This window comes from Actinosynnema sp. NPDC091369 (assembly GCF_044757065.1).
GTDB lineage: Bacteria > Actinomycetota > Actinomycetes > Mycobacteriales > Pseudonocardiaceae > Actinosynnema.
In genome coordinates, this window is the sequence record NZ_JBIVUG010000003.1 from 1 (window position 1) to 113094 (window position 113094).

The following is a 113094-nucleotide window of genomic DNA, read 5'->3' on the forward strand; positions in this document are numbered from 1 at the left end:
CGCCACCCCGTCGGCAGGAAGCACCCCAAACCAGACACACCAAAACGAGTCAGAACCAAACAACCCGGTTAAAACTCAAGCTGAACGTAGGACTCTCGCACTCCGAACGTAGGACTCTCGTGTCCTGAACGTTGAACTCACGGGACCTGAGCGTTCGACTCTCGGGACCTGAGCGTTCGACTCGCGCGTTCGGAAGGGGGTCAGGGGCGGCCGCCGATGCGGGTGGTCAGTTCTTCCGCCGCCCGCAGTGCCTCGGCTGCCAGGTCCGGCCACGTCTCCCCGCACTCCACCTCGCACACGTGCCGGAACGTGACCGTGATCGCCGCGATCGGCCGCTCGCCGTGGTCGAACACCGGCGCGGCCACCGAAGCGAACCCCGCCGTCACGTACCCGTCCTCCACCGCCCACCCCCGCCGCCGCTCCACCCCCAACAACCGCCGCAACGCGGGCAGGTTCCGCGGCCCGCGTCCCGTCCGGTCCACGAACGGCCCCGGGAACAGCGCCCTGACCTGCGCCGCGGGCAACCTCCCCAGCACCGCCCGTCCCGACGCGGTCAGGTGCGCGGGCAGCCGCACGCCCACGTCCGACACGATCGTGGTCGGCTGCCGCGGCTGCTCCCGCACCAGGTACAGCGCCTCCGCCCCGTGCAGCACGCCGAGGTGCGCGGTCCGCCCGACCGCGTCCACCAACCGCCGCAGCACGGGCCGCGCGAGCCGTTCCAGCGGGTCGTGCCGCAGGTAGGCCGATCCGAGCTCGAACGCGGCCACGCCGAGCCCGTACCGTCGCTCCTCTGGGAAGTGGGTGGCGAACCCGGCCGCGGTCAGCTCGGCGAGCAGGTGGTAGGTCGTCGACCTGGGCAGGGACAGCTCCCGGGCCACCGCCGCCGCCGACAGCGGGCCGGGTCTGCTCGCCAGCAGCCGCAGCACCGCGAGCCCCCGGCGCAACGCCGGCACGTCGCTGCTGCCTCCCACGCGACCCATTCTCAACAAAACGGCGGCGGGGCGCATTGGAGGGGTATGACCGACAGCTTCGAGGACTTCGCCACCCGGCAGGTCACCCCGCTGCTGCGCTACGCCACGGTGCTCACGGGCGACCCGCACCTCGCCCAGGACGTCGTCCAGGAGAGCCTGCTCCGCGCCCAGCAGCGCTGGGCGCGCATCGGCTCGGTCGACGCGCCGGCCGCGTACCTCAAGCGGATGGTGACCAACGAGTACCTCGGTTGGCGCCGCCGACTCAAGGCGCACCTGCCCCTCACGGGTGTGGACCCGCCCCAACCCGACCCCACCGACCACCTCGACGAGCGGGAGGCGATGCTCCAGCGCATCGACCGGCTCCCGCGCAAGCAGAAGGTCGCCGTCGTCCTGCGCTACTACGAGGGCTGCGACGACGCCGAGATCGCCGTGGTCCTGGGCTGTGCCCAGGTCACGGTCCGCAGTCACATCTCCCGCGCGCTGGCAGTGCTGCGCGCCGACGAACGCGTGAGGCAGTCGCTGTGAACGACACCACCGAAGCCCTGATCACCGACGCCCTGCACCACCGGGCCGAGCGCACGCCGCCGCCCGGACCGGTGCTCGCCGTCCTCAACCGGCCGCGCCGGGCGCGCAAGCCGCTGCTCCTGGTGCTCGCCGCCGCCGGCACGACGGCCGCCGCCGCGGCGCTGGTGGTGGCCACCGTGAACGGGCCGACCGTCGGCCAGGCGCCCCCCGCCCAGCAGCTCGCCACCACGTCCGCGCCGGCCCCCGTCCTGGTCGCCGACGTGCCCACCCGTGCCTTCGACTACCGGCCCGAGGCGATGCTCGACGGCTACACCGAACGGGAACGCGTCATCGCCCCGTGGGGCGTGGCCCGCATCTACGCGCCCGGTGCCACGGACCCGGGCAAGCCGCTGGTCCGCTTCGCCGTCTTGACCTCCATCGCCGAGTACGTGGGCCCCAAGGTCGCGGACGCGCCGGTCGGCGACCGCACGACGGTGGGCGGCGCGCAGGCGGCCTGGTTCGGTGACAACCTGTACTGGATCGCCACCCCCGACCGCGTGCTCAGCGTCAGCCTGGAGAACGTGACCGGCGTGGACGTCCGGGCGCAGGTGCGGCGGATCGCCGACTCGGTCACCGCGGACACCACGTCGATGCGCATCCCGTTCTCGCTGAACGAGTACCCGTACGTCGAGGTGAAGGGTTCGAGCGCGACCGACTGGACGATCTCCGGCACGAGCGACGTCGACGGCGTCCGCTACGACGTGCAACTGCTGCGGACCGCGGAGGCCCCGGCCAACTCCACCCCCACCACGGTGGACGGCAGGCCCGCGCACTACACCGCCGACGGGTTCGGCCTGCTCGCCGTCCAGCTCGCACCGGACTTCCAGGTGCGCGTGAAGCCGAACGAGTTCGACCCCCGCAAGGGCCAGCCCGTGCCGCCCGGCCTGGAGACCAAGCACGCCCCGGTCGAGACGCTGGCCCGGGTGGCGGCGGCGCTGGCGGTGGACACCAACCCGGACGTGGCCTGGATCGGCACGCGGTAAGGCGGCCGGCACACCGCCCGCGGCCGGGCGAGCGGGCCGACACGACGTGGTGGGCGCTCCCCGCGCGGGAGCGCCCACCGGAGCGCCCACCCCCGCGTCACGTGCCGAACTCGATCGACCCGTCCCGCCGCCCCCGCCGGACCATGCGGTTGAAGCTCACCGCCGCCACCGCGAACCACACCGCCCCGACGCACACCTCCAGCCCGAGCTGCGCGAGCACGGTCGTCACCGGCCCTTCCGCGATGAACGCCCGGATCGCGGCCAGGCCGTGCGTCATCGGCAGCACGGAGGTGACCGCGCGCAGCCAGTCCGGCCAGAACGACGTCGGCACGTTCACCCCGCAGAACGTCATCAGCACCAGGTAGCTGAGGTTCAGCGCGAGCCACCGCGCCGACGGGAACCCGAGCACGAACGACGCCACGCACGTCCCGTAGCAGTAGCACGACAGCCCCACCACGAAGATCATCAACGGCACCGCGGCCGCCCACGGCCACGGCAGCCGCACCCCGAACAGCGGCGGCAGCACCAGGAACGCCGTGGTGGACGCCGCCACGCCCGAGCCGAGGTTCACCAGCCCCCGCCCCAGGTACACGGTGAGGTGCGAGGCCGGCGCGGCCACCATCAGCGCCAGCGTCCCCGAGTGCCGCTCGCCGACGGTCAGCAGGATGACCACGGTCGCGTCGATGGCCATGATCGCCACCAGGTTGCCGATGAGCAGGTAGTCGACCTGCTGCTGCGACCCCAGCATCCGGCCGATCAGCGCGTAGAAGCACGCCTGGATCAGCAGCCGGGACAGCCACGTGAACGTCCACGTCTTCCACGTCTGGTACGCCGAGAACATGGTCCACGAGGCGATCAGGCCGTGCTTGAGCACCCGCAGCTGGTCACGCATACGTCACCACCCCCAGCTCGCGCGCCCGGCGCAGGATCGCCGCCAGCAGCACGCGCCCGCCGACCAGCGCGGCGACGCCCAGCCCGACGATCGCCGGCAGCCGCCAGCCGACGTCGGCGACGGGCCCGGCGGCCAGGGCGTCGCGCATCAGGTCCGCCGACCACGACAGGAAGATCACGTGCGACAGCGGTTGCAGCGGCTCCGGCAGGTACTGCACCGGCACCATCACCCCGGACAGCAGGTAGATCGGGAAGCTGAGGAAGTTCAGGTAGTTGTTGCTGTTCTTCGACAGCAGCATGGACGCCGCCAGCAGCAGGCTCGTGCCGACCATCGCGAACACCGACGCCGCCATGGCCGCCCAGAACACCCACGCGTGGTGCACGACCGGCGTCACGCCGAACAGCAGCCGGCCCAGCAGCCACGTCTCGCCGAGCGGGACCACGCCGAGCACCATCACCGCCGAGATCCGGCCGAGGTAGACCGAGTGCACGGCGCCGGGGGCGGCCATGCCCAGCTCCAGCGTCGAGGTCCAGCGCTCGCCGACGAGCACGGTCGTCGCCAGCCCCGTGGCGAAGCCCCACAGCCCGATCAGCGTGGGCGCGAGGAACGCGTTGGCGACCAGGTCGGGCCGGGCCGCGTGCAGCACGATCGACAGCATCATGACCACGGTGAACGGGATCGTGCACAGCGTCAGCAGCTCGTCGGGCTGCCTGCGGAGCAGCCAGAACTGCGTGCGGACCCCGGACAGGAACAGGCGCACGCTCTACACCTCCATGCCGCGGCGGCCGATGAGGTCGAGGTAGACGTCCTCCAGCCGGGGCGGCACGGCGTGCACCGAGCGCACCCCGTGGTCCAGCAGGAAGTCCAGCACCGCGCGCGCCGCCCGGTCGTCGGTCGTCTTGACCCGCAGCACGCCGTTGCGGGTCTCGGTGTCGACGACGCCGGGGACGCCGGTGACGTCCAGCGTCGTCTCGGCCTCGACCCAGCGGTGCAGGCCGGACATCTCGGCCAGGCCGCGCGGCGACTCGGTGGCCAGCACCCGGCCCTTGTCGATCAGCGTGACGCGGTCGCAGACCTCCTCGGCCTCGTCCATGTCGTGGGTGGTGATGAGGATGGTGCGGCCCTCGTCGCGCAGCTCGCCGATGAGCTCGCGGAAGTCCCGCGCGGCGACCGGGTCCATGCCGGTGGTGGGCTCGTCGAACAGGATCAGCTTCGGGTCGCCGATGAGGCCGCGCGCCAGGTGCACGCGCTGCTTCATGCCCCGCGAGAACGTCTCCACGAGGTCGTCGGCCTTGTCGGCGAGGCCGAGGCGGGTCAGCAGCTCGTCGGCGCGGACCGCGGCCCGCGCGTCGGGGATCTTGTAGAGCGCGGCCCAGTAGCGCAGCGTCTGCCGCGCGGTGAGCTTGCCGTACAGGCCGCGCTCGCCGCCGAACACGATGCCGATGCGGGACCGGATCTCGGCCGCGCCCGCCACGACGTCGTGGCCGAGCACCTCGGCGGTGCCGGAGGTGGGCAGCAGGACGGTGGACAGGATCTTGCACAGCGTGGTCTTGCCCGCACCGTTCGGCCCGAGCAGGCCGTGGACCTCGTTCTCCGGCACGTCCAACGTGAGCCCGGCGAGCGCGGTCACCTCCTCGCCCCTGGGCCGCCAGCCCTTGCCCTTGCGGAAAGTCCTGGTCAGGTTCTGCACGCGAACACTCATCGTCACCCCCCTGGTGGTTTCCGTGACGCTACCGCCGGGCCGGGACGGGGCGGGCACTGATTAATGCCGATCCCGCACCGTCTCGGATCCCAGACACGAACGGCGGATGTCGGGTCGTGCCGATGCCGCCGCCGGGTTGAGATGGGCACATGCAGCAACCCGTGCAGCTGGGTCCGAAACCCCTGACCCGCGACGACGTCCACGCCGTGGCCCGGGGCGACGCGCGCGTGGAGATCACGGAGGCGGCCCGCGAGGCGGTCACGGCCACCCGCGCGCACATCGAGCGCCTGGCCACCGCCGAGCAGCCGACCTACGGCGTGTCCACCGGCTTCGGCGCGCTGGCGGTCCGGCACATCCCGCCGGACCGCCGCGCCGCGCTCCAGCAGTCCCTGGTCCGCTCGCACGCGGCGGGCTCCGGCCCCGAGGTCGAGCGCGAGGTCGTGCGCGCCCTGGTCCTGCTCCGCCTCAAGACGCTGACCAGCGGCCACACCGGCGTCCGGCTGAAGACCGCCGAGGCGATGGCCGCGATGCTCAACGCCGGCATCACCCCGGTCGTGCACGAGTTCGGCTCGCTGGGCTGCTCCGGCGACCTCGCGCCGCTGTCCGCCGCCGCCCTCGCCCTCACCGGCGAGGGGGACGTCCGCGACGCCGACGGCACCCTGCTCCCGGCCGCCACGGCCCTCGCCGCGGCGGGCATCGAGCCCGTCCGGCTGGCCGAGAAGGAGGGCCTGGCGCTGATCAACGGCACGGACGGCATGCTCGGCATGCTGGTGCTGGCGATCGAGGACCTGGAGTACCTGCTCGACGTCGCCGACCTGACCGCCGCGATGAGCGTGGAAGCCCTCCTCGGCACGGACCGCGTGTTCGCCGCCGACCTGCACGCCCTGCGCCCGCACCCCGGTCAGGGGCGGTCCGCGCGGCGCATGGCGGAGATCCTGCGCGGCTCCGAGATCATGGACAGCCACCGCGGTCCGGACTGCACGCGCGTGCAGGACGCCTACTCGCTGCGCTGCTCGCCGCAGGTCCACGGCGCGGCCCGGGACACCGTCTCGTACGCCGCGACGGTCGCCGACCGCGAGCTGGCGTCGTCCATCGACAACCCGGTGGTGCTGGCCGACGGCCGGGTCGAGTCCAACGGCAACTTCCACGGCGCGCCGATCGCCTACGTGCTGGACTTCCTGGCCATCCCGACCGCGGACGTGGCGAGCATCGCCGAGCGCCGCACCGACCGGATGCTGGACGTGAACCGGTCGCACGGCCTGCCGCCGTTCCTGGCGCACGACCCGGGCGTCGACTCCGGCCACATGATCGCCCAGTACACGCAGGCCGCGATCGTCAGCGAGCTCAAGCGGCTGGCCGTGCCCGCGTCGGTCGACTCGATCCCGAGCAGCGCGATGCAGGAGGACCACGTCTCCATGGGCTGGTCCGCCGCGCGCAAGCTGCGCCAGGCCGTGGACGGCCTGCGGCGGGTCCTCGCGATCGAGTTCCTGACCGCCGCACGCGCGCTCGACCTGCGCAAACCGCTCAACCCCGCCCCCGCGACCGCGGCGGCCGTGGCGAAGCTGCGCGAGCACGTCCCGGGCCCCGGGCCGGACCGCCACCTCGCGCCCGAGATCGCCGCCGCCGAAGACCTGATCCGGAACGGTTGCCCAGAATTGCGAGGAGTCCAGTGATGGTGCGCGCTGCCCGAGGAACCGAGCTGACCGCCCGCAGCTGGCCGACCGAGGCCGCCCTGCGGATGTTCCACAACAACCTCGACCCCGACGTGGCCGAGCGCCCCGAGGACCTGGTGGTCTACGGCGGCACCGGCAAGGCCGCCCGCGACTGGCCGAGCTTCCACGCCATCAGCCGCGAGCTGGCGAACCTCAAGGACGACGAGACGCTGCTCGTGCAGTCCGGCCGCCCGGTCGGCGTCATGCGCACGCACGAGTGGGCCCCGCGCGTGCTCATCGCCAACTCCAACCTCGTGCCGGACTGGGCGAACTGGCCCGAGTTCCGCCGGCTGGAGGCCGAGGGCCTGACCATGTACGGCCAGATGACGGCCGGGTCGTGGATCTACATCGGCACCCAGGGCATCCTCCAGGGCACCTACGAGACGTTCGCCGCCGTGGCCAACAAGCGGTTCAACGGCACGTTGCGCGGCACGCTCACCGTCACCGCGGGCCTGGGCGGCATGGGCGGCGCGCAACCGCTTGCGGTCACCATGAACGAGGGCGTGGCGCTCTGCATCGAGGTCGACCCGCAGCGCGCTCGCCGCCGCGTGGAGACCCGCTACCTCGACGAGATCGCGGACGACATCGACGACGCGATCACCCGCGTGCTGGCCGCGAAGTCCGAGGGCCGCGCGCTGTCGGTCGGCCTGATCGGCAACGCCGCCGAGGTGCTTCCCGAGCTGCTGCGCCGGGACGTGCCGGTGGACATCGTCACCGACCAGACCTCCGCGCACGACCCGCTGGCGTACTGCCCGAAGGGCGTGGCGGTGGAGGACTGGCCCGACTACGCGGCCAGGAAACCCGACGAGTTCACCGACCGCGCCCGCGAGTCGATGGCCGACCACGTCGAGGCCATGGTGGGCTTCCTGGACCGCGGCGCGGAGGTGTTCGACTACGGCAACTCGATCCGCGGCGAGGCCAAGGCGGGCGGCTGCGAGCGGGCGTTCGACTTCCCCGGGTTCGTGCCCGCCTACATCCGGCCGCTGTTCTGCGAGGGCAAGGGCCCGTTCCGCTGGGCCGCGCTGTCCGGCGACCCGGCCGACATCGCCAGGACCGACCGGGCGATCCTGGAGCTGTTCCCGGAGAACGAGCAGCTCGCGCGCTGGATCAAGATGGCCGGCGAGCGGGTCGAGTTCCAGGGCCTGCCCGCGCGGATCTGCTGGCTCGGCTACGGCGAGCGCCACCTCGCCGGGCTGAAGTTCAACGAGATGGTGGCCTCGGGCGAGCTGTCCGCGCCGATCGTCATCGGCCGCGACCACCTCGACTGCGGCTCGGTCGCGTCGCCCTACCGGGAGACCGAGGCGATGGCCGACGGCTCGGACGCGATCGCCGACTGGCCGCTGCTCAACGCCCTGGTCAACACGGCGTCCGGCGCGACCTGGGTGTCGCTGCACCACGGCGGCGGCGTCGGCATCGGCCGGTCCATCCACGCCGGTCAGGTGACCGTCGCGGACGGCACGCCGCTGGCGGCGCAGAAGATCGAGCGGGTGCTGACCAACGACCCGGCCATGGGCGTGATCCGGCACGTGGACGCCGGGTACCAGCGCGCGGTCGACGTGGCGGCGGAGAAGAACGTGCCGATCCCGATGAGCGCCGATGACTGACCTCGCGGACATCGCCGACGTCGGACGTGACGCGCGGCGCGGCGGTTACTCGCGGCACGGCTTCGACCCCGTCGAGCTGGAGCTGCGGGCGTGGTTCGTGGAGCAGGCCGAGCGGCGCGGGCTGGACGTGCGGCCCGACCGCAACGGCAACCTCTGGGCGTGGTGGGGCAGCCCGGGGCCGAACGCGGTGATCACCGGCAGCCACCTCGACTCGGTGCCCGGCGGCGGGGCGTTCGACGGGCCGCTGGGCGTCGTGTCGGCGTTGCAGGCGTTCGACCTGCTGCGGGCCCGCGGGTTCACGCCCTCGAAGCCGTTGGCGATCGTGGTGTTCGTGGAGGAGGAGGGCGGGCGCTTCGGCGTCGCGTGCCTCGGGTCGCGCCTGATGACGGGCGCGATCACCCCCGAGGCCGCGTGCAAGCTGGTGGACGCGGACGGCGTCACGTTCGGCGAGGCGGCCCACGCGGCCGGGTTCGACCCGTTGCGGATGGGACGGGACGACCGCGCGCTGGCCTCCGTCGGCGCGTTCGTGGAGCTGCACGTCGAGCAGGGGCGCGGGCTGGACGTGCCGGTGGGGCTGGCCAGTTCGATCCTGGCGCACGGCCGCTGGCGGTACACGTTCACCGGCGAGGGCAACCACGCCGGCGCGACGCTGATCGAGGACCGGCGCGACCCGATGCTGCCCGCCGCCGCCCTGGTGCTGGCCGCTCGTCGTGAGGCGACCGCCGGCGCGCGGGCCACGGTGGGGCGGATCGTGCCGAACCCCGGCGGCACCAACGTGATCGCGTCGTCGGTCGACGTGTGGCTGGACGCGCGGGCGGACGACGAGCCGCGCACGCGCGAGGTGGTCTCGCGGATCACCGACGCGGCCCGCTCGGCGGCGGCGGACGAGGGCTGCGAGGTGCGCGTGACCGAGGAGAGCTGGGGCGGGACCGTGCACTTCGACCCGGGCCTGATGGCGCGGGTCCGGGACGCGCTCGGCGGTGACGCGCCCGCGCTGCCGACCGGCGCGGGCCACGACGCGGGCATCCTGGCGTCGCACGTGCCGACCGCCATGCTGTTCGTGCGCAACCCGACCGGGATCAGCCACGCGCCGGAGGAGTTCGCCGAGGCGGACGACTGCGCGGCGGGCGTGGTGGCGCTGGCGACGACGTTGGAGCACCTGGCGCGATGAAGAGCTTCTGGTGCGAGCGGGCGTGGTTGCCGGACGGGATCGCGTCGCGGGTGCTGGTGCGGGTGGACCGGGGGAAGATCGTCGCCGTGTCCGCTGTGGACACGATTCCGCTCGGCGTGGAACGGCTGTACGGCTTGGTGCTCCCGGGTTTCGCCAACGCGCACTCGCACGCGTTCCACCGGGCGTTGCGCGGGCGGACGCACGGCGACGGTGGGACGTTCTGGACGTGGCGGGACCGGATGTACGCGGTGGCGGAGCGGCTGACGCCCGACTCGTACCTCCGCCTGGCCAGGGCGGTGTACGCGGAGATGGCCGTGGCCGGCGTGACGGCGGTGGGGGAGTTCCACTACCTGCACAACGGCGGGAACGAGATGGCGGAGGCGCTGCGGCAGGCGGCGCGCGACGCCGGGATCAGGCTCACCCTGTTGGACGCTTGCTATCTCGCGGGCGGGATCGGGCAGCCCGTGCGCGGGGTGCAGGAGCGGTTCTCCGACGGGACCGGTGACCGGTGGCTGGACAGGGTCGCTGAGCTGCGCGGTGACGACAACACCCGGGTCGGTGCCGCGATCCACTCGGTCCGCGCCGTGCCACGTGAAACATTGTCGCTGGTAGCGGGCGCGTTCCCCGATCGGCCGCTGCACGTCCACCTGTCGGAGCAACCGGCGGAGAACCAGGCGTGCCTGGAGGCGTACGGCATGACGCCGACCGAGCTGCTGGCCGAGGCGGGCGCGCTGACGCCGCGCACGACGGCCGTGCACGGGACGCACTTGTCCACAAAGGACATCGGATTGCTGGGGTCGACGCGCACCGGCGTGTGCTTCTGCCCGACGACCGAGGCGGACCTGGCGGACGGCATCGGCCCGGCGCGCGAGTTGGCCGACGCCGGGTCGCCGCTGTCGTTGGGCAGCGACCAGCACGCCGTGATCGACCCGTTGGTGGAAGCGCGGGCGTTGGAGCACCACGAACGCCTGCGCACGGGTGAACGCGGCCGTTTCGCACCGGCGGACCTCGTCGCGGCACTGACCAACCACGGAGCCATCGGCTGGCCCGAGGCGGGCCGGATCGAGGTGGGTGCACCGGCCGACCTGGTCGCCGTTCGGGTGAACTCGATCCGGACCGCCGGCGTCGACCCGTCACAACTGGTCCTCGCCGCCACCGCTTCCGATGTCGCCGTCGTAGTAGTAGGGGGGAAGGTCGTAGCCCGCGATGGAGTGCACGAGCAGTTGGGCGACGTGGCACGGCTCCTCACCGAGGCACTCGCCTGATCGAGTGACGGGAATCCCACTCCCCGCGGTCCCGGTCAGGATCATGGCCTCATGCCGCCACCGCGCCCGACCTTTCGCCGCAGGAAGCTGGCCCGCCGCTTGCGCCGGATGCGCGAGGCGGCGGGCATGACCATCGAGGACGCCGCAGTCGCGCTGGACAAGCACCGCAACAGCCTCTACCGCTTGGAAGCAGGGGAAACCCGGGTGGACGTCCACCTCGCCCGCTCGATGATGGACGTCTACGACCACTACGACCCGAACCTCATCGATGACGTCCGCGACGCCCTGAAGCCGCAGTGGTGGATGAAGTTCGGCATGCGCGCCATGGGTTACGTCGACCTGGAGACCGAGGCTCGGGAGACGCGCGAGCTGGCGCTGGTCTACATACCCGGCTTGCTCCAGACCGAGCCTTACATGCGGGCGATCTTCGAAGCGGATGCCTTGCGGCGAACCAGGGCCGAGTTGAAAGCCCAGGTTCAGATCCGGACCATCAGGCAGCGGCGGCTGATCGAGGAGGAGGACCCCCTGCACCTGCTCGCCCTCATCGACGAAGGCGCGTTCCACCAGGCGATCGGCGGCCCCGAGGTCATGCGCGACCAGCTCGAACACCTCGTGATCATGGCCGAGCTGAACACCGTCACCGTGCGCGTCCTGCCGAGGAGCATCGGTGCGCATGGTGGGCAGAACGGTTCCTTCACCCTGCTGGACTTCCCGGACCCGGAGGATCGGACCATCCTCTACGTGGAGTACCCGACCGGCTCCATCCAAGTCGAGGAACCCACCGAGGTGCGTCGAGCTAAGCTGCTGTTCGACCACCTGCTCGACCGAGCGCTCAGCCCGGAGGATTCGGCCTCCTTGATCGAGCAGATCATCGCCGAGCACGAATGAGAGGCGGTCTCTTGTCCACTGTGGACATCACCCGTGCGGTGTGGCGGAAGAGCAGTCACAGCGGTGGTGGCAACGAAGGCAACTGCGTCGAGGTGGCCTTCTCCGGCCCGGTGGCGGGGGTCCGGGACTCGAAGAACCCCGATGGGGGATCGCTGGCGTTCCCCGATTCTTCCTGGCAGCGGTTCCTGCGGCGGTGACGGAGGCGTCCTGTGTCCAGTGCGAGATTCACCCGTGCGGTGTGGCGGAAGAGCAGTTACAGCGACGACGGCAACAACGACAACTGCGTCGAGGTGGCCTTCTTCGGCCCGGTGGCGGGGGTTCGGGACTCGAAGAACCCCGATGGCGGGTCGGTGGCGTTTCCGGCTTCGGCGTGGCAGCGGTTCGTGCGGCGGTGAGGCGTTGGGCGGCCGGTACTTCCGGGTTCCGGACGGGCTCGTCGTCCGGGACGCCGGGGTGACGGGCATGGCGAGCGTCATCGGCGGTCTGCTCGATGGCGGCGGGTTCCCGCAGGTCTTCCGACGGTTGGACGACGAATGAGCACGCTCATCACCGGCATCGGTGAGCTGACGACCAACGACCCCGAGCTCGGCCGGCTGCACGACGCCGCGCTGGTCTTCACCGACCGGGTCGAGTGGGTCGGGTCCGCGGCGTCCGCGCCGGCCGCCGACACGCGCGTGGACGTGGAGGGGCGGGCGGTGCTGCCCGGGTGGGTGGACAGCCACACGCACCTGGTCTTCGCGGGTGACCGGACGGCCGAGTTCGAGGCGCGCATGGCCGGTATTTCGTATACAGCAGGCGGTATTGCGGTGACCGTGGACGCCACGCGCGCCGCGTCCGATCGGGATCTTGTAGACAATGTGCGACGGCTGGTGGGCGAGGCCGTCGCACAGGGGACAACCACGATCGAGACCAAGACCGGCTACGGTCTGAATATTGCAGTCGAAATGCGGTCGGCGCGGATCGCGGCGCAGGAGGTCGACGAGGTCACGTTCCTGGGCGCACACCTCGTGCCGCCGGGTGCGGACGCGGACGAGTACGTGGCGTTGGTGATCGGCGGGATGCTGGACGCCGTCGCGCCGCACGTGCGGTGGGCGGACGTGTTCTGCGAGCGCGGCGCGTTCGACGCCGACCAGTCGCGAGCCGTGCTCGAAGCCGCGAAGGCCAAGGGCCTGGGCCTGCGCGTGCACGGCAACCAGCTGGGCGAGGGGCCGGGCGTCCGACTGGCCGTCGAGCTGGGCGCGGCCAGCGTCGACCACTGCACGTACCTCTCCGCCGCCGACGTCGACGCCCTGGCGGGCTCGTCCACCGTCGCCACCCTGCTCCCGGCGTGCGACCTGTCGACCCGCCAGGCGCTGCCACCCGCCCGGACGCTGCTGGACGCGGGCGCGACGGTCGCCCTCGCCAGCAACTGCAACCCCGGCAGCTCCTACACGACCTCGATGGCATATTGCATAACGACGGCAGTGCTCCAAATGCACATGACCGTCGAGGAAGCCGTCACCGCCGCCACCCTCAACGGCGCGAAGGCGCTCGGGCGCACCGACGTCGGGCACCTCTCACCCGGTGCCCGCGCCGACGTCCACGTCCTCGACGCCCCCTCCACCACGCACTTGGCCTACCGGCCGGGCGTCCCCCTCACGCACGCGGTGTGGCGAGCAGGTCTTCGGCAGCGGTGAGGGCGGCCGACGCGCTGTCCGGCTGGGCGGCCAGCAGCGGGAGGCGGACGTCCGGCGTCGGGATGCGCCCCTGCGCGTGCAGCACGGCCTTGATCACCGTCGGGTTCGGCTCGGCGAACAGCGCCGCCGACAGCCGACCCAGCCGCCCGCCCAGGGCGCGCGCCGCGGCCACGTCACCGGCGTGCCAGGCGTCGATCAACCGGACGAACTCCCCGGTCGCCACGTGCGCCGACGCCAGGATGCCGCCGTGCGCCCCCAGTGCCAGCAGCGGCGAGATGAACGTGTCGTCCCCGCCCAGGACCGCCAGCCCCGGCAGGTTCGGCAGGTCGGCGAGCAGCTCGACGGTGTCGGCGTTGATCCCGCCCGCCGCGTACTTCACGCCCACCACCCCGGGCACGTCCGCCAGCCGCCGCAACGCGCCCGCCGACAGGTACTGGCCGGTGCGGTACGGGATGTCGTAGACGACCAGCGGCACCGGGCTGTCCGCGGCCAACCGGGTCAGGTAGGCCAGCGCACCCGCCTCACCGGGTCGGACGAACGACGGCACCACGGTCAGCGACGCCACCACCTCCGGGTGGTCGGCGAGCGCCGCCAGGGCCTGCGGCGTGTTCGCGCCGACGATCAGCGGCGCGTGCCGCTCGCGGCACACCCGCGTGACGACACCCAGCACGGCCTGCTGCTCGGCCGGCGTCAACGACGACGGCTCCCCGGTCGTGCCCAGCGCCACCAGGCCGCGCGCGCCGTCGTCCAACGCCTGCTGGGCCAGTGCCTCCAGCGCGTCGAGGGCCACGGCCCCGGACCGGTCGAACGGCGTGATCAACGGGACGTACAGGCCGGTGAGCGTCATGGGCACCACGGTGCCCGGCCGAACCGTGAAGCACCAGCGCGCGTTCCTCAACCCAACCGTAAGCTGAACTGATGCTCGACGTCCGCCGCCTGCGCCTCCTGCGCGACCTGGCCCACCTGGGCACGATCGCGGCCGTCGCCCGCGCGCACGCCTACACGCCGTCGGCCGTGTCCCAGCAGCTCGCCGCCCTGCAACGGGAAGCGGGCGTGCCGCTGCTGGAGCACACCGGCCGCAGCGTCACCCTGACCCCCGCCGCCACCGCGCTCGTCGGCCACGTCGAGACGATCCTGGCCGGCCTGGAAGCCGCGTCCGCCACCCTCGCCGCCGCCCGCACCGGCCTGTCCGGCACCGTGCGGATCGGCGCGTTCCCGAGCGCCGTGCCGATCCTGCTGCCCGCCGCCCTGGTCGCCCTCGGCCGTGACCACCCCGCCCTCGACCTCATGGTCACCGAGCTGGACCCGGTCGACATGCCGGACGCGCTGCGGGACGGGCGGCTGGACGTGGCGCTCTGGCACGACTACGACATCGCCCCCGTCGAACCGGACCCCGGCGTCGACTCCGTGCCGCTGCTGGACGAGACGGTGTTCCTGGCCGTGCCCGCCGAGGGCTGGGCCGACAACGGCGATCCGGTCGGGCACGCCCGCGAGTCGGCGTGGGTCGTCGGCACCCCCGGCACGCTCTGCCACACCGTGGCGATGCGGGTCTGCCAGGCCGCCGGCTACACCGCCAGGGTGCGCCACCACGCCGACGACTTCACCGCCGTGCTGGCGCTGGTCGCCGCCGGGCTCGGGGTGGCGCTCGTGCCGGAGCTCGGCGCCACCCACCCACCCGCGGGCGTCCGCCTGGTCCCGCTCGACGTCCACCGCCGCACCCGCATCGCCTACCGCCGGGGCGCCGGCGCCCACCCCGCCACCGCCGCGTGCGTCGCCGCCCTGAGATCCGCGACCGACGCCTACCTCGCGCCTCCCTCCCTGGAGTGAGGCGGAAGACCGCTCGCGCGGGCGAGTTCCACCGCGCAGGACCTGCGGCACGACGGTCGCGAGTCCGACGCCGCACCGGCAGGCCGTGATCGCAGCCCACGAGCCGGGTCCGGCCGTTCCCGGCGCGCGGTGACCGGGTGGTCGTCGCGGTCGAGTTGAGGCAGGCTGGCCGCATGGAGTACACCCAGCTCGGCCGTTCCGGCCTGTCCGTCTCCCGCCTGTGCCTCGGCACGATGAACTTCGGCCCGGAGACGTCCGAGGCCGACAGCCACACGATCATGGACCGGGCGCACGAGCACGGCATCAACTTCTTCGACACCGCCGACGTCTACGGGTGGCAGCGCGGCGAGGGCATCACCGAGAACATCATCGGCCGCTGGTTCGCGCAGGGCGGTGGTCGGCGGGAGCGGACCGTGATCGCCACCAAGCTGTACGGCGACATGGGGGACTGGCCGAACGAGAAGCGGCTGTCCGCCCTGCACATCCGGCGGGCCGCGGACGCGTCGCTGCGGCGGTTGCAGACCGACCACATCGACCTGCTCCAGATGCACCACGTGGACCGCGACACCCCGTGGGACGAGATCTGGGAGGCTTTCTCCGTGCTGCGGCAGCAGGGGAAGGTGATCTACTTCGGGTCGTCCAACTTCGCCGGGTGGCACATCGCGCAGGCGCAGGAGGCGGCCCGCGAGCGCCACTTCCTCGGCCTGGTCAGCGAGCAGTCGATCTACAACCTGGTCAACCGGTTCGTGGAGCTGGAGGTCCTGCCCGCGGCCCGGCACTACGGCCTGGGCGTGATCCCGTGGTCGCCGCTGGGCGGCGGCGTGCTGGGCGGCGTGCTGCGCAAGCAGCGGGAGGGCGGCGGCTCCCGCGGCACCTCCGGCCGCAGCCTCCAGGCCCTGGAGAAGCACCGGGACGCGATCGAGGCGTACGAGAAGCTGTCGGCGGACCTCGGCGAGGACCCGGCGCACGTCGGCGTGGCGTGGCTGCTGCACCAGGAGGGCGTGACGGCCCCGATCATCGGGCCCCGCACCGTCGAGCAGCTCGACGGCTCCCTGCGCTCCACCGAGATCGCGCTGGACGTCGAAGTCCTGGCCAAGCTGGACGACCTCTTCCCGGCCCCCGGCCCGAACGGCCCCAACCCCGCGCCTGAAGCCTATGCCTGGTGACGTGCCACCGATCGGGTGGTGACGACCTCGGAGGCGTTGCGTCGGCAGCTTGACCAGCGGAGACGTTGGCCGACCGGCGTCAGCCGGTTGGCCAACTCCTCCGTTGACGAGTAACATCCGGACTGGAGCCTGGCACCGCGGGTGCACAGGCGAGTCGCAAGGCCAGGTGCACCCGGGGCAGACCGGGACCCTGGCCTCACGCATGTCCGGACGGTGGCGTCGTCACCCCGTTCCAGTGCAACGTCGCCGTGCCGCAGTCGCCTCGCAGTCCCGGCAGCACTCGGCGGGGCGCGCCTCAGTCCTCGAAGTCCTCGTCGTCACGCGCCAGGTAGGTGGCCAGGCGCTCGACGGCCGTCTCGAAGTCCGGGTTCAGGTCCACGAACGCGCGCAGCTTGTCCGCCAGCCACGCGAACGTCACCTCCTCCTCACCCCGCCGGGTCTCCAGCTCCTCGATGCCGCGATCGGTGAAGTACACGGGTCTTCCTCCACGAAACGGCCGAGCCGTCGAAACCCGGGGGTCTCGACGGCTCGGCGCGAACCACCGGTTGTTACTCGAACGCCTTCGCGATCAGCTCGCGCTGCTCGACCTCGTGCACCTTGGACGAGCCCGCCGACGGCGCGGCCATCGGGCGGCGCGACACGCGCTTCACCGCGAACCGCTCCGGCAGCAGCTCCGGCAGCGCCAACCCGAAGAACGGCCACGCGCCCTGGTTCGCCGGCTCCTCCTGGACCCAGCGGACCTCGGTGGCGTTCGGGTAGCGGTCCAGCGCCTCGGTCAGCTTGCGCGCCGGCACCGGGTACAGCTGCTCGACCCGCACGACGGCGACGTCCTTGACGCCGCGCTTCTCCTGCTCGGCCAGCAGCTCGTAGTAGATCTTGCCGCTGCACAGCAGGACCTTGCGCACCGCGCTCGGCTCGACACCGCTCGGGTCGTCGATCACCGACTGGAACTTGTCCTCCACGAACGCCTCGACCGGGCTGGTCGCGGCCTTCAGGCGCAGCATCGACTTCGGGGTGAACACCACCAGCGGCCGGTTCACGCCGTCCAGCGCGTGCCGCCGCAGCAGGTGGAAGTAGTTCGCCGGGGTCGACGGCACCGCGATCGTCATCGAGCCCTCGGCGCACAGCTGGAGGAACCGCTCGATCCGGCCGGACGTGTGGTCCGGGCCCTGGCCCTCGTGGCCGTGCGGCAGCAGCAGCACGACGTCGGACACCTGGCCCCACTTCGCCTCACCGGACGAGATGAACTCGTCGATGATCGGCTGCGCGCCGTTGACGAAGTCGCCGAACTGCGCCTCCCACAGCACCAGCGCGTCCGGGTTGGCCACGGAGTAGCCGTACTCGAAGCCCAGCGCCGCGAACTCCGACAGCACCGAGTCGTACACCATGAACTTGCCCTGGTTCTCGGCCAGGTTCTGCAGCGGGGTGTACTCCTCGGACCGCTTGCGGTCCACCAGCGTGGCGTGCCGCTGCACGAACGTGCCGCGCCGCGAGTCCTGGCCCGCCAGGCGGACCGTGCGGCCCTCCAGCACCAGCGACCCGAACGCCAGCAGCTCGGCGAACGCCCAGTCGATGCCGCCCTCGCGGGCCATCTTGGCGCGCCGCTCCAGCACCGGCTTCACGCGCGGGTGCGGGGTGAAGCCCTCGGGCAGGTTCACGTGCGCGTCGGCGATCCGCTCGATCACCGACCGGTCGACCCCGGTGGGCAGCTTGGTCGGGACCTGCTGCTCCTCCTCGATCGACGGCGAGGTCTTGATCGGGTGCTTCTCCAGCTCCCGGACCTCGTTGAACACGTGCTCCAGCTGCGAGGAGAAGTCCTGCAACGCCTTCTCGGCCTCTTCGACGGAGATGTCGCCGCGGCCGATCAGGGACTCGGTGTAGGTCTTGCGCACCGAGCGCTTGGTGTCGATCACGTCGTACATCGCCGGCTGCGTCATCGAGGGGTCGTCGCCCTCGTTGTGGCCGCGGCGGCGGTAGCAGACCATGTCGATCACGACGTCCTTGTTGAACGCCTGCCGGTAGTCCACCGCCAGCTTGGCGACCCAGTAGCACGCCTCCGGGTCGTCGCCGTTGACGTGGAACACCGGCGCGCCGATCATCTTCGCCACGTCGGTCGAGTACTTCGACGAGCGCGAGTGCTCGGGCGCGGTGGTGAAGCCGACCTGGTTGTTCACCACGACGTGCACCGTGCCGCCGGTGCGGTAGCCGCGCACCAGCGCCAGGTTCAGCGTCTCGGCGACCACGCCCTGGCCCGCGAACGCGGCGTCGCCGTGCAGCGCGACCGGCAGCACGGTGAAGCCCTCGCCGCCCTTGTCCAGCATGTCCTGCTTGGCCCGGACGATGCCCTCGAGCACCGGGTCGACGGCTTCCAGGTGCGACGGGTTCGCGGTCAGCGACACCTTCGTCTCGCCGTCGCCGAACATCCGGAAGTACTTGCCCTCCGCGCCCAGGTGGTACTTCACGTCACCGGAGCCGTGCGCCTGGCCGGGGTCGAGGTTGCCCTCGAACTCGCGGAAGATCTGCGAGATCGGCTTGCCGACGATGTTCGCCAGCACGTTCAGCCGGCCGCGGTGCGGCATGCCGATGACGACCTCGTCGATCTCGTGCTCGGCGGCCTTGTCCAGCACCGCGTCCAGCAGCGGGATGACCGTCTCGCCGCCTTCGAGCGAGAACCGCTTCTGGCCGACGTACTTGGTCTGGAGGAAGGTCTCGAACGCCTCGGCGGCGTTGAGCTTCGAGAGGATGTACTTCTGCACGGTGGCCGGCGGCTTCTCGTGCGGCACCTCGACGCGCTCCTGGATCCAGAGGCGCTCCTCCGGGTCGAGGATGTGCATGTACTCGACGCCGACCGTGCGGCAGTACGAGTTGCGCAGCACGCCGAGGATGTCGCGCAGCTTCATCCGCTCCTGGCCCGCGAACCCGCCGACCGGGAACTCCCGGTCCAGGTCCCACAGGGTCAGGCCGTGCGACAGGACGTCGAGGTCCTGGTGGCTGCGCTGGCGGTAGTTCAGCGGGTCCGTGTCGGCCATCAGGTGGCCGCGGGTGCGGAACGCGTCGATCAGCTCGATCACCCGGGCGGTCTTGTCGACCGCGCCCTCGGGGATGTCGGCCACCCAGCGGATCGGCTCGTACGGCAGCCGCAGCGACGTGAACACGTCGTCGTAGAAGCCGTCCTCGCCCAGCAGGAGCTGGTGGATGCGCTTGAGGAACTCGCCCGACTCCGCGCCCTGGATGATGCGGTGGTCGTAGGTGGAGGTCAGCGTGATGATCTTGCTGACGCCCATGTCGGTCAGGGCCTGCTCGCTGGTGCCCTGGAAGTGCGCCGGGTACTCCATCGCGCCGACGCCGATGATCGCGCCCTGGCCCGCGGTCAGGCGCGGCACCGAGTGGTTGGTGCCGATCGTGCCCGGGTTGGTCAGCGAGATGGTGGTGCCGGAGAAGTCCTCGGCGGTCAGCGAGCCGGTCCGCGCCTTGCGGATCAGGTCCTCGTAAGCCTGCCAGAACTGCGTGAACGTCATGTTCTCGCAGCCCTTGATCGAAGCCACGACCAGCGAGCGGGAGCCGTCCTTGCCGGGCAGGTCGATCGCCAGGCCGAAGTTCACGTGCTCGGGCGTGACCACGAACGGCTTGCCGTCGACCTCGGCGAAGTGCCGGTTCATGTTCGGGTACGCCTTGAGCGCCCGCACCACCGCGTACCCGATGAGGTGGGTGAAGGAGACCTTCCCACCGCGGGTGCGCTTGAGGTGGTTGTTGATCACGATGCGGTTGTCGGCCAGCAGCTTGGCGGGCACGGCGCGCACGCTCGTCGCGGTCGGAACGGTGAGCGAGAGCTCCATGTTCTTCGCGATCGCGGCGGCGGCGCCGCGCAGCTGCTTCTGCTCCTCGCCCTGGGCCGGCTGCACCGGCGCGGCCTTGGCGGCCTGGGCGGGTGCGGGCTTGGCCGCGGGCTTCTGGGCCGGCTGGCCGGTCGCGGCTGCCTGGCTCTTCGGCTGCTGCGTCGGCGTCTGCTGCGTCTGCGGCGCCGGCGCGGCCTGCTTGGGCGCCGGCGCGGCGGTCGGCGCGGACTGGGCCGGAGCGGTCTTGGTGGCGGTCGTGGTGCCGTTCTCGGCGGCCGTCGTCGCCCCGTTGCCCGACCGCTGCGTCGACTTGTAGTCGGCGAAGAAGTCGTGCCAGGCCGGGTCTACGGACGACGGATCGGCGAGGAACTGCTCGTACATCTCCTCGACCAGCCACTCATTGGGGCCGAACTGAGAAGCAGGACTGCTGCTGGACACGGCTGGCGCTCGCCTCTATCCATCTCGCTCTTGGTAATGACTCACTCATGGTCAGGCTAGTCCCCCGTCTGGTGCAGTTCACACACAGGAGGGGCAGCGCACCGAGTGTTCCCTCACAGAATCGGTCAGGTGATCGGTCGGTGTTAGGGGTGCTTGAGCATCACTTGAGGTTAGGCCCGTCACACGTCCAGTGGTGCTTCGACTCGGAGTAGTTGTGCGCACGGCGGGGGTGGGTGCGGTGTGAGGTGTTCAGCAGGCTGAAACGTCGTCGATGGTGTGCCTTTGACCTGTGTGTTCAACTGTCCGGTTGACATGGCGGCCGGGGCTTCGTACTGTGTGTTCAACCGAGAGGTTGAGTAAGGAGATGGCGGTGGACGACCAGTTGTCGCGGGTGTTCTCGGCCCTGGCCGACCCGATCCGGCGCGACATGGTGGCGCGGCTGGCGGTGGCCGACGCGACCGTCAACGAGTTGGCCGAGCCGTACTCCGTGACCGTGCAGGCCGTGTCGAAGCACCTCAAGGTGCTCGAGGACGCCGGGCTCGTCAGCCGCCGCAAGCAGGCGCAACGACGACCCGTCCACCTCGAGGCGGAGGTGTTCGACCTGATGACGAAGTGGATCGAGCGCTACCGGCAGGAGGCCGAGCAGCGCTACCAGCGCCTGGACGCCGTGCTCGCCGAGATGGCGCAGACGTCCGAGCAGACACGAGCCGAAGGAGAAGCATCATGAGCACGACCACGCACCCCGAGACCACGATCAGCGCCGACCCGGCCCTGCCCACGATCCACATCACGCGCGAGTTCGACGCGCCGGTCGACGCGGTGTTCCGGGCGCACGTCGACCCCGAGCTGGTGGCGAAGTGGCTGGGCCCGCGCTCGTTGACCATGCTGGTGGACCGGTGGGACGCGACGACCGGCGGCGGTTACCGGTACACGCACGTGCGGGGTGACGAGCAGTACCGGTTCTACGGGTCGTTCCACGAGGTGCGGCCGAACGAGCGGATCGTGCAGACGTTCACGTTCGAGGGGTTCCCGGACGGCGTGTCCCTGGAGACGGTGACGTTCAGCGACCTCGGGGGTGGGCGGACCCGGCTCGACGTGCTCAGCGTGTTCGAGACGACCGAGGTCCGGGACGCGGCGATGGCCAGCGGCATGGAGACCGGGGTGGTCGAGGGGTACGAGCAGCTGGACGAGCTGCTGGCCTGAGTCCGGGGCCTGAGTCCGGGGCCGGGGCCTGCCCCGTGGCCGTTCACCGGTCGCGGGGCAGGCTCGTGTGGGGGAACCACTCGGCTGCGGCCTCCCGAAGGCGTCGCCGGTCGGGGTGGGGGTCGCTGGACGCCCACGCGACGTAGGAGTCGGGGCGGAGGAGGAGTGCGGTGGGGGTGGCGGTGTGGTCGGTGGTGGGGGCGGCGGTGGTTTTGGCGGTGACGGTGTCGATGCCGTCGAGGTGCAGGTCGCCGCGGTCGGTGAGGTCGATCAGCAGGGGGCGCGCGGCGCGGACCAGCTCGGCGAGGCGGACCGTGCCGTCCGGGGTGTGCAGGTCGAGGTCGGGGGCCGGGTGGCCGGCCAGCGGGTGGGCGTCGGCGGCGACCGGGTAGCGGACGTCCGCACCGGCGACCAGGTCGGCCAGGACGCGCACGACGCCGGGTTGGGTGAGCAGTTCGCCGAACAGGTGGCGCAGGCCGGTGACGTCGTCACCGGGCGCGAGCAGCGCGGCCTGGGCCTGCGAGTAGGTGATGGTCCGGTCGGCGGCGGGGCGGCGCTCGGTCTCGTAGGTGTCGAGCAGGTCCGGGGTGTCGTGCTTGATCGCGGCGGCCAGCTTCCAGCCCAGGTCGATGGCGTCCTGCATGCCGAGGTTGAGGCCGGTGCCGCCGGCGGCGAACACGTGCGCGGCGTCGCCGACCAGGAACACCCGCCCGTCCCGGTAGCGCTCGGCGACCCTGGTGTTGCCGCCGTTCAGCCTGCGCAGGACGTGCGGGCCGGGGCCCGGTGGCGGGTCGAGCGGGATGGCGGTGCCGAGGACGCGCGCGACGCTGGCGCGCAGTTCGTCGAGCGTCATCGGGGGTGGGGTGGCTCGTGGGGTGGTCGGTGGGTCGTCCCACTCGGTGGTGGCGATCAGCGGCGGGTGGCCGGGCAGCGGCGCGTAGGTGAAGCCGCCGCGGGCGGTGCGGATCGGGAGGAACGGCAGGACGGGGCCGTGACCGGGGACGTTCAGCGCGCCGGTCGCCGGGTCGATCCAGCCGGAGGGCACGGTGACGTGCGCGGACCGGGTGGTGCTGCGGTCGTAGGTGACGCCGGGGAAGCCGATGCCCGCGGCCTTGCGGACCGGGCTGTGCGCGCTGTCCGCGCCGACGAGGTAGCGGGTGCGCAGCTCGTAGGCGCCCTCGGGGCCGTTGGCGGTGATGGTCACGCCTTCGTCGTCCTGAACGAACCCGGCGAACTCGTGACCGCGCCGGATGTCGACGCCGAGTTCGGTGGCGCGTTGCTCGAGGACGCGGACGGTGGCGGCCTCGGGGGTGGGGAGGGTGTGGATCGGGCTGTCGTCGAGCAGGCCCAGGTTCAGCGGCATCGCGGCGAACATGAAGTACGCGTTGTTGGGGTGCGGTGGGCCGGGTCGGCCGCTGAGCGGTTCGAACAGGCCGCGCCGGTCGAGCATGGGGACGATCCGGCCGACCAGGCCGTTGGAGCGGGGTTCGGTGCCGGGTTCGAGCAGGCGCTCCAGCACGATCGGGCGGACGCCGCCCAGGGCGAGTTCGCAGGCGAGCATGAGGCCGTTGGGTCCGCCGCCGACGACGACCACGTCCATGGGTGCTCCTTTGGGGTGGGGATGCGGGTGGGGTGGGGGCGGGATCAGTGCGGGGTCGGTAGGCCGGCGCGGATCTGGTCGAAGACGTCGGCGAGCAGCGCGCCGATCGAGCCGGTGGGGTTGCGGGCCCAGCGGGACAGGGCGGTGCCGAGGCCGGCGCTGACCACCGCCGCGACGGTGTGCGGGTACAGGTCGTCCGGGTCGGTGCCCGTGCGGTCGGCGACGGCGGCGGTCAGTTCGTCCTGGGCGGCGGCGTGGGCACGGAACACCTCGAACTGGACCGCCGGTTCGGCGAGGAGCTTCTGGAGGGCGGCGGCGTAGCCCTTGGGTGGCTCGGCCGGGGTGCCGTCGTCGGCGGTGGGTGGCTCGAACTGGACGGTGATGGCGGCGAGGAGCGCGTCCCAGAGCGGTTCGTCGGCTGGACGTCGGCGCAGCTCTTCGGCCGTGCGGCGACCGCGTTCGACGTGGGTGGCGACGATCGCTTCGGCCTTGTTGGCGAAGTAGTTGCGGAACGTGCGTTCGGAGACGTTCGCGGCGGCGGCGATGTCTTCGACGGTGACGTCGTCCCAGCCGCGTTCCAGGGTGAGGCGGATGGCGGCTTGGCTCAGGGCGAACCGGGTTTCGCGCTTCTTGCGTTCGCGGAGGCCGCCGTCGCTGTTCGTCATGCGGCCAGGGTAGACGAAGTTGCCGGTTCGGAAAAGTTTCCGGTTCGGAAGTTTGATAGGTGGAGGTGGGAGAGGCGGCTCGGTGGTCCAGTCCGGCTCGGTGGGTGGGCTGCGGGTCCGTTGGGGTGGCGTTAGGGGACGTTGGCGGGGGTTTGGGGGTGGTGGTCGGTGGCGGTTTGGCCCTGGGACCAGAGGTGGGCGTAGGGGCCGTTGGCCTGCAAGAGGTCGGTGTGGGTGCCTTGTTCGACGATGCGGCCTTCGGACAGGACGATGATCCGGTCGGCGCGGGCGGCGGTGGCGAGGCGGTGGGCGACGACGAAGGTGGTTCGGGAGCCGGCCAGGTGGTCGCTGGCGGTGAGGACGGCGGATTCGGTGGCCGGGTCCAGGGCGGCGGTGGCTTCGTCCAGCAGGAGGATGGTCGGTTGGACCAGTTCGGCGCGGGCCAGGGCGACCAGTTGGCGTTGGCCGGCGGAGAGACCTTGCCCGCGTTCGCCCACCTGTTGGTGGAACGCGTTGGGCAGTGAGGCGACGACGGGGAGGGCGCCGACGGCGCGGACGGCTCGTTCGATCTCGGCGCGGGTGGCGTCCGGGTTGCCGTAGGCGACGTTCTCGGCGATGTCGCCGCCGAAGAGGTGGGCTTCCTGGGGGACGATGCCGAGGCGTTGGCGCAGTTGCGAGAGGTCGTAGTCGCGGATGTCGACGCCGTCCACCAGGACCGCGCCCTCGGTGGCGTCGTAGAACCTCGCGACCAGTTTGACCAGGGTCGACTTGCCCGCGCCGGTGGCGCCGACGAGGGCGACGGTTTCGCCCGGTGAGACGTGCAGGGAGATGCCCTCGACGGCCGGTTGGGTGGTGCCCTGGTAGGTGAACGAGACGTTGCGCAGCTCCACCTCGCCGCGCAGGTGGGTGACGGGCACGGGGTCGGCGGCGGGCGGGACGGTGGTCGGGGTGCGCAGCAGGTCGCCGATGCGGCTCAGGCCCACCCTGGCCTGCTGGTAGCCGTCGAAGACGCCGGAGAGCTGGTACAGCGGCGAGAAGAACAGGCCCAGGTAGAGCACGAACGCCAGCAGCACGCCGGGGGACAGGGTGCCGTCCGCGACCCGGTAGGCGCCGACGACGAGGATCGCGGCCTGCGCCACGCCCGAGAGCAGGGCCAGGAACGGGAAGTAGGTGGCGATGTAGCGCTGGGCCCGGATCCGGGAGCGGCGGTAGGCGTCGCTGCGCTCGGCGAACGCCTCGGCCGAGCGCGCCTCCCGCGTGTAAGCCTGGGAGACGCGCAGGCCCGAGACGTTCTCCTGGAGGTCGGCGTTGACGGCGCTGACCCGCTCGCGGGCTTCGGCGTAGGCGGCGGACGAGACGCGTTGGAAGATCGCGGTCGCGACGAGCAGGACCGGCAGCACGGCCAGCGCGACCAGTGCCAGGCCCGGGTCGGTGACCACCAGGGCCGCGGCGATGCCGACGACGGTCAGGACGCTGATCGCGAACGTGGTCAGGCCCGTCTGGAGGAAGCTGGACAGGGCGTCCACGTCGGTGGTCATCCGGGTCATGATCCGGCCGGCCATCTCGCGCTCGTAGTAGTCCAGGCCGAGTCGTTGCAGGTGGGCGTAGCTGCGCACGCGCAGCAGGTAGAGCAGGCGCTCGCCGACGCGGGACGTCACGACGGTGCCGGCGGCGGCGGACAGCCAGCCGAGGACCACCAGGGTGAAGCTGATCGCCACGGCGATCCACAGCCACTTGCCCTGGCCGCCCATGACGCCCTGGTCGATGCCCAGGCGCACGAGGTTCGGGGAGGCGACCGCCAGCGCGGTGTCGACGAGCAGCAGGCCGGCCACGCCGAGCATGGCCCAGCGGACCGGGTGGAGCAGGGTGCGCAGCCGGAAGCCCGGGTCGGGGGCGCGGGGGTCCTCGCCGTTCAGGGTCGGCACGTCCAGGGCCGGTGGCAGGGCGTGGACGCGGGCCATCAGCTCGGGGGTCGGTGGGGTGCCGCCCAGCAGCGCCGACGAGCCGCCACCGCCGCGGGTGACCTTGGTGGTGCCCACGGAGCGGTTCGCCGCGCGCACGGCCAGCTCGTCCTCGTCCGACTCGGGCCAGAGGTCCGGGGTCCAGCCGTCCGGGCCCGGTTCCAGGCGGGCGTCGGCGCGGGGGTCGACCTGCTCGATCGCCTCGCCCGGGCCCGCGAGCAGCTCGCGGTAGAGCCGGCAGCGGTGGTGCAGCTCGGCGTGGGTGCCGATGTCGACCAGCCGGCCCGCGTCGAGCACGGCGATGCGGTCGGCCAGCGCCAACGACGAGCGGCGGTGCGCGATCAGCAACGTGGTGCGCTCGGCCGTGACGGCGGCCAGCGTGCGGTGGATCGCGGCCTCGGTGGCGTTGTCCACGGCCGAGGTCGCGTCGTCCAGGACGAGCACGCGCGGGTCGGAGAGCAGGGCGCGGGCCAGGGCGACGCGTTGGCGCTGGCCGCCGGACAGGGTCAGGCCGCGCTCGCCCACGACGGTGTCGTAGCCGTGGGGCAGGGCCTCGATGAACTCGTGCGCCTCGGCCGCCCGCGCCGCGGCGCGCACCTGCTCGTCGGAGGCGTCCGGCAGGCCGTAGGCGATGTTCGCGCGGACCGTGTCGGAGAACAGGAACGCCTCCTCGAACACCGTGCCCACGGTCCGGCGCAGGGAGGACAGCCGCAGCTCGCGGACGTCCACGCCGCCCACGGACACCGCGCCCTCGTGCACGTCGTAGAACCGCGGCAGCAGGAGCGACACGGTGGACTTGCCCGAGCCCGCGGTGCCGACGACCGCCAGCGTCTCGCCCGGCTCCACCCGCAGCGACACGTCCGACAGCACGGGCTCGCTGCGCGTGTACCCGAACGTCACGTCCCGCAGCTCGACCGCGACCGGACCGGCGGGCACGTCCCGGTCGCCGTCCACCACCGACGGCTGCGAGTCGACCAGCTCGTACACCCGCTCCACGCCCGCGCGGGCCAGCTGGGCGGTCACCATCAGGCTTGCCAGCAGCCGGCTCGGGCCGACCAGCGTGGCCACGTAGGTCGCGAACGCCAGGAACGTGCCCAGGGTGACCTCGCCGCGCAGCGCCAGCCAGCCGCCCAGCGCCAGCACCGCCACCTGGCCGAGGTAGGGCAGCGCGTTCAACGTGGCGGACGGGCGGGCGGTCAGCCGGGCGGCGCGCATCCGCTCGGCGAAGAGCAGCTGGGCGCGCGTCTCCAGGCGGGCGACCTCGCGCGCCTCCTGGCCGAAGCCCTTGACCACGCGCACGCCGGTGACGGTCTCCTCGACCTGCTGCGCCACGTCGGCCGCGCGCTGCTGGGCCGACCAGGTGGCCGGGAACAGCGTCAGCCTGCTGCGCGCCGCGACCACGCCGACGGCGGGCACGATGACCAGCGCGATCACGGTCAGCAGCGGCGACAGCCAGAACATCGCCGCGATGGCCGCCACGGCGAACACGACCGTGCCGAACGCCAGCGGCGTCATCGACAGCAGGCTGTTGACCAGCTGGAGGTCGGTGATCGAGCGGGACACCACCTGGCCGGTGCGCAGCGCGTCCTGCTTCGGCCCGTCCAGCCGCTGCACCGCGCCGAACACGGCTTGGCGCAGGTCGTGCTGCACGTCCACGGCCAGCCGCCCGCCCAGGTACCGGCGCACGAACGCGGTGCCGAAGGTCAGCAGCTCCAGGCCGACCAGGACGACCGCGAGCCACGCCAACCGGTCGGTGCGGCCGGACACGGCGTCGTCCACCGCGACCTTGATCAGCAGCGGGCCGACGGCTTGCAGGCCCACGCCCACGACGGCGGCGAGCACGGACAGCACCACGAGCGCGCGGTGCTGCCAGCACGCCCTGGCGAGCCTGCGGATCCAGCCGTCGGAAGTAGTCACGGGGTCCAACATAGGTCGGACCACCGACGGTGTCGGCCCCCGCGGAGGTGACGGAGGCCGCCCCGAACTCCGGGACGGCCTCCGTCAGTCGATCGAGATCACTTCGATCAGGTGATGTCCTTGCGCTGCGTGGCCGCCCAGCCGCCGAGGAAGAACAGCGCCGTCCACACCAGGAAGATCAAGCCGCTCAACCACCAGTCGAACGCGCCCAGCGCGCCCGCGATGGCCCGCAGCCCCTCCACCAGGTCCTCCGGCACGACGCCCGCGTTGTCGAGGAACAGCGACGACGCCACCGAACCGGTCAGGCCGTTCACCGCGCCGTTGGGCAGGAAGCCGATGATCTCCGGCAGGCCCTGCGACGCCAGCACGAGCTGGATGCCGTTCTCCACGATCAGCATGTAGAGCAGCAGCACCACGGTGGTGCCCACGACGCTGGTCATCAGCGCGCCGACGCCGACGCCGAACATCGTCATCAGGATCGAGGACAGCACGCCGACACCGGCCAGCGCGAGCCAGCCGCCCGCGTCGGGCAGCATGGCGGAGTTCGAGGTCAGCGCGATGCCGACGCTCACCGACGCCACGATCGCGACGCCGAAGATCGCGCCCCACAGGATGTAGACGATCATCTTCGCGGCCAGCGAGGAGACCCGGTTCGGCGCGGTCAGGAACGTGGTGGTGATCGTCTTGCGGTTGATCTCGTTCGCGATCGCCAGGCCGCCGAAGATCATCGGGAAGATCGTGGCCACGTTGATGCTGCGGGCGATCCCGAACACCGACATCCGCCACTGCGACGGGTCCACGTTGAGGATCGTCGCCAGGTCCTCGGCGTCGGAGCTGCCCATGAAGTCCGAGACGGACTTGAAGATGGCGCCGGTGCCCAGCGCCCAGCCGAACGCCAGCAGCACGGTCGGGATCATCAGGCCCCACCACAGGCCCGTGGTGGTGGTCTTGCGGAACTCCGACTTGATCAGGTTGCCCATCACGCACCGCCCCCGAGGCCGCCCTGGCCGTGCTGCGGACCGTACGGGTTGTCCTGCGGCGGCTGCGGGGCACCCGGGTAGCCCTGTGGCGGCGGCTGGTAGCCCGGTGGCGGTTGTTGGTAGCCCTGCGGCGGTTGTTGGTAGCCCTGCGGCGGCTGCTGGTACTGCTGGTACTGCTGCTGGTAGCCCGCCGGCGGTTGCTGCTGGTAGGCGACCGGCTGCGCGTACTGGCCGGGCGGCGCCGCGTACTGGCCGTTGGTGAGCTGGAAGAACAGCCGTTCCAGGTCGGCCTTCTCCTCCTGGATGCCGTAGATCGACACGCCCGCCTTCAACGCGGTGTCGGCGACCTGCTTGGCCTCCACGCCGCTGACCGCGATGCGGCCGTCGGGCAGCTGCTCGATCCCGGTGACGCCGTCCTCGCGCAACGCGCCGACCAGCGCGCCGACGTCCGACGGCTGCACCAGCACCCGGCCCTGCTGCTGGTTGCGCAGGTGGTCCAGCGACCCGTAGTACATGGTCTGGCCGCGGCTGACGATCACCACCTGGTCGACGGTCTGCTCGACCTCGGCCAGCAGGTGGCTGGAGATCAGCACGGTCCGCCCGCTGCGCGCGTAGGACTGAAGGAACGTCCGCAGCCACGCGATGCCCTCCGGGTCGAGCCCGTTGGAGGGCTCGTCCAGCACCAGGATCTGCGGGTCGCCGAGCAGCGCGGTGGCCAGGGCCAGCCGCTGCTTCATGCCCAGCGAGTACCCGCCCGCCTTGCGGTCGCCCGCCGCGGCGAGCCCGACCAGCCCGAGCACCTGGTCGGCCCGCGAGTCCGGCACGCCGATCGCGGCGGCGTAGACCCGCAGGTGGTTGCGCGCGGTCCGCTTGGGGTGGAAGCCCTGCGCCTCCAGCACCGCGCCGACCACCCGGGCCGGGTTGCCGAGCTGGGAGTACGGGCTGCCGTTGATCAACCCGATGCCCGCGGTCGGGGTCACCAGGCCGAGCAGCATGCGCAGCGTCGTCGTCTTGCCTGCCCCGTTGGGGCCGAGGAAGCCGGTCACCGAACCGGGTTCCACCGTGAAGCTGAGGTTCTGCACCGCTGCGACCGGACCGAACTGCTTGGTCAAGTTCTGCACCACGATGCGGCCACTGCCGTCGTGCACGCGTCCCTCCCGAGTACTCCTACCGGGCGTCATCCTGCCCTAGGAGGGTCACTCCGGGAGCGCGTGTCGCGGTTTCGACACCACCCTCGGTATCTCCGCGGTGGTCTCGACCTCCGCCGAACGGCGCAGCGTGCGCAGCGGGCGGCGGCGTTCGCGGTGCGGCAGGCCGTCGCCGATGAGGTGCTGGTGGGCCATCGTCCACACCTGGCACGGCCACTTCTTGTGCCGCAGGATGCCGGGGCACGCGCCGCAGCGGCCGTCCGGATCCGGCTGGTGCACGGTCAGCAGCAGCCGCCACCCGTCGGCCAGGCGGTGGATCTCGGAGCGCGCGAGCGGCACCAGCGCCTCCGCCTCGCCGCTCTCGGCGGCCTCGTCCAGCAGCGCCAGCCGGCGCAGCACGGCGGCCCGCAGCACCTCGTCCACGCGGGTCACATCCGGCCGGCGGCTTGGTCGAGCAGGCGGTGCAGCCTGCGCGTCTGGGTGACGGACATCACAGCGGACTCGCCGGGTGGCGCGACCAGCAGAACCCGGTCGTCCTCGACGAGCACGGTCATCGACCGGTCCCGCCCGAACGGGTCGTGGCAGTCGATCCAGCCCTCGGGTTCAGCCATGTGCGCTCCGATCGGTGATGGCGCGGCGCGACGCCGCGCGAGCGGGTGACCCCGCTCCGTAGCTGCGGAGTTCCTGCCCAGTGCATCGGTCGCAGGGCCGTCGTGACTTACCCGTTATCACCCAAGTTCACTCGATTGCTTGAGCGCGCACACAGCGCGTTGCCACCGCCGGGCGAACTGTGGGCCGGATCGGTGGGGCCGCTGGGCACGGACCCGGGTTCCCGGCTAAGATTGGTCACGCGGCCCGCTCCCAGTGACCCCCAGGCTGGTTGAGCGGGCCGTCTTTCATGCCGAAGGGCCCCGCTCACGTGCTGTGAGCGGGGCCCTTCGCGGCAGGTGGGGCTAGATGTCCAGCGGGGTGTGGGTCATCCCGTGCGCCTGCGCCACCGGCAGGTTCGTCAGCAGGCCCTCGTGCGCGTTCAGGCCGAGCGCCAGCGACGCGTCGCCGCGCAGGGCCGTCTCCCAGCCGTGGTCCGCCAGCGCCACGGCGTACGGCAGCGTCACGTTGGTCAGCGCGTAGGTCGACGTGCGCGGCACCGCGCCGGGCATGTTCGCCACGCAGTAGAAGACCGAGTCGTGCACCTGGTAGGTCGGGTCGGCGTGCGTGGTCGGCCGCGAGTCGGCGAAGCAGCCGCCCTGGTCGATCGCGATGTCCACCAGCACCGAGCCGGGCTTCATGTCGGACACCAGCTCGTTGCTCACCAGCTTCGGCGCCTTCGCGCCGGGCACCAGCACCGCGCCGATGACCAGGTCGGCCTCGCGCACGGCCTGCTCGACGGAGTACCGGTTGGACGTGACGGTGCGCAGCCTGCCCTGGTAGAGGGCGTCGATGTGGCGCAGCCGGTCCACGTTGGTGTCCAGGATCTGCACGTCCGCGCCCATGCCGACGGCGATCGCCGCCGCGTTCAGGCCCGCCACGCCGCCGCCGATGACGACCACGCGCGCCGGGTGCACGCCGGGCACGCCGCCGGGCAGCACGCCGCGCCCGCCGGACGGCTTCATCAGCGAGAACGCGCCCACCTGCGGCGCGAGCCGGCCCGCGACCTCCGACATGGGGGCCAGCAGCGGCAGCGCCCCGTTCGCGGTCTGCACGGTCTCGTAGGCGATGGCGGTGGTGCCGGAGTCCAGCAGCGCCTGCGTCAGCGGCCGGTCGGCGGCCAGGTGCAGGTACGTGAACAGGACCTGGCCCTTGCGCAGCCGCGGGTACTCCTCGGCGATGGGCTCCTTGACCTTGAGCACCAGGTCGCCCTCGGCCCACACGTCGTCCGCGGTGGCCAGCACCTTCGCGCCGGCGGCCAGGTACTCCTCGTCGGTGATCGCCGAACCGAGGCCCGCGCCGGTCTCCACGACCACGTCGTGGCCGCGCTGGGTCAGCTCGTGGGCGCCCGCCGGGGTCAGCGCGACGCGGTACTCGTGGTTCTTGATCTCGCGGGGAACTGCGATCCGCACGGTGGGCTCCTTCGGCCGTTGTTACACCCAAGGTCCGGTACGGCGTTTTCGGTGTCATCGTGTCGCCCGCACCAACGCGGCCGTGCGCTGTTGTGCGGATCGAACAAGTCGTGGGGCGCGTTGACACCCGTCGGCGTGGGCACCTAGCGTTCGGGCGACCAACTGAACATCGGCCGCGGCGCGTCATGAGCGCCGGAACCCGCGCGGGAGAGACCTCGGTGATCGTGCCGGGGCGCCGAAGGAGCAAGCACCCCGCACACTCTCAGGCAGCGAGAACCGCTCGGGTGAGGCGACTCTGGAAAGCGCGCACGTCCGCGCACCCACGGTGCAAGCCGCCGCTCCGGCGACGGTGAAGCTCTCAGGTCCCAGGACAGAGTGGGGTCGGAGACCTTGCCGTTCTAGGGAGCGCTGTCGTGACCTTTCCGGACAACCTGCTGTACACGCCCGAGCACGAATGGGTGGACTGGGCACCGGGTACCCAAGAGCCCGTGGCGGTCGGCATCACGTCGTACGCGGCGGACTCGCTCGGCGACATCGTGTTCGTCGAACTGCCCGAGGTCGGCGCCGTGGTGACCTCCGGGCAGGTGTGCGGTGAGCTGGAGTCGACCAAGTCGGTCAGCGACCTGTACGCGCCGGTCAGCGGCGAGGTGGTCGAGGTGAACCCGGCGGCCGTGGCCGACCCGTCGCTGATCAACAACGACCCGTACGGCGGCGGGTGGCTGTTCAAGGTCGCGGTGACCGACGCGACGGGGCTGCTGACCGCGGCGAAGTACGCGGAACTGACCGGGGACTGACGTCATGGCGATCAGCGTGTTCGACCTGTTCTCCGTGGGGATCGGACCGTCGAGCTCGCACACCGTCGGCCCGATGCGCGCGGCGATGATGTTCGCCGAGCGGCTGCGGCCCGCGCTCGACTCCGTCGACCGGGTGCACGTGGAGCTGTTCGGGTCGCTCGGCGCGACCGGGCACGGGCACGGCAGCCCGAAGGCGGTCCTGCTCGGCCTGGAGGGCTGCCGGCCGGAGGAGGTCGACCCGGTCGAGGCGGAGCGGCGGCCGGCGGAGATCCGGGCCACCGGGCGGCTGCGGCTGGCCGGCGTGCGGGAGATCGCGTTCACCGAGGACGCCGACCTGGTCATGCACCGGCGCAAGTCGCTGCCGCTGCACCCCAACGGCATGAGCTTCTCCGCCCACTCGGGTGACACCGTGGTCGACTCGGCGGTGTACTACTCGGTCGGCGGCGGGTTCGTGGTGGATGAGACGGCCACCGGGACCGACCGGATCAAGGCGGACGAGACGCCGGTCGCGCACCCGTTCCGCAGCGGTGACGAGCTGCTGGCGCGGTGCCGGGAGACCGGGCTGTCGATCAGCGAGGTCATGCTGGCCAACGAGCTGTCGTGGCGGGACGAGGCGTCGGTGCGGTCGGGGCTGCTGCACATCTGGGACGTGATGCAGGAGTGCGTCGAGCGCGGCTGCACGGAGACCGGCGTGCTGCCCGGCGGCCTGAAGGTGCGCCGCAGGGCGGCCGAGATGCGCCGGCGGATGACCGTCGAGCACTACGCCACCGACCCGTTGCGGGTGATGGACTGGGTGACGTTGTTCGCGCTGGCGGTGAACGAGGAGAACGCCGCCGGCGGTCGCGTGGTGACCGCCCCGACCAACGGCGCGGCCGGCATCGTGCCCGCGGTGCTGCACTACTACACCCGGTTCGTGCCGGGCGCGTCCGACGACGGCGTGGTGCGCTTCCTGCTGACCGCGGGCGCGGTCGGCGTGCTGTTCAAGGAGAACGCGTCCATCTCCGGCGCCGAGGTCGGCTGCCAGGGCGAGGTCGGCTCGGCGTGCTCGATGGCGGCCGGCGGGCTGGCCGAGGTGCTGGGCGGCACGCCGGAGCAGGTCGAGAACGCGGCCGAGATCGCCATGGAGCACAACCTGGGGCTGACGTGCGACCCGATCGGCGGGCTGGTGCAGATCCCGTGCATCGAGCGCAACGCGTTGGCGTCCATCAAGGCGATCACGGCGGCGCGGATGGCGTTGCGCGGGGACGGCTCGCACTTCGTGTCCCTGGACAAGGTCATCAAGACCATGCGTGAGACGGGCAAGGACATGAAGGTGAAGTACAAGGAGACGGCCCGCGGCGGCCTCGCCGTGAACGTCATCGAGTGCTGACCCGGGGCGCGGGAGGCCGCCGTTGCGCGGCCTCCCGCGCCACCGCGCGGCCCATAATGCGCGGATGAGTGAGACACCCGCCGGTGAGCTGAGAGTGCAAGTCGATCGATTACGGACCCTCATCGAGGAAGTTCCGCGAGATGAGGTCCATGCGGCCGAGAGCCTCAAGAAGATCGCCGAGTCCTACGCGAAGTCGTGGTCGCGGTCCAACATCGGCTACCACTCCCGTGTCTACTACGAAGGTTTCCGCAGCCCACCTCCCGGACAACACTTCAACGCCGAGTGGGGGTTGGACGGTCACCTGACGCCCGGTCAGTGGGTGGAGGTCGATGCCGAGCTCGTCGCGGAGCGGATCAGGCGAGAGGCCGGTGATCCGGACGTCGAGCGGATCGAGGAAGCGGCGGACGCGGTGCGGCGGCACCTGGGCTCCATCCTCGACGAAGCGGACAGTGCGTTGTCCGCCTATTTGTCCTCCATCGGCGACTCGTACCTGCTCAACCTCAAGATCCGGCTGGGGCGGGCCCGGCCCACGGCTTACGACGACGCGCTCCGCCGCCAGTTGCCGGATGGCAAGCCGAAGAGCAGCGACGGCGTTGCCGTGAGGCAGGGCTTCATGGCCGCGCCGCACCAGGAGGTCGCGGCGAGCGCCACTGTGCTTCTGGACGCGGTCGAGTGCTGTGATGAGGTCGACCGCCTGCTGAACCTCGCGATCAAGTACCTGGAGCGCCTCGCGGGAAGGCCCTCGGTCGGTACCCGGCGCACCGGCACGCACGTCTTCATCGGGCACGGTCGCTCCGCGTTGTGGCGCGAGTTCAAGGACTTCGTCGAAGGTCGGTTGAACCTGCCGTGGGACGAGTTCAACCGGGTGCCGGTGGCCGGCACCACCAACGTGGAACGACTGGTCAAGATGCTGGACGAGGCGGCGGTGGCGTTCCTCATCCTGACCGCCGAGGACGAACGCGCGGACGGCGCGACCGTCGCCCGGCAGAACGTGGTGCACGAGGTGGGGCTGTTCCAGGGCCGGCTCGGCTTCTCCCGCGCCATCGTGATGCTGGAAGAGGGCTGTGCCGAGTTCTCGAACATCAGCGGGCTCGGGCACATCAGGTTCCCGGCCGGGAAGATCTCGGCGGCGTTCGAGGAAGTGCGCCGGGTGCTCGAACGGGAGGGCGTGCTCGACTGAACGTCCCGAGCCTTCGGGGCCGCCCTCGGAAGGGCGGCCCCGGCGTTCGGTCGGCCGTGCTCCCGCGGCTACGGCAGGACGGACTCGATCGCCTTCACGACGGTCTCGTCCTCGGGTTCGGTGCGCGGGCGGAAGCGGGCGACGACGTCGCCGGTGGGGGACAGCAGGAACTTCTCGAAGTTCCACTGGACGTCGCCCGCCGCGCCGTCGGCGTCCGCGAACGCGGTCAGCTCGGTGTAGAGCGGGTGCCGGGAGGGGCCGTTGACGTCGATCTTCTCGAACAGGGGGAACGTCACGCCGTAGGTGGTGGAGCAGAAGGTCGCGATCTCCTCCGCCGTGCCCGGCTCCTGGCCGGCGAACTGGTTGCACGGGAACCCGACCACGGAGAACCCCTGCGCCGCGTAACGCTCCTGGAGCCGCTCCAGGCCCTGGTACTGCGGCGTCAGGCCGCACTTCGAGGCGACGTTCACCACCAGCAGCGCCTTGCCGGCCAGCGCCCCCAGGCTCGTCGGCTCACCGGACAGCGTGCGCAGCGGGATGTCGTGGATGCTCATGACGGCGAGGCTACGTGCCGCTCCAGCAAGGCCCGCAACGCCGCCATCTCCGCCGCCAGGGCCGCCCGCCCGGCCGGCGTGACGCAGACCCACGTCCGGGGCCGCTTGCCGTCGTACCCCTTCTCCACCGCCACCAGTCCGGCCTGCTCCAGTACCGCGATGTGCCGCGACAGGTTGCCCGCCGTCAGCTCCAGGGTGGACCGCAGGTAGCCGAACTCGACCCGCTTCGCCTCGGCCGCGACGGTCAGGATGCCCAGCCGGTGCTTCTGGTGCACCACGTCGTCCAGCGACGCGGTCGGGTGCTCAGCCACGCCGCAGGCCCGCCAGTCCGCCGACGAGGAGCGCCAACCCGGGCAGCACGACCACGCTGCCGGTCGTCCAGACCGTCGGGTGCGGCACGGCGAGCGGCGTGAACGCGGCCGACACGCACAGCGCCACGAGGTACGCCGCGGTGGTCGTGGTGAACCGGGTGCTGCGCTCCAAGGCGGCCAGCACCACCAGGCCGAGGCCGATCGCGATGAACGGCGCGATCGCCGGCTGGTCGTGCTGGAGCACCGCCGTGCCCAGCACCGCCGCCGTCATCATCGCCACCCGCGGCGCGCCCCGGCGCCACAGCGCGGTCGCCACCGCGAGCACGATCAGCCCGACGCCCGTCTCCGAGTAGAACCGGAACGGCAGGCCCTCCAGCGCCACCCCGACCACCGGGCCGCTCAGCCCGATCGCCAACGCGCCGAGGTAGCCCCGCGTGGACGTTTCGATGCCCACCCGCGCACCACGCCGCCGGTACCACCACACCGTCGCCAGACCGCCCACCACCAGCACGACCAACCAGTACAGGCCCAGCGGCACGGGGTGGCGCACGGCGAACGCCCGCGTCGGCTCCTCGACCGGCACGTGCAGCGGCAGCGCCAAGAACGACGCCACGCCGAAGAACAGCAGCGGGAACGCGTAGGCGTGCCGGTCCGCCCGCGCGCGGCGGCGCAGCTCGGCCAGGTCGTCCAGCAAGTCTGCCACGCTGTCAGGTTTGCACCGCAAACCAACCGCGTCAACCACGCGGCCGGAAGATCGTCACCACCACCCGCAACCCCAGCAGCACGCTGATGACCAGCAGGTTGTAGCCGAACACCTGGAACAGCGAAATGTCCGGACCGACCTCGGGCCCGCCGTCCGCGCCCAGCAGCAGCACCGCCATCACGCCCGCGGTCGCGCCGAGCACGGTCAGCATCACCTGGTGCAGCAGCGAGACGATGAACCGCCGGTCGCGCTCGTCCGCGAACAGCCGCATGCTCATCCCCAGTCGCCCCTGCTCCAACGCGCTGGAGATGCGGTCCACCCGCCGGGGCAGCCGCCGCAGCATGGGCAGCACCGCGTGCAGCTCCTCGGCCATCGTGCGCCGCAGCGACTCCGGCGACAGGTGCGCGCTGAACTGCCTGTCCGCGAACGACCGCGACTCGACCACGATGTTGAACCCCGGCGACAGCGCGCCCAGCGTGCCCTCCACCGTGGCCAGCGCCCGGAACACCGCCGCGATCTCGGGCGGGATGCTCAGCCCGTGCCGGTAGACCAGCGTGAACAGGTCGCCGAACATCTCCACGTCCGGCCGCATCCCCGTGCTCAGGTGCCGTGCCATGAACTGCCCGAGCGCGCGCTCCAACTGCTGCTCGTCGATCTCGTCCGGCCTGGCCACCAGCTCCAGCAACGCGTCGCGCAGCCCCGCCGGGTCGCCGTGGTCGACGGCCAGCAGCAGCTTGCCCAGCGCCGACCGCAGCTGCGCGTCGATCCGGCCCACCGAGCCGAAGTCGAGCATGCCCAGCCGGCCGTCACCCAGGAGCATGATGTTGCCGGGGTGCGGGTCGGCGTGGAAGACACCGGTGACCATCACCTGGCGCAGCAGCGCGTCGAGCAGCGCGCGGGCCAGCGCGTCCCGGTCCACCGACTCCAGCGACGCCGACCGCACCGGCACGCCGTCCAGCCGCTGCATCACCAGCACGCGTGCCGTGCAGAGGTCCTCGTGCACGGCCGGCAGCACCACGTCGGTCCCGTCCGACGCCGCCCGCACGGCCGCCAGGTTGCGCGCCTCCACCCGGAAGTCCAGCTCCTCGCGCAGCGCGGCGGAGAACCCGGCGGCCAGGTCGCGCACGCCGATCGCCTTGCCCCAGCGCGTCCTGTCGTGCAGCGTGGACGCCAGCCGGTTCACGATGTCCAGGTCGCCCTCGGCGACCCGCCGCACGCCCGGCCGCTGCACCTTCACCACCACGTCCTCGCCGGACTTCAGCCGCGCCCGGTGCACCTGGGCGACGGACGCGGCGGCGATCGGCCGCTCGTCGAACTCGGCGAACACGTCCTCCGGTGGCTGCCCCAGCTCGGTCACCAGCACCTCGCGCACGGCCGGCCACGGCGCGGCGGGCACCTTGTCCTGCAACAGCGTCAGCTCGTCCACCACCTCCGGCGGCAGCAGGTCGGGCCGCGTGGACAGCACCTGGCCGAGCTTGACGAACGTGACGCCACCCTCCTCCAGCGCCAGCCGCAACGACCGGGCCAGGCGGGTGTCGGTGCGCTCCCGGCCGCGCAGGTACGGCCCGAGGCCGTGGCGGAACGCGATCGCGGTGATCCGGGAGTAGCGCCGGGTGCGCGAGACGCGCCCGCGCAACGCGCGCCACCACTCGGTGGGCGGCGGGATCGACCCGGTCGGGACCACGATCTCGGCGAACGTCAGCACGCCGATCATCAGCAGCAGCGCGATCCCGATCTGCACGGTCGCCAGCGCGGGCGTGGTCTCCGGGCCGGGCATGGCGCTCAACGCCGCCTCGCTGGACGTCAGCCCGACCATGCACGCGAGCGTGGTGCGGATCAGGCCGACGTGGAGGCCGAGGATGCGTCGTGCGGCCAGCGCCATGCCGAGCACCAGCGCCAGGAACGTCACCGGCACCCCGACCGTGTACAGCAGGAAATCACCCATACGTCTTCCCCCAAGCGTTCGCGCGGAGGATAGAGCGGACTTCCTGAGACGGTGCGTGTTCTACGCAGAGCTCCGATCACTCGGATGGCTCACTGCGGGGGTGGCGGCGGTGGACGTTCGGGCAGAGTCGTGTTGCCGCCCCGTTTCACGAATGTGAAGAATGTTGACGCATCTGCTGCGGAGTCCCTACGGTCCCTTCAGAGGTCCGAGGACCTTCGCGAGCCTCGTGGAGGGGCCCCGACTTCGGCGGCGGTGTCGCGGGCCCCTCCACGAGCGCCTCGCGCCGTCGTCGTCGGAGGTCGAGCGGTCAGAGGTCGAACACCGGTCCGGTCTCGGCCAGCATCACGCACGGGTTCGGGTACTCCGCCTCGAACGAGCGGGTCTCGCCGCGCCACGTGCCGGACGCCTTCACCCGCACCGGGTCGTACTCCAACGTGCACAGCGCCTGCCCGGTCGACAGGCCCTCGATCTCGCCGTCCACATCGGACAGCGCGAGGCAGGCTTGGTCGGCCCTCGGGTGCAGGCCGCCCGCGGGTTCGCAGGTCAGGTTCGAGAGCTGGAGCGCCTCGCCGCGCTGCACGCTGAGCACGAAGCTCGACTCCGGCGCGGTGAAGGCGGGGATCAGCGCGGCGATCGCCGCGAACAAGGGGAGTGGTGCCATGCGACCAGCCTGACCGCCGTGCACCGCCGCCTCCAGCGAACTCACCGGATCGTGTGGTTTCCTGCGCGGTGGCCTGCCGGTACCCGTGAGGCCGCGTCGCTGCGGATCTTCGCTGTGACGTGGATCACTCTGACGGTGGGTCGCGAGCCGGTGCGGGCCAGGGTGGTCGGATGGCTTCCGAGGTGCGCAGGGTGGCGCTCGCGAGTTCGGCCGGCAACGCGGTGGAGCTGTACGACTTCCTGCTCTACGGCACCGCGTCGGCGCTGGTGTTCGACAAGCTGTTCTTCCCCTCCTTCGACCCGCGCATCGGCACTCTGCTGGCGTTCGCCACGTTCGGCGCGGGCTTCCTCGCCCGGCCGCTGGGCGGGGTGGTGATCGGGCACTTCGGCGACCGCGTCGGGCGGCGGTCGATGCTGGTGCTGACGTTGACGGTGACCGGGTTGTGCACGGCCGCGATCGGGCTGCTGCCCACGTACTCCTCGATCGGGCTGGCCGCACCGGTGCTGCTGGTGCTGCTGCGGCTGGTCCAGGGGTTCTTCCTGGGCGGCGAGCAGGGCGGCGCGACGTTGATGGCGGTCGAGCACGCGCCGCCGGGGCGGACCGGCTGGTACAGCAGCTGGACGTTCCTCGGGTCGCCGGTCGGGTTGCTGCTGGCCAACGGGGCGATGGCGGCGTCGACGGCGGTGTCCGGGGACGCGTTCCTGAGCTGGGGCTGGCGGGTGCCGTTCCTGCTCAGCCTGGTGCTGGTGGGCGTCGGGCTGTACGTGCGGCTGTCGGTGGAGGAGAGCCCGGTGTTCCGCGAGGTGCGGGAGACGGCGGGGGCCGTGCGGCTGCCGGTGGCGGTGGTGCTGCGGCAGTCGTGGCGGAAGGTGCTGCTGGGCGCGGGGGTGAACCTCGGGTTCAACATGTTCATCTTCGTGGTGGCGACGTTCGCGGTGTCGTACGGGACGCGGCAGCTCGGGATGGCGCGGGGGACGCTGTTGAGCGCCGGGCTGATCGGGGCGTTCGCGCAGGCGGTGGCGATCCTGGTGTTCGCGCGGCTGTCCGACCGGGTGGGGCGGTTGCCCGTGATGCTGGGCGGGGCGGCGTTCCTGGGCGTGTTCGCGTTCCCGCTGTTCTGGCTGCTGGAGACGCGGTCGCCGGGGTTGGTGGTGCTGGCGATGGTGGTGGCGTTCGCCGGGTCGGCGGCGGTGTTCGGGCCGATGCCCGCGTACTACGCCGAGCTGTTCGGCACCCGCGTCCGGTACAGCGGCGTGTCGTTGAGCTACCAGCTCGGGGCCGTGCTGGGCGGTGGCCTCTCGCCGGTCGTCGCCACCTGGCTGCTGGGCGTCACCCCGACCCACGACTCGTGGCCGATCTCCCTCTACCTGATCGTCGGCGCCCTGATCAGCGCCCTCTCCCTGCTGGCCATCGGCGAAACCCTCCGCCGCACCCCCTCGTGAGTCCTACGTCCAGAACGCGAGAGTCCTACGTTCAGGCACCCCGAGTTGAACGCTCACGACGAACGGCGTTAGGGCTGAGCGTTCAACTCGCCTGTTCTGAACGTAGGACTCTCGCGTGCTGAAGGTAGGACTCTCGCGGGGGTTAGAGGGATTTCAGGTGGTGGAGGGTGGTGGTCAGGAGAGGGGTGGGGGGAGAAGGCGGGGAGGAGGGGGTTTGCCAGGCGATGACGCCGTCGGGGCGCACCAGGGTGGCGCCGGTGGAGCCGATGGCGTAGCGGGTGGCCAGGGTGCCGGTCGGGTCGGTGATGGCGGGGACGTGCAGGCCCGGGACGGTGGCGGTGCGCCAGGAGGGGTTGAGGGTCACCAGGGTCCAGGTGGTGAACAGGTCCAGAGTGGACACCTCGCGGCCGTCGAGGTGCACGGGCACGTGGGGTGCGCGGAAACCGGGACGGCCGGAGGGCTGTGCCGGGTCCTCCGTCGGAGCCGGGTCCGGGTCGGTGATCAGCACGGCGTCCGACCGGCAGCGGTAGCCCAGGGTCAGGTGGAGCGGGTCCACCTCGGCCGGCACGTCCGGGCCCGCCAGGTGCGGCGCGAACCGCTGCACGTAGTTCGCGAAGGACCCGTCGACCACCAGCTGCGCGTACGGCCGCCGCTCGGCCTCGTAGCTGTCCAGCAACCCCTCGCCCGCCTCGCCGCGCAGCACCTCCGCCAGCTTCCACGCGAGGTCGAACCCGTCGCCGATCGCCGTGTTCCCGCCGAGACCGCCCGTCGGCGGCGTCACCTTCGCCGCGTCACCGACCAGGAACACCCGCCCCGCCCGGAACCGGTCGCTCACCCACGCGCCCATCTCCCACGCCGTGATCTCCAGGATCTCCGGCTCCAGGTCCGGCGCGTCGGTCGCGATGCGCAGCAGCTCCAGGCACCGCTGCGGCGGGTAGTCCGCCGCCGACTCGCGCGCCGGGTCGTACTCGATCGTGAACACGTTGCGCCGCGCCGTGTTCGTCGCCACGAACGCCCCGGTGAACGCGGGGTTCTGCAGGTAGTACAACGTCAACTTGTCCGGCGCGATGTGCGCGGTGAGGTCCGCGTCGAACACCACCCCGATGTGCCGCGACAGCTCGCCCGGCCCCCGCCGCTCGATGCCGACGAACTCGCGCACCACCCCGCGGTGCCCGTCCGCGCCGATCACGTAGTCCGCCCGGACGGTGTGCTCGCCGTCCGCCGCGCGCACCCGTGCCGTCACCCCGTCGGCGTCCTGCGCCAACGACAGCAGCTCCGTCTCGAACCGCACCTCCGCGCCCAGCTCGCGCGCCCGCCGCAGCAGCACCGGCTCCACGTGGTCCTGGCTCGCGAGCGCGGGGCGCTCGGGGCTGAGCGTGGCGTCCCACTCGTCGTCCTCGTGCACGATCGTGTGGAACACGCGTCCGCGCAGGCTCTCCGCGACCTTGATCACCAGTCCGCCGCCCAGGCCCGCCTCGCCGGCCAGCACCTCGTCGGCGGCACCGCCCCGGCGCAGCAACTCCATCGTGCGGTGCGTCTGCCCGGTCGCCTTCGGGTGCGGCGACGTGCCCCGGTGCTTGGAGATGCCCAGCACCGGCACGCCCCGCTGCGCGAGGAACAACGCGGCGGACAGCCCGCTGAGCCCCGCGCCGACCACCAGAACCCGCGTACGAATCTCTCCCATGGCAAAGAATCTTAGCCACTGAGAGATTTGAAAGGCAAGACGTTTAGTCGAGCGGTACGACGCTCCCGGTCCGCGCCGACGAGAACGCCGCCTCGACCACCTCCAGCCCGGCCACCGCGTCCGCCACCGGAACAGGCGCCTGACCGGCGGCGACGGCCGCGTAGAAGTCCTGGTACGCGCCCGGTGACGTGGGCACCGGCTCGGTGCCGAGGACGCCCCACTGCTCCCGCGGGTCCTCTCCCCACCCCGGACCGCCGGGCGCCTCGCCCGCCTTCAGCGCCTCCTCCTGCGGGTCCATCCCGTGCTTCACGAACGCCGACCGGTCGCCCAGCACCCGGAACCTCGGTCCGAGCGAAGCCGCCAGCGCCGACGCCCACAGGTGCGACACCGTGCCCGACGGGTGGGTCAGCGCGAGGAACGCGTCGTCGTGCGCGCGGGCGCCCTCCCGCAGCGTCCGCACCTCCGCGTACACGCTCGTCGGACGCCCGAACAACGCCACCGCCTGGTCGACGAGGTGCGTGCCCAGGTCGAACACGATGCTGCCCAGGTCGGCCGGGTCGCCGGACTCCTTCCAGCCCTCCTTCACCTCCGGCCGCCACCGCTCGAACCGCGACTCGAACCGGTGCACCCGCCCCAGCGCGCCCTCGCCGACCAGCCGCGCCACGGTCCGGAAGTCGCCGTCCCACCGCCGGTTGTGGAACGGCGCCAGCAGCAGCCCGCGCGACGCCGCCAGGTCCGCCAGCGCGCGCGCCTCGGCGGCCGACGGCGCGAACGGCTTGTCCACCACGGCGTTCAGCCCGTGCTCCAACGCCGCACGGGCGTGCGCGGCGTGGAACCGGTTCGGCGTGGTCACCACGACCAGGTCGAACTCGTCGGCCCGCCGCCACACCTCGTCCGCGGACGCGATCAGCTCGGCCGACGGGTAGCGGGACGCCACCTCGGCCCGCCGCTCGGGGTTCGACGTGACCACGGCCCTCAGCGCCAGCCCGGGCGTGGTGGACAGGAACGGTGCGTGGAAGGCGGCTCCGCCGAGCCCGTAGCCGATCAGTGCGGTGCGCATGACCGCAGACCCTAGGCGTCCCAGGGCGTGGACGCCCTGTCGTGGACGGTCACCCACCGCTACCTTCGGCACCATGATCCCGCTCGTGACCCGTCGGCACGTGGACTACGTGCGCGTCACCAGCACGGCCTGTCGCCGCGGCTGATCCAGCCCGAGAACCGAGCACGCCCGGTGTCTTCGGCGTGCCCGAAAAACGAGACAGGAGTCCACCCATGTCCTGGTCCTTCGACACCAAGCAGGTCCACTCCGGAGCCGCGCCCGACCCCGCGACCGGCGCGCGCGCCACCCCGATCTACCAGACCACCTCGTTCGTGTTCCGCGACTCCGCGCACGGCGAGGCGCTGTTCAGCCTGGCCGAGCCGGGCAACATCTACACCCGCATCAACAACCCCACCCAGGACGTGCTGGAGCAGCGGGTCGCCGCCCTGGAAGGCGGTGTGGCGGCGGTGGCGTTCGCCTCCGGGCAGGCCGCCGAGACCGCCGCGGTGCTCAACCTGGCCCGCGCGGGCGACCACCTGGTGTCCAGCGCGTCGCTCTACGGCGGCACGTACAACCTGTTCCACTACACGCTGCCGAAGCTCGGCATCGAGGTGTCCTTCGTGGACGACCCGGACGACCTGGACGCGTGGCGCGCCGCCGTGCGGCCGAACACCAAGCTGTTCTTCGCCGAGTCGCTGGCCAACCCGCGCAGCAACGTGCTGGACATCGCGGCGGTCGCCGAGGTGGCGCACGCGGCGGGCGTGCCGCTGGTGGTGGACAACACCGTGCCCACGCCGTACCTGGTGCGGCCGATCGAGCACGGCGCGGACATCGTGGTCCACTCGGCCACGAAGTACCTGGGCGGGCACGGCACCGCGGTCGCGGGCATCGTGGTGGACGGCGGCACGTTCGAGTTCTCCGACGCGGCGAAGTTCCCGGACTTCACCGAGCCGGACCCGAGCTACCACGGGTTGCAGTACTGGCCCGCGCTCGGGCACGGCGCGTTCGCCGCGAAGCTGCGGGTGCAGGGGCTGCGCGACACCGGCGCCGCCATCGCGCCGCTGACCAGCTTCCTCATCCTCCAGGGCATCGAGACGCTGTCGTTGCGCATCGACAAGCACTCGGCGAACGCGCTGGAGCTGGCCCGGTGGCTGGAGGCGCGCGACGAGGTCGAGAAGGTGCACTACGCGGGCCTGCCGTCGAGCCCGTGGCACGACCTGGCGCGGAAGTACCTGCCGACGGGCGCGGGTGGCGTGGTGTCGTTCGAGCTGCGCGGCGGCGTGGCGGCGGGCCGGGCGTTCGTGGACGGCGTGGAGCTGTTCAGCCAGTTGGTGAACATCGGCGACGTGCGCAGCCTGATCGTGCACCCGGCCAGCACCACCCACAGCCAGCTCACCCCCGAGCAGCAGGTGGTCTCCGGCGTCACGCCGGGCCTGGTGCGGCTGTCGGTGGGCATCGAGGGCGTGGAGGACCTCAAGGCCGACCTGGAGGCGGGCTTCCGCGCCGCCAAGTCGGTGCTGTGAGCCACGGGTCCACTTCCGGGAAGACCCCTCCCACCGCCGGCGGGTGGCGGGAGGGGGACCCGAACGGGCGACGGCGGTGGTTCCGCGGCGCGCTGCCCGGCCTGCCGCTGTCCATCGCCTACGAGACGTGGGGCGAGCTGAACGCGGACCGCTCGAACGCCGTGCTGGTGCTGCACGCGCTGACCGGTGACAGCCACGTGGCGGGCCCCGCCGAACCGGGCCACCCCACACCGGGCTGGTGGGACGGGCTGGTCGGGCCGGGACGCGCGCTGGACCCCGAGCGCTGGTTCGTGGTCGCGCCGAACGTCCTGGGCGGCTGCCAGGGCACCACGGGCCCGTGGGCGACCGCGCCGGACGGCCGACCGTGGGGCTCGCGGTTCCCCCGGATCACGGTGCGCGACCAGGTGGCGGCCGAGGTGCTGCTGGCCGACGCGCTGGGCGTGGACGCGTGGGCCGCCGTGCTCGGCGGTTCCATGGGCGGGATGCGGGCGTTGGAGTGGGCGGTGTCCGAGCCGGACCGCGTGCGGTCGCTGCTCGTGCTGGCCGCGCCCGCGGCGTCCACGGCCGAGCACATCGCGCTGGCGTCCGCCCAGCTGCACGCCATCCGGCTCGACCCGGTCGGCGGCCTCGGCGTGGCGCGCCGGATCGCGCACGTCAGCTACCGCAGCGAGCCGGAGCTGACGGCCCGGTTCGGCCGCGAGGTGCGCGCGGACGGCCGGTACCAGGTGGAGTCCTACCTCGACCACCACGCGGCCAAGCTGGTCCGCCGGTTCGACCCGGCCAGCTACACCACCCTCACCGAGGCCATGAACAGCCACGACGTGGGCCGCGGCCGGGGCGGGGTGCGGGCCGCGCTGCGCCGCGTCACGGCCCGCGCCGTCGTGGCCGGCATCGACTCCGACCGCCTGTACCCGCTGCGCCAGCAGGCCGAGGTCGCCGACGCCCTGCCCGGCGCCGGCGACCTGCGCGTGGTGACCTCGCCCCACGGTCACGACGCGTTCCTCATCGAGGTCGACCAGGTGTCGAAGCTGGTCTCGGAACTGCTCGGCTAGAACCCGGCCGTGATGCGGGTGAACTCCCAGTCGGCCTGCGGGATGCCGCTGCACGTGGACGACACCTGGCCGTCGCACCCGCCGCGGTCGCGGTTGACCGCCCAGAACGCGAACCGGGCGAGCCCGTTGGACTTCGACCAGTCGCGCAGCTGCGTCCACGTCTGGGTGGTCGTCACCTCGCGCTGGTCGGACAGGCCGTTCATGCCCGAGATGCCGACGTGCCGGAACGCCTCCGCGTCCGACCACCCGAACGTGGTTTTCAGCTTGTTCTTCAGCCCGGTGGCGGCGTTGATCGTGTCCGTGCCGATGTTCGAGCTGCCGAAGTCGAACGGCATGATCGTGAACACGTCGACGTTCGCGCCGATCGCCGCGGCCCGCTCGATCAGCCGGTTGCCCCAGGAGTTCGGGCCGGTGGTCGTGGTGCCGAAGGTGACGATGGTCTGCAGGCCCGGGTTGTTCGCCTTGACGATCTTGAGCGCCTCCAGGATGCGGTCCTGCACGGTGGCGTTCTCGAACTCGTCGGTGTTCTCGATGTCGATGTCGATGGCCTTCAGCCCGTAGGCGTTGATGACCTGCTGGTACGCGCCGGCCAGGGCCTGCGGGGTCGAGCAGTCGGGGCCGAGCTTGTTGCCGCTCCACCCGCCGAACGACGGCACGACGTCACCGCCCGCCGCCCGGATCTGCTGGATGGCCTGCGCGTCGATGCCGCCGGTCAGGGGCCGGTTGCCGTCCCAGGCGGGGGTGCAGCCGCCGGACGACAGCACGAACGCCATGGTGAACCACTTGACGCCGGTCGTGCTCATGATCGTGGCCGGCGCGGGCGGGTTGCCCCAGCCCAGGAACAGGTACGGCGCGCCGCGTCCGCCGACCGGGTTGGTGCCCGGCTGGGTGGTGGCGGAGACCTGGTTGGACGGGCCGGAGGTGTTCGCCGCGGCGTCGCGCGCCCGCACCGTGAAGGTGTAGGCGGTGGAGGCGTTGAGGCCGCTCACGGTGGCCGTGGTGCCGGTGACCGTGGTGGCGACCGAGCCGCCCCGGTACACGTCGTACGCGGTCACGCCGACGTTGTCGGTCGACGCGGTCCACGCGAGCGAGACCGAGTTGCTGGTGGTGCCGGTGACGCGCAGGGAGCCGGGCGCGCTCGGCGCGACCGTGTCACCGCCGCCGCCACCGGTGCAGGGAGCCCCGTTGACGGTGCAGTTGAGCGGCGCGCCGGAGCCGGTGCCGACGAAGCCGAAGCTCGTCGCCGCGCCGACGGCGAGGTTGCCGTTGTACTCGCGGTTGGTCGCCACGTAATGATCACCCGTTCGGGTGACAAGTGCGTCCCAGTACGACCCGAGCGAGGTGCCCGCGGGGAGGTCGAACTCGACCCGCCACGAGGTGATGGCGGACGGGCCGCCGTTGGCGACAGTGAACTTGGCCTCGAAGCCGCTGCCCCAGTCCTGGGTCTTGGTGAAGGTGGCGGTGACGCCCGGTGCCGCCTGTGCGGCCGGGCCCACGACCAGTGAGCCGATGGCGAGTGCGCCTGCTGCGAGCAGCGCGCCCGTTCGTCGTGACATGAGGAGTCCTCCTCGGCGGATTGGCAGGGTGAATCGCGCCCACCTCGGAGAGTGGTCTAGACCAAATAAAAAGGCAAGACTGTTTACGGTTTTGTCGGCGTGAAGCCGGGGTGAAACCGGGCGAACGGGACTATTCGTCCAGGGCGGTGGCGATCCAGGGCGACACGGGCAGGTCGCGCATGCCGCACTCCACGGCCAGCTTCACCGTCCACCGCAGCGCCTGGAGCACGACCGTGGCCAGCTCCTGCGGCTGCCCGTTGGCGAGGGCGATCTCGATCTGCTCGGCGGCGGCCTCCTGGTCGCCGTGCACCTCGGCGAGCAGCGTGCGGATCGCGGTGCGCACGGGCGGGTCGGCGTCGTCGATCGGCACCTCCTGCCCGTCCTCGTCGAAGACCTGCATCTTGACCGGTGTCGCACCGCCCGAGCCCAGCGCGGCGACCATGTCGCTGCACTCGGAGAACAGCAGGAGGACCAGCTCCCGGATCTCCTCGTTGCCCTCGGGCGAGCCGCTGAGGTACCCGGTGACGAGGTCGACCGCGACCGCGTCCTCCCCGACCTTGGCTGCGGTCAGGGCCTCACCGGCCACGGCCTGGAGCCGCGACCAGCGATCCGGATCTTGCTGCGGGTGCATTCAGCCATCTTCCAACACGGAGTAGGGGCGCACAGCTCTGCATATTGCCTACCCGGTGGTGTTCGCCCGCCGCAACGGCTTGTCCGGGGCGTGGCCCGTCGGGTATGGGCGCGGCCCGCGCGCGTGCTACCGGGGTATGACAGCCCGTGGTCGCATGTGCGGGCGCGGCCCGCCGCCTAGCATCGGGGCCGTGATCCGCACCCTCCTCCAGGTCGTGCTGTTCCGCGACCGGTCGCGGGTCTTCGACGGCTTCCGCTTCCGCCGGCCGCTGATGGTCCTGGTGCTGCTCTACGGCGTGGTCATCGCGATCGTCGTGAGCTCGGACTACGTCTCGAACGAGGACCCGGACGGCTGGTGGCCGCTGTTCTTCGCCGTCATCGCAGGCAGCACCGCGCTGACCCTGCGCTCCACGCTGCTGGCGTGGCGGCTGGCCACGGCCGGCCTGGTGGCCATGAAGCTGCTGATGCCCTCCGAGCCGTCCGTGCTGGGCAGCTGGCAGTGGTGGTGGTACGTGGCGGTGCTGCTGGCCGTCGCGACCGCCCACCGCGGCCGGGTCGTGCTGCTCGTGGCGTTGATCACGTCCGGCGTGGTGTTCGCGCTCGGCCACCCCGCCGAAGCGCTGACGACCACCGCCATCCTGCTCCCGCTGATCCTGCTCGGCTACGCGGTCGGCGCGCGCGGACGGGCCGAGCAGCGGTTCCACGAGGAGCGCGACGAGAAGGCGGCGCTGCTCGAACGCGCCCGGATCGCCCGCGAGATGCACGACGTGGTCGCCCACCACATGTCGCTGGTCGTGGTGCGCTGCGAGACCGCGCCCTACCGGATCGCCGACCTGCCCGAGGCGGGCAAGCGGGAGTTCGCCGAGCTGGGTGCGGCGGCACGGGCCGCGATCACCGACATGCAGCAGCTCCTGGGCGTGCTGCGGGCCGACGACCAGGGGGCCGACCGGGCGCCGCAACCCGGGTTGGCCGACATCGGGTCGCTGCACCCGGACGCGTCCGTGACCGACGCCGAGGTGCCGCCCGCGGTGGGGCTGACCGCGTACCGGATCGTGCAGGAGGCGCTGACCAACGCGGGCCGCCACGCGCCGGGCTCCACGACGACGGTCGCCGTCGACCTGGTGGGCGGCGAGCTGCGGGTCGTCGTGCGGAACACGGCCGGCGGGCCGTCGCGGGGCGGTGGCGGCGGGCACGGGCTCAAGGGCATGGGGGAACGGGTGGCGGTGCACGGCGGTTCGCTGACCACCGGGCCGACCGCGGACGGGGGGTTCGAGGTGCTCGCGACGATTCCGGTGGGTCCGCGGTGATCCGGGTGCTGGTGGCGGACGACCAGGAGATGGTGCGGGAGGGGTTCTCCGCGCTGCTGGACGCCCAGGACGACATCGCGGTGGTCGGGTCGGCCGGTGACGGCGTGGCCGCCGTCGGCGAGGTGCGCCGGCTGCGGCCGGACGTGGTGCTGATGGACGTGCGGATGCCCGAGATGGACGGGCTGACCGCCACCCGGCTGCTGGCCGACGACCCGGTCAGGGTGCTCGTGCTGACCACGTTCGACCTGGACGACTACGTGTACGAGGCGCTGCGGGCCGGTGCGAGCGGGTTCCTGCTCAAGCACGCGCCCGCGAGCGAGCTGTTGGCCGCGGTGCGGGTGGTGGCGCGCGGTGACGCGCTGCTGGCGCCGTCGGTGACCAAGCGGCTCATCGAGGACTTCGTGAAGGCGCAGCCGGTGCGGGTGGTGAAGCCCGCCGCGCTGGGCGCGCTGACCGAGCGGGAGACCGAGGTGCTGCGGTTGATCGCGCAGGGCCTGTCGAACGGCGAGATCGCCGCGCACCTGGTGCTGGCCGAGCAGACGGTGAAGACGCACGTGAGCCGGGTGCTGATGAAGCTGGGCCTGCGCGACCGGGCGCAGGCCGTGATCGCGGCCTACGAGTCGGGGCTGGTGGTACCGGGGTAGTGCCCCGGGAACGGCACCTCGGGGTGACGATCGGGGTGCCGTGGTCTCCCTAGCTTCGGCGCCATGCCGAAGAAGATCGCGTTGGTGGCCGCGCTGCTGGTGCTGGTCACGCCCGGCGGCGAGCCGCCGCCGCTCACGCCCCGCGTCGAGGTGCACGGCGACCTGGCGCGCGCCGCCCACGTCGCGGTCGTCGTGCCCGGGTCCGATGTGGACGGTGAGCGGTTCGACGCCACGGTCGGGCGGATGGCCCGCGCGCTGCACGCGTCCGTCGGGCGGGACGACGTCGCGGTGGTCGCGTGGCTGGGGTACCGGACGCCGTCCGGGCTGGGGGTGGACGCGGCCGGCGGCCGGTTGGCGCGGGCGGGCGCGGTCGCGCTCGACGAGTACGTGCGCACGTTGCCGGGGCAGGTGCACCTGATGTGCCACAGCTACGGGTCGGTCGTGTGCGGGCTGGCCCAGCCGCCCGCGGCCGACGTGGTGTTCCTCGGGTCGCCCGGCGTGCGGGTGGACGCGGTGACGTCCGGCGCGCGGGTGTGGGCGGCGCGGGGCGGCCGGGACTGGACGCGGTGGGTGCCTTCGGTGCGGCTGGGCGACCTGGGGCACGGGCCCGACCCGGTCGACCCGGCGTTCGGCGCGCGCGTGTTCGACGCGGGTGACATCAAGCACGACGAGTACTTCCGGGAGGGCACGCCGTCGCTGCGCGCCCTGACCCGGATCGCGGTGGGGGAGACGCCATGACGCAACGGGATCCGGTGATCGACGCGACGCGCGCGATCGCCATCGTCGGGGTGGTGCTGGGGCACTGGCTGGTGACGGCCGTGGTGCTGACCGGTGACGGGCTGGTGGTGGACAGCCCGCTGCGGTGGGTGCCGGAACTGGCGCCGCTGAGCTGGGTGCTCCAGACGCTGGGCCTGTTCTTCTTCACCGGCGGTTTCGGCGCGGCCCGGTCGGGCGTGCCGTGGTGGTCGCGGGCGCGCAAGCTCGTGCTGCCGGTGGCCGTGCTGCTCGGCGCGTGGGCCGCGGTCCTCTTCGGACTGTCGCTGCGCGGGCTGCCGCAGCAGACCGTGATGACGGTCGGGTACCTCGTCGTCACGCCGCTGTGGTTCCTCGGCGTGTACGTCGTGCTGCTGGCGTGCACGCCGTTGCTGCGGCGGTTGGGGTGGTGGGGTGTGGCGGTCCCGATCGCCCTGGTGGCGCTGGACGTCGGCTGGCTGAACGTGGTCGCGGTGTGGTGGGTGCCCTGGCAGGTGGGTGTGCTCGTGGCGCAGCGCGGGCCGCGGAGGTCGTGGGGCGCGGGTCTGCTGGCGGCCGGCGGGGTGGCGTTCGCGCTGCTGCTGAACGCCGGCTACCCGGCCAGCGCGGTGGGCGTGCCGGGCGCGGCGGAGTCGAACCTGTCGCCGCCGTCGGCCGCCGCGCTGGCGCTGGCGGTGGCGCAGGTGGGGCTCGTGCTGCTGGTCCGGCCGTCGTTCCTGGCCCGGGGGTCGGTCGCGCGGGCGCTGAACGCGCGGGCGTTGCCGATCTTCCTGGTGCACCAGAGCGCGTTGCTGGTGGTGACGCTGGCCGGCGCGGTGTTCGGGCCGTTGCGGGGCCTGCACACACCGCCGTCGGACGCGCTATGGGTGCTGGAGCGCGGTACGTGGCTGCCGGTGTTCACCGGCGTGTGCCTGTTGCTGCTTCGGTACCGCCGCGGCCAGCGCGGCGACGATCGTCGCGCCGTGCAGGACGACCATGGCGCCGGTCGGTTCGAGCACCAGCAGCGGGGGCACGCAGGCCAGCGCGGTGAGCAGCCAGGGCCGGCGGCCGTGGCACGTGCCGGCGTGCGCGGTGTGCAGAAGGTACCAGCCCAGCAGCAGGTGGATGAGGTTCTGCAGCGGGTCGACCTTGAACACGACCAGCGTGCCCGCCGCGCCCGCGAAGCCGGTGACCACGAAGCCGAGCACGCCCAGCACGCCGTACCCCGCGCCGAGCGTGACCGCGAGCCGGGTGCGGTGGGTCTCGCGGGTGCGGCAGGGGCTGAGCGCGGCGTTGCGCTCGAAGCGGTGGAACACCAGCAGCAGCGGCAGGAGCAGCAGCACCAGCACGGCCAGCCAGCGCGGCTTGGTGGCGACCCAGTCGAACGCGGCCGGGGAGTCCAGCAGGCCCAGGACGCCGACCACGGCCGCCAGCACGGTCAGGTAGCCGAGGTAGACCGTCATGGGCGTGGTGCGGGCGAACTCGACCACCCGCCACGGGTGCCCGCCCGCGAGCCAGGTCTCGACGCGCGGCTTGAGCAGCAGCACGAGGCAGATCTGGGCCAGGCCGAGCACGAGCAGGCACACCGTGGGCGGGCTGAGGTTCGAGCTGCCCTCGCCCGGCAGCGGCATCATCGTGCGGGGGTAGCCGCCGAACGCGATCAGCGCGAGCAGGGTGGGCACGGCGGCGAGCGCGAGGACGCCGAGCACCCGTCGTGAGACGCGGAGCAGGCTGCCGTCGGCGTAGTGGAAGCCGAGCTGTTGCAGCAGCAGCGCGCCCAGCACCAGGTTGAGGTAGCCGCCGGTGCGCCAGGTGAAGCCGATGCGGGCCAGGTCGACCGCGATCATCACGGTGACCAGGCCGACCGGCGTGGCCAGGCGGGCGCGGCGGTGCAGCCAGGCCATGACCGGGGTGGCCGCGACCGCGACCAGGTACAGGCCGAGGAACCACAGCGGGTGCGCGATGAGCCTGCCGAACATCTCCACGCGCGACTTGTCCACGTCGAGCAGTTCCAGCGGCAGCGGCAGGACCAGCCAGGCCAGCACGAACGCCAGCACGGGGCGCAGCAGCCACGAGATGCGGCCGGCCAGGTAGCGGCCGTAGCCGCCGTGCTCGGCCTGCACGGCGTGCCAGCCGGCCAGGTTGGCGTGCCCGCCCGCGAAGTAGAAGATCGGGACGGCTTGCAGCGCCCAGGTGAGCAGCCACAGCCAGGTCGCGCTCACGCCCGCCCAGTGCAGGACGGTGATGACCGACTGGCCGACCACCACCAGGCCCAGCGCGCTCAACCGCAGGAAGGTGGCGTAGCGGTCGTTCGTGGCCCGCGGTCGGGGCGCGTCGACGGGCTCGTCCCGATCCTGCCGCCGGGGCAGGCGGGCCAGGAGGAGGAACACCACGACCGCGCTGCCGAAGCCCCAGGCGAGCACGGGCTCGTGACCGGGCGGCCCCCAGCGCTGCCGCCACGAGTTGAACTCCAGGCCCGCCGCGTAGAGCTGGGCGGTGGCGTGGCACCGGGTGGCGTGGCCGCGGGGGTTGGCGTCGCAGCGGGCGTGCATGTCGCGGGCGAGGCGGGCGTCGAGCGCCTTGCGGGCGTCCTGGCCGAGCGGGCGGCCCTTGTGCTCGGCGTAGCGCAGCAGGTCGTAACCCAGGTCGTGGGCCTTGCAGCCGGTGCCGAAGTCCCACTCGGTGTCGCCCGCCGGTCCCGAGCACCCGCCGTTCGGGTCGATGGCCCGCACGGTCCCGTCCGCCTCCGTGACGGTGATCGGGCGGCGGTTGGCCACCCGGTCGAAGTCGGACGGGAAGCCGGGTAAGGGATTGGTCGTCGACGGGTTGGCCATCGCCTCGACGGCCCGCGCGGCGACCGCGACGTCACCGCTGAGCGGCGAGGTGTCGGTCGCGCCCGCCGGCCGGGACGCGATCACGCCGCACACGAACACGGCCAGCGCCACCAGCACGAACCGGAACCAGGCGGGCAGGCGGGCGAGCAACCGGAGCCCCGGCCACCCCCCGGTGGTGTTCACCGCCACGTCACCCATCGGCCGCCCAGCGTACGCGAAAGTCCTGCACCCGAGCCCCGAGAGTCCCACGCCCAGACCCCGTTTGTCCCACGTTCAGAACCCGCGAGTCCTACGTCCAGAACCCGTGAGTCCTACGTCCAGGACCCCTGAGTTCAACGCTCGGAACGCACGACCTGGGACTTCACGGCCGCACGGGCAGCGCGCCCGACAACGACGCCAGCGCCATCTGCGACAGCAGCTCCGCCATCTGCTCGCGGTCCAAGTGCGCGCTGTGCGGCGTGGAGTTGATCAACCCGAAGACGGCGTGCGCCGCGGCGCGGGCGGTCGGCTCGTCCACCTCGGGCGAGGTCTTGCGGATCGTCTCCACCCACACCTCGACATAACGCCGCTGCAATGCCCGCACCCGCCGTCGGTCCGGGTCCGTCAGGTTCGCCAGGTTGCGGATCTGCACGGTGATCAACGCGGGGTCGTCCAACGCGAAGTCGACGTGCCACCGGATCAATTCCCGCAGCGCGTGCGCCGGGTCGCCCGACGCCGCCACGCGGCTCTGCCCGCCGTCCAGCAACCGCTCGCTGATGGAGGTCAGCATCTCGCCCAGCATCGCGTCCTTGCTGCGGAAGTGCCGGTACAGCGCCGGCCCGGAAATCCCCACCGCGGCACCGATGTCGTCGATGCCGACGCCGTGGAAGCCGTGTCGGGCGAACAGTTCGGCGGCGGCGGCCAGGATCTGGTCCCGGCGGGTTTGCTTCGCTGGCTCGGCTGACACGCCGCTCATCTTAAACGCCCAGCCCAGTCCACGTAAACGGGCGTTAACCCAGGGGTCGCGCGACGATCACCGGCCGGCGGTCGAAACGCGTAGTTAACTCTTGACCCACTCTTTTTATATAGGACTACTTGCTGGTAACTCTTGTTGTGCTCCGCATCACACCCTGCGTTGTTTCCCTCCGGGAGGCTCCGATGCGCCTTGTCCGAACCCTGTCCAGCGCGGCGCTGGCAATAGTCGCCTCGCTGGCGCTCGTCGTGCCGGCCGAAGCCGCCGCCGCCAACTACGTCGCGCTCGGCGACTCGTACTCGTCCGGAACGGGCACCGGCTCGTACTACAGCGACTCCGGCAGCTGCAAGCGCAGCCAGTACAGCTACCCGGCGCTCTGGGCCGCCTCGCACGCGCCCGCGTCGTTCAAGTTCGTGGCCTGCTCCGGCGCCAAGACCGGTGACGTGCTCGCCAACCAGGTGAGCGCGCTGTCCTCGACGACCTCCCTGGTCAGCATCTCGATCGGTGGGAACGACGCGGGCTTCACCGACGTGATCAGCACCTGCACGTTCGGCTCCGACTCGACCTGCGTGAACCGGGTCAACCAGGCCAAGGCTTACGCCACCGGCACGCTGCCCGGCCTGCTCGACAACGTCTACACCCAGATCCGCACCCGCGCGCCGTCCGCCACGGTCGTCGTGCTCGGCTACCCGCGCCTGTACAAGGTGCCGGGCAGCTGCTCGGTCGGCCTGAGCGACACCAAGCGCGCCGCGATCAACTCGGCCGCCGACACCCTGCACCAGGTCATCTCGGCGCAGGCGGGCGCGAAGTCCTTCGCCTACCGCGACCTGCGCACGGCGTTCACCGGGCACGAGATCTGCTCGTCGGACTGGTGGCTGAACAGCCTGTCGTGGCCGGTGGAGGAGTCCTACCACCCCAACCGCAACGGCCAGCGGCTCGGCTACCTGCCGCAGCTGACCGCCGTCACCGGCTGACGTCGTCCAGCACCACCGGGAGGGGGTCGCGACCGCGGCCCCCTCCCGCTTGTGAGCCGGCGTTAACAAGCGCTAACATCTCCTCAGGTTAACGACGGCTAACCGCGAGGAGCCCGATGGACGCCCCGGTGTTGCGCAGCACGGCCGACAAGTCGGCCGACACCTTCCGGCGCTACCACGACGAACACGCGCGACTCGTGCACGACCTGCGCGCCAAGCTCCGCCGAGCCGCCCTCGGCGGTCCGGAGAAGGCGCGCACGCGGCACGTCGAGCGCGGCAAGCTGCTGCCCCGCGACCGGGTGGACGCGCTGCTCGACCCCGGCTCGCCGTTCCTGGAGCTCTCACCGCTGGCCGCGAACGGCATGTACGGCGACGAGGCCCCCGCCGCGGGCGTCATCACCGGCGTCGGCCGCGTGTCCGGCCGCGAGGTCGTGGTCGTCGCCAACGACGCCACCGTCAAGGGCGGCACCTACTACCCGATGACGGTGAAGAAGCACCTGCGGGCCCAGGAGGTGGCGCTGCAGAACACCCTGCCGTGCGTCTACCTGGTGGACTCCGGCGGCGCGTTCCTGCCCCGCCAGGACGAGGTCTTCCCGGACCGCGAGCACTTCGGCCGGATCTTCTTCAACCAGGCCACCATGTCCGCCCGCGGCATCCCGCAGGTCGCCGCCGTGCTCGGCTCGTGCACGGCGGGCGGCGCGTACGTGCCCGCGATGTCGGACGAAGCCGTGATCGTGCGCGGCCAGGGCACGATCTTCCTCGGCGGTCCGCCGCTGGTGAAGGCCGCGACCGGCGAGGTCGTCACGGCCGAGGAGCTGGGCGGCGGCGAGCTGCACTCGCGCACGTCCGGCGTCACCGACCACCTGGCCGAGGACGACGAGCACGCGCTGCGGATCGTGCGCTCGATCGTCAGCACGCTGGGCCCGCGCGCGCCGCGGCCGTGGCAGGTCGAGCCGACCGTGGAACCCGCCGTCGACCCCGCCGAGCTGTACGGCGTCGTGCCGACCGACAGCCGCACGCCCTACGACGTGCGCGAGGTGATCGCCCGGATCGTGGACGGCAGCCGGTTCCAGGAGTTCAAGAAGGAGTACGGCGCGACGCTGGTCACCGGCTTCGCCCGCATCCACGGGCACCCGGTCGGCATCGTGGCCAACAACGGCGTGCTGTTCGGCGAGTCGGCGCTGAAGGGCGCGCACTTCATCCAGCTGTGCGACCAGCGCAGCGTGCCGCTGGTGTTCCTGCAGAACATCAGCGGGTTCATGGTGGGCCGCGAGTACGAGGCGGCCGGCATCGCCAAGCACGGCGCGAAGATGGTCACGGCGGTGGCGTGCGCGCGGGTGCCGAAGTTCACCGTGGTCATCGGCGGGTCGTTCGGCGCGGGCAACTACTCGATGTGCGGGCGGGCCTACTCGCCCCGGTTCCTGTGGATGTGGCCCAACGCCCGGATCTCGGTGATGGGCGGCGAGCAGGCGGCCTCCGTGCTCGCGACGGTGCGGCGCGACCAGCTCGGCGACGCGTGGTCGGCCGAGGAGGAAGAGGCGTTCAAGGCGCCGATCCGGCAGCAGTACGAGGACCAGGGCAACCCGTACTACTCCACGGCGCGGCTGTGGGACGACGGCGTGATCGACCCCCTCGACACGCGGATGGTGCTGGGCCTGGCGTTGTCCACGGCGGCGAACGCCCCGATCGAGCCGGTTTCCTACGGCGTCTTCCGGATGTGATGAGCATGTTCGACACAGTCCTGATCGCCAACCGCGGCGAGATCGCGGTCCGGGTGATCCGCGCGTTGCGGCGGTTCGGCATCCGGTCGGTGGCGGTCCACAGCGACGCGGACGCCGACGCCCTGCACGTGCGGCTGGCCGACGAGGCGGTGCGGATCGGGCCCGCGGCGGCGCGGGAGAGCTACCTGTCGGTGGAGCGGATCGTCGAGGCCGCGCTGTCCACGGGCGCGCGGGCCGTGCACCCCGGGTACGGGTTCCTCGCCGAGAACGCGGAGTTCGCGCGGGCGTGCGAGAAGGCCGGGCTGGTGTTCATCGGGCCGCCGCCCGAGGCGATCGAGGCGATGGGCGACAAGATCCGCGCCAAGCTGACCGTGGCGGCGGCGGGCGTGCCGGTGGTGCCGGGGCGGACCGAGGTCGGGATGACCGACGACGACCTGGTGGAGGCGGCGTCCGAGATCGGGTTCCCGGTGCTGCTCAAGCCGTCCGCCGGTGGTGGCGGCAAGGGCATGCGGCTGGTGGAGGCGCCGGACGGGCTGCGTGACGCGATCGAGTCGGCGCGGCGGGAGGCGCGCGGGTCGTTCGGCGACGACGCGCTGCTGATCGAGCGGTTCATCGGCAACCCGCGGCACATCGAGATCCAGGTGCTGGCCGACGCGCACGGCGGCGTGGTGCACCTCGGCGAGCGCGAGTGCAGCCTGCAGCGGCGGCACCAGAAGATCATCGAGGAGGCGCCGTCGCCGTTGCTGACGCCCGAGGTCCGCGCGCGGATGGGGCAGGCGGCGGTGGAGGCGGCCCGGTCGGTGGGGTACGTCGGCGCGGGCACGGTCGAGTTCATCGTGGACGGCGCGTCCGGCGACTACTACTTCATGGAGATGAACACCCGGCTCCAGGTGGAGCACCCGGTGACCGAGCTGGTCACCGGCGTGGACCTGGTGGAGCAGCAGTTGCGGGTGGCGGCGGGCGAGCGCCTGGGGTTCACGGCGGTGGAGCTGTCCGGGCACGCGGTGGAGGCGCGCGTGTACGCCGAGGACCCGGCGCGCGGGTTCCTGCCGACCGGCGGGACGGTGCTCGCGCTGGACGAGCCGTCCGACGTGCGGGTGGACTCGGCGTTGCGGGTCGGGTTGGCGGTGGGCAGCGACTACGACCCGATGCTGGCGAAGGTGATCGCGCACGGTGCGACGCGGGCGGAGGCGTTGCGCCGGTTGGACGCGGCGCTGGGGCGGTTCGTGCTGCTGGGCGTGACGACGAACGTGCCGTTCCTGCGGGCGTTGCTGACCGACCCGGACGTGCGGGCCGGTGCGCTGGACACAGGGTTGGTCGAGCGCAAGCTGGACTCGCTGGTGGCCGCGGAGCGGCCGGACGAGGTGCTGGCCGCCGCGGCGCTGGAGCGGCAGCTCTCGCTGGGCGGCGGTGACGACACGTGGGCGCGGTCCGACGGCTGGCGGGTCGGCGAGCACGCGTGGACCCGGTGGCTGATCGACGGCGTCGAGGTGCGCGTGCGCGGCGACGAAGTGGCAGTCGCGGACGGTGAGCCGTCCCGGCACGCGGTGTCGGTCGACGGCGACCGGTTGACCGTGGACGGACGACCGTATGCGATGGCCCGGGACGGCGACGTGCTGTGGCTGGGCCGCGACGGCCACGCCTGGGCGTTGACCGAGACCCGGCCGTCCGAGGTCGCCGCCTCGGGGACCGTCGCGGGCGGCGGCCCGGTGACCAGCCCCATGCCCGGCACGGTGCTCGTGGCGCGGGTCGCCCAGGGCGAGCACGTGACCGCCGGGCAGGCGTTGTTCGTGGTCGAAGCGATGAAGATGGAGCACACCGTCACGTCACCCGTGGCCGGCGTGCTCACCGAAGTGCACGTCCAGGCGGGCCAACAGGTCGCGCTGGACCAACCCCTGGCCGTCGTCGTGCCCCACGAGGAGTGAGCGATGCTGGACTTCCGCCTTGACGAGGAATACGAGGCGCTGCGCAAGACCGTCGAGGAGTTCGCGCGCGACGAGGTCGCGCCCGTGATCGGCGGGTTCTACGAGCGCGAGGAGTTCCCGTACGAGATCGTCGCCAAGATGGGGCGGATGGGCCTGTTCGGCCTGCCGTTCCCGGAGGAGTTCGGCGGCATGGGCGGCGACTACTTCGCGCTGTGCCTGGCGCTGGAGGAGCTGGCGCGGGTCGACTCGTCGGTGGCGATCACGCTGGAGGCGGGCGTGTCGCTGGGTGCGATGCCGCTGTTCCGGTTCGGGTCGGCCGAGCAGAAGGCCGAGTGGCTGCCCCGGTTGTGCGCGGGCACGGCGCTGGGTGCGTTCGGGCTGACCGAGCCCGGCGGCGGGTCGGACGCGGGGGCGTTGCGCACCACGGCGAAGCTCGACGGCGACGAGTGGGTGCTCAACGGCACCAAGGCGTTCATCACCAACTCGGGCACGGACATCACCGGACTGGTGACGGTGGCGGCGGTGACCGGGCGGCGGGAGAACGGCAAGCCGGAGATCTCGGCGATCATCGTGCCGTCGGGCACGCCGGGGTTCACCGTGTCGCGCAAGTACTCCAAGGTCGGGTGGAACGCTTCGGACACGCGCGAGCTGTCGTTCCAGGACTGCCGGGTGCCCGCGGCGAACCTGGTCGGCGAGCGCGGGCGCGGGTACGCGCAGTTCCTGCAGACGTTGGACGAGGGGCGGGTGGCCATCGCGGCCATCGGCGTCGGCCTGGCGCAGGGGTGCGTGGACGAGTGCCTGCGGTACGCCGGCGAGCGGGAGGCGTTCGGGCACAAGATCGGCGAGTACCAGGCCATCCGGTTCAAGATCGCCGAGATGGAGGCGCGGACGCACACGTCGCGGCTGGCGTACTACCAGGCGGCGGCGAAGATGCTGCGCGGCGAGCCGTTCAAGCGTGAGGCGGCGATCGCCAAGCTCGTGTCGTCGGAGGCGGCGATGGACAACGCCCGTGACGCGACGCAGATCTTCGGCGGCTACGGCTTCATGAACGAGTACCCGGTGGGCCGCTTCTACCGCGACGCCAAGATCCTGGAGATCGGCGAGGGCACCAGCGAGGTCCAGAAGATGCTGATCGCCCGCGACCTGGGCCTCTCCTGACCCCACCGCGAGAGTCGAACCTCCAGGTCCCGAGAGTCGAACCTCCAAGACCCCCGAGTTCAACGTTCAGGTCGGCGACCGGTCGTCCTGAACGTAGAACTCGGGGGTCCTGAGTGTTCGACTCTCGGGACCTGAGCGTTCGACTCTCGGGTGGGTTAGAAGTGGCCGTGGCGGCCGTGGCCCGAGTGGAAGCGGCGGAGGCCCTGTTCGACCTCGGTCAGGGAGACCTCGCCGTGCGAGAGTTCGTTGGCCAGGGCGTCGGACTCCGACAGGGACTCCTGATCCAGGACGGACAGGCGGTCGTGGCGCAGGCACACCTGGGGGAACGCGGCCAGCTCCAGCGCCAGGGCCTCCGCCGCCGCACGGGAGGCGCCCGGCGGCACGACGCGGTTCACCAGGCCGATGGCCAGGGCTTCGTCGGCGTCCACCGGGCGGCCGGTCAGGACCAGGTCCAGGGCGCGGGACGTCCCGATGAGCCGCGGCAGGCGCACCGTCCCGCCGTCGATCAGCGGCACGCCCCACCGCCGGCAGAACACCCCGAACACCGCGTCCGAGTCCGCCACCCGCAGGTCGCACCACAGGGCCAGCTCCAGGCCGCCCGCCACCGCGTGCCCGGACACGGCCGCGATGACCGGCTTCGACAGCCGCAACCGCGTCGGCCCCATCGGGCCGGACGGCGACGCGGGGTCGTTGCCGCGCGGCGTCCCCAACGCCTTCAGGTCCGCACCCGAGCAGAACGTGCCGCCCTCGCCGTGCAGCACGGCCACCGCCGCCGTCGGGTCCTCGTCGAACTCCCGGAACACCTCGGTCAACGTGTGCGCGGTCGGCCCGTCCACCGCGTTGCGCACCGCGGGCCGGTTCAGCAGCACGGTGAACACCGGTCCCGACCGCTCCACCCGCACGGCGCTCACAGCTTCGGCAACCCCCGCTCCACGATCGCGCCGAAGTCGACCCCGCGCGGCAGCGTGCCGAACGCCACGCCCCAGTCGCCCGACAGCCGCGACGCGCAGAACGCGTCCGCCACCGCCGGGTGCCCGTACCGCACCAGCAACGCGCCCTGCAACGCCAACGCCATCCGCTCCACCAGCCTGCGCGCCCGCACCTCCAGGTCGGCCACGTCGGTCAGCTCGGCCTTGATCCCGTCGACCGCCGCGTCCAGCCGGCGGTCCGCGCCCCGCGCGGCGTCCAGCTCGCCGAAGAACTCCGCCACCGCCTCCGGCGAACGCCCGAGCGCGCGCAACGCGTCCAGCGCCGCCACGTTCCCCGAACCCTCCCAGATGGACATCAGCGGCGATTCGCGGAACAGCCGGGGCATGCCCGAGTCCTCGATGTACCCGTTGCCGCCCAGGCACTCCAGCGCCTCGGCGGCGTGCGCGGGCGCCCGCTTGCACACCCAGTACTTGCTCACCGCCAGCCCGAGCCTGCTCCGGTTGCCCGCCAGCCACAACGCCACCGTCGTCGCGGCCTCGGACTCCACCGCCAGGTCGGCCAGCACGTTGCGCATCGCGGGCTGGTCGACCAGGTACGCCCCGAACGCCTTGCGGTGCGCCGCGTGGTGCGTGGCCTGCGTCAGCCCCAGCCGCATCCCGGACGCCGAGCCGAGCACGCAGTCCAGCCGGGTCATGTTCACCATCTCGATGATGGTCCGCACGCCCTGCCCCTCCTCGCCGACCAGCCAGCCGACCGCGCCGTCGTACTCCAGCTCCGCGGACGCGTTGGACTTGTTGCCGAGCTTGTCCTTGAGCCGTTGCAGGAACATGGCGTTGCGCGTGCCGTCGGGCAGCACGCGCGGCAGCACGAAGCACGACAGGCCGCCCGGCGCCTGCGCCAGGGTCAGGAACAGGTCCGACATGGGCGCGGAGGTGAACCACTTGTGCCCGGTCAGCACGTGGTGGTCGCCGACCGGCACGGCCCGCGTGGTGTTCGCCCGCACGTCCGAGCCGCCCTGCTTCTCGGTCATCGACATGCCCGCGATCAGCCCGCGCTTGGACGACGGCGCGCGCAGCCCGAAGTCGTACTCCCGCGACGCCAGCAGCGGCTCGTACCGCGCGGCGAGCTCGGGCGTGCGGCGCAGCGCGGGCACGGCCGCGTACGTCATCGAGATCGGGCACCCGTGGCCCGCCTCGGCCTGGCTCCACACGTAGAACTTGGCCGCGCGGGCGACGTGCGCGCCCGGCCGGTCGTCCTGCCACGGCGCGGCGTGCAGCCCGTGCGACACCGCGGTCGTCATGAGCTCGTGCCAGGCCGGGTGGAACTCGACCTCGTCGACCCGGTGCCCGTACCGGTCGTGGGTGTGCAGCACGGGCGGGTGCGCGTTCGCCAGGCGTCCCAGGTCCTGGACGTGCGGGGTGCCCGCGAGGACGCCGAGCTCGCGCACCTCGGGTTCGGCCCACTCCGCGCCGCCGCGCCGCAGGCCGTCCAGCAGCGCCGGGTCCGCGGCGACGTCGTGGCCCGCCAGCGGCGGGACCTGGTTGGTCACCTCATGAGTGGCGTGGGTCATAACCACGTAGCGTACTACCAGCCGGTAACTTGCGGTCGGCCCAAATTTGGGGGTGCTGATCAAGCTCCGGCGGCCTAACGTCGGTGCCGTGAGGGATCACGCAGGGGAAGCTGACCACGAGCGGGCGGTGGCCGCGTTGCGCGGCCAGTACGCGGCGATCCCGGCCGGCGCGCCGGTGCGCCTGGCCAAGGCGACGTCGAACTTGTTCCGGTTCCGCGCCGACCAGACCGGCGGGCTCGACGTGGCCCGGTTCGACCGGGTCCTGTCGGTGGACGCCGGGGCCCGGACCGCGCAGGTCCAGGGCATGACGACCTACGAGCACCTGGTGGACGCCACCCTGCCGCACGGCCTCATGCCGCTGGTCGTGCCGCAGCTCAAGACGATCACGCTGGGCGGCGCGGTGGCGGGCCTGGGCATCGAGTCCAGCTCGTTCCGCAACGGCCTGCCGCACGAGTCGGTGCGCGAGCTGGAGGTGATGACCGGTGACGGCGAGGTGGTCGTGGTGAAGCCGGGCGACGACCTGTTCCGCGGGTTCCCGAACTCCTACGGCACGTTGGGCTACGCGCTCCGGCTGGACATCGAGCTCGAACCGGTCAAACCGTACGTCCGACTGCGACACGTGCCGTTCGCCGACGCGGCCGAGTGCGCGCGGGTCATCGCGCAGGTCTGCGCGGACCGCTTCTACCAGGGCGAACCGGTCGACTTCGTGGACGGGACGGTGTTCACCGGCCGCGAGCAGTACCTGACCCTGGCGAACTGGGCCGACACCGCGCCGTTCACCTCCGACTACACCGGCAACGACATCTACTACCGCTCGATCCAGCGGCGCAGCGTCGACTACCTGACCGTGCGGGACTACCTGTGGCGGTGGGACACCGACTGGTTCTGGTGCTCGCGCGCGTTCGGCGTGCAGCACCCGGTCGTGCGGCGGCTCGTGCCCAAGCGGTACCTGCGGTCCGACGTGTACCGCAAGGTGGTGGCGTGGGACCGGCGGCACAAGCTGTCGGACCGGTTGAACAAGGCCGTGCAGGAGCCGGTGATCCAGGACGTGGAGATCCCGGTGGACCGGCTCGCCGAGTTCCTGGACTTCTTCCACCGCGAGATCGGCATCAGCCCGGTGTGGCTGTGCCCGGTGCGGTTGCGGAGCCGGGAGGACGGGCAGCCCGCCGGCTGGCCGCTGTACCCGATGGACCCGGACGTGCTGTACGTCAACGTCGGCTTCTGGTCGACGGTGTCGCTGCGGCCCGACGAGGAGCTGGGCAGCCGCAACCGGTTGATCGAGGACAAGGTCACCGAGCTCGGCGGGCACAAGTCCCTGTACTCCGACTCCTACTACGACGAGGAGGAGTTCTGGGAGAACTACAACGGCCCGACGTACCGGGACCTGAAGGAGCGGTACGACCCGGCGGGTCGACTGCCCGATTTGTACGCCAAGTGTGTTCTCCGTAGGTGAAGGGAGCCGGGGTCATGCGGTTGGCGGAGGTGTTCCAGCGGGCGGTCGGAGGCGGCGCGTCCGTGCGGTTCAGCGCGTACGACGGCAGCCACGCGGGGCCGGCCGACGCGGGTGTGAGCATCGAGGTGCGCACACCGGAGGCGTTGTCGTACCTGGCGTCGGCGCCGGGTGAACTGGGGTTGGCGCGCGCGTACGTGACCGGGCACCTGGAGATCATCGGTGACGTGTACGGCGCGCTGAAGCAGCTGTCCGAGATCTCGTTGCGCGAGGTGCCCTGGGGCGAGCGGCTGGAGCTGCTGGCGACGCTCGGGCGCACCAGGCTGGGCACGAAGATCGAGGTGCCGGCGCAGGAGCGGCGGTTGCGCGGCCTGCGGCACTCCAAGGCGCGCGACCGCGAGGCGATCGCGCACCACTACGACGTGTCGAACACGTTCTACGAGTGGGTGCTGGGTCCGTCCATGGCGTACACGTGCGCCGTGTACCCGACCGCCGAGTCCACTCTGGAGCAGGCGCAGTTCGCCAAGCACGACCTGGTGGCGCGCAAGCTCGGGCTCAAGCCGGGGATGCGGTTGCTGGACGTCGGCTGCGGCTGGGGCGGGATGGTCATGCACGCCGCGCGCGAGTACGGCGTCAAGGCGCTCGGCGTGACGCTGTCGCGCAACCAGGCGGAGTGGGCGCAGAAGGCCATCGTGGAGGCCGGGCTGTCCGACCTGGCCGAGGTGCGCTACCTCGACTACCGGGACGTGCGGGAGACCGGGTTCGACGCGGTCAGCTCGATCGGCCTGACCGAGCACATCGGCAAGGCGAAGCTGCCCGCGTACTTCCGGTCCCTGTACGGCAAGCTCAAGCCCGGCGGGCGGATGCTCAACCACTGCATCACCCGGCCGGACAACAAGCAGCCCGCGCGGACCGGCGGGTTCATCAACCGGTACGTGTTCCCGGACGGCGAGCTGGTCGGGCCGGGGCACCTGGTGTCGCTGATGCACGACACCGGGTTCGAGGTGCGGCACGAGGAGAACCTGCGCGAGCACTACGCCATGACGTTGGCGGCGTGGTGCGACAACCTGGAGAAGCACTGGGACGACGCGGTGACCGAGGTGGGCCTGGGTCGGGCGCGGGTGTGGCGGCTGTACCTGGCCGCGTCCCGGTTGGGCTTCGAGCGCAACAACATCCAGCTGCACCAGGTGCTGGGCGTGAAGCTGGACGGCACCACGTCGCACATGCCGCTGCGGCCGGAGTGGCTGGGCTGAGCCGACGCGTTCCGGGTGGTGCGGCCGTCGGTCACGCCACCCGGAACCGCAGCGGCGTCGAGGGCACCGGCTCGGTCTCGTCGACCTCGGTGACGGCGCCGTCCGCGACCGAGGCGACGACCTGCCGCCACATCGCCGCCGCGCCTGCGTTGGCGTGGTCGAACGTCAGCGTCCACGTGATGAAGTACGCCTCACGGCCCGCTTCGGTGAAGTAGTGGTCCAGGTCCGCCCTCGTGATCCAACCGGTCACGACAACTGGTCGACGATCTGGCGGACCTGGTTCGACGGGATGGCGAAGCCGATGCCGACGCTGCCCGCCTCACCGCTGTCGGAGGCGGGCGAGTAGATCGCCGAGTTGATGCCGACGACCTGGCCCGCCGAGTTCACCAGCGGCCCGCCCGAGTTGCCCGGGTTGATCGACGCGTCGGTCTGGATCGCCTGGTAGCTGACCGACGACGAGCCGCGGCGGCCGGTCGACGTGCCCGGCACGGTCACCGTGCGGTCCAGGGCGCTGACGATGCCCGACGTCACGGTCCCTTGCAGCCCTTCCGGCGAGCCGATCGCGACGACCTGGTCACCGATCTTCACCTGGCCGGAGTCGCCGAACGTCGCGGGCGTCAACCCGCTCACCCCCGCGGCCCGCACGACCGCGAGGTCGCTGGACGGGTCCGTGCCCACCACCGAGGCGTCCACGGTGCGGCCGTCGCTCAACGTCACCGTGACCTGCCCCGCACCCGACACCACGTGGTTGTTGGTCAGGATCCGCCCGTCCGCCGTCAGCACGACACCGGAGCCGAGGCCCTGCCCTTGCGCCGTCACCACGTTCACCTGCACCACGCTCGGCAGCACGCGGGCCGCGACCGCCGAGACGTCCGGGGTGGACGAGGCGTTCACGGCCACCGGGCCGCTCACCGGCGACACCGCGGCGGACGGCGCGTTCAGCGCGCCCACCACTCCGCCGGTGACACCGCCGAACACCGCGGCCACCAGCGCCGCCGACGTCACCACCGCGCCGGTCCGACGCCGCCAGAACGGCGCCCGCTGCTCCAACGACCCGCTCATCGCGGGGAACTCCTGTGTCGTCGTCATGGTCCCAGCGTCGGCCCGGAGCCTATGAGCGAGCTGAGCGCCCGATCAGGACTTGCCAAGAATCGCGCGGACCTCGTCGGCGGTCAGCAGCGCCGACCCGAACAGCGAGCCCTGCGCGCCCGTGACGCCCAGCTCGGCCAGCCGCCGCGCCTCGACCTCCGTGCGCACGCCCGCCGCGAACAGGGGCAGCCCCAACGTCCGCGACCACGTCAGCAGCGCCACGGCCGCGCTCTCCTCCAGCCGGCTCGCGCCCTCGGCGAGCCCGAACACCGGGGAGCCCTGGAACTTCACCGCGGCCAGCGGGATGCGCCGCAACCGGTCCACCGGCACGTTGCCGCCGCCGACCTGGTCGAGCACCAGCCGCACGCCGTGCTCGGCGAGGTAGGTCAGCTCGTCCACCTGGTCGTCGCTGATCAGCGCGGGCAGCTGCTCGCCCAGCTCGAACTGCAGCAGCCTGGCCGGCAGCCCGCTCTCCCGCAACGCGCCGCGCACGGTCGCCACCAGCTCCGGCTCCTGGCACTGCCGCGCGGTCAGGTCCATGCTCAGCACGGGCGCGGCGTCGCCGAACTCCGCGTGCCACCGGCCGGCGTCGGCACAGGCTTGCGCGATGGCCCACTTGCCCAGCCGCGCCGCCATCCCGGTGCACGTCGACAGCGACACCAGCTCCTGCGGGTCGAGCACGCCCTCGGTCGGGTGGTCCCACCGCAACCGCGCCTCGACGGCCAGCAGCGACCCGTCCGCCAGCGCGTGCACCGGTTCGTAGTCGACCCGGAACTCGCCCTGCTCCAGCCCGCCGGAGATCGACGCCGCCAACCGCATCCGGGCCCGTTCGCGCTGGTCGCGAGTCTTGTCGTAGAGCGCCCACTGCGCCTTGCCGTCGTCCTTGGCCCACCGCACGGTCAGGTCGACGCACCGCAGCAGCTCGACCGCGTCCGCCCCTCGTGCCGGCCGCACCACGATCCCGACGCTGGCCGTCACGCCGATGCCGTCGTCGCCCACCCAGACGGGCTCGGCGAGCAGCTCCACGGCCGACTCGGCGAGCGCCACCACGGAAGCCACGTCCAGCGGGTCGCGGATCAGCACGCCGAACTCGTCGGGTCCGATCCGGGCGAGCTGCCCGACGCCGTCGAACACCGAACGGAGGTGGCCGGCGACCGCGGTGAGGATGTCGTTGCCGACCTGGTGCCCGTAGGCGTCGTTGACGACCCGGAAGCCGTCGAGGTCGAACACGACCAGCGCGAGCGTCGCGGGGCCGCGGGTGCCGACCGCGCTCTCCAGCCAGCCGACGAACTGCGCCCGGTTCGGCAAGCCGGTCTGCACGTCGTGCAGGCTCTGCCGGACCAGCTGGGACTGCAACGCGCGGACCTCGTCCAGGCTCTCGATCATGGTCACGTAGAACGCGGGCTCGCCGTCGTCGTCGCGCAGCAGGGCCAGGGCGATGAGCACGTTGACCAGCTCGCCGTCGGCGCGCACCAGCCGGGTCTCCGCGCGGACGTGCTCGCGGCCGGCGTGTAACTGCTGGGCGATCCGGGAGATCACGTCCCGCTCGTCCGGGTGGATCAGGTCCCTGCCGCGCGACCCGACCAGCTCCTCGGCGGTGCGGTCCAGCATGGCGAGCATGGCGTCGTTGCAGTCGAGGATCACGCCCTCGACGTCGGAGATCGCGATGGCCAGCGCGGAGGTCTGGAAGACGGCGCGGAACTTCGCCTCACCCGCCCGGACCGCGGACTCCGTCGAACGGGTGGTGCTCAGCTCGTGGTCGTGCTGCTGCTCGTCCAGCGTGCGGCGGCACAGCGCGTCGGTGAACCCGGCGGCGAGCGCGCCCAGCGCGGACATCAGGCGCGGCGTCCGGTCGGTGGTCAGGTGCTCGCCGACGAACGCGAGCGTGCGCTCCAGCACCTCGGGCGCCGCCAGGTCGTGCTCGACCAGGCTCTGGCCGACGTGGCGGGCCCGTTCGGCGGGGCCGTCGGGGTGGACGGCGGCGTGCAGGTCGTCGGCGAGCCCGGCGAGCACGTGCTCCAGCGGGTCGCCGGGCGGGGTGCCCGGTGCGATGGCGGCGGCCCAGCGGCGTGCGAAGTCGTCCCGCGGTTGAGCGGGTTCGTCACCGAGTCTCGCTGCGTCTGCCATCGTCATTCAGCTCTGCGGGGCCAATCGTCACGGGTCACTCTGCGCGCATTTCCGGACCATTTGTCACTCGAATGGAGGAATGAGGACCACTGGTCCCGGTCAGCTTACTGGCCACCGACCGCGTTGCGGCAAGACGATCAACTCGGGTCTTCAGCGGGCCGTGATCTTCGCGTCCGCTTGACCTCCAGGAAGGTCGAGCTTCTAGCGTCGTCGCCATGGCTGTGACTGTGCTGGGACTGGGGGAGATGGGGAGCGCGCTGGCCGCGGCGTTCCTCGCGGGCGGGCAGCGGACCACGGTGTGGAACCGCACGCCGGGCAAGGCGGACGCGCTCGTCGCCAAGGGAGCGGAGAGCGCGTCGACGGCGGAGGAGGCCGTCGCGGGCGGTGACCTCGTGGTGGTGAACGTCAAGGGCAACGAGGCGGCACGCGCCGTGCTGGAGTCGGCCGGGTCGTTGGCCGGCCGGGTGGTGGTGAACCTGTCCGACGGGACGTCCGGCGAGGCGCGTGAGCTGGCGGCGTGGGTCGCGGGACGGGGTGCGCGATACGTGCACGGGCAGATCATGACCATCGCACCGGCTATCGGGCATGCCGATTCGGTGGTGTTCTACGGCGGTGACGAGACCGCTTTCAAAGATCACAACGCGGTGCTGTTGTTGTTGGGTGGTCGTGCGACTTTTCTAGGGGACGACGCGGGCATGCCGGCGCTGTTCGGGATGGCGATGAACGGCACGATGTGGGGCACGCTCAACGGGTTCCTGCACGCGGCGGCGTTGTTGTCGAGCCAGGGCGTGGAGGTGAGGCGGTTCGTGGAGGCGGCGTCGGCGTCGTTGGCCGGGCTGCTGGGCTACCTGCCGTCGTTGGCGGACGAGGTGGACCGGGGTGAGCACGCGGTGCCGTTCGGCGCGTTGAAGCACCACCTGCCGGCGGTGGAGGACCTGGTGCGGGAGAGCCGGGAGCGGGGGATCGACGTCGGGCTGCCGTCGTACACGTCCGAGCTGGTCCGGGCCGCGGTGGCGGCCGGGCACGGTGACGACAGCTACTCGCGGCTGGTCGAGCGGTTCCGGTCGCCGGCGTCCTGAGCGTTCAACTCGGGTGTTCCGAACGTAGGACTCTCGCGTTCCGAGCGCAGGACTCGCGGGAGTCCTGCGCTCGGAACGCGGGGGACGGGTCAGGCGACGGTGGAGAGGACGGAGGCGATGCGGGTGGCGATGCGGTCGTTGTCGGTCGGCGCGAGGCTCAGCCAGCCGTCCTCGTGGACCATCAGGTAGCGACCCTGAGGGGTGTCGAACCAGGTGATCAGCGCACCCGCCCGGTCACGCCGGTAGCCGCCGCCCACCGTGACGCCGAACTGGCCGCCCGCGACGCGGTTCGCGGCCAGCTCGCTCACCGCGGTCGCGTCCTCGCGCGACAGCCCGGCCTTCTGCAGCGCCTCGCGCTCGTCCAGCTCGCCGCTGCCGCCCCAAGGGTCGTCGTCCTCGTCGTCGGGCTGCTCGTCCTGCATCGCGACGGCCGCGTTCAGCGTCTCCAGCCGCAGGGACAACGCGCTGCCCGGCCCGGCGGACCCGTCCGGCAGCACCTCCACGATCGACCGGGCCAACGCCGTCGGCCGGATCTCCAGCACGCCGATCGAGCCGCTGTCGATCACCGCCATGGCCGCCCGGTTGCCGTCCGACACGGCCACCGCGCGCACCGCCCGGTCCACGTGCGCGACCGCGTCCACGGCCACCTCGTGGTCGCCGAGCAGCCGGAGCAGCTCCACCAGCCTGGGGGCGGGCTCGCCGTACGCGGCGAGCACGTCCTCCCGCAAACGCTTGCGCTCCTCCTCGGTGTCACCCAGGCTCGGCACGTCCAGCGGGTACGGCAGCCGGCCGAGGTCCAGGTGGTGCCACAGCACGTCCAGCTCACGGGGCGTGAGCAGGAACTCCGGCTCGATCACGACTGGTCGCCCTTCTTCTTGGGCTTCGCACCGCCGATGACCGACGGGGGCAGGTGCTCGCCGGGCACCTCGAAGATGTCCTCACCGCGGATGTACGCCGCGGCCCGGTGCTCCTTGTCCTCGCCCTGCTGGCCGCCCGCCGGGGCGCCGCCCATCGGCGCGCCACCCGCCATCGGGGACGCCGCCGCCGCGCCGCCGGGGCCGAACCCGCCGACCGGCATCGGGCCGCGCGGGCCCTGGCCGCCGATCGCGCCCGTCGACCCGCCCGCGGCCAGCGAGCCGCCGGCACCACCGGCGCCACCGGACCCGGTCGGGCCGAACCCACCGGCGCCACCGCCGAAGCCGCCGGGGGGCATGCCACCGCCGGGGATGCGCGCACCGGGCACGCCGCCGCCGCCACCGCCGCCACCCGCGCCGCCACCCGCGCCGCCGCCACCGGGCAGCGGAGGCGTGCCGGGGCTGCCGGCCGGGATGTAGGCCGGCGGCTTCACGCCGGGAGGCAGGGTGCCGCCGCCCTGGCGGGGCACGGTGTTCGGGTTGGCCGGCTGGTACGGCGGCACGTAGCCGCCGCCGCTGCCGGGCGGGGTGTAGCCGCTGCTGGAGGGCGGCGTGTAGGTGTAGCCCGAGTTCGTGCTCGACGGCGGCGTGTACGGGTTCGCCACCGGCACCTGCGCCGCCGCGGCGGCGGCCGTCGTGCCCTCGGGCCGGTACATCTGCTGCGGGGCCGACGGAGCCGACGGGGCCGCGCCGGAGGCGTACGTGGCCGGGCTGCCGTACGACCCGGGCGCGGTCGGGTACGACGCGGCGGGCGCCGAGTACCCGGACGGCTGCGTGGCCGACGTCTGCTGCGTCGGCTGGTAGGTCTGCGGCGCGTCCATCGCCCGCGCCGCCTGCATCGGCTGGGCCTGCGTCGCCGCGTACCCCGAGGGGGCCGTGGCGCCGCCCGAGCTGCCCAGGGCGTCCACGCCCGCGCCCGCCAGCGTGGCGGTCGACGCGGACCGCAGCATCGCGACCTGCGGCTCCTCGGTGCGGCCGGTGACCGGGTTGAACGGCGCGCTGAACTGCGGCGTGGTCTGGTCGACCGCCTGCGACTCGCGCTCCATCGTGCTCATGACCGTCACGGCGTGCTCGTGCAGCGCCCGCGCGTGGTCGTTGGCGGCCTGCACGTCGGCGGCGGAGCTGGCCAAGCCCTGGATGCCGCCCGCGGTGAACACGCCGGTGGCCTGGTCCCAGTTGAACTCGACCGGCTCGGGCATGCTCGCCCGCGCGTTCTCCATGATCTGGGACTCGTCCTGCACCCGCTTGCCGACCTCGACCGCGGTCTCGGCGGTGTGCGTGACCCAGTCGGCCAGGCCCTTGATCGCCAGCCGCGCCGCGTCCGCCGCGTCACCCGTCCAGCCGGACTCGGTGAGCGCGACCCGCTCGTTGATCAGCCGGGCGGCCTCGGTCAGCTCGGTGCCGAACTGGCCCCACTCCGCGCCGATCTCCCCCGTCTGGCCGGGGTCGTTGTTGTGGTGCACCGCCTCGTACAGCTCGCGGTGCGACCGCGACGCCCAGTTCTGGGTGTCGGTGAGGACCAGGTCGACCTCACGCTCTTCCCGGACCAGCCGCTTGAGCTGCAATTCCGTCTGCGCGCGCTCCGCCATCGTCGCCAGCCCCCTTTAGTTCCCGCTCAGCTTGCGCAGCTCGACGCTGCTCTCGTCGTCGACCGCGGTGAAGTTGCGGATCGCGTTCTGCACCGAGTCGTGCGTCTGCTGCAGCACCTCGCGGTAGGCCGTCATCACGGCCACGAACGACCTCGGGTCGCCGTCCGCGCGCGCCTCGAACTTCTGCGCCAGCCGGTCGCCGACGGGGTTGCGGCCGATCGGCGCGGGGCGGGCCAGCCGGCCGGCGCGCTCCAGCCACGAGTCGACCTGGTCCATCTGCTCCAGGAGCATCTTGCGCAGTTCCTCGCCGGTGGCGGGATCGAGCGACACCCGGCCGGAGTTCACGGTCTCCCGGAGCGCCACGACCTGACCGTTGACGGTCGGGACCTCCTGGGGCGGGGCCACTTCATCCCCGGTTTCGGCGATGTACATCGGTATCCCTCGCGAAGGCAGCCTGCTGGACGAAACCCACCATCGCGGTGTCCTCCAACGCCCGGCCAACGCGCGCCCAACGCGGCCCGCCGGAGCGCCGCGACGACTGTGGGAAACTCTTCGACTACACGGTGACAACGCCGAAAGGGCTTGCGGATGCGGGTGAACCTGCTTGGCCCCGTCGAGCTGGTTTCCGCAGGTGGGGAGGCTGTTCGGCTGGGCGCGGCCAAGCGGCGGACGGTGCTCGCGGCACTCGCGCTCGAGCTGAACCGCGTGGTGTCCGGCGACCGGCTGCTGGAGCTGGTGTGGGACGGCTCACCGCCGCCGCAGGCCAAGGCCGCCCTCCAGGGCCACATCGCCCAGCTGCGCAAGGTGCTCTCCGGCGGTGTCGCGCTCGTCACCCGCGCCCCCGGCTACGTGCTGACCGGCGAACGCGCGGCCGTCGACGTGTTCCGGTTCGAGGACCTGCTGGCGAGCGCGCGCGAGGCGGCGGACGACGACGCGGTGCGGCTGCTGCGGGAGGCGTTGGCGCTGTGGCGCGGCCCGCTGCTCGCCGACGTGCCGGGCGACCAGCTCCGGGAGGCGGTGTCGGCCCGGCTGGAGGAGCTGCGGCTGGTGGCCGTGCAGGAGCTCGCGACCCGGCTGACGCGGCTGGACCGGGCGGCCGAGGCGGTGTCCGCGCTGCGCGACGCGGTGGACGCCAACCCGTTGCGCGAGGCGCTGGTGTCGCGGCTGGTGCTGGCGCTGCACTGGACCGGGCGGCAGGCCGAGGCGCTGGCGCTGTTCCACCGGACGCGGGAGCGGCTGGTCGACGAGCTGGGCGTGGACCCGGGGCCGGAGCTGCGGGAGGCTTACCAGACCGTGCTGGCGGGTGACACCGCGCCGGCCGCGCCGGTGGAACGCGCGCCCGCGCAGCTGCCGCGCGAGCACCGCGGGTTCGTCGGGCGCGAGGAGGAGCTGTCCGACCTCGGCGCGGCGTTGATCGGGCAGGACTCGGCGATCGGGCTGCTGGTGGGTCCGGCCGGGGTGGGCAAGACGGCGTTGGCGCTGCGGTGGGCGCACGGCGTGGCCGGGGACTTCCCGGACGGGCAGCTGTTCGTGAACCTGCGCGGGTTCGACGAGACCGAGCCGCTGGACCCGCGCACGGCGTTGATCGGGTTCCTGCGGGCGCTGGGGCTGACGGACTCGCAGATCGCGGTGGACCTGGAGGGCCAGGCCGCGCAGTACCGGTCGCTGCTGGCCGGCCGGCGGGTGCTGGTGTTCCTGGACAACGCCCGGTCGGCCGAGCAGGTCCGGCCGCTGCTGCCCGGTTCGGCGCGGTGCCTGGTGCTGGTGACGAGCAGGCACCGGCTGGACGACCTGGTGGTGACCGAGGGCGCGTCGTCGCTGCACGTGCCGACGTTGCCGGAGTCGAGCGCCGAGGACCTGCTGACCGCGCTGCTGGGACGGCAGCGCATCGAGCAGGAGCCGGACGCGGTGGCCGAGCTGGTGGAGCTGTGCGACCGGCTGCCGCTGGCGCTGCGGATCGCGGGCGCGCGGTTGGCGTCACGGCCGCGGTGGACGATCCAGTCGCTGGTCGACGAGCTGCGCGACGAGCAGGGGCGGCTGTCGGCGCTGTCGTTGCCGGAGGCGGGGCGCGGGGTGCACGCGGCGCTGGCGGTGAGCTACCGGGAGCTGCCGGAGGGCGCGGCGCGGCTGTTCCGGCGGCTGGGCCTGCACCCCGGGACCGACCTGGACAGCTACACGGCGGCGGCGTTGCTGGACATCAACGTGGTCAGCGCGCGCACCCACCTGCGGACCCTGGCGTACGCGAACCTGCTGCACGAGTCGACGCCGGACCGGTACTCGCGGCACGACCTCGTGCGGCTGTTCACGCACCACCTGGCGGCCACCGAGTCCGAAGTGGACAACCAGGTGGCGACCAACCGGCTGCTGGACTACTACCTGCACGTGGCCGACCGGGCGCGGGCGCACCTGTCGGACCACGTGCGGCCGTTCGGGCCGGCCGAGCACCGGCCCGCGTCGTTCCCGGAGCTGTCGTCGCACGCGGCGGCGCTGGACTGGTTCACGCTGGAGGAGGCGAACCTCGGGCTGGCGCTGGACATCGCGGTCAACGGCGGGCAGCGGGAGCGGACGTGGCAGCTCGCGCTGTGCCTGGACGCGTTCCACTTCCGCCGGGGCAACCGGCTGGACCGGCTGGCGCTGTGCCGCATCGGGCTGGCGGCGGCGCGGTCGTTGGGCGACCGGCACGCGGAGGCGACGTTCCTGCTGCGGCTGGGGTCGACGCTGGCCGACATGGGGCGGATCGACGAGGCGGTCGAGGCGTGCACGCGGGCGGCGTCGTTGGCGGACGGCGACCGGCACCTGGAGCTGGCGGCGTTGGCGAACCTCGGGTACTGCCTGATGGCGGACGACCAGCTCGACCGCGCGCAGGAGACGATCCTGGAGGCGCTGGAGGTGGCGCGGGAGGTCGGGGACAACCGGTCGCAGGCGAGCATCCAGAACAACCTGGCGAACGTGCTGCTGCGCAAGCACCAGCCGGAGGAGGCGTTGCGGCACGCGACGGAGGCGTTGAGCCTGTTCCCGTCCGCGCCGTCGAAGGCGCACACGGCCACGTTGCACACCGTGGGCGCGGCGTCGCAGCAACTGGGCCGTGCCGACGAGGCCCTGGAGTCGTACCGCGCGGGCCTGGCCCTGGCCGCCCGCTTGGGCGACCGCTACCAGGAGGCTTTGTGCCACCGCGCGATCGGTGACGTGCTGGAGCAGTCGGAGGGCCAGGCCGCCGCCCGTCCGCACTGGCTGGCCGCCCTCCAGCTGTACCGGGACCTGCGCCTGCCCGACGCCGACGACGTGGCCCGCAAGCTGGACCTGACCACCCTCCCGCTCCCGGACCACCGCCCGCACGCGTCCTGAGCGTTGAACTCGGGGGACCTGAGCGTTCGACTCTCGGGTCCTGAGCGTTCGACTCACGCGAGAGTCGAACACTCAGGACCCGTGAGTCGAACGTTCGGGACCGGTGAGTTCAACGCTCGGGTCAGCGGCGGGTGGGGGTGCCGGTCATGGAGGCCGGGTAGGGGCCGGCGGTGGTGCCGTCCGGTTGGTCCACGTACGCCTCGCCGGTGGTGCTGAAGCGGTCCGGGGAGGCGGTGCCCTCCTGGTGGCTGCGGGCGGTGCCCAGGAGGGAGCCGTCCGGAGGACGGCGGCGAGCACCGCGAAGGCGTGCGGGAGCGTGCGCGGCCGGGTCGGTCGTTCGGTCATCTCTCGTCCCCACTGCTGGGCGGATGATCACCCGACCCTGCCGGCGGCGGTTGTGCCCTTCTCTATAACGCGCGCCCCGCCGTCACTCGCTCGGGTGACGGCGGCATCCGGCGCGGACGACGGGACGTGCCCACACTGGAGGTCGGTTCGGTTGACCGGACGGAGCACCGCGTGGACGTCTCCCCGGCCGGACTGGCGGCCGACTTGCGCAGGCTCCGCCGCGGTCGCGGGGCCCAGGCGGCGCGCCTCGGCGACGAGGTCGGCCCGGCGTTGCGGGCGCTGTGCGGTGTCCGCGACACCGACTCGCACGCCGCGGTCCGGGAGAAGGTCCGCGCGACGCTGCGCGGGTGGAGCGAGGGGCTGCCGGTCGACCTGCGGGCGGTGTTCGTCGCCGCGCTCGCGCTGGACGTCGACGTGGCCGGGAAGTTCCTGGGCGACCGGGAGCGGTCGCTGGCCGTCGCGCTGCACCGCGACGTCCGCACCGTCCGGCGACGCGTCGAAGAGGCGATCGACCTGTTCGCCGAGAACGCCGCCGCCCGGCTCGACCCACCGGCAGGCGAGGCCGACCACTGGCACGTCGAGCGGCGGGAGGCGCTGGTCCGCCTGGACGTGCCGGAGCCGCAGTGCGTCGAGCGCTGGGTGGTGCTGGCCGAGCACGACATCGGCGACCGCGTCCGGGTGCCGGTGACCCCGCCGTGCGGGCCGTCCCGGGCCGCGGCGGGCCTGCGGGTCGTGCCGCTCTTCGGGGTCGAGGTGGCCGGCGAGCAGCGGACGCCGGACGGACGCCTCCTGCTCGACCTGCGCCTGCCCCGCACCCTGCACGCGGGTCAGCGGCACGAGTGCGGCCTGGTCGTCACCGCCGCGGGTGACGGCACCCGCGCGCACCACCTCTACCGCCCGGAACGGCGGTGCGAGTCGTTCGAGGTGACGGTCCGGTTCCCGGCCGCGCACGTGCCCGCCGCGATCAGCCCGGTCCGGGGAACGCTCGCGACCGACCGGGAGACGGCCGAGGAGGAGCTGGTGGTCGACGCGGTGCACGAGGCGCACGCCGCTTTCGCGGACCTGCGTCCCGGGCACGTCTACGGCATCCGCTGGCGGCCCGAGGTGCCCGGCACCTGAACGGGAGCGGTCAGCGGCGCAGCACGGTGGTGCCGTCGGACGTCCCGGTGTGGGTGAGGCGCTTGGCGAAGCAGTCGTCCGGACCGATGCGCTCGCGGTCGCACCACGCGTTCGCCTCCGCGCCGGTGGCGTACGTGTGGGGCACCACCGTGACCCAGAAGTCACCGCTGTCGAAGCTGACGAAGTCCGCGGAGGACAGCAGCAGCGCGTTCGGGTACCTGGCCTCGGTGAGCTGGAAGTCCCGCCAGATGTCCTCGTGGGTGAACCGCACCCCGTGCACCACGAGCCCCACCCGCTTCGAGGACAGCTGCGGCACCCACCGGTCCACGAGGGACTCGACCGCCGCCCGGTCGGCGGCCACCTGCGCGTCCAGGTTGCGGCGTGCGACTTCGTCGGGCGGGACGGCGCTGGTGGTGGGCGTGGTGGTGGTTGTGGTGACCGGCGCCGGTGTCCACGTCCACGTCGGCACCCGGGGGGTCGCCGCGCCCGCCTCAGCCGCCGTCGCGACGCCCGCGACCCGGCGGTTCGAGTAGCGCACCGCGACCACGGACGCCGCCACCAGCGTGATGGCGACCACCACCACCGCGGTGACCAGGAGCGGCAGCGGGAGGCGCGGGGCGTCCGGTCGGTCCTGGACGGACCAGCTCCCGAGGTCCGCGCCGCAGGCCGTGCAGTACCGGAGGCCGGGCGTCTGACCGGTTCCACACCTGCCGCAGACGTTCATGGGGCGTCCCTGCCGTGTCGTGGCGAAGAAGACAGACCACGCTAGCCCCGGCCTCGCCGCCGCGCCGCCCCGTGCGGCGTTTGGCCACTATTTGGCCGTTGGTTGTCCAACGTCAGCCGGTCGCCCGCGCCGCCGCGCGGCCCGCCACCCGGCCGGAGAACAGGCACCCGCCCAGGAACGTGCCCTCCAGCGCGCGGTAGCCGTGGACGCCGCCGCCGCCGAAACCGGACGCCTCACCGGCCGCGTACACGCCTTCGAGGACGGTGCCGTCGCCCTTCAGCACCCGGGCCGACAGGTCGGTGTGCAGGCCGCCCAGCGTCTTGCGGGTCAGCACGGACAGGCGCACCGCGATCAGCGGCCCGGCCTTCGGGTCCAGCAACGGGTGCGGCTCGACGACGCGGATCAGCTTGTCGGTGATGAACTTGCGGGCCTCGCGCATGGCGTTGATCTGCATGTCCTTGCCGAGCCCCGACACCACCTGCCGGTCGCGCTCGACGATCGTGCGCCGCAGCGCCGCCGCGTCGATCAACGACGTGCCGGTGAGCGCGTTCATCCCGGCGGCCAGCTCCTCCGGCGTGCGGCCGAAGATGAACTCCTCGGACCGCTTGGCGAACTCCTCGACCGGCGCGACCGCGCCCGGCATGGCCCGCTTCAGCACGGCCCGCACGTCCTTGCCGGTCAGGTCGGGGTTCTGCTCCGACCCGGACAGCGCGAACTCCTTGCCGATGATCCTGGAGTTCAGGACGAACCACGAGTAGCCGTGCCCGGTCTTCACGATGTGCTCCAACGCGCCCAGCGCGTCGAACCCGGGGAACAGCGGGATCGGCAGCCGCGAGCCGGTCGCGTCCAGCCACAGCGACGACGGACCGGGCAGGATGCGGATGCCGTGCCTGCTCCACACCGGGGCGTAGTTGGCGATGCCCTCCGGGTAGTGCCACATCCGGTCCTCGTTGATGATCTCGCCGCCGGTGTCCTGCACGACCTTGAGCATCTCGCCGTCCACGTGGTCGGGCACGCCCGACAGCATGTGCTCGGGCGGCGTGCCCAGGCGGGACGGCCAGTTGCGGCGCACCATCTCGTGGTTGGCCCCGATGCCGCCGGAGGTGACGACCACGGCCTGCGCGCGCAGCTCGAACTCCCCGGACACCGCCCGCGAGCTCGGCTCGCCCCGGCCGGCCGTGCTGACCTCCAGCACCTCGCCGCGCACGCCGTCGACCGCGCCGCCGGTGGTGGTCAGCCCGGTCACCCGGTGCCGGAACTTCAGCTGCACGAGCCCGCGCGCCACGCCCTCGCGCACCCGCCGCTCGAACGGCGCGACGATGCCCGGCCCGGTGCCCCAGGTGACGTGGAAGCGCGGCACGGAGTTGCCGTGGCCGTCGGCCAGGTACCCGCCGCGCTCGGCCCACTGCACGAGCGGGAACCAGCGCACGCCCATCGCGTGCAGCCACGACCGCTTCTCGCCGGCCGCGAAGTGCACGTACGCCTCGGCCCACTGACGCGGCCAGTGGTCGGCGTCCCGGTCGAACGCGGCCGAGCCCAGCCAGTCCTGGAGGGCGAGCTCCGCCGAGTCCTTGACCTTCAGCCGCCGCTGCTCCGGGCTGTCGACCAGGAACAACCCGCCGAACGACCAGAACGCCTGACCTCCGAGCGAGGCTTCCGGCTCCTGGTCGAGCAGGATGACCTTGCGCCCGGCGTCGACCAGTTCGGCCGTGGCGACGAGGCCCGCGAGGCCCGCGCCGACGACGATGACATCCGCATCCGCCATCGGGCGAGTCTAGATCGAAGTCCGACGGCGGACGAGAGTTGAACAAAATTCACTTTAGGGAGTTGGTGCACGGTGTCGTACGCGGGGGACAGCGGTGAGGTCAGCGCGGTGTGGCGGCCGGTGGCCGAGGTGGACGCGATCGACCGGCCGCGGACCCGGAACCGGCTGGTCGCGCCCGGCTCCGTCACGCGCGGGCAGTTCGGGCTGTTCGACTGGCGGATGGAGCCGCGCGCCGGCGGCCCCGAGCCGCACTTCCACCGGACGTTCTCGGAGTCGTTCTACGTGATCTCCGGAGCGGTTCGGCTCTTCAACGGTGACAACTGGGTAACGGGCACGGCGGGTGATTTCCTGTACGTCCCGGAAGGCGGTGTGCACGCTTTCCGGAACGACTCCGACGAACCGGCGTCGATGTTGATCCTGTTCGCCCCCGCCCCGCCGCGGGAGAAGTACTTCCGGGAACTGGCGGAGATCGTGGATTCCGGTCGGCAGCTCAGCGCGCCGGAGTGGGCCGAGTTCTACGCCCGGCACGACCAGTACATGGTCTGAGCTGCGGTGACGGGGAAGTTGAGGCCGCCGGCCGTGCGGTGGGGGGAACCGTTCGGCCGGCGGCGGTCGGGCGTGCGTGGGCGCACCTGCAACGTCTCGGGGAGAGGTGCCGCGCGGGCTTGGGGGGAGGTGCCCTGCGGGCCTGACGTCCGGTGCGGCGTCCACGTGCCGACCAGCAGTAGAACGGGTGGTGACCTGCGGGTGTTCCCCCGGGGGCGGCAGGGTGTCGGGAGTCACGCTGAGTGGTCGGCGGCCCTCGTCGCGGGCCGCGGATCAGGCGTCGCCGCGCAGCTCGGTCATCCGGGTCTCCGCCTCCGCGAGCTTGTCCCGGGCGGTCCCGGCGCGGCGCTTGGCCTTCGCCAGCCTGGTCGACGCCTCCTGCTCGGCCTGCTGCGCCCGCCGCAGCTCGGCCTGGAGCGCGGCAGTGTGCTCCTCGCGCTCGGCCAGGGCCTGCTCGGCCTCCGCGACGGCCGCGTCCGCCTTCCGCACGTCGTCCCGCGCGCCGCTGATCTCGTCGCGCGCCCGGGCGAGCTGCCGCTCCCGCCGCTGTTCACGGCGTGGCGCCAGGTCGTCGCGCACCGGGGTCGCGGTCTCGCTCAACGGGCCGAAGCCGGACTGCTCGACCGGCTTGACCAGCCGTCCCGCCCGGATCCGCGCGCCGAGCACGGCGTCGGCCAGCGCCGCGGTCAACGTGGTGCGCACCTGCTGCACGGCGTCGGGTCCGAGCGGCCGGCCCGCGTCTCCGGCCAGCGCCTCCACCCGCCGCACGAGCGCGCTCAGCACGGCCCGCCGCCGCGCGCTCAGCTGCCGCAAAGCCCCGCCGCGCAGCTCCTCCTGCGCCGCGCGCAGCTCGTCACCCAGAGCGAGCGCCTCGGTCAGGTCCGCCGCGGCCTCGCGGGCCAGCAGGTTCAGCGCCCACGCCGACGAGGTGGGCTTGCGCAGCGCCGCGACCTGCTTGGCCAACGCCTTGTCGCCGCGGTCGGCGGCCAGCCGGGCGTGGGCGTCGCGGGCCGCGACGAACTCCGCCGGCGGCAGTGCGTACAGCTCGTCGGCTATCCGGTCGATCGGTGCGGCGTCCACGATGTCGACCAGTGTGCCCGCCATCGCGTTGATGTGCGATTTGTTACGGATTCGCAGCCCACTCGAACGGTTCACCGTTGACAGTGTTTGACATTCCGACCGGTCGGCTCTTGACTGGAGGTGTCGCACCCGTTCCGGTGTTGTGCGGCACTTCTCGCGTGTTTGCGCAATAGACCGTTCAGTCCAATGTGGACTTTCCTATTGGGCTGAACGTCCGATTGTTACCCGGGGGCCGGGGAGATGTGCTTGCGCCAATCTTTCCCCACGAAGGGTTTGCGCCGTGATCAACTCAGGAAGCCGGTGGAGACACCGCACCAGTGCGGCCTTGCTGGCCGCCGTGCTGGGCACCACTGGGTTCGGCTTCGCCGCCGGGTCGGCCGTCGCGCAAGAGGCGCCCTCCGCGCCCGCGCCCGCCGACAAGCAGCTCGACAAGCAGGACCGGGAGCGCATCGCCGAGGCCGAGCAGGCCGGTCAGGCGAACGTCACGCTCCTGGTCGCCGCCGAAGAGGGCAAGCTGGACTCCGCCGCCAACGACCTCAAGGCCCTCGGCGGCGTGGTCGAGTCCACCGAACGCGATGTCGACTACCTCAAGGTCTCGGTGCCCCGGGACAAGGCCGAGAAGGCCGCCAAGCTCGCGTCCGTGAACTCGGTGGACGTGGACGGCCTGGTCGTCCTGGACGACCCGCGCCCGGACGGCGCGACCTCGCCGCTGCCGCAGCCGGCGCCGGGCGCGAAGACGCCCAAGAAGAACCCGTACATGCCGACGCAGGACACCAAGGCGGCGCAGTTCACCGACGAGCACCCCAAGTGGGACGGCCGCGGCACGACGATCGCCATCATGGACTCCGGCATCGACCTGGACCACCCGGCGCTGGCGACCACCACGACCGGTGAGCGCAAGGTCGTCGACTGGTACAACGCCAACGCCACCAACTCCGGCGACGGCACCTGGTTGCAGGTCTCCGGCCGCTACAACGGCAAGTTCACCGCGGGCGGCGCGAACTACACCGCGCCCGCCACCGGCGGCCCGTTCAGCTTCGGCACGTTCCGCGAGACCGCGGGCGACCTGGGCCTGGCCAACAGCGAGACCGGCGGTGACATCAACCGCGACGGCGACCGCACCGACTCCTTCGGCGTGCTGCAGGACATCACGACCAAGGAGGTCCGGGTCGACACCGACGGCGACGGTGACTTCACCGACCAGGCCGCGATGATCGACTACAAGTACAAGAAGGACGTCGGCCACTTCGGCGCGGACAACCCGGCCACGCCGGTGCTGGACACCGTGGCGTTCGTGGTGCAGACCGACAAGTCGAACTACGACGCGGCCGGCACGGCGTGGGTCAACATCGGCATCTCCGCCGCGGCGCACGGCTCGCACGTCGCGGGCATCACCGCGGCGAACAAGATGTTCGGCGGCAAGATGGCCGGCGCCGCCCCCGGCGCGAAGCTGATGGCCGTCAAGGTCTGCCTGTCCACCCCGTCGTGCACCAACAGCGGCCTGATCGACGGCCTGCTGTACGCGGCGCGCAACGGCGCGGACGTCGTCAACATCTCCATCGGCGGCCTGCCGGCGCTCAACGACGGCAACAACGCGCGTGCGGAGCTCTACAACCGCACCATCGCCGAGTACAACGTGCAGGTGTTCATCTCCGCGGGCAACAGCGGCGGCGGCGCGAACACCGTCGGCGACCCGTCGGTCGCCACGGACGCGATGAGCGTCGGCTCGTACATCACCGCGGACACCTGGCTGTCCAACTACGGCTCGGTGACCAAGCAGAAGGAAGGTCTGCACGGCTTCTCGTCGCGCGGTCCGCGTGAGGACGGCGGCTTCAAGCCGAACATCGTCGCGCCCGGCTCGGCGATCTCGACCGTGCCGCAGTGGCAGGTCCCCGGCCCGGTGGCCGGCACCTACGACCTGCCCGCGGGCTACGCGATGTTCAACGGCACGTCGATGGCCTCGCCCCAGGCGACCGGCGCCGCCGCGCTGCTGATCAGCGCGTACAAGGCCGAGCACAACGGCGAGCGCCCGCCCGTCGCGGCGCTGCGCAACGCGATCCAGTCCGGCGCCAAGTGGGTCTCCACCCTCCAGGCGTACGAGCAGGGCGCGGGCCTGTTCGACACCAAGCGCGCGTGGGAGCAGCTCAACGCCCACCCGGAGACGCAGGCGGTCGGCACCTCGGTGACCGTGAACACCGCGCTGTCGGGCCTGCTGGCCACCCCGAACACGGGTGTCGGCATCCACGACCGCGAGGGCGTCGTCGTGGGCAAGGAGTACACCCGCACCTACACCCTGACCCGCACCACGGGCCCGAACCGCAACCAGCAGTTCCTGGTGAACTGGCAGGGCAACGACGGCACGTTCTCGTCGAAGTCCCTGGTCAGCCTGCCGCTGAACACGCCGGTGACGTTCGACGTCAAGGTCAAGCCGGCCAAGGCGGGCGCGCACTCGGCCGTGCTGCGGCTGGACAACCCGGGCACCCGCGGCATCGACGTGTTCACCCTGAACACGGTGTTCGCCGCGGACGAGTTCACCGCGGCGGGCAAGTACGCGGTGACCAAGACCGGCACGATCGCGCGCAACCAGTCGAAGAGCTTCTTCGTGAACGTGCCCGCGGGCACGAGCGCGCTGAAGGTCGACATGGCGGCGGGCGGCGAGGCCGGCAAGGGCCAGGTCCGGTTCCTGCGCTACGACCCGTACGGCGTGCCGTTCGACACCACGTCGTCGACCAACTGCTACAACCCCGACGCGGGCGCCGGCTGCGCCGGTGGCTCGCCGACCAGCCGCACGGTCAGCAACCCGCTGCCGGGCGTGTGGGAGATCGTGGTCGAGGCCCGGCGCACGTCCGACGCCGACGCCGCGCCGTACTCGGTGACCGCGTCCGTGCTGGGCACGACGATCAGCCCGAACCCGGACACCGTCGAGTCGGCCACGATCGGCACGCCGATCAGCCGCGAGTACGCGGTGACCAACTCGCTGGCCGCGTTCACCGGCAAGCTCGTCGGCGGTTCCCTGGCCAGCGCCCGGATCGACCGCCCGACCATCGCCGACGCGGCGGTCCAGCTCTACGACCTGACCGTGGCCCCGGGCTCCACGTCGCTGCGCGCGACGATCGGCCGGACCAGCGACGTGTCGGCCGACCTGGACCTGTTCGTCTACAACTGCACCACCGGCACGTGCGTGCTGGCCGGTCAGTCGGCGGACGGCGACTCGGAGGAGTCGGTGACGATCGCCAACCCGGCCGCGGGCGCGTGGCGGGTGCAGGTCGACGGCTACGAGGTGCCCGCGGGCACCACGGAGTACGACTACATCGACCTGTTCGCCGCCGCCGGCCTCGGCTCGGTCGCGGTGACCGACACCGACTCGGAGCGGACCGCGGGCGAGACGTGGACCGTTCCGGCGACGGTCACCGCCGGTGGCCAGGCCGGTGCGGGCCGGGTGCTGCGCGGTGAGCTGACCGTGCAGACCTCGGACGGCGCCATCGTCGGCCGCGGCGCGGTGATCCTGAAGAACGTGGCCTGACGCCACACCCGGAAGACCCTCAGGGCCATCCCCGCCGCGCGCGGGGGTGGCCCTGAGCCGTGTCGGGGCCACGCGCCGTTGGCCGCAACCGGCCGGCGGCGCGCCGCACCACCCGATGCGGCCCGAGACTCCGGGGCACGTGGCGATGGTCGTGGCCTACTTCGGCCTGGACGAGTACGTGCCGGAGCTGAACGAGGTCGGGTGGTTCGGCGCGCTGTCGGGGATGTGCGCGCTCCTGGTCTTCGCCGCGGGGGCGTTCCGGGCGAACGTCCTCGTGCGGATCGGGGCCGCGCTGGTGCTCGCGAGCGTGACCCACACGGTCATCACGGTCGTCGCCACCCTCGTGTCGCTGATCGGTGATCGCGGCGGTGAGCGGGGCACGCTGGAGGACGGCGCGGTCGGGTTCCTGTGGCTCGTCGTCGCCGTGGTCCTGCTCTGGCGGGTGGTCGCCGGGAAGTGGCCTGCGACGCGGTGAGCGGTCAGGGCGTCGGGTCGCCGTTGCCCAGCGGCTCGTCGACGTCGACCCGGCTGATCCCGTCGACCGCCGTCACCTGCCCGGCGAGCTCGACCGGGACCGTGACGCGGACGTAGCCGATGGCGGCGTCGGTGGTCTCCACGGTCGCGCCGAGCCGGGCCATGGTCGCGGCCACCTCGTCGGCCCTGCCGGGTTCGGTGGACACGGTCAGCCCGACCGCCCGCACGCCGTCGCGCGCGGCGCGGTCCAGCGCGGTCCGGCCCTGCGGGCTCAGCTTGGTCGACGGCACGGGCACCGACGACACGGTGACCGAGGTGACCGCGGGCGGGGTGCCGATCGAGCCGGTGTCCATCGAGCCGGTGTCGGCTGGCCGCTGCGCGCAGCCCGCCAGCACGAGCCCCGCCACCGCCGTCACCACGAGCCTGCGCATGCGTCCTCCTGCGGCCGATCCTGCCACCAGGACGGAAGTCGGGGTCAGCGCGGTTGCACGGCCTGCTCCGGCCCGCTGAACGCCTGCACGCGCTCCTCGCCGTCCGCGCTCTCGCCGAACACCCGGTTGTCGGACGAGCCGTTCGTCGCCGTCGTCGGCGTCACCGAGGCGGCCCTGGGCAGCTCACGCACCCGCACCTGCGGCAACGCGCCGGGGTGCCGCGACCGCAGCCAGCCGACCAGGTGCTCGCGCGCCACGCACCGCAGGTCCCACAGCCGGCCCGCGTCCGACGCGCTCACCAGCGCGCGGACCCGCACGAACGACCCGACCGCGTCGGTCACCTGGAGCACGCACACCCGGCCGTCCCACAGGTCGCTGGATTCCAGCGCGTGCCGCAGCTCGTGCCGCAGGTCCTCCACCGGCACGGTCCAGTCGAGGTCCAGCTCCACCGTGCCCAGCAGCGCCGACTGGGTGCGGGTCCAGTTCTCGAACGGCGTCTTGAGGAAGTAGGCGGTGGGCAGGATCAGCCGCCGGTCGTCCCACAGGTGCACGACCACGTACGTGAGCGTGATGTCCTCGATGCGGCCCCACTGGCCGTCCACGACCACCACGTCGTCCAGCCGCACGGCGTCGCTGAACGCGATCTGCACGCCCGCGAACACGTTGCCCAGCAACGACTGCGCCGCCAGCGCGGCGATGGCGCCGATGACACCGGCGGAGGCCAGTATCGAGGTGCCGGCGGCACGCGCGCCGGGGAACGTCATCAGCACCGCGGCCGCCGCGAGCACGCTCACCACGACCACGGTGACGCGGCGGACCAGCGTGATCTGGGTGTGCACGCGGCGGGCGTGCCGGTTGTCGGACACGTCGACCCGGATGCGCGCCAGCGTCGCGTCCTCGATCACCACCAGCAGCGAGGCGAGCAGCCACGCGCCGGCCAGGATGAGCGCTATTCCCGTCACGTGCATGGCCACCGGCCGCCAGTCGCCGTGCGCCGCCACCCCGAGCGACACCTGCGCCGCGACCAGCGCCGCCACCGCCAGGGCCGGCTTGTGCGCGTGCCGCGCCAGCCCGGCGAACAGCGCCGACCGGCGGCCGAGGCGGCGGACCACCCGGTGGACGAGCGTGACGGCGAGCAGTGCGACCAAGAGCGAGCCGGCGAACGTGACCACGGCTGCGAGCACGGGAAGGGCACCTCCTCTGCGCGGGTACGTCCTCGGAGCCGTACCCGCGAACGGAGTAGTTCAGGCGCGTTTGAACCCCGTTCGGGCGAATTAGGAGATTCACCACAACCGGGCCGCGCTTCCGTCGCCCGGCGACGTCCGTGCTGCCGTTCCGCCGGGGCCGCGTGGGTCGGGCCGACGCTCGGTCAGGCCCTCGGCAGCAGGTGGGCGACCTGGCCGACGAACCCCACCAGCCGGTCCGGCGTGAACCGCTCCGGGTCGGTGATCGCCAGCCGGCCCGCCATCTCGGCCAGCGCGAGCATGGTGTGGCCGAGCAGCTCGGCGTCCAGCCCGGTGGCGCCCAGCGCCTTCAACCCCAGCTCGGCCAGCACGTTGACCTGCGCCAGCACCCGGGTCCGCACCAGCTCGACCTGCTTCCGGAACTCCACCGGCGTGCCCTCGGGCGGCAGCAGCACCAGCCGCCAGCGCTCCGGTGACGCCACGACGGCGTTGACGAACGCGCGCACGGTGTCGGTGTAGACGTCCTCCGGCGAGCGGTCGCCGAAGTCGGTGGCCGGCATCGCGCCCAGCACCTGCCCGGTCGCCCGGTCGGCCTCGCGGCGCAGCAGCGCGGCGACCACCTCGGCCCGGTTCGCGTACAGCTCGTAGACCACCGGCTTGGTGACGCCGGACCGCCGGGCCACGGCCTCCATGGTCACCGCGTCGAAACCGCCCTCGGCGAGCAGGCCGAGCGCGCCGTCCAGCAGCTGGTCGCGCCGCTGCCCCGGTGGCAGCCGCGGTGCGTACTTGCGGCGCGTTGTGCTCACCGAACCATATTGCTACGGTGTCGTAGCTTTCACAAAGCTACGCAGGCGTAGGAAGTGCTCGGAGGCAACGTGCGCGTGGAGTCCGAGGGTGCGCGGCTCGCCGTGTTCGAACACGGCGACAAGTCCGCGCCGACCGTCGTCCTGGTGCACGGCTACCCCGACACGCACCGCGTGTGGGACGACGTCGTGCCGCTGCTGGCCGAGGAGTTCCACGTCGTCACCTACGACGTGCGCGGAGCGGGGGAGTCGTCCGCGCCGCGCGGACTGGCCGCCTACCGGCTGCCGGTGCTGGCGCGCGACCTGTTCGCGGTGGTCGCGGCGGTCAGCCCGGACGCGCCGGTGCACGTCGTCGCGCACGACTGGGGCTCGATCCAGGCGTGGGAAGCGGTCACCACGCCGGACGCGCCGATCGCCTCGTACACCTCGATCTCCGGGCCGTGCCTGGACCACGTCGGCCACTGGATGCGCCGCAAGCCGACCACCCGGCACCTCAAGCAGCTGCTGCACTCCTGGTACATCGCGATGTTCCACCTGCCGTTCGTCGCGCCGCTGCTGTGGCGGCACGTGATCGGGCCCCGCTGGGCGACGGTCGTGCGGCGGGTCGAGGGCGCCGCGCCGCACGTCGCGCCCACCGTCGTGCGGGACGGCGTGCAGGGCATCGCGCTGTACCGGGCGAACTTCGTGCCCCGGCTGCGCTCGCCGCGCGTGCGGCGGACCGACGTGCCGGTGCAGCTGGTGCAGCCGTCGCGGGACCGGTACGTCACCGCCGGCGTGACCGAGGACGTGGAGCGGTGGGCGTCGGACGTGCGGCGCCGCGTGATCGACGCGGGCCACTGGGCGCCCGTCACGCACGCCCGCGCGGTGGCGCTGCTGGTGGCGGACCACGTCACCGCTCACAGTCACCCTGCCTGAGCCGCGGCAGCGCCTCCCTCGCCTGTTGCCGGGCGAGGTTCCAGGAACGCCAGTCGTCGCCCCCCACGCGGCGGAACTCCAAGGCGCAGGCGCGCACGTGCTCCGGGAGGCCGGCCAGGGCGGGCACCACGTCGTCGGAGAGCCGGGCCAGGTACCAGACGTCGATCTTCTGCGTGGCGTGGTAGCGGTCGACGTTGCGCTCGGCGATGAACCGCTCGGGGTTGAGCGCGCCCAACCCGACCAGCGCGGCGAACCCCGTGCCCACGACGGCGCGGGCCAACCACCTCCCCTCCAGCCGCACGCCCGCCGCCAGCACCAGCAGGTAGACGACGCCCAGCCAGAGCTCGCAGGCGGAGACCAGGACCCGGAGCACGGTGAAGCCGTAAGCCTGCTGGTAGAGCCACATGCGGGCGAGGGCGGAGGCGACGATCACCAGGGTGAGCACGCTCAGCGCGCCGAGCAGGCCGCGCAGCCACTTCCGGTCGGTCGGGGAGTCCAGCCTGGCCAACCGGGCGACGAAGGCGATCACGCCGAGGGTCAGCACGGTGACGGCGAGCAGCTGCCAGAAGCCGCTGCGGGCGTAGTCGGCGTAGGTCAGGTCAGGGGTGACGAGGACGTGCTCGTCACCGCCGAACAGCGTGGTGACCTGCACGGCCACGAAAGCGGCGAACAGCAGCGCCAGCGCGCCGACCGGCAGCGCCCAGTCCCGCCGCGCGACCGTTCGGGGCAGGTCGGTGGCGTGGTCCAGGGCCGGCGGCGAGACCCGCAGGTAGGCCGCCCCGATCGTGCCCAGGCCGACGGTCGTGAACAGCACGATCGGTTGGCCGGCGGACTCGTCGGGGGCGATCGAGCCGAGGAGGTCGGCGAACGCGGCGTCGGCCCCGGCGAGGAGGGGGACGAACACCAGCAGCAGGCCGGCGGTCACCAGGAGCGGTCGGGCCAGCGGCGGGGTGCCGTTCTCCTTGACGCCGCGGGCCAGCCAGGGCAGCGCCCGGACCGCCGCCACCGGCACCGCGACCGAGCCGAGCACGAGACCGCGGGCCGAGCGGCCGTCGGTGAACGCGAGCGACCCGGCGGCGCAGCCCGCGATGGCGCAGAGCGTGAACAGCCACTCGGCCGCGACGAACGCGCCGACCGCGAACAGGGCGACGGACAGCAGCGCCCAGCCCGCCCTGACCTGGCGCAGCAGGGCGAAGACGAGGGCCGCGGTGAGGGCCCAGCCGAGGCCGGGCTCGTCGAGCGGCAGCAGCACGGCCGCCCCGAGCCCCCCGGCGGCGCCGGCGAGCAGTACGCGGTTGGGTGTCATCGGGTGTCGCCTCCAGGGCGCGCGCCACCGCCCGCTCTGCCTCGGCGGCGGGTGGCGCGGTGTCGTGGGTTCGAGGGTTCGTGGGTTCCGTCGGCTTTCGGGCACGACGGGGTGCGGGGTGGAACGGGCTCAGGGCCCGGAATTGTCGGTGCCTCGTGGTTGACTAGAAGCCAGGGTTCCCCTGGGCGGGGACCCCTGCGAAGCAGTGCCTTTCGGCCGGGCAAGGCGGTCCGGCCGGGTCATGCGGTTCGGCCGGCCAAGCGGTTCGGTTGAGTCGTGCGGTTCGGCCGGGTAGGTGGGTCGGCCGGGTCAGCTGGGGTCGGTCGGGTCACGCGGGGGCGGGGCAGGTGGCCGGGAGGGTGGCGCGGATCCGGCAGCCCGGGCCGTCGACCACCGCGATCGTGCCGCCGTGCAGGTCGACCACCCAGCGGGCGATGTTGAGGCCCAGGCCCGTGCCACCGCCGCCGGCCCGCTCACCCCGCGTGAAGCGCTCGAAGACCCGTTCCCGGTCCTGCGGCGCGATGCCCGGACCGTCGTCCGCGACCTCCAGCACCAGCTCCGCCCCGACCGACGCGGAGATCCGCACCTCACCGCCGGCCGGACCGTGCCGCGCCGCGTTGTCCAGCAGGTTCGCCACCACCTGCGCCAGCCGGGCCTCGTCCGCGTACACCGTCGCCCCGGGCGGTGAGACGTCCACGGTGAACCGCACCCCCCGGGCGGCCACCGAGGCTTCCGCCACGACCTCCTCCAGCAACGGCTCCAGCGGGAACTCCGCCAGGTCCAGCCGGTGCGCGCCGGCGTCGATCCGCGACAGGTCCAGCAGCTCCGTCACCAACCGGCCCAGCCGCTCGGTCTGCGCCAGCGCCGTCCGCATCGTCGCGGCGTCCGGCTGCGCGACCCCGTCCACCACGTTCTCCAGCACGTTCTGCAACGCCGTGATGGGTGTGCGCAGCTCGTGCGAGACGTTCGCGATCAGCTCCCTCCGCTGCTGGTCCGCCGCACCGAGGTCGGCCGCCATCTGGTTGAACGCGCTCGCCAGCTCGCCGACCTCGTCCCGCGCCGTCGCCCGCACCCGCCTGCTGTAGTCACCGGCGCGCATCGCCCGCACCGCCGCCGTCATGTCCCGCAACGGCCGGGTCATCCCGTGCGCCATGACCTGCGACGTCACCAGCATGATCGCGATCGCGCCGTACGTCGTGCCCGGCGCGAGCCACCCGATCCGCACCCGGAAGTACGTGAACCCGGCCGCCGCCGCCGACACCAGCAGGATGCCGAGCTTCAGCTTGATCGACCGCACCGGGTCCAACGGGCGCGGCAGCCACTCCAGGGTCGTCTCGACCGCCGACCGCAAGCTCATCGCGGCACCTCCAACGCGTAGCCGACGCCGTGCACGGTCCGGATCAGGTCGGTGCCCAACTTCCGCCGCAACGCCTTGATGTGGCTGTCCACCGTCCGCGTCCCCGTGCCGTCCGCCCACCCCCACACCTCGCTGAGCAGCCGCTCCCGCGACTGCACGGCCCGCGGGCGCTCGGCGAGGTGCACCAGCAGCTCGAACTCGGTCGGCGTCAGGTGCGCCTCCTCCCCGCCGCGCACCACCCGCCGCTCGGCCAGGTCGATCTCCAGGTCGGCCACGGTGATCCGCGACGCCGCCGCCGACGCCGCCCGCTCCACCCGCCGCAGCAGCGCGTGCACCCGCGCGGCGAGCTCCCGGATCGAGAACGGCTTGGTCAGGTAGTCGTCCGCGCCGACCGCGAGCCCCACCAGCAGGTCGGTCTCGTCGCCGCGCGCGGTCAGCATGAGCACCGGCACCGGCCGCTCGGCCTGGATCCGCCGGCACACCTCCAACCCGTCGAACCCGGGCAGCATCACGTCCAGCACCACCAGGTCGGGCCGGACGTCCCGGGCCCGCGTGACGGCCGACGGGCCGTCGTGCGCCAGGTCCACCTCGAACCCCTCGGCCCGCAGCCGCGCGGCCACGGACTCGGCGATGGTCAGGTCGTCCTCGACCACCAGAACGCGGCGTGTCATGCGGCCGACTCTATGTCGGAGCCGTGGAGGTGACCGGCGCGAGTTGTGAACGTCCTGTGCAGACCTCCACACCCCACAACCGGCCCTCGTGCCCGCACGTCATAGGGGCATGGAGAGGTTCCAACCGGGCACGACGATCGTCCGCCGCGACGTCTTCCGCGGGAAGGTGTGGTCCGCGTACGCGCTGCACGTGCTGGAGGACGCGCCCGACGCCCTCGTGGCCGGCTGCCCGCCGGGTGCGGAGGTCAGGGCGCCCACCACCTGGATCGAGTGGCTGCGGACCGGCGAGGACGCCGCGCGCGAGCGGGCGCTGCCCGACCTGGCGGCCGGCCGGTGGCGGCTCGGCCCGTGGACCTGGCGCGACACGGCGCTGCTGCTGTGGAACCCGCCGGGCGCGTGGTTCGGCGTCCACGCCTTCCACGACCCGTCCGACGGGCACCGGCTGCGGCACTGGTACGTGAACTTCCAGCGTCCTCTGCGGCGCACGGCGTTCGGCTTCGACACGTTCGACCTGCTGCTGGACCTGGTGATCGCGCCGGACCTGTCCCGGTGGACCTGGAAGGACGAGGACGAGTACGCCCGGGGCCGCCGCCTCGGCGTGGTGGGCGAGGACGACCACCGGGCGGTCGAGCGGGCCCGGGACCAGGTCGTGGCCATGGTGGAGAACCGCGAGGGCCCGTTCGCGACCCGACCCTCCTGGCGTTCCGACCCCTCCCGGCCCGCGCCCGTGCTGCCCGCCGACGCCCTCACCGCGGACCTGGCGCCCTGACGGCAGCCGAACGGAGGAATCCGGCAGTGCTCTCGGGCAGGAGCTGCTTAGCTGGCAGTCGGGCGGGACTTCGACGAGGAGGTCTGGTCGTGCGGCACTTGCTCAGCACCGCGCTGGCGCTCGTCTCCGCGATCTCGACGGCCCCGGCGGCGGTGGCCGGGCCCGGGTTCGTGGAGCTCGCGCCGAAGGGGTCGGCGGTCGCGATCAACGACGCCGGGGTGGTCGTCGGCCGCGCCACCGGCGTGGACCGGCGGTCCCGGGCGGTCCGCTGGGACGCCGAGGGTCGGATCAGCGAACTGGCCCTGCCCGCGGGCGGCCGGTACGCGACCGTCTTCGGCGTCGACGCGGACGGCGCGGCGTACGGGAACACCAGCGACCCCGCGCACTGGTCGCAGGCGACCCGGTGGAACCCCGACGGCTCGGTCACCGTGCTCGACTTCCTGCCCGGCGGCGACTACACGCTCGCCGTCGCGGTGAACGACAGCGGCACGGTCGTCGGGTACGGCGGCGACGCGGACGGCGCGCGCCAAGCGATCACCTGGGACGACGACGGCGCGGCCACCGTGCTCCCGGGCCTGGGCGCCGCGACCGAGGCGACCGCCATCGACGACCGGGGCGCGATCGCCGGCCTCTCGTACAGCGGTGCGGGCCGTCGGGCGGTGAGGTGGGACGACGGCGTGCCCACCGACCTGGGCGCCGTCCCGGGCAGCAGCCACCTGGGCGTGGAGGCGGTCCGCGGTCGGTTCGTGATCGGCTCGTACCAGACGGAGGACCGGACGGCCTTCGGCGTGCGCTGGGACGGTGCCGCGGTCGCCTACCCGCCCGCCGCGCCCGGCCGGTCCAGCACCTTGTCGGCGCTGGACGCGGGCGGTGCGGCGTTCGGCCGGGTCGACGGCTCGCCGGTGCGGTGGGCGGCCGACGGCGGCGTCACGACCCTGGCGCTCCCCGCCGGTTTCACCGCGGGCGAGGTGGCCCGGGTCAACGACGGGGGCACGGCCGCGGGCGTGGCCATCGGCAGCACCTACCGGCCGTTGCGCTGGTCGCCGTCGGGTGAGGTGACGCTGCTGCCGGTGCCGGCCGGCACGCACGGCTTCGCCCTGGACGTCAACGACCGCGGTGTGGTCGTGGGCGAGTTCGGCGGGCGCGCGGTCCTGTGGCCCTGACCGCCGGACGTCGGTGCCACGTCCTAGGGTGACCGCGTGGCTGACGCGGTCCTGGAAGCGGTGCTGGAGCGGATCACGTTCGCCAACGAGGAGACCGGCTACACCGTCGCGCGCGTCGACCCCGGCCGCGGCGGCGACCTGGTCACCGTGGTCGGGTCGCTGCTCGGCGCGCAGCCGGGCGAGTCGATCCGGATGCGCGGGCGCTGGGGCTCGCACCCCCAGTACGGCAAGCAGTTCCACGTCGAGGACTACACGACCGTGCTGCCCGCGACGATCCAGGGCATCCGCCGCTACCTCGGCTCCGGCCTGATCAAGGGCATCGGGCCGGTGCTGGCCGACCGGATCGTCACCCACTTCGGCGTGGACGCGCTGGACGTGATCGAGCACGAGCCGCAGCGCCTGGTCGAGGTGCCCAAGCTCGGCCCGAAGCGCACCAAGCTGATCGCCGACGCGTGGGAGGAGCAGAAGGCCATCAAGGAGGTCATGGTCTTCCTCCAGGGCGTCGGCGTGTCGACGTCGTTGGCCGTGCGGATCTACAAGCAGTACCAGGACAAGGCGATCGACGTCGTCCGCGAGGAGCCCTACCGGCTGGCCAACGACGTGTGGGGCATCGGGTTCCGCACCGCCGACCAGATCGCGAAGGCCGTCGGCATCCCGCACGACAGCCCGCAGCGGGTCAAGGCCGGGTTGCAGTTCACCCTGTCCGAGGCCACCAACGACGGCAACTGCTACCTGCCCGAGAACGAGCTGATCGGTGCGGCGATCAAGATCCTCCAGGTGGACGCGGGCCTGGTGATCGAGTGCCTGGCCGAGCTGGTCGCCGAGGAGGGCGTGGTCCGCGAGGTGATGCCGGACGGAGAGCCGGGCGTCTACCTGGTCGCGTTCCACCGCGCCGAGATCTCGCTGGCCAACCAGCTCCTGCGGCTGCTGAAGACCGACGAGGAGCGGATGCCCGCGTTCCAGGCGGTCGACTGGGACCGCGCGTTCGCGTGGCTCGGGGCGTCGCTGGAGGACCGGCAGCGCGACGCGGTCCGGCTGGCCCTGACCCGCAAGGTGGCCGTGCTGACGGGTGGGCCGGGCTGCGGCAAGAGCTTCACCGTGCGGTCGATCGTGAAGCTGGCCGTCGCCAAGGGCGCGAGGGTCGTGCTGGCCGCGCCGACCGGCCGCGCGGCCAAGCGGTTGACCGAGCTGACCGGGCACGAGGCGCGCACCGTGCACCGGCTGCTGGAGCTCAAGCCCGGCGGTGACGCCGCGTACGACCGCGACCGGCCGCTCGACGCCGACCTCGTGGTCGTGGACGAGGCGTCGATGCTGGACCTGCTGCTGGCAAACAAGCTGGTCAAGGCCGTCGCGCCGGGGGCGCACCTGCTGCTGGTCGGCGACGTCGACCAGTTGCCGTCCGTGGGCGCGGGCGAGGTGCTGCGGGACGTGCTGGCCGCCGACAGCCCCGTCCCGAACGTCCGGCTCACGCACATCTTCCGGCAGGCGCAGCAGTCCGGCGTGGTGACCAACGCCCACCGGATCAACAACGGCGACTACCCCGTCGTGCAGGGGATGCCGGACTTCTTCCTGTTCCCGGTGGAGGAGGCCGAGGAGGCCGCGTCGCTCGTGGTCGACGTCGTCGCCAACCGCATCCCGCGCAAGTTCGGCCTCAAGCCGCGCACGGACGTGCAGGTGCTCGCGCCGATGCACCGGGGCGCGGCGGGCGCGGGCGGGCTGAACGCGTTGCTCCAGGAGGCGTTGACACCGTCCACACCGGACCTGCCGGAGCGCCGGTTCGGCGGCCGGGTGTTCCGGGTGGGCGACAAGGTCACGCAGATGCGCAACAACTACGACAAGAACGTGTTCAACGGGACGCTCGGGATCGTCACGGCGATCGACGCCGTGGAGCAGAAGCTGACCGTTCGGACCGACGAGGAAGAGGACGTGGACTACGAGTTCGGCGAGTTGGACGAGCTGACCCACGCCTACGCCATGACGATTCACCGCTCACAGGGCAGTGAGTACCCGTGCGTGGTCATCCCAATCACGACGAGCGCGTGGATGATGTTGCAGCGCAACCTGCTCTACACGGCCGTGACGCGGGCCAAGAAGCTGGTCGTGCTGGTCGGCTCCCGCAAGGCGATCGGCCAGGCGGTCCGCACCGTGGGTGCGGGCCGCCGCCACACCGCCCTGGCCCACCGCCTCGCCCAGCTTCTCTGAGCCCGGATCAGCGACGCGCCCAGACGCGGCTGTACACGTGGTAGCCGCGCGGCTTGCCGTGCTCGGGGCGCACGACCAGGTAGCCGAGATCCGCCTCGGCGGTTTTGACGCAGGCGACGAGCGCGTAGCTGTCCAATTCGCCCGCCTCGAACGTCTCCTCCCGGTCTTCGGGTTTCACGTCGCTGCAATCCTTCCCGCCCGGGAGGTATTCGCCCGGGACGGGGTGGCTTTCGTTCACCAGCGGTGAGTTCCCGAACCAGCCCGGCCGGTCGTTCCACTTCTCCTCGTCGTACTTGGCCGACCGCGCCACCCTCGCCGGCCCGTGCGCCTTGAGCTCGCCCGTCAGGTGGTCGTAGGAGATGTCCCCACCCGTGCCGCCGAAACCGGCTTCGAGGACGGCCATCCTGGACCCGGCTCCCGCCTCCACGACCACCCGGTCCCGGCTGACCTCCCGAACGAACCGGCCGTCCTGCTCGAACCGCATGAACCGACCGCTGCCGATGTGGAACGCCTCGCACACCTGCCTGTTGCCGCCTTCCTGGCAGATGAACAGCTGGGACGCGTCCTGAGGTTCGGCGGGCCCCGGACCGCCAAGGGGTGCGATCGGGCCGCGTCGGCACCGCAGCCGGCCAGGAGCAGCGAAGTGGATGCGACGGTCAGCACGGAAAAGACGAGAGATCCTTTGCGCATGTGCAACCGGCCTTCCTCGGTGAGAGGCGGGAAACGGGGCGATTGCATTTCTGCCATCAGCCGCTTGGTCGCAAACAGTGTTCGTGCGAGGGCGGCAAAAAGACCATCCGGACAAGCTAAGGGGTGCCCTTAAGGGATATTCACGACCAGTGGACGATGGCATTGGAAATTGCAACGATGCGCAACGGCTTCGCGCGTCGCTCGCCGGGACCGGACGGGTGTGCGTAGGTCGACCTGCCCGGCCGGTCCGGCTGCCGCCGCCACGCCCGCTGGTTCCGGGGACTGCGTCCGCACCTGGTCCGCACCCCGGCGGGTTACCGGTCACGTGGGCGCTGGCTGATCCGGAGACCGACGAGCGGCGGGTGCTCATGGCGACCAGCGACCACGAGCCCCACCTGCCCGTCACCCGGTCCCCGACCTCCGGCGACCACCGACCGGACTACGCGTCACCCGTCAAGCGCAAGGGGAACGCGATGTCGCAGACCTCGTCGTCCGGGCCCGCCGCGCCGAAGTCGGCGAAGTAGACCTCGCGCGGCGCGTCGTGGATGACGTGACCGTTGTCCTTGATCCACATCGCCACGGCGTCGTAGGCCGACAGGATCTGCGGGAACACCACCTGCGCCTTGGTCAGCCGCACGTACGCCTCCCGGTGCGCCGGCTCCACCCGTGCCGCCACCCCGCTCGGCGGCTCCGCCACCCCGATCGGCACGCACGCCTCGACCGGTCCGTCGCTGTCCTCGTTCACCTCGCCGTGGTAGACGATGAACGGCGCGTCGGACACGCCCCCGTGCTCCTGCGCCGCCCTCGTCAACCGGTCCATCGAACCGGCGATCCAGTCCACCAGCGCCGGTTGCAGCAGGTGCCGCTGCTCGGTCAGCACCACCTGTTCGGGTACTTCCCGCTGCTTGACGTCGTACATCTCGACCAACCCCTTCCCTCCGGACAACACGACGCGGAGGTGGGCGGCCAGGCCGCGCTGCACGGCCATCCGGTGCTCGACCCCGGCCCAGTACTCGCCCAGCAGGTCGGCCCGCTCGTCCGCCGGCGCGGCCACGATCCGGCCGACGACCGACAGCGGCATGTCCAGCCGGCGCAGCAGCGCCACCAGGCGCGCGGTGGCGAGCTGGTCCTCCTGGTAGCGCCGGTAGCCGTTGCCCGCGTCGACCACGGCCGGCCGCAGCAGGCCCTGGCGCTCGTACAGCCGCAGCGCCTTCACCGAGAGCCGCGAACGGCGGGCGAACTCGCCGATGCCCAGCAGCCGTGTGCCCAGTAGCCGTGCCACCCCCACATCCTCCATGGCGACGACCCTGCGGCCTGCCCCAAGGGACGAGTCAAACGCCCGCCGGACCTACTGCCGGTAGTTCTCGACCGTGCCGGGGTCGCGGGGCTCGGCGGCGTCCGGGTCCATGCCGGCCGCGCGGCGGGCGCGGCGCTGGCGCAAGAGGTCCCACGTCTGGTCCAGGGCCACTTCGAGGTCGCGCAGCCGCCGGGCGTCGCCCTCGCTCAGGCCCTCGCCGACGCGTGATCCCTCCAACCGGTGTTCTTCCTCCACCAGCTGGGTGATCCGCGCGACTAGTTCTTCGTCCGTCACGACTCCTCCTCCATCCGGACCAAGCGCCGGGTACCTCACCGGCATCTGTCAAAACCCCGTGCCGCCACGACGAGGAATGGCCGGATGGCGGGTGTGCAAGGAGGCGGTTCGTCCCCCATCCTCCAGCTCGACCCTGCCTAGGAGGAACAACCGTGAAGTCGACCAGACGTTCACTGCTGACACTGGCCGTCGCCGGTGTCGCGGCGGCCGCGGTGGTCACCGGGGGCACCCCCGGCACCGCCGGCCCCGCACCCGAGGTCGCCGCGGTCCAAGCCGGACCGACCTACGTCTACAAGGTCCACGCGCCGCTCGGCGCCGCCGCCCAGAACCTGCTCGGGCGCGGCTTCGACGTGCTGGAGGACCGCGACGGCGACTACCTGTTCGTGCTCGGTGACGCCACCACCGGCGCCGGTCTCAAGCAGGCCGGCTTCAGCGCCGTGATCGACGAGGTGCTGCCCGCCCCCGAGTGGCAGCCGCCCGCGAAGAAGTCGCAGTCGCCGACGTTCGACGCCGCCGACATCAACGAGACCTACTACGGCGGCTACCGCACGATCAACGCCCACTGGTCGCACCTCGACCAGGTCGGGCAGCAGTACCCGAACCTGACCACCCTGGTCGACTACGGCGACTCGTGGCGCAAGACCCAGGGCTCGGGCGGGTACGACCTGCGCGCCATCTGCATCACCAAGAAGAACGCGGGCGACTGCGCGCTGAGCACGTCCGCGCCCAAGCCGCGGTTCTTCGTCATGGGCCAGCTGCACGCCCGCGAGCTCACCACCGGCGACACCGCGTGGAGGTGGATCGACCACCTGACCACCGGCTACGGGGTCGACGCCGAGGTCACGGCGCTGCTGGACACCACCGAGGTGTGGGTGGTGCCGATCGCCAACCCCGACGGCGTGAACATCGTGCAGCAGGGCGGCAACTCGCCGCGCTACCAGCGCAAGAACGCCAACACCACGAACGGGTCGAACTGCTCCGGCACGTCGTCGTCGCAGATCGGCATCGACCTCAACCGCAACACCGACTCGCACTGGGGCGGCGAGGGCACGTCCTCCAACCCGTGCGACCAGACCTACAAGGGCCCGTCGGCGAACTCCGAGGTGGAGACCAAGGCGTTGCAGGCGCTGTGGCGCAACCTCTACCGCGACCGCCGCGGCACCGGCGTCACCGACGCCGCGCCCGCCGACACGACCGGCGTCGTGATCTCCATGCACAGCTACTCGAACCTGGTGCTGTTCCCGTGGGGCTGGACGACGTCGTACAAGACGGGCAACGACGCGCCGATGCGGGCAATGGCCAAGGACATGGCGTCACTGGCCGGCGGGTGGCAGTACGGGCAGCCGGGCGAGGTGCTCTACAACGCGGCCGGCGCGACGGACGACTGGGTGTACGACGACCTGGGCGTGGCGTCGTTCGTGTGGGAGATCGGGCCGTCGTCGGGCACGTGCTCCGGGTTCTTCCCGGCGTTCTCGTGCCAGGCGTCGACGTTCTGGCCGAAGACGAAGCCGATGCTGATGTACGCGGCGAAGAAGGCGGCCAACCCGTACGGCGGCGGCGGCAACCCGCCGGTGGGCTGCGCGAAGCAGACCAACGACACCGACGTGGCCGTTCCGGACAACGGCGCCGCGGTCACCAGCGCCATCACGATCGCCGGCTGCGAGGGCAACGCTTCGGCGTCGTCGCAGGTGGAGGTGCACGTCGTGCACACCTACCGGGGTGACCTGGTGATCGACCTGGTCGCGCCGGACGGCACGGCGTACCGCCTGAAGGCGTCGAACAACGATTCGGGCGACAACATCGACACCACGTACACGGCGAACGTGTCGTCCGAGGCGCGCAACGGCACGTGGCAGCTGCGCGTGCAGGACGTGTACTCGGCCGACACGGGCTACCTGAACTCGTGGAGCCTGACCGTCTGACCGCTTGCCGGGGGCCCGCACCTCTCCCTTCGCGGGCCCCCGCGAGTCGAACGCTCAAGCCCCGCGTGTCGAACGCTCAGGACCCCTGAGTTCAACGCTCAGGACGCCGCGGCCGGTAGCGTGCGATATGACTTCCGTTCTCGTGACCGGCGCGGCCGGGTTCATCGGGTCGCACTTCACGCGGTACTGGGTGCGGGAGCACCCCGAGGACCGGGTGGTGGCCCTGGACGCCCTGACGTACGCGGGCACCCTGACCAACCTCGCCGACGTGCGCGACCGCGTCACGTTCGTCGAGGCGGACATCGCCGCGGCCGACCTGACCGGGATCGACGTGGTGGTGAACTTCGCCGCCGAGTCGCACAACAGCCTGGCCGTGCTGGACCCCACCCGGTTCTTCCGCACCAACGTGCTGGGCACGCAGGCGCTGCTGGAAGCGGCGCGGCAGGCGGGCGTGCGGCGGTTCCACCACATCTCGACGTGCGAGGTGTACGGGGACCTGGCGCTGGACGCGACGTCGGCGTTCACCGAGGAGTCGCCGTACCGGCCGCGCACCCCGTACAACGCGAGCAAGGCCGGGGCGGACCACGCGGTGCGGGCGTACCACGAGACGTTCGGGCTGCCGGTGACCATCACGAACTGCGCGAACAACTACGGGCCGAACCAGTTCCCGGAGAAGGTGCTGCCGCTGTTCACCACGCGGGCGCTGGACGGGGGCGAGCTGCCGGTCTACGCGTCGTCCGACAACCGCCGCGAGTGGATCCACGTGCTCGACCACTGCCGTGCGATCGAGGCCGTGCTGCTGCGCGGGCGGGTCGGGGAGACCTACCACGTCGGCACGGGCGTCGAGGCGAGCGTGGCGGAGATCGCCGACCTCGTGCTGGACGAGCTGGGCCTGCCGTCGTCGCGGAAGACCACCGTGCCCGACCGGCCCGGCCACGACCGCCGGTACCTGCTGGACTCGGCCAAGATCCGCCGTGAGCTGGGGTGGGAGCCGCGGGTGCCGTTCGCCGAGGGCGTTCGCGACACGATCCGCTGGTACGCCGATCACCGTGCCTGGTGGGAGCCCCTGCGCGACCGCAGCCCCGTCACGGAGACCGCCTGGGCCGACCGTCCTGAGCGTTGAACTCGAGGTACCTGAGCGTTCGACTCGCGAGACCTGAGGGTTCGACTCGCGGGGCTTGGGGGTTCGACACGCGAAAGGGCCCTGCGGGGGGACGCCCGCAGGGCCCTTCGGTGGTGCGAGGTGCTTACTTCAGGCCGTTGCCCATCGCGGTGATGAGCTCGCCGTTGGTGGTGTCACCGTCGAGCGCCCAGAAGAACGCGCCGCCCAGGCCCTGGGTCTTGGCGTAGCCCATCTTGCCGCCGATGGTGGCCGGGGTGTCGTAGCTCCACCACTCGTTGCCGCAGTGCGCGTACGCCGTGCCCGCGACGGTGCCGGTGGCCGGGCACTTGGTCTTGAGGACCTTGTAGTCCTCGATGCCCGCCTCGTAGGTGCCCGGCGCCGCGCCGGTCGCCGTGCCGCCCGGCGCGGACTGGGTCACGCCCGTCCAGCCGCGGCCGTAGAAGCCGATGCCCAGCAGCAGCTTGGCGGCGGGCACGCCCTTGCCCTTCAGCTTCTGGATCGCCGCGTCGGAGTTGAACCCGGCGGTCGGGATGCCCGACCACGACGTCAGCGGCGAGTGCGGGGCCGTCGGGCCCTGCGCGGCCCACGCGCCGAAGTAGTCGTAGGTCATGACGTTGTACCAGTCGAGGTACTGCGCCGCGCCGCCGTAGTCGGCCGCGTCGATCTTGCCGCCGTTGGAGCCGTCCGCCGTGATGGCGGCCGTGACCAGGTAGTTCGCGCCGAACCGGGTGCGCAGCGCCTGCGACAGCGTCTTGAACGAGCCGAAGCCGCTGGTGTCGCAGGTCAGACCGCAGGCGTTCGGGTACTCCCAGTCGATGTCGATGCCGTCGAACACGTCCGCCCAGCGCGGGTCCTCGATCAGCTTGTAGCAGGACTCGGCGAACGCGGCCGGGTTCTGCGCCGCCTGGCCGAAGCCGCCGGACCAGGTCCACCCGCCGAACGACCACAGCACCTTGATGTGCGGGTACATCTTCTTCAGCTTGCGCAGCTGGTTGAACGAGCCGCGCAGCGCGCCGGTGTCCCAGGTGTCCGCGACGCCGTCGACGGAGTTCGCCGCGGTGTAGGCCATGTCGTAGTCGGCGTAGGCGTCACCGATGGTGCACTGGCCGTTCTGCACGTTGCCGAACGCGTAGTTGATGTGCGTCAGCTTCGCGGCCGAGCCGGAGGTGTGGATGTTCTTCACGAAGTACTGGCGGCCGTAGACGCCCCACTGGGTGAAGTAGCCCAGGTTCTTCCGCGAGCCGACCGGCGGGTTCGAGGTGGTGGTCGTCGTGGTCGTCGACGTCGTGGTGCTGGTCGTCGTCGACGTGGTCGTCGAGGTCGTCGTGGTGGTCGTCGTCCCACCGGCGTCGCACGACGCGCCGTTCAGCTTGCAGTTGGCCGGGCCGCTGAACGTGCCGGAGTACGTCACGTTGAAGCCGAAGCTCACCGACGCGCCCACGCCCACGTTGCCGTTCCACGTGTTCTTCACGGTCACGTGCTGGCCGCTGGTCGTGTACGAGGCGTCCCACAGGGAGCTGACCTTGTGGCCGGCGGGCAGGTCGAACTCGACGGTCCACGACGTGAGGGCGGACGTGCCGCCGTTCTTGATCGTGTACTTGCCCTCGTAGCCGGTGCCCCAGTCCGAGCCCTTGCTGAAGGTGGCCGAGACGCCGCCCGCACCGCTGGCCGCGGGCGCGACGACCAGCCCCACCACCAACGTGGCGACCGCCACGAACAACGCTGTGACATGCCATCGGATCTTGGACATCGTGCTCCTTGTCAGGAAAGGAGTGCAGGGTTGACGCCACCATGTGGTTCAGACCACTTCACGGTCAAGGTCTAGACCATTGTCGTCACTCGAACGGACTAGTGGCAACCCCCTCGGAACCGGTTCCGAAGACGGGCGACCACTAAGGGTGGACGAGCCTAAAGTCTGACCCCCTCCCAGACCAGGGGCCGACGTGCGCGCGCCGCCGGGAGGTCAGACTCGGACCCGTCGAGGGGGTCTCGACGCGAACGAGGAGGACCACTGTGAGGGGCAAGAGGGGAATCGCCTTGGCGGCTGCCGCGGGGCTCGCGGTCGTCGGCATCGCCGGCACGGCGGTGGCGGAGCCGTCGGTCGAGGCGGCCGGCCGGATCGACCGGCAGGTCGTCCAGCGGGCGTTGGACGACATGGCGCGCACGGGGGCGCAGGGGGTGCAGCTCCGGGTCAACGACGGGCGGCACGAGTTCACCGCGCGCAGCGGCACGGCGCGGATCGACTCGCCGCGTCCCGTGCCGACCGACGGCCGGTTCCGGATCGGCAGCATCACCAAGACGTTCGTCTCGACCGTCGTGCTCCAGCTCGTCGGCGAGGGCAGGGTCGAGCTGGACGCACCGGTGCAGCGCTACCTGCCCGGCCTGCTGCCGGACGGCGACCGGATCACCGTGCGGCAGGTGCTCCAGCACACCAGCGGGCTCTACAACTACACGTCCGCGCTCCCGCTCGACCCGGACGGCCTGCTGGACATCCGGTACAAGACGTGGACGCCCGCCGAGCTGGTGGCCGTGGCCACCGCCAAGCCGCTCGACTTCGAGCCCGGCACGAAGTGGAGCTACTCGAACACCAACTACGTCGTGGCCGGGATGCTGGTGGAGAAGGTCACCGGCAAGCCGTACGAGGTGGCCGTGGGGCAGCGCGTCCTGCGCCCGCTCGGCCTGCGGTCGACGTCCGTGCCGGGCACCCGCGCCGACATCCCCGGCCCGCACGCGCACGGCTACATCCGGGCGGGCGGCGAGGTCGTGGACATCACCGAGATGAACCCGTCGGTCGCGTACGCGGCGGGCGAGATGATCTCCACGACGGCGGACCTGGACCGGTTCGCGGACGCGCTGCTGGACGGGCGCCTGCTCCGGCCGGCGCAGCAGGCGGAGCTGACGGCGACGCTGCCGATCACCGGCGGCTACGGCCTGGGCATCACGTCGGAGCAGCTGCCGTGCGGTGTCACGATCTGGGGCCACAGCGGCGGCATCCCCGGTTACGCCAGCCTGATGATGAGCACGGCGGACACGAAGACCCGCCTGACGATGTCCCTGACCTCCGCCCCGGACCCCGGTGACGTGGCGGGCTACAACGAGCTGCTGAGCGAGGTGTTCTGCTGACACCGGACCGACGTGGTGGGGGCGCCCGGGACCCGTGCGCCCCCACCGCTCGGCGTTCAGGCCCGCCACTGCTCCGCGGGTGCGACACCGGGCAGCGGCTTGCCGATGAGCGCGACGGGGATGAAGAAGCAGACCTGGCCGATCGCCGTGGTGAGCGTGGCCAGCGCCTTGTCGTCGTAGTGGGCGGACGCTTCGGCGTACAGCTCGTCGGTGACGCGCTCGCCGCGCGGGTTGGGGGTGAGGACGGCCTCGACGAGCGCCAGCGCGACCCGTTCGGCCGCGGTGAAGTGGGGCGCGTCCCGCCAGGACGCGACGGCCGTGATGCGCTCCTCCGCCTCGCCCGCCTTGCGCAGGTTCCCGGTGTGCAGCGTGGTCAGGTAGGTGTTGCCGACGAGCTGGCCGGCCCGCAGGTGCACCAGGCCGATGGTGGTGCGCGGGATCGAACCGTTGCCGACGGCCTGGAACAGGGCTCCGGCGACCTGCGCCAGCTCCGGGACGAGCCCGGTGGGGTCGGGCAGTCGCGACTGGCGGGCGTCGTGCGTGGTGGTCATCGTGGACCTGTCCTTCCGGGTTTTCGCCGTTGTCACCGCGTTGACGTTCGGCGCACGCCGGATGTGACCGCCCGCGTGCTCGGGCACGGGTGGTGGGGCCTCGACGACCCGGAGCGCTGACGCCGACGGCCCGTCCGGGGGCAGGACGGGCCGTCGGGTGGGGAAGGGCGCGGCGGTCGGGCGGCGACCGGCGCGCCCGCGGTCTAGGTGGTGGCGAGGAACTCCTCGACCTGCGCCACCACGAACGCGTGGTCGTCGGCTTGCGGCAGGCCGGACACGCCGACGGTGCCGACCATGCCGACCCCGGCGACGATCACGGGGAACACGCCGCCGTGAGCGGCGTAGCGGTCGGGGTCCAGGCGGGAGTCGGCCTCGAACGTCCTGCCGCTCGCCCGGAAGCTCTCGCCGACCCGGTAGGAGCTCTGGCCGTACCGGTCCACGACGCGGCTCTTGCGGTCGATCCACTCGTCGTTGTCCGCCGACGTGCCCGGCAGCGCCGCGTGGAACAGCCGCTGCTGCCCCCGCCGCACCGAGATCGTCACGGGCAGCGCCTGCGCGCGTGCCGCCTCCAGCAGGAACGCGCCCAGCGCCAGCGCCACGTCGTTGTCGAACGACGTGAACACCAGCCGGGACTCCTGCTCGGCCAACGTCTCCAGCAAGCTCACAGCGACACCACCTGTCCGGTCCGGGCGGAGGTGAACGCCGCCTCGATCACTTCCAGCGCGCGCACGGCCGACTCCGGCTCGACCGGCAGCGGGCCGCCGTCGGTCAGGGCGGTGACGAGCAGGCGGTAGAACTCCGAGTACGCGCCGGGCAGGCCCACGACCTCCTCGGCGTCGTCCAGCAACCCCAACCGGCCATTTGTCGACAAATCTTCATACGGCTTGCCGGCGGCCAGGGCCTCCTCCTGCCGGTCCAGGCCGTGCGAGACGTACGCGCCGGTCGAGCCCAGCACGCGCAGCCGCGGCCCGTGGTGCGAGGCGGCCGAACTGGCCCAGAGGTGTGAACGGACCCCGCCGGCGTGCGTCAACGCCACGAAGACGTCGTCGTCCACCTCGACGCCGGGCCGCCGCCGGTCCAGCTCCGCGTAGACCGTCGCGACCGGCCCGAACAGCTCCAGCGCCTGGTCGACCAGGTGCGCGCCGAGGTCGTAGAGCAGTCCGCCCGCCTCCTCGGGCGCGCCGAACTCGCGCCAGTTGTCCCAGACCTCCGGCACCCACCGCTCGAACCGGGACTCGAACCGCGTCACCTCACCCAGCGCGCCGTCGGCCAGCAGCGACCGGACCGTGCGGAAGTCGCTGTCCCACCGCCGGTTCTGGAACACCGTCACGGGCACGTCGCGGTACTGCGCCGCCTGGAGCACCCGGCGGGCGTCGGCCGACGACGGCGCGAACGGCTTGTCCACCACGACCGCCATGCCCGCCTCGATCGCGGCCAGCGCCAGCGGCACGTGCGTGCGGTTCGGGGTGGCGACCACGACCACGTCCAGGTCGAGCTCGAACAGCTCCTCGACCGCCCGCGGCAGCCGGACGTCGGGGTGGGTGGCCCGGGCGTGCGCCCGGCGGGTCGGGTCGGCGGTGACGACGGCGGTCAGCTCCAGGCCCGGTGTCGCCGCGATCAGCGGTGCGTGGAACACCCGGCCGGCGATGCCGTAGCCGAGCAGTCCGGTGCGGAGAGGCATGCGCCGATTAAAGCAACGCCGTGTAGTAAAGCGCCAGGTGCGATGATGGACCCGTGGCCAACTTGCGCTTCCTGCGGGGGTACAACGACGCGGTGGTGCTCGGGCTGGCCCGCTCCGGCGCCGTGACGCGGGTCGAGCTGGCCGACCGCAGCGGGCTCACCCCGCAGGCGGTGTCCAAGGTGGTCAGCAGGCTCATCGACGACGGCCTGCTGGTCGAGTCCGGCACCCGCAACGTCGGCGTCGGCAAGCCGCGCACCCTGCTCAAGCTGGTCGCGGACTCCCGGCTCGCGCTCGGCGCGCAGGTCGAGCGCGACGAGCTGCGGGTCGTGCTGACCGACCTCGCGGGCACGGTGCTGGACCGCGCGGTCGCCCCGCTGCCGCCCGACTTCGACCCGCCGACCTTCGTGGAGGAGCTGAACCGGCTGGTCGACGGCCTGCGCAGCGACCGGCTGCGCGCCGAGCGGCTCCTCGGGGTGGGCATCGGGTTCGTCGGCCCGCTGGACCACCGCACGGGCGTGGTGCACTACCCGACCGGCCTGACCGCCTGGCACGACGTGCCGCTGCGGGCGTTGGCCGAACAGCGGCTGGGCCTGCCCGTGGTGCTCGACAAGGACACCAACACGGCCGTCGTGGCCGAGGCGTGGCGGCGCGGCGAGGAGCTGCGGGACGCGGTGCTGGTGCTGGTCGGCACGGGGCTCGGCATCGGCATGCTGCTCGACGGCCGGGTGCACCGGGGCGTGCGCACGAACGCGGGCGAGTACGGCCACACCACCCTCCAGCTGGACGGCCCGCCGTGCGTCTGCGGGCGCAGCGGGTGCATCGAGGCGCTGCACAACCTCGCCGCCGCCCGCGGCGACCTGGTCGAGGCGACGTCCGTCGTGGGCGTGGCCGTGGCCGACCTGGTCCAACTCCTCGACATCGACCACGTGGTGCTGGCCGGGCGCGCGGTGCTCGCCGAACCCGCCGCCTACCTCGACGGCGTGCGCGCCAGGCTGCCCAAGGACGAGTGGCTGCCGGTGGACGTGTCGATCACCCCGTTGGGTGATGACGTGGTCGCGGCGGGGGCGGCGATGCTGCTCCTGAGCGAGTTCTACGGCCGTCCTCGCTGACCGGATTGGACATGCCCTGCTCACGGGCACTCGTGCGGGTGATTCACTGTGCGGCATGTATGCGCTCCGGTACGCCGTCGGCACCGACCCCGGCCTGCGCCGTGAAGCGAACGAGGACTCCGTGTACTTCAGCGAACGCCTGTTCGCCGTCGCCGACGGCATGGGCGGGCACGCGTACGGCGAAGTGGCGAGTTCGATCGCGGTGGCGGTGCTGGCCGACCTCGACGTCGAGGCCGACGACCCCCTCGGCGAGCTGGCCGGCGCGGCCCGGGAGATCGCCATCCGGCTGACCGACCTGGCCGAGGAGAACTTCGACATGCGCGGGATGGGCACCACGCTCACCGCGCTGCTGTGGGACGGCGAGCGGTTCGCGGTCGGGCACATCGGCGACTCGCGCTGCTACCTGGTCCGCGAGGGCGAGCTGAGCCAGATCACCCGCGACCACACCATGGTGCAGGCGCTGGTGGACGACGGCCGGATGGCCGCCGAGCAGGCCGCCGAGCACCCCGGCCGGTCCATGCTCATGCGCGCGTTGCAGGCGGGCAGCGCGCACGACCCGGACCTGTTCTTCGCCGAGGCCGAGGTGGGCGACCGGTACCTGATCTGCTCGGACGGGCTGTCGGACGTGGTGGGCGCGGCGGAGATCGCCGAGCTGCTGACCGCCACCGCCGACGGCGACGAGACCGTGCGGTCGTTGATCGAGGCGGCCAACGCGCGCGGCGGGCCGGACAACATCACCTGCGTCGTGGTCGACGTGCTGCCCGCGGGCAACTCGTCGTGGCTGCCGAAGTGGCTGACGAGCTAGCGGGGTGAACGCGGCCGGGGACCGGCCTCACCGAGGGCCGGAGCCCGGCGGGGGCATGGCCCGCCTCGCCGCGTCGTCGGCGCGCACGTAGTCCTCGACGCACGCCAGGCCGGCGGCGCCGAAGCGCTCCGGCACCTGCGCGGCCTCGGTCGCGCGCTGACCCGTCGTGGCAGCGGGGCCCCGGTACCTGCTCATGAACGCCTCGCCGAGCGGTCCCCGACCCAGCTCGCCCGCGGCCCTCTCGATGGCGGCCAGGGTGCCCGACCACTCGCTCGCGAACGTCGCGCCCGCCTCGGTGAACCCCTCCATGGCGGTCGCGGCCTCGACCACGTCCATGTGCACGCCGTTCACCGCCCACCCCCGGCCAGGCGGTCGAGGTGGTGCAGCAGCGGGTCGAACGCCGGGTCGGTGCCCTCGGCCGTCGCGTCCGCCGGCAACAGCGGCTTGAGCACGTCGAACGCCGCGCGGTGCGCGCTCCCGGCCGCGGCCTGGGCGGCACGCGTGACGGCTCGGGCCAACGCGGCGGCGTCGGGCGCGCGGTAGAGCCGGGGGTCGAGGCGCAGCGCGCGCATCGCGCCGTCCGGCCCCACGGTCACGTCGACCAGCCCGTCGTCCGACGAGGCCGTCACCTCGATCGCGGCCAGTGCCCGGTTCACCCGCCACACCTCCTCGGCCGTCCGCCGCCCGTCCTCGACCATGGTGACCTCCCGTCGTCGTGCGGCCAGCGTGCCGACTCCGCGCCGCGCCGCCCGTCCCGCCGGCCGCTTCCGGCCACCGCGCCGTCGCGCCGCCCGAACCCGCCGCAGACTCGGCCGAGGTCCGAGTGCCGTCGTTGGGAGGGCGTGGCGGATGGGGGTCCCGGAGCCGTCGAGTCCGCTGTGGACGGCCGTGAAGCGCATCTACGACTCGTGGCCGCCGGACGACGAGGCGGCGGCGGCCCGGCTGGCGGACGCGTGGCAGCTCGCGGTCGACACCGTGACCGCGGCGGCCGAGGGGACCGGCCGGGCGCGGGACGGCGCGTGCGCGGCGTGGCAGGACGACGGCGGCGGGGAGCTCGGCGCGCGGGTGGACCAGTACCTCGCCAAGCTGGCCGACCTCGGGCAGCGGATGGCGCGGCTGCACGTCCGCGCCGACCACTACCGGCAGGAGCTGCACTCGGCCAAGACGACCATCGTCGACACCATCGCCGAGAACGAGGTGGTGTTCGCGCTGCTGGTGAACCCCGTGATGATCACCGGGTTCGGCGCGGAGCTGAACCCCCAGCGCGACTTCGCCGCGATGATCGCGAACCACCTGCGCGAGATGATCGCGCGCAAGGCCGCCGCGCTGCTCTGGGACGGCGACGCGCCACCACCGGTGGGCGAGGAACCGGTGATGTCGTTCGGCCGCTACGCGCACACGACGCTGGACGTCCTCGGGCTCGTCGTGGACACCGCCGACGCGGCCAACGCGGTCTGGTACCTCGCCGAGGGCAAGTACGGCGAGGCCGCGCAGTCCGCCCTGGGCGCGATACCCGTGGCGGGCGTGGGCGCGACCGCGGCGAAGGCCGTCAACGCCCTGGACGCCGTCGCCGGGGCGATGCCGCCGGAGGGCGCGGACGGCCGGCCGGACGACACGATCGAGTTCGCGGGCAGGAGCTGGGTGCGGGTGCAGGAGCCGGACGGCAGCTACACGCTGTACGTCAACGCCGAGACCTACCCCGAATCGGCGCGGCACGTGCAGGACGCGCAGCTCGCCGGGCACCCGCACACCGTGACCGTGGACAACCGCCCGCCCGGCACGACCGAACGGGCGCAGCAGCGCCGCAAGGAATCACTGGCCAACTTCCGGCGCGAATACCGGCAAGAACACGGCACCTCCTACCGCAACACGCCCTCACCCGACGGGAGGCCCCGTGACCTGGACGAATACCCACCCGCGCGGATGTGGGAGGGCGGCCGGCGCAACGCCGGAACGCCGGACGAGACCTATGCCGGCGTCCGACCGATCGACTCCTCCGACAACCGCGGTTCCGGATCGGCCTGGTGGAACCACGGCGTCAAGGGATTGCCCGAGAACGCGAAGGTGGATGTCGTCGTCGTGCCGGACACGACACCGTGAACCGATGGGTGGAATTCGTGATCACTGCTGCCGGAGGGTGCCAGCGATGAGCGCATCCGCGTTGTCCGGACTGCTCGCCCGCGCGAAGGGGCCGCTCGGTCCGCGGGTCGAGGTCGACTTCGGGGTGGACGGGCCGTTGCGGGAACTCGGCGAGGTGCTGTCCCGGGTCAACGGCTTCTTCGCGTTCGACGCGGGCCTGCACGTGTTCCGGGTCGGACCGGACGGCCACGGCCCCGAGCTGTCGGACTGGAACTCGGGCGCGCCGTGGAAGCACGCCTACGACGGGCTGGCCGACGACCTGTTCTGCTTCGGCCAGGACGTGCTCGGCACGCAGCACGCGATCCGGGCCGGCACCGAGGTGGTGAGCTGGGACCCGGAAACCGCGCGCGCCACCGTGATCGGCACGTCGCTGGAGGAGTGGGCGCGGTGGCTCCTCGCCGACCCGGACGACCGCGCGACGGCGTTCCTGGCGAAGGTGTGGCAGGACGAGCGCGGGCCGCTGGAGTTCGGGCAGCGCCTGCTGCCGTCGCGGCCGATCGCGCTGGGCGGCGAGGTCGCGTTCGACGACCTGGTGGTGAAGGACGCGGCGGAGGCGCTGCTGATCCGGGGTCCGATCGCCCGGCAGCTGCACGACCTGCCGCCCGGTGCGACCGTGCGGCTGTCCACAGGGGACTGATCAGTCCGGTGGCGTCACGCCGAGCAGGTCGCGCAGCGCCGTCTCGCCGGTCGTGGTGAGGCGCACGGCGCGGCCCGTGCCCACCCGCCGCACCCAGCCGCGCTCGTGGAAGGCGGCGTGCAGGTGCGCGCCCGCCGTGCCCGCGAGGTGGGAGCGGCGCTCGGTCCAGTCCAGGCATGCCTTGGCCAGCGGGCGGCGGGTGGCGGGCGGGGTGAACGCGAGCTCGCGCTCGAGCCAGGTGAGGCCGTCGTCGGTGACGGCGAGGTCGGCGGTGAGCAGGCCGCGGGCCGTCATGGCGTCGGTGATGGCGACGCCGAGGCGACCGGCCAGGTGGTCGTAGCACGTGCGGCCTCGGCGCAGCGCCTGGTTGGCGGCGGAGGCGCGCAGCGTGCGGCGCGGCGGGTCCGTGGGGCCCAGGTAGGCGAGCAGCTCTTCGAGCAGCCGCGCCTGCTTCGGGCCGGCCAGCTGGACGTAGCGGTGGCGGCCCTGGCGGCGTTCGACGAGCAGGCCACCGCGGATGAGGCGGGTCAGGTGCTCACTGGTCGTGGAGGCGGTGACGTCGGCGGCCTCGGCCAGTTCGCCCGCCGTCCACGCGCGGCCGTCCATGAGCGCGAGGAGGAAGCGGGCGCGCGTGCGGTCGGCCAGCAAGGCGGCCAGGGTGGCCAGTTCGTCTGCTGCCATGGGCCCATTGTGCGCCGATGACGGTTCGGCGGTGGCCGAAGTGATGGCGGCCTAGGTTTCACGGCATGGACGTGCTGACTGATTCGTCGTATGTGGTTCCGCCCGTGCCCGCCGCCGCGACCGGGGTGGCGTGGTTGAGGGCGTCGGTGGCGCGGTTCAGCGAGGGCGCGGACCACGTGCGGCGGCGGGCGTTGGCGGAACGGGTGCTGGCCGGCGTGGACCCCGGGTCGTTGCGGCGGGCGGGTGAGCCGGTGGCGGTGCTGGCGGAGGCGATGGGGCTGCCGCGGTCGGTCGCGGGCGACGTGGCCGTGGTGGCGTCGTGCTACCAGCCGCACGTCCCGGTGCCGCCGGCGGCGGACGCCGCGGTGGGGCGGCTGGTCGACGTGTGCGGCGGGGTGTG

102 protein-coding genes, 2 pseudogenes and 1 riboswitch (1 of these 105 only partly in view) are annotated in these 113094 nt (G+C 72.4%); of the genes and pseudogenes, 50 read left to right on the forward strand and 54 right to left on the reverse strand.

Going from position 1 to position 113094, the window contains the following annotated elements:
- Positions 1–200 precede the first annotated feature (200 nt).
- Positions 201–971, reverse strand: a complete 771-nt coding sequence (locus ACIQMJ_RS12480; RefSeq protein ID WP_499761073.1) for an IclR family transcriptional regulator — start codon at positions 969–971, stop codon at positions 201–203.
- 45 nt (positions 972–1016) lie between these two features.
- Here ACIQMJ_RS12480 and ACIQMJ_RS12485 point away from each other — a divergent pair, with 45 nt between their 5' ends.
- On the forward strand, positions 1017–1496 hold the full coding sequence (locus ACIQMJ_RS12485; RefSeq protein WP_499761074.1) for a SigE family RNA polymerase sigma factor: 480 nt from the start codon (positions 1017–1019) through the stop codon (positions 1494–1496).
- Positions 1493–2518, forward strand: coding sequence for a hypothetical protein (locus tag ACIQMJ_RS12490; RefSeq protein ID WP_499761075.1), 1026 nt, complete (start codon positions 1493–1495; stop codon positions 2516–2518). Before ACIQMJ_RS12485 ends, ACIQMJ_RS12490 begins: the two co-directional genes overlap by 4 nt.
- Before the next feature lie 97 nt (positions 2519–2615).
- Here ACIQMJ_RS12490 and ACIQMJ_RS12495 read toward each other — a convergent pair whose 3' ends face one another.
- From ACIQMJ_RS12495 to ACIQMJ_RS12505, 3 genes are read right to left on the reverse strand one after another with little or no spacing between them, the layout of a single operon-like run.
- Complete coding sequence (locus ACIQMJ_RS12495; RefSeq protein ID WP_499761076.1) at positions 2616–3410, reverse strand: ABC transporter permease; 795 nt, start codon at positions 3408–3410, stop codon at positions 2616–2618.
- On the reverse strand, positions 3403–4170 hold the full coding sequence (locus ACIQMJ_RS12500) for an ABC transporter permease (RefSeq protein ID WP_499761077.1): 768 nt from the start codon (positions 4168–4170) through the stop codon (positions 3403–3405). The genes ACIQMJ_RS12495 and ACIQMJ_RS12500 overlap by 8 nt, the downstream gene beginning before the upstream one ends.
- 3 nt (positions 4171–4173) lie before the next feature.
- Positions 4174–5112, reverse strand: a complete 939-nt coding sequence (locus tag ACIQMJ_RS12505) for an ABC transporter ATP-binding protein (RefSeq protein ID WP_499761078.1) — start codon at positions 5110–5112, stop codon at positions 4174–4176.
- A gap of 149 nt (positions 5113–5261) precedes the next feature.
- On the opposite strand from ACIQMJ_RS12505, the gene hutH reads away from it, so the two are divergent.
- Genes hutH through hutI form a run of 9 tightly spaced genes read left to right on the forward strand, consistent with a single transcriptional unit; the run spans position 5262 to position 13428 of the window.
- Positions 5262–6785: a histidine ammonia-lyase gene (gene hutH / locus ACIQMJ_RS12510; protein WP_499761079.1), complete on the forward strand. Its 1524-nt coding sequence runs from the start codon at positions 5262–5264 to the stop codon at positions 6783–6785.
- Positions 6785–8428, forward strand: a complete 1644-nt coding sequence (gene hutU, locus ACIQMJ_RS12515) for a urocanate hydratase (RefSeq protein WP_499761080.1) — start codon at positions 6785–6787, stop codon at positions 8426–8428. Before hutH ends, hutU begins: the two co-directional genes overlap by 1 nt.
- Entirely contained in the window at positions 8421–9599 is a 1179-nt protein-coding gene (locus ACIQMJ_RS12520) for an allantoate amidohydrolase (protein ID WP_499761081.1), read from the forward strand. Before hutU ends, ACIQMJ_RS12520 begins: the two co-directional genes overlap by 8 nt.
- Positions 9596–10864 carry a formimidoylglutamate deiminase gene (locus tag ACIQMJ_RS12525; RefSeq protein WP_499761082.1) on the forward strand — a complete coding sequence of 423 codons (1269 nt, stop codon included), beginning with the start codon at positions 9596–9598 and terminating at the stop codon, positions 10862–10864. Before ACIQMJ_RS12520 ends, ACIQMJ_RS12525 begins: the two co-directional genes overlap by 4 nt.
- A gap of 51 nt (positions 10865–10915) precedes the next feature.
- Positions 10916–11752, forward strand: a complete 837-nt coding sequence (locus ACIQMJ_RS12530; RefSeq protein WP_499761083.1) for a helix-turn-helix domain-containing protein — start codon at positions 10916–10918, stop codon at positions 11750–11752.
- Positions 11749–11949: a DUF397 domain-containing protein gene (locus tag ACIQMJ_RS12535; protein WP_499761084.1), complete on the forward strand. Its 201-nt coding sequence runs from the start codon at positions 11749–11751 to the stop codon at positions 11947–11949. Before ACIQMJ_RS12530 ends, ACIQMJ_RS12535 begins: the two co-directional genes overlap by 4 nt.
- 12 nt (positions 11950–11961) lie before the next feature.
- Positions 11962–12147 carry a DUF397 domain-containing protein gene (locus ACIQMJ_RS12540; protein WP_499761085.1) on the forward strand — a complete coding sequence of 62 codons (186 nt, stop codon included), beginning with the start codon at positions 11962–11964 and terminating at the stop codon, positions 12145–12147.
- Positions 12148–12151: 4 nt separating this feature from the next.
- Entirely contained in the window at positions 12152–12289 is a 138-nt protein-coding gene (locus ACIQMJ_RS12545) for a hypothetical protein (RefSeq protein ID WP_499761086.1), read from the forward strand.
- Positions 12286–13428 carry an imidazolonepropionase gene (gene hutI, locus ACIQMJ_RS12550; protein WP_499761087.1) on the forward strand — a complete coding sequence of 381 codons (1143 nt, stop codon included), beginning with the start codon at positions 12286–12288 and terminating at the stop codon, positions 13426–13428. The genes ACIQMJ_RS12545 and hutI overlap by 4 nt, the downstream gene beginning before the upstream one ends.
- On the opposite strand, the gene ACIQMJ_RS12555 is transcribed toward hutI, so the two are convergent.
- Positions 13388–14275, reverse strand: a complete 888-nt coding sequence (locus tag ACIQMJ_RS12555) for a dihydrodipicolinate synthase family protein (protein ID WP_499761088.1) — start codon at positions 14273–14275, stop codon at positions 13388–13390. The genes hutI and ACIQMJ_RS12555 overlap by 41 nt on opposite strands.
- Positions 14276–14346: 71 nt before the next feature.
- Between ACIQMJ_RS12555 and ACIQMJ_RS12560 the strand changes: the two genes are divergently transcribed.
- Both ACIQMJ_RS12560 and ACIQMJ_RS12565 read left to right on the forward strand, forming a co-directional pair.
- Entirely contained in the window at positions 14347–15255 is a 909-nt protein-coding gene (locus ACIQMJ_RS12560; RefSeq protein WP_499761089.1) for a LysR family transcriptional regulator, read from the forward strand.
- 173 nt (positions 15256–15428) lie between these two features.
- Positions 15429–16421, forward strand: a complete 993-nt coding sequence (locus ACIQMJ_RS12565; protein ID WP_499761090.1) for an aldo/keto reductase — start codon at positions 15429–15431, stop codon at positions 16419–16421.
- A gap of 295 nt (positions 16422–16716) precedes the next feature.
- Here the strand turns inward: ACIQMJ_RS12565 and ACIQMJ_RS12570 are convergent, their stop codons facing one another.
- Positions 16717–16896, reverse strand: coding sequence for a DUF6104 family protein (locus ACIQMJ_RS12570; RefSeq protein ID WP_233820892.1), 180 nt, complete (start codon positions 16894–16896; stop codon positions 16717–16719).
- 73 nt (positions 16897–16969) lie between these two features.
- Positions 16970–20695 (reverse strand): multifunctional oxoglutarate decarboxylase/oxoglutarate dehydrogenase thiamine pyrophosphate-binding subunit/dihydrolipoyllysine-residue succinyltransferase subunit, encoded by a 3726-nt coding sequence (locus tag ACIQMJ_RS12575; RefSeq protein ID WP_499761091.1) that lies wholly within the window; start codon positions 20693–20695, stop codon positions 16970–16972.
- Between the two features lie 364 nt (positions 20696–21059).
- On the opposite strand from ACIQMJ_RS12575, the gene ACIQMJ_RS12580 reads away from it, so the two are divergent.
- Together ACIQMJ_RS12580 and ACIQMJ_RS12585 are read left to right on the forward strand one after the other, a co-directional pair.
- Entirely contained in the window at positions 21060–21422 is a 363-nt protein-coding gene (locus tag ACIQMJ_RS12580) for an ArsR/SmtB family transcription factor (RefSeq protein WP_499761092.1), read from the forward strand.
- Positions 21419–21898: an SRPBCC family protein gene (locus tag ACIQMJ_RS12585; protein ID WP_499761093.1), complete on the forward strand. Its 480-nt coding sequence runs from the start codon at positions 21419–21421 to the stop codon at positions 21896–21898. The genes ACIQMJ_RS12580 and ACIQMJ_RS12585 overlap by 4 nt, the downstream gene beginning before the upstream one ends.
- A 43-nt stretch (positions 21899–21941) precedes the next feature.
- Here ACIQMJ_RS12585 and ACIQMJ_RS12590 read toward each other — a convergent pair whose 3' ends face one another.
- The 8 genes from ACIQMJ_RS12590 to ald all read right to left on the reverse strand — a co-directional run bounded on the left by ACIQMJ_RS12590 (position 21942) and on the right by ald (position 32229).
- Complete coding sequence (locus tag ACIQMJ_RS12590; protein ID WP_499761094.1) at positions 21942–23498, reverse strand: FAD-dependent monooxygenase; 1557 nt, start codon at positions 23496–23498, stop codon at positions 21942–21944.
- Positions 23499–23542: 44 nt separating this feature from the next.
- On the reverse strand, positions 23543–24163 hold the full coding sequence (locus ACIQMJ_RS12595) for an acyl-CoA-like ligand-binding transcription factor (RefSeq protein ID WP_499761095.1): 621 nt from the start codon (positions 24161–24163) through the stop codon (positions 23543–23545).
- A 131-nt stretch (positions 24164–24294) separates the two neighbouring features.
- Positions 24295–28053, reverse strand: coding sequence for an ABC transporter ATP-binding protein (locus tag ACIQMJ_RS12600; protein WP_499761096.1), 3759 nt, complete (start codon positions 28051–28053; stop codon positions 24295–24297).
- A 95-nt stretch (positions 28054–28148) separates the two neighbouring features.
- Positions 28149–29021 (reverse strand): ABC-2 transporter permease, encoded by an 873-nt coding sequence (locus ACIQMJ_RS12605; protein ID WP_499761097.1) that lies wholly within the window; start codon positions 29019–29021, stop codon positions 28149–28151.
- On the reverse strand, positions 29021–30169 hold the full coding sequence (locus ACIQMJ_RS12610) for an ABC transporter ATP-binding protein (RefSeq protein ID WP_499761098.1): 1149 nt from the start codon (positions 30167–30169) through the stop codon (positions 29021–29023). Before ACIQMJ_RS12610 ends, ACIQMJ_RS12605 begins: the two co-directional genes overlap by 1 nt.
- A gap of 48 nt (positions 30170–30217) precedes the next feature.
- Entirely contained in the window at positions 30218–30592 is a 375-nt protein-coding gene (locus ACIQMJ_RS12615; protein ID WP_499761099.1) for a hypothetical protein, read from the reverse strand.
- A 5-nt stretch (positions 30593–30597) separates the two neighbouring features.
- The gene (locus ACIQMJ_RS12620; protein WP_141980702.1) at positions 30598–30780 is read right to left on the reverse strand and encodes a hypothetical protein; all 183 of its coding nucleotides are present in this window, start codon (positions 30778–30780) and stop codon (positions 30598–30600) included.
- A 342-nt stretch (positions 30781–31122) separates the two neighbouring features.
- Positions 31123–32229 (reverse strand): alanine dehydrogenase, encoded by a 1107-nt coding sequence (ald, locus tag ACIQMJ_RS12625; RefSeq protein WP_499761100.1) that lies wholly within the window; start codon positions 32227–32229, stop codon positions 31123–31125.
- Positions 32230–32423: 194 nt separating this feature from the next.
- A riboswitch (glycine riboswitch) is annotated at positions 32424–32518 on the forward strand.
- Positions 32519–32642: 124 nt separating this feature from the next.
- On the opposite strand from ald, the gene gcvH reads away from it, so the two are divergent.
- Genes gcvH through ACIQMJ_RS12640 form a run of 3 tightly spaced genes read left to right on the forward strand, consistent with a single transcriptional unit; the run spans position 32643 to position 35572 of the window.
- The gene (gene gcvH, locus ACIQMJ_RS12630; protein WP_499761101.1) at positions 32643–33023 is read left to right on the forward strand and encodes a glycine cleavage system protein GcvH; all 381 of its coding nucleotides are present in this window, start codon (positions 32643–32645) and stop codon (positions 33021–33023) included.
- Positions 33024–33027: 4 nt separating this feature from the next.
- Positions 33028–34392, forward strand: a complete 1365-nt coding sequence (locus ACIQMJ_RS12635; RefSeq protein WP_499761102.1) for an L-serine ammonia-lyase — start codon at positions 33028–33030, stop codon at positions 34390–34392.
- A 22-nt stretch (positions 34393–34414) separates the two neighbouring features.
- Positions 34415–35572 carry a TIR domain-containing protein gene (locus tag ACIQMJ_RS12640; RefSeq protein ID WP_499761103.1) on the forward strand — a complete coding sequence of 386 codons (1158 nt, stop codon included), beginning with the start codon at positions 34415–34417 and terminating at the stop codon, positions 35570–35572.
- Between the two features lie 68 nt (positions 35573–35640).
- On the opposite strand, the gene ACIQMJ_RS12645 is transcribed toward ACIQMJ_RS12640, so the two are convergent.
- From ACIQMJ_RS12645 to ACIQMJ_RS12665, 5 genes are all read right to left on the reverse strand, one after another.
- Entirely contained in the window at positions 35641–36126 is a 486-nt protein-coding gene (locus tag ACIQMJ_RS12645) for a glutathione peroxidase (RefSeq protein WP_499761104.1), read from the reverse strand.
- Positions 36123–36437 carry a transcriptional regulator gene (locus ACIQMJ_RS12650; RefSeq protein ID WP_499761105.1) on the reverse strand — a complete coding sequence of 105 codons (315 nt, stop codon included), beginning with the start codon at positions 36435–36437 and terminating at the stop codon, positions 36123–36125. Before ACIQMJ_RS12650 ends, ACIQMJ_RS12645 begins: the two co-directional genes overlap by 4 nt.
- A complete protein-coding gene (locus tag ACIQMJ_RS12655; RefSeq protein ID WP_499761106.1) occupies positions 36430–37140 on the reverse strand; it encodes a hypothetical protein in 711 nt (236 codons plus the stop codon). The genes ACIQMJ_RS12650 and ACIQMJ_RS12655 overlap by 8 nt, the downstream gene beginning before the upstream one ends.
- A gap of 31 nt (positions 37141–37171) precedes the next feature.
- On the reverse strand, positions 37172–39085 hold the full coding sequence (locus ACIQMJ_RS12660) for an ABC1 kinase family protein (RefSeq protein ID WP_499761107.1): 1914 nt from the start codon (positions 39083–39085) through the stop codon (positions 37172–37174).
- A 307-nt stretch (positions 39086–39392) separates the two neighbouring features.
- Positions 39393–39746 (reverse strand): SSI family serine proteinase inhibitor, encoded by a 354-nt coding sequence (locus ACIQMJ_RS12665; RefSeq protein ID WP_499761108.1) that lies wholly within the window; start codon positions 39744–39746, stop codon positions 39393–39395.
- Positions 39747–39916: 170 nt separating this feature from the next.
- Between ACIQMJ_RS12665 and ACIQMJ_RS12670 the strand changes: the two genes are divergently transcribed.
- Positions 39917–41188: an MFS transporter gene (locus tag ACIQMJ_RS12670; protein WP_499761109.1), complete on the forward strand. Its 1272-nt coding sequence runs from the start codon at positions 39917–39919 to the stop codon at positions 41186–41188.
- Positions 41189–41330: 142 nt separating this feature from the next.
- On the opposite strand, the gene rdmE is transcribed toward ACIQMJ_RS12670, so the two are convergent.
- Positions 41331–42872: an aklavinone 12-hydroxylase RdmE gene (rdmE, locus tag ACIQMJ_RS12675; protein ID WP_499761110.1), complete on the reverse strand. Its 1542-nt coding sequence runs from the start codon at positions 42870–42872 to the stop codon at positions 41331–41333.
- Positions 42873–42915: 43 nt separating this feature from the next.
- On the reverse strand, positions 42916–43932 hold the full coding sequence (locus tag ACIQMJ_RS12680) for a Gfo/Idh/MocA family protein (protein ID WP_499761111.1): 1017 nt from the start codon (positions 43930–43932) through the stop codon (positions 42916–42918).
- Positions 43933–44144: 212 nt separating this feature from the next.
- On the opposite strand from ACIQMJ_RS12680, the gene ACIQMJ_RS12685 reads away from it, so the two are divergent.
- Both ACIQMJ_RS12685 and metX read left to right on the forward strand, forming a co-directional pair.
- Entirely contained in the window at positions 44145–45434 is a 1290-nt protein-coding gene (locus ACIQMJ_RS12685; protein ID WP_499761112.1) for a bifunctional o-acetylhomoserine/o-acetylserine sulfhydrylase, read from the forward strand.
- Positions 45431–46486, forward strand: coding sequence for a homoserine O-acetyltransferase MetX (metX, locus tag ACIQMJ_RS12690; RefSeq protein ID WP_499761113.1), 1056 nt, complete (start codon positions 45431–45433; stop codon positions 46484–46486). Before ACIQMJ_RS12685 ends, metX begins: the two co-directional genes overlap by 4 nt.
- Here metX and ACIQMJ_RS12695 read toward each other — a convergent pair.
- Together ACIQMJ_RS12695 and ACIQMJ_RS12700 are read right to left on the reverse strand one after the other, a co-directional pair.
- A complete protein-coding gene (locus tag ACIQMJ_RS12695; RefSeq protein WP_499761114.1) occupies positions 46483–48042 on the reverse strand; it encodes a cellulose binding domain-containing protein in 1560 nt (519 codons plus the stop codon). The two genes, metX and ACIQMJ_RS12695, sit on opposite strands and share 4 nt — an antisense overlap.
- Positions 48043–48172: 130 nt before the next feature.
- Positions 48173–48673: a hypothetical protein gene (locus ACIQMJ_RS12700; RefSeq protein WP_141980728.1), complete on the reverse strand. Its 501-nt coding sequence runs from the start codon at positions 48671–48673 to the stop codon at positions 48173–48175.
- A gap of 190 nt (positions 48674–48863) precedes the next feature.
- Between ACIQMJ_RS12700 and ACIQMJ_RS12705 the strand changes: the two genes are divergently transcribed.
- From ACIQMJ_RS12705 to ACIQMJ_RS12720, 4 genes and pseudogenes are all read left to right on the forward strand, one after another.
- The gene (locus ACIQMJ_RS12705; protein WP_499761115.1) at positions 48864–49979 is read left to right on the forward strand and encodes a sensor histidine kinase; all 1116 of its coding nucleotides are present in this window, start codon (positions 48864–48866) and stop codon (positions 49977–49979) included.
- Positions 49976–50623, forward strand: a complete 648-nt coding sequence (locus ACIQMJ_RS12710; protein WP_499761116.1) for a response regulator — start codon at positions 49976–49978, stop codon at positions 50621–50623. Before ACIQMJ_RS12705 ends, ACIQMJ_RS12710 begins: the two co-directional genes overlap by 4 nt.
- 63 nt (positions 50624–50686) lie before the next feature.
- Positions 50687–51361, forward strand: a complete 675-nt coding sequence (locus ACIQMJ_RS12715) for an alpha/beta hydrolase (RefSeq protein ID WP_499761117.1) — start codon at positions 50687–50689, stop codon at positions 51359–51361.
- A pseudogene (locus tag ACIQMJ_RS12720) lies at positions 51358–52176 on the forward strand (acyltransferase family protein); the annotation flags it as partial. The gene ACIQMJ_RS12715 and the pseudogene ACIQMJ_RS12720, both read left to right, overlap by 4 nt.
- A 60-nt stretch (positions 52177–52236) precedes the next feature.
- On the opposite strand, the gene ACIQMJ_RS12725 reads toward ACIQMJ_RS12720, so the two are convergent.
- Together ACIQMJ_RS12725 and ACIQMJ_RS12730 are read right to left on the reverse strand one after the other, a co-directional pair.
- Complete coding sequence (locus tag ACIQMJ_RS12725) at positions 52237–54387, reverse strand: phospholipase A2 (RefSeq protein ID WP_499761118.1); 2151 nt, start codon at positions 54385–54387, stop codon at positions 52237–52239.
- A 163-nt stretch (positions 54388–54550) separates the two neighbouring features.
- Positions 54551–55144 carry an SACE_7040 family transcriptional regulator gene (locus ACIQMJ_RS12730; RefSeq protein ID WP_499761119.1) on the reverse strand — a complete coding sequence of 198 codons (594 nt, stop codon included), beginning with the start codon at positions 55142–55144 and terminating at the stop codon, positions 54551–54553.
- 182 nt (positions 55145–55326) lie between these two features.
- Between ACIQMJ_RS12730 and ACIQMJ_RS12735 the strand changes: the two genes are divergently transcribed.
- The 4 genes from ACIQMJ_RS12735 (at position 55327) to ACIQMJ_RS12750 (ending at position 60919) form a co-directional block, all read left to right on the forward strand.
- On the forward strand, positions 55327–56115 hold the full coding sequence (locus tag ACIQMJ_RS12735) for an SGNH/GDSL hydrolase family protein (protein ID WP_499761120.1): 789 nt from the start codon (positions 55327–55329) through the stop codon (positions 56113–56115).
- 116 nt (positions 56116–56231) lie between these two features.
- Positions 56232–57836 (forward strand): carboxyl transferase domain-containing protein, encoded by a 1605-nt coding sequence (locus tag ACIQMJ_RS12740; protein WP_499761121.1) that lies wholly within the window; start codon positions 56232–56234, stop codon positions 57834–57836.
- A gap of 5 nt (positions 57837–57841) precedes the next feature.
- Positions 57842–59761 (forward strand): acetyl/propionyl/methylcrotonyl-CoA carboxylase subunit alpha, encoded by a 1920-nt coding sequence (locus ACIQMJ_RS12745; RefSeq protein WP_499761122.1) that lies wholly within the window; start codon positions 57842–57844, stop codon positions 59759–59761.
- 3 nt (positions 59762–59764) lie between these two features.
- Entirely contained in the window at positions 59765–60919 is a 1155-nt protein-coding gene (locus ACIQMJ_RS12750; RefSeq protein ID WP_499761123.1) for an acyl-CoA dehydrogenase family protein, read from the forward strand.
- A 155-nt stretch (positions 60920–61074) separates the two neighbouring features.
- Here the strand turns inward: ACIQMJ_RS12750 and ACIQMJ_RS12755 are convergent, their stop codons facing one another.
- Together ACIQMJ_RS12755 and ACIQMJ_RS12760 are read right to left on the reverse strand one after the other, a co-directional pair.
- A complete protein-coding gene (locus ACIQMJ_RS12755; protein WP_499761124.1) occupies positions 61075–61830 on the reverse strand; it encodes a crotonase/enoyl-CoA hydratase family protein in 756 nt (251 codons plus the stop codon).
- On the reverse strand, positions 61827–63419 hold the full coding sequence (locus tag ACIQMJ_RS12760; RefSeq protein WP_499761125.1) for an acyl-CoA dehydrogenase family protein: 1593 nt from the start codon (positions 63417–63419) through the stop codon (positions 61827–61829). The genes ACIQMJ_RS12755 and ACIQMJ_RS12760 overlap by 4 nt, the downstream gene beginning before the upstream one ends.
- Before the next feature lie 88 nt (positions 63420–63507).
- Here ACIQMJ_RS12760 and ACIQMJ_RS12765 point away from each other — a divergent pair, with 88 nt between their 5' ends.
- Entirely contained in the window at positions 63508–64872 is a 1365-nt protein-coding gene (locus ACIQMJ_RS12765) for an FAD-binding oxidoreductase (protein ID WP_499761126.1), read from the forward strand.
- 14 nt (positions 64873–64886) lie between these two features.
- Positions 64887–66122, forward strand: coding sequence for a class I SAM-dependent methyltransferase (locus tag ACIQMJ_RS12770; RefSeq protein ID WP_499761127.1), 1236 nt, complete (start codon positions 64887–64889; stop codon positions 66120–66122).
- A 31-nt stretch (positions 66123–66153) separates the two neighbouring features.
- On the opposite strand, the gene ACIQMJ_RS12775 is transcribed toward ACIQMJ_RS12770, so the two are convergent.
- From ACIQMJ_RS12775 to ACIQMJ_RS12785, 3 genes are read right to left on the reverse strand one after another with little or no spacing between them, the layout of a single operon-like run.
- Positions 66154–66372 (reverse strand): hypothetical protein, encoded by a 219-nt coding sequence (locus tag ACIQMJ_RS12775; RefSeq protein ID WP_499761128.1) that lies wholly within the window; start codon positions 66370–66372, stop codon positions 66154–66156.
- Positions 66369–67211: a S1C family serine protease gene (locus ACIQMJ_RS12780; RefSeq protein ID WP_499761129.1), complete on the reverse strand. Its 843-nt coding sequence runs from the start codon at positions 67209–67211 to the stop codon at positions 66369–66371. Before ACIQMJ_RS12780 ends, ACIQMJ_RS12775 begins: the two co-directional genes overlap by 4 nt.
- A gap of 45 nt (positions 67212–67256) precedes the next feature.
- Entirely contained in the window at positions 67257–69338 is a 2082-nt protein-coding gene (locus ACIQMJ_RS12785; protein WP_499761130.1) for a putative bifunctional diguanylate cyclase/phosphodiesterase, read from the reverse strand.
- A 215-nt stretch (positions 69339–69553) separates the two neighbouring features.
- Between ACIQMJ_RS12785 and ACIQMJ_RS12790 the strand changes: the two genes are divergently transcribed.
- The gene (locus ACIQMJ_RS12790) at positions 69554–70417 is read left to right on the forward strand and encodes an NAD(P)-dependent oxidoreductase (RefSeq protein ID WP_499761131.1); all 864 of its coding nucleotides are present in this window, start codon (positions 69554–69556) and stop codon (positions 70415–70417) included.
- Between the two features lie 89 nt (positions 70418–70506).
- Here ACIQMJ_RS12790 and ACIQMJ_RS12795 read toward each other — a convergent pair whose 3' ends face one another.
- Genes ACIQMJ_RS12795 through ACIQMJ_RS12805 form a run of 3 tightly spaced genes read right to left on the reverse strand, consistent with a single transcriptional unit; the run spans position 70507 to position 73352 of the window.
- Positions 70507–71274 carry an ESX secretion-associated protein EspG gene (locus ACIQMJ_RS12795; protein ID WP_499761132.1) on the reverse strand — a complete coding sequence of 256 codons (768 nt, stop codon included), beginning with the start codon at positions 71272–71274 and terminating at the stop codon, positions 70507–70509.
- Positions 71271–72920: a PPE domain-containing protein gene (locus ACIQMJ_RS12800; protein ID WP_499761133.1), complete on the reverse strand. Its 1650-nt coding sequence runs from the start codon at positions 72918–72920 to the stop codon at positions 71271–71273. The genes ACIQMJ_RS12795 and ACIQMJ_RS12800 overlap by 4 nt, the downstream gene beginning before the upstream one ends.
- Before the next feature lie 15 nt (positions 72921–72935).
- Positions 72936–73352: a hypothetical protein gene (locus ACIQMJ_RS12805; protein WP_499761134.1), complete on the reverse strand. Its 417-nt coding sequence runs from the start codon at positions 73350–73352 to the stop codon at positions 72936–72938.
- 156 nt (positions 73353–73508) lie between these two features.
- Here ACIQMJ_RS12805 and ACIQMJ_RS12810 point away from each other — a divergent pair, with 156 nt between their 5' ends.
- Entirely contained in the window at positions 73509–76265 is a 2757-nt protein-coding gene (locus tag ACIQMJ_RS12810; RefSeq protein ID WP_499761135.1) for an AfsR/SARP family transcriptional regulator, read from the forward strand.
- 121 nt (positions 76266–76386) lie between these two features.
- On the opposite strand, the gene ACIQMJ_RS12815 is transcribed toward ACIQMJ_RS12810, so the two are convergent.
- Positions 76387–76623 carry a hypothetical protein gene (locus ACIQMJ_RS12815; RefSeq protein ID WP_499761136.1) on the reverse strand — a complete coding sequence of 79 codons (237 nt, stop codon included), beginning with the start codon at positions 76621–76623 and terminating at the stop codon, positions 76387–76389.
- 158 nt (positions 76624–76781) lie between these two features.
- Here ACIQMJ_RS12815 and ACIQMJ_RS12820 point away from each other — a divergent pair, with 158 nt between their 5' ends.
- Positions 76782–77729, forward strand: coding sequence for a hypothetical protein (locus ACIQMJ_RS12820; RefSeq protein WP_499761137.1), 948 nt, complete (start codon positions 76782–76784; stop codon positions 77727–77729).
- A 10-nt stretch (positions 77730–77739) separates the two neighbouring features.
- On the opposite strand, the gene ACIQMJ_RS12825 is transcribed toward ACIQMJ_RS12820, so the two are convergent.
- Positions 77740–78453: a zinc ribbon domain-containing protein gene (locus ACIQMJ_RS12825; protein WP_499761138.1), complete on the reverse strand. Its 714-nt coding sequence runs from the start codon at positions 78451–78453 to the stop codon at positions 77740–77742.
- 112 nt (positions 78454–78565) lie between these two features.
- Positions 78566–80218, reverse strand: coding sequence for an FAD-binding dehydrogenase (locus ACIQMJ_RS12830; RefSeq protein ID WP_499761139.1), 1653 nt, complete (start codon positions 80216–80218; stop codon positions 78566–78568).
- Positions 80219–80290: 72 nt separating this feature from the next.
- Between ACIQMJ_RS12830 and ACIQMJ_RS12835 the strand changes: the two genes are divergently transcribed.
- Entirely contained in the window at positions 80291–80764 is a 474-nt protein-coding gene (locus ACIQMJ_RS12835; protein WP_499761140.1) for a cupin domain-containing protein, read from the forward strand.
- 273 nt (positions 80765–81037) lie between these two features.
- On the opposite strand, the gene ACIQMJ_RS12840 is transcribed toward ACIQMJ_RS12835, so the two are convergent.
- The gene (locus ACIQMJ_RS12840) at positions 81038–81868 is read right to left on the reverse strand and encodes a hypothetical protein (RefSeq protein WP_499761141.1); all 831 of its coding nucleotides are present in this window, start codon (positions 81866–81868) and stop codon (positions 81038–81040) included.
- 256 nt (positions 81869–82124) lie between these two features.
- On the opposite strand from ACIQMJ_RS12840, the gene ACIQMJ_RS12845 reads away from it, so the two are divergent.
- Positions 82125–85367 carry a S8 family serine peptidase gene (locus ACIQMJ_RS12845; protein WP_499761142.1) on the forward strand — a complete coding sequence of 1081 codons (3243 nt, stop codon included), beginning with the start codon at positions 82125–82127 and terminating at the stop codon, positions 85365–85367.
- Between the two features lie 115 nt (positions 85368–85482).
- Complete coding sequence (locus ACIQMJ_RS12850; protein WP_499761143.1) at positions 85483–85842, forward strand: hypothetical protein; 360 nt, start codon at positions 85483–85485, stop codon at positions 85840–85842.
- Positions 85843–85846: 4 nt separating this feature from the next.
- Here the strand turns inward: ACIQMJ_RS12850 and ACIQMJ_RS12855 are convergent, their stop codons facing one another.
- The 3 genes from ACIQMJ_RS12855 to ACIQMJ_RS12865 form a co-directional block, all read right to left on the reverse strand.
- Positions 85847–86272 (reverse strand): hypothetical protein, encoded by a 426-nt coding sequence (locus tag ACIQMJ_RS12855; protein WP_499761144.1) that lies wholly within the window; start codon positions 86270–86272, stop codon positions 85847–85849.
- 44 nt (positions 86273–86316) lie between these two features.
- Positions 86317–87456 (reverse strand): mechanosensitive ion channel family protein, encoded by a 1140-nt coding sequence (locus ACIQMJ_RS12860; RefSeq protein WP_499761145.1) that lies wholly within the window; start codon positions 87454–87456, stop codon positions 86317–86319.
- A gap of 185 nt (positions 87457–87641) precedes the next feature.
- The gene (locus ACIQMJ_RS12865; RefSeq protein WP_499761146.1) at positions 87642–88262 is read right to left on the reverse strand and encodes a TetR/AcrR family transcriptional regulator; all 621 of its coding nucleotides are present in this window, start codon (positions 88260–88262) and stop codon (positions 87642–87644) included.
- Between the two features lie 69 nt (positions 88263–88331).
- Here ACIQMJ_RS12865 and ACIQMJ_RS12870 point away from each other — a divergent pair, with 69 nt between their 5' ends.
- A complete protein-coding gene (locus ACIQMJ_RS12870; protein ID WP_499761147.1) occupies positions 88332–89174 on the forward strand; it encodes an alpha/beta fold hydrolase in 843 nt (280 codons plus the stop codon).
- Here the strand turns inward: ACIQMJ_RS12870 and ACIQMJ_RS12875 are convergent.
- The 3 genes from ACIQMJ_RS12875 to ACIQMJ_RS12885 all read right to left on the reverse strand — a co-directional run bounded on the left by ACIQMJ_RS12875 (position 89149) and on the right by ACIQMJ_RS12885 (position 92508).
- Positions 89149–90480 (reverse strand): DUF4153 domain-containing protein, encoded by a 1332-nt coding sequence (locus ACIQMJ_RS12875; protein WP_499761148.1) that lies wholly within the window; start codon positions 90478–90480, stop codon positions 89149–89151. The genes ACIQMJ_RS12870 and ACIQMJ_RS12875 overlap by 26 nt on opposite strands.
- 328 nt (positions 90481–90808) lie before the next feature.
- The gene (locus tag ACIQMJ_RS12880; RefSeq protein ID WP_499761149.1) at positions 90809–91837 is read right to left on the reverse strand and encodes a HAMP domain-containing sensor histidine kinase; all 1029 of its coding nucleotides are present in this window, start codon (positions 91835–91837) and stop codon (positions 90809–90811) included.
- Positions 91834–92508 (reverse strand): response regulator, encoded by a 675-nt coding sequence (locus ACIQMJ_RS12885; protein ID WP_499761150.1) that lies wholly within the window; start codon positions 92506–92508, stop codon positions 91834–91836. Before ACIQMJ_RS12885 ends, ACIQMJ_RS12880 begins: the two co-directional genes overlap by 4 nt.
- Before the next feature lie 109 nt (positions 92509–92617).
- Between ACIQMJ_RS12885 and ACIQMJ_RS12890 the strand changes: the two genes are divergently transcribed.
- The 3 genes from ACIQMJ_RS12890 to recD2 all read left to right on the forward strand — a co-directional run bounded on the left by ACIQMJ_RS12890 (position 92618) and on the right by recD2 (position 96642).
- Positions 92618–93277, forward strand: a complete 660-nt coding sequence (locus ACIQMJ_RS12890; protein ID WP_499761151.1) for a ribonuclease FAU-1 family protein — start codon at positions 92618–92620, stop codon at positions 93275–93277.
- Between the two features lie 89 nt (positions 93278–93366).
- Complete coding sequence (locus ACIQMJ_RS12895; protein WP_499761152.1) at positions 93367–94440, forward strand: hypothetical protein; 1074 nt, start codon at positions 93367–93369, stop codon at positions 94438–94440.
- A 36-nt stretch (positions 94441–94476) separates the two neighbouring features.
- On the forward strand, positions 94477–96642 hold the full coding sequence (gene recD2 / locus ACIQMJ_RS12900; protein WP_499761153.1) for an SF1B family DNA helicase RecD2: 2166 nt from the start codon (positions 94477–94479) through the stop codon (positions 96640–96642).
- Positions 96643–96649: 7 nt separating this feature from the next.
- Here the strand turns inward: recD2 and ACIQMJ_RS12905 are convergent, their stop codons facing one another.
- Positions 96650–97126, reverse strand: coding sequence for a hypothetical protein (locus tag ACIQMJ_RS12905; RefSeq protein WP_499761154.1), 477 nt, complete (start codon positions 97124–97126; stop codon positions 96650–96652).
- 458 nt (positions 97127–97584) lie between these two features.
- On the opposite strand from ACIQMJ_RS12905, the pseudogene ACIQMJ_RS12910 reads away from it, so the two are divergent.
- A pseudogene (locus ACIQMJ_RS12910) lies at positions 97585–97742 on the forward strand (IS982 family transposase); the annotation flags it as partial.
- A gap of 29 nt (positions 97743–97771) precedes the next feature.
- On the opposite strand, the gene ACIQMJ_RS12915 reads toward ACIQMJ_RS12910, so the two are convergent.
- Both ACIQMJ_RS12915 and ACIQMJ_RS12920 read right to left on the reverse strand, forming a co-directional pair.
- Positions 97772–98614: a MerR family transcriptional regulator gene (locus ACIQMJ_RS12915; RefSeq protein ID WP_499761155.1), complete on the reverse strand. Its 843-nt coding sequence runs from the start codon at positions 98612–98614 to the stop codon at positions 97772–97774.
- 66 nt (positions 98615–98680) lie between these two features.
- Complete coding sequence (locus tag ACIQMJ_RS12920) at positions 98681–98923, reverse strand: DUF2630 family protein (protein ID WP_499761156.1); 243 nt, start codon at positions 98921–98923, stop codon at positions 98681–98683.
- Positions 98924–99075: 152 nt separating this feature from the next.
- Here ACIQMJ_RS12920 and ACIQMJ_RS12925 point away from each other — a divergent pair, with 152 nt between their 5' ends.
- Together ACIQMJ_RS12925 and rfbB are read left to right on the forward strand one after the other, a co-directional pair.
- Entirely contained in the window at positions 99076–100845 is a 1770-nt protein-coding gene (locus tag ACIQMJ_RS12925) for a M14 family zinc carboxypeptidase (RefSeq protein ID WP_499761157.1), read from the forward strand.
- 127 nt (positions 100846–100972) lie between these two features.
- Positions 100973–101968 carry a dTDP-glucose 4,6-dehydratase gene (rfbB, locus tag ACIQMJ_RS12930; RefSeq protein ID WP_499761158.1) on the forward strand — a complete coding sequence of 332 codons (996 nt, stop codon included), beginning with the start codon at positions 100973–100975 and terminating at the stop codon, positions 101966–101968.
- A 124-nt stretch (positions 101969–102092) separates the two neighbouring features.
- On the opposite strand, the gene ACIQMJ_RS12935 is transcribed toward rfbB, so the two are convergent.
- A complete protein-coding gene (locus ACIQMJ_RS12935) occupies positions 102093–103718 on the reverse strand; it encodes a glycosyl hydrolase family 18 protein (RefSeq protein WP_499761159.1) in 1626 nt (541 codons plus the stop codon).
- Positions 103719–103981: 263 nt separating this feature from the next.
- Between ACIQMJ_RS12935 and ACIQMJ_RS12940 the strand changes: the two genes are divergently transcribed.
- Positions 103982–105091, forward strand: coding sequence for a serine hydrolase domain-containing protein (locus ACIQMJ_RS12940; RefSeq protein ID WP_499761160.1), 1110 nt, complete (start codon positions 103982–103984; stop codon positions 105089–105091).
- 56 nt (positions 105092–105147) lie between these two features.
- Here ACIQMJ_RS12940 and ACIQMJ_RS12945 read toward each other — a convergent pair whose 3' ends face one another.
- The 3 genes from ACIQMJ_RS12945 to ACIQMJ_RS12955 all read right to left on the reverse strand — a co-directional run bounded on the left by ACIQMJ_RS12945 (position 105148) and on the right by ACIQMJ_RS12955 (position 107323).
- On the reverse strand, positions 105148–105642 hold the full coding sequence (locus tag ACIQMJ_RS12945; RefSeq protein WP_499761161.1) for a carboxymuconolactone decarboxylase family protein: 495 nt from the start codon (positions 105640–105642) through the stop codon (positions 105148–105150).
- Positions 105643–105845: 203 nt separating this feature from the next.
- Entirely contained in the window at positions 105846–106307 is a 462-nt protein-coding gene (locus ACIQMJ_RS12950; RefSeq protein WP_499761162.1) for a heme-degrading domain-containing protein, read from the reverse strand.
- Complete coding sequence (locus ACIQMJ_RS12955) at positions 106304–107323, reverse strand: Gfo/Idh/MocA family protein (RefSeq protein ID WP_499761163.1); 1020 nt, start codon at positions 107321–107323, stop codon at positions 106304–106306. The genes ACIQMJ_RS12950 and ACIQMJ_RS12955 overlap by 4 nt, the downstream gene beginning before the upstream one ends.
- Before the next feature lie 53 nt (positions 107324–107376).
- Between ACIQMJ_RS12955 and ACIQMJ_RS12960 the strand changes: the two genes are divergently transcribed.
- Both ACIQMJ_RS12960 and ACIQMJ_RS12965 read left to right on the forward strand, forming a co-directional pair.
- Positions 107377–108432, forward strand: coding sequence for an ROK family transcriptional regulator (locus ACIQMJ_RS12960; RefSeq protein ID WP_499761164.1), 1056 nt, complete (start codon positions 107377–107379; stop codon positions 108430–108432).
- A gap of 55 nt (positions 108433–108487) precedes the next feature.
- Positions 108488–109237, forward strand: coding sequence for a PP2C family protein-serine/threonine phosphatase (locus ACIQMJ_RS12965; RefSeq protein WP_499761165.1), 750 nt, complete (start codon positions 108488–108490; stop codon positions 109235–109237).
- A 27-nt stretch (positions 109238–109264) separates the two neighbouring features.
- On the opposite strand, the gene ACIQMJ_RS12970 is transcribed toward ACIQMJ_RS12965, so the two are convergent.
- Both ACIQMJ_RS12970 and ACIQMJ_RS12975 read right to left on the reverse strand, forming a co-directional pair.
- A complete protein-coding gene (locus ACIQMJ_RS12970) occupies positions 109265–109588 on the reverse strand; it encodes a hypothetical protein (protein ID WP_499761166.1) in 324 nt (107 codons plus the stop codon).
- A complete protein-coding gene (locus ACIQMJ_RS12975; RefSeq protein ID WP_499761167.1) occupies positions 109585–109935 on the reverse strand; it encodes a YbaB/EbfC family nucleoid-associated protein in 351 nt (116 codons plus the stop codon). Before ACIQMJ_RS12975 ends, ACIQMJ_RS12970 begins: the two co-directional genes overlap by 4 nt.
- 151 nt (positions 109936–110086) lie before the next feature.
- Here ACIQMJ_RS12975 and ACIQMJ_RS12980 point away from each other — a divergent pair, with 151 nt between their 5' ends.
- Complete coding sequence (locus ACIQMJ_RS12980; RefSeq protein ID WP_499761168.1) at positions 110087–111337, forward strand: WXG100-like domain-containing protein; 1251 nt, start codon at positions 110087–110089, stop codon at positions 111335–111337.
- A 46-nt stretch (positions 111338–111383) separates the two neighbouring features.
- On the forward strand, positions 111384–112013 hold the full coding sequence (locus ACIQMJ_RS12985; protein ID WP_499761169.1) for an SMI1/KNR4 family protein: 630 nt from the start codon (positions 111384–111386) through the stop codon (positions 112011–112013).
- On the opposite strand, the gene ACIQMJ_RS12990 is transcribed toward ACIQMJ_RS12985, so the two are convergent.
- On the reverse strand, positions 112014–112694 hold the full coding sequence (locus ACIQMJ_RS12990) for an ArsR/SmtB family transcription factor (RefSeq protein ID WP_499761170.1): 681 nt from the start codon (positions 112692–112694) through the stop codon (positions 112014–112016).
- A gap of 65 nt (positions 112695–112759) precedes the next feature.
- Between ACIQMJ_RS12990 and ACIQMJ_RS12995 the strand changes: the two genes are divergently transcribed.
- Positions 112760–113094: the start of an isocitrate lyase/PEP mutase family protein gene (locus tag ACIQMJ_RS12995; protein ID WP_499761171.1), read on the forward strand. Its footprint extends 952 nt past the window's final position; 335 of the gene's 1287 nt are visible here — the first part of the coding sequence; its start codon is at positions 112760–112762; the stop codon falls past the right edge of the window.

Bases quoted from the DNA above. Each gene is read 5' to 3' on its own strand.
- ACIQMJ_RS12580 (WP_499761092.1), top strand. From the start codon at position 21,060: ATGGCGGTGGACGACCAGTTGTCGCGGGTGTTCTCGGCCCTGGCCGAC.
- ACIQMJ_RS12725 (WP_499761118.1), bottom strand. From the start codon at position 54,387: ATGGGTGACGTGGCGGTGAACACCACCGGGGGGTGGCCGGGGCTCCGG.
- ACIQMJ_RS12785 (WP_499761130.1), bottom strand. From the start codon at position 69,338: ATGGCAGACGCAGCGAGACTCGGTGACGAACCCGCTCAACCGCGGGAC.
- ACIQMJ_RS12635 (WP_499761102.1), top strand. From the start codon at position 33,028: ATGGCGATCAGCGTGTTCGACCTGTTCTCCGTGGGGATCGGACCGTCG.
- ACIQMJ_RS12485 (WP_499761074.1), top strand. From the start codon at position 1,017: ATGACCGACAGCTTCGAGGACTTCGCCACCCGGCAGGTCACCCCGCTG.
- ACIQMJ_RS12770 (WP_499761127.1), top strand. From the start codon at position 64,887: ATGCGGTTGGCGGAGGTGTTCCAGCGGGCGGTCGGAGGCGGCGCGTCC.
- ACIQMJ_RS12740 (WP_499761121.1), top strand. From the start codon at position 56,232: ATGGACGCCCCGGTGTTGCGCAGCACGGCCGACAAGTCGGCCGACACC.
- ACIQMJ_RS12565 (WP_499761090.1), top strand. From the start codon at position 15,429: ATGGAGTACACCCAGCTCGGCCGTTCCGGCCTGTCCGTCTCCCGCCTG.
- ACIQMJ_RS12760 (WP_499761125.1), bottom strand. From the start codon at position 63,419: ATGACCCACGCCACTCATGAGGTGACCAACCAGGTCCCGCCGCTGGCG.
- ACIQMJ_RS12830 (WP_499761139.1), bottom strand. From the start codon at position 80,218: ATGGCGGATGCGGATGTCATCGTCGTCGGCGCGGGCCTCGCGGGCCTC.
- ACIQMJ_RS12680 (WP_499761111.1), bottom strand. From the start codon at position 43,932: ATGCGCACCGCACTGATCGGCTACGGGCTCGGCGGAGCCGCCTTCCAC.
- ACIQMJ_RS12825 (WP_499761138.1), bottom strand. From the start codon at position 78,453: ATGAACGTCTGCGGCAGGTGTGGAACCGGTCAGACGCCCGGCCTCCGG.
- ACIQMJ_RS12850 (WP_499761143.1), top strand. From the start codon at position 85,483: ATGCGGCCCGAGACTCCGGGGCACGTGGCGATGGTCGTGGCCTACTTC.
- ACIQMJ_RS12735 (WP_499761120.1), top strand. From the start codon at position 55,327: ATGCGCCTTGTCCGAACCCTGTCCAGCGCGGCGCTGGCAATAGTCGCC.
- hutH (WP_499761079.1), top strand. From the start codon at position 5,262: ATGCAGCAACCCGTGCAGCTGGGTCCGAAACCCCTGACCCGCGACGAC.
- ACIQMJ_RS12945 (WP_499761161.1), bottom strand. From the start codon at position 105,642: ATGACCACCACGCACGACGCCCGCCAGTCGCGACTGCCCGACCCCACC.
- ACIQMJ_RS12745 (WP_499761122.1), top strand. From the start codon at position 57,842: ATGTTCGACACAGTCCTGATCGCCAACCGCGGCGAGATCGCGGTCCGG.
- hutI (WP_499761087.1), top strand. From the start codon at position 12,286: ATGAGCACGCTCATCACCGGCATCGGTGAGCTGACGACCAACGACCCC.
- ACIQMJ_RS12585 (WP_499761093.1), top strand. From the start codon at position 21,419: ATGAGCACGACCACGCACCCCGAGACCACGATCAGCGCCGACCCGGCC.
- ACIQMJ_RS12935 (WP_499761159.1), bottom strand. From the start codon at position 103,718: ATGTCCAAGATCCGATGGCATGTCACAGCGTTGTTCGTGGCGGTCGCC.
- ACIQMJ_RS12520 (WP_499761081.1), top strand. From the start codon at position 8,421: ATGACTGACCTCGCGGACATCGCCGACGTCGGACGTGACGCGCGGCGC.
- ACIQMJ_RS12840 (WP_499761141.1), bottom strand. From the start codon at position 81,868: ATGGCGGGCACACTGGTCGACATCGTGGACGCCGCACCGATCGACCGG.
- ACIQMJ_RS12810 (WP_499761135.1), top strand. From the start codon at position 73,509: ATGCGGGTGAACCTGCTTGGCCCCGTCGAGCTGGTTTCCGCAGGTGGG.
- ACIQMJ_RS12665 (WP_499761108.1), bottom strand. From the start codon at position 39,746: ATGGCACCACTCCCCTTGTTCGCGGCGATCGCCGCGCTGATCCCCGCC.
- ACIQMJ_RS12505 (WP_499761078.1), bottom strand. From the start codon at position 5,112: ATGAGTGTTCGCGTGCAGAACCTGACCAGGACTTTCCGCAAGGGCAAG.
- ACIQMJ_RS12645 (WP_499761104.1), bottom strand. From the start codon at position 36,126: ATGAGCATCCACGACATCCCGCTGCGCACGCTGTCCGGTGAGCCGACG.
- ACIQMJ_RS12885 (WP_499761150.1), bottom strand. From the start codon at position 92,508: ATGACACGCCGCGTTCTGGTGGTCGAGGACGACCTGACCATCGCCGAG.
- rfbB (WP_499761158.1), top strand. From the start codon at position 100,973: ATGACTTCCGTTCTCGTGACCGGCGCGGCCGGGTTCATCGGGTCGCAC.
- ACIQMJ_RS12700 (WP_141980728.1), bottom strand. From the start codon at position 48,673: ATGCACCCGCAGCAAGATCCGGATCGCTGGTCGCGGCTCCAGGCCGTG.
- ACIQMJ_RS12715 (WP_499761117.1), top strand. From the start codon at position 50,687: ATGCCGAAGAAGATCGCGTTGGTGGCCGCGCTGCTGGTGCTGGTCACG.
- ACIQMJ_RS12595 (WP_499761095.1), bottom strand. From the start codon at position 24,163: ATGACGAACAGCGACGGCGGCCTCCGCGAACGCAAGAAGCGCGAAACC.
- ACIQMJ_RS12605 (WP_499761097.1), bottom strand. From the start codon at position 29,021: ATGGGCAACCTGATCAAGTCGGAGTTCCGCAAGACCACCACCACGGGC.
- ACIQMJ_RS12750 (WP_499761123.1), top strand. From the start codon at position 59,765: ATGCTGGACTTCCGCCTTGACGAGGAATACGAGGCGCTGCGCAAGACC.
- ACIQMJ_RS12600 (WP_499761096.1), bottom strand. From the start codon at position 28,053: ATGTTGGACCCCGTGACTACTTCCGACGGCTGGATCCGCAGGCTCGCC.
- ACIQMJ_RS12980 (WP_499761168.1), top strand. From the start codon at position 110,087: ATGGGGGTCCCGGAGCCGTCGAGTCCGCTGTGGACGGCCGTGAAGCGC.
- ACIQMJ_RS12590 (WP_499761094.1), bottom strand. From the start codon at position 23,498: ATGGACGTGGTCGTCGTCGGCGGCGGACCCAACGGCCTCATGCTCGCC.
- ACIQMJ_RS12620 (WP_141980702.1), bottom strand. From the start codon at position 30,780: ATGGCTGAACCCGAGGGCTGGATCGACTGCCACGACCCGTTCGGGCGG.
- ACIQMJ_RS12955 (WP_499761163.1), bottom strand. From the start codon at position 107,323: ATGCCTCTCCGCACCGGACTGCTCGGCTACGGCATCGCCGGCCGGGTG.
- ACIQMJ_RS12790 (WP_499761131.1), top strand. From the start codon at position 69,554: ATGGCTGTGACTGTGCTGGGACTGGGGGAGATGGGGAGCGCGCTGGCC.
- ACIQMJ_RS12985 (WP_499761169.1), top strand. From the start codon at position 111,384: ATGAGCGCATCCGCGTTGTCCGGACTGCTCGCCCGCGCGAAGGGGCCG.
- ACIQMJ_RS12555 (WP_499761088.1), bottom strand. From the start codon at position 14,275: ATGACGCTCACCGGCCTGTACGTCCCGTTGATCACGCCGTTCGACCGG.
- ACIQMJ_RS12880 (WP_499761149.1), bottom strand. From the start codon at position 91,837: ATGAGCTTGCGGTCGGCGGTCGAGACGACCCTGGAGTGGCTGCCGCGC.
- hutU (WP_499761080.1), top strand. From the start codon at position 6,785: ATGGTGCGCGCTGCCCGAGGAACCGAGCTGACCGCCCGCAGCTGGCCG.
- ACIQMJ_RS12800 (WP_499761133.1), bottom strand. From the start codon at position 72,920: ATGGCGGAGCGCGCGCAGACGGAATTGCAGCTCAAGCGGCTGGTCCGG.
- ACIQMJ_RS12780 (WP_499761129.1), bottom strand. From the start codon at position 67,211: ATGACGACGACACAGGAGTTCCCCGCGATGAGCGGGTCGTTGGAGCAG.
- ACIQMJ_RS12965 (WP_499761165.1), top strand. From the start codon at position 108,488: ATGTATGCGCTCCGGTACGCCGTCGGCACCGACCCCGGCCTGCGCCGT.
- ACIQMJ_RS12890 (WP_499761151.1), top strand. From the start codon at position 92,618: ATGGAGAGGTTCCAACCGGGCACGACGATCGTCCGCCGCGACGTCTTC.
- ACIQMJ_RS12670 (WP_499761109.1), top strand. From the start codon at position 39,917: ATGGCTTCCGAGGTGCGCAGGGTGGCGCTCGCGAGTTCGGCCGGCAAC.
- ACIQMJ_RS12730 (WP_499761119.1), bottom strand. From the start codon at position 55,144: ATGAGCGGCGTGTCAGCCGAGCCAGCGAAGCAAACCCGCCGGGACCAG.
- ACIQMJ_RS12990 (WP_499761170.1), bottom strand. From the start codon at position 112,694: ATGGCAGCAGACGAACTGGCCACCCTGGCCGCCTTGCTGGCCGACCGC.
- ACIQMJ_RS12660 (WP_499761107.1), bottom strand. From the start codon at position 39,085: ATGGGTGATTTCCTGCTGTACACGGTCGGGGTGCCGGTGACGTTCCTG.
- ACIQMJ_RS12525 (WP_499761082.1), top strand. From the start codon at position 9,596: ATGAAGAGCTTCTGGTGCGAGCGGGCGTGGTTGCCGGACGGGATCGCG.
- ACIQMJ_RS12535 (WP_499761084.1), top strand. From the start codon at position 11,749: ATGAGAGGCGGTCTCTTGTCCACTGTGGACATCACCCGTGCGGTGTGG.
- ACIQMJ_RS12975 (WP_499761167.1), bottom strand. From the start codon at position 109,935: ATGGTCGAGGACGGGCGGCGGACGGCCGAGGAGGTGTGGCGGGTGAAC.
- ACIQMJ_RS12695 (WP_499761114.1), bottom strand. From the start codon at position 48,042: ATGTCACGACGAACGGGCGCGCTGCTCGCAGCAGGCGCACTCGCCATC.
- ACIQMJ_RS12685 (WP_499761112.1), top strand. From the start codon at position 44,145: ATGTCCTGGTCCTTCGACACCAAGCAGGTCCACTCCGGAGCCGCGCCC.
- ACIQMJ_RS12875 (WP_499761148.1), bottom strand. From the start codon at position 90,480: ATGACACCCAACCGCGTACTGCTCGCCGGCGCCGCCGGGGGGCTCGGG.
- ACIQMJ_RS12530 (WP_499761083.1), top strand. From the start codon at position 10,916: ATGCCGCCACCGCGCCCGACCTTTCGCCGCAGGAAGCTGGCCCGCCGC.
- ACIQMJ_RS12805 (WP_499761134.1), bottom strand. From the start codon at position 73,352: ATGTACATCGCCGAAACCGGGGATGAAGTGGCCCCGCCCCAGGAGGTC.
- ACIQMJ_RS12855 (WP_499761144.1), bottom strand. From the start codon at position 86,272: ATGCGCAGGCTCGTGGTGACGGCGGTGGCGGGGCTCGTGCTGGCGGGC.
- ACIQMJ_RS12495 (WP_499761076.1), bottom strand. From the start codon at position 3,410: ATGCGTGACCAGCTGCGGGTGCTCAAGCACGGCCTGATCGCCTCGTGG.
- ACIQMJ_RS12560 (WP_499761089.1), top strand. From the start codon at position 14,347: ATGCTCGACGTCCGCCGCCTGCGCCTCCTGCGCGACCTGGCCCACCTG.
- rdmE (WP_499761110.1), bottom strand. From the start codon at position 42,872: ATGGGAGAGATTCGTACGCGGGTTCTGGTGGTCGGCGCGGGGCTCAGC.
- ACIQMJ_RS12905 (WP_499761154.1), bottom strand. From the start codon at position 97,126: ATGCGGTTCGAGCAGGACGGCCGGTTCGTTCGGGAGGTCAGCCGGGAC.